The following is a 115,343-nucleotide window of genomic DNA, read 5'->3' on the forward strand; positions in this document are numbered from 1 at the left end:
GGCTGCGGGTAGGAGGCGGACGACGGAACATCGCGGTCAACAGCTTGCCGAACGTCCGGATCGGCGGCCGATGGGAGCAGTGCATCCTGCTGGTCTACAACTGCCTTCGTTTCGGCGGCGACGCTCGTGTGATCTGCCTCCGACGGGGCGGCGTGCCGATGGCTCTCGGCTTTCGCTTTCCTAGCCGCGGACTTTCTTGCCACCGCAGCTTCCGGTTTTAATGCAGCTGGCAGTTCCTGCTGATCAGGCGCATGTCGACCCGACCGTGGATCTGGATCAAGCAGAGCCGACACCGACTCAGGGATGTCCGTGACTGAACGGGGAACGTCCAGCCAGGCAGTTGGCAAACCAAGACGTTCGGTGAAGCGGTTGGCTTCGGCGTCGTCCATGCGCTTCTGTCCATACAGACGATTGTCGAGGTTGGAAGCGCTGATACTCACTACTGCGCTGAGCCGCACCTTCGATCCCTTACGGTGGGTAAGCACATGCAGATTGGCACGACGGATGTTTTCCAACGCTGCGACGTCGTTCAGTGGCAACGATTGCTGAGCGCCTGACTTTGGAGATGCTTTAGCTTTCGCTGATGCTGATTTCGACGGGGGAGTCGTGGCAGGCTTTGCCCCTGCGGGATTACTCTTCGCGACGGCCTTTGGCGAGCTGCGATCTGTCCTCTTTGACATTTCTGATTCCTTGGGCAAACGATCTGTCGGGGTAGGGCGGGGATTCGCCTGTGTGGCGGGAGCCGTCTCCAATACCTGCCCGTACGCTGATTCCGGTTCAGCATTCGCGTGAATAAAGTCGAGCGGCGCCCTCAGGCGACTGATGGTCTCGGATGGGAGGGCAGGATGGGGGTGATCGAAAAACCCATCTGGTAGCCCGAGCGTCGTTTCGATGTGGAAGGCCGTCTCAGGTGTGAATCTCTCGCCATTCATCAATTCGGTCACGCGCGTCAGGTTGGAATCGAGTCCCAGTGCGATGTTCTCCGCGCCCACCGCATCGACCAAAAATTTAAACGAACGCGTTTTGAAAATAGACGCCGTCTGGGCCGGGTCTCGGGCAGGTGGCGCTTTTACGTATGATTTGTTCTGTCGGTGAGGTGTCGTTTTTGAAGGTTGGCGCGACTGACGCGGGCCCTTGTCCCGAGGTCCCGAGTATCGCCCGTGTGCTTGACTCATAAAGTGGGCTCTCCGCCGGTGAAATCACTATCAATGCAGGGATTATAAGGGAGGGGATGCCGGTATCGGACATACCATTAATCAATGAGTTGTTCTGGTAACCTGGATGCCAACTGCTCTGGATCTACCCGCACCCCGAACTGCGGGATAGATCCTTGTCCCGTTCGATTTCACAGTCAGTGCCGCAACGATTTGCGAGGCCTGCGCGCGTTGTGATGACGACAGATTCAACCATATCCAGACGCCATCAGCCTGGCTAACCGACCGTTGCTGCGTGCATATCCATTTGTCACCTCGGATCACGCGTGTCAGCGGAGATTAGCGCAAAGTGGCGGGCTCCCCCAATTTTTGTCCGCTCCTGGAAATCGTGGACATCCATTAGCACCTCTGTGGACACGACTAGCGGAATTAACGAACTGCAACAAATACGCGCCTATGAAGACAAGAAGGATTATCTCAATAGCACGGTTTTATAGTCGGTTTCCCGCAAACGCATCTTTACGAATCGCCGTGCGTGCACCTCGGTGAAGGTCGGTGCGAGTCCGCTCGGACACATCGACGGTAACTCGCCTTACTCTGGCCAATGCCGCGGATGAGAACGGGGGTGGACGACTACTTCTCCAACGACACGGCGCCCTGCCCGGTAGCGATCTGTTCTACCCGACGGCGCTTCCGTCCGGTTGTGGTAAAACAGCGCTCGAATGCGCCGGTCTGCGGCGCACGAATCCAATCAGGAGCAGAGGTTGAGAAGGAAGTCAGAGAACAGATCACAGGTCATCGCGGTACGCGTCGAGCCGGCAATCGAACAGCGATTGAGACTGCTGGCGGAAACCACAGGCCGCAGCCAGTCGTTTTTTCTCAAGCAGTTGATTGAGAAGGGCATCGACGCGATGGAAGACACCTGGCTGCCCCAGGAAGTGGTCGCCCAGGTCCGCAGCGGGGCACTGCCGGCGCAGCAGCATGGCGCGACCTTGGATCTGTTCGGCGATCAGATTTGCGAGTAGTGAGCAGGGCTGCACAACGTATCCGCAAGTATCGTCGCTTTGGCGAACGGTAAGAGGATGCACTCGCCGATTTCGTTCAGATCGATCGAACTTCATCGTCGGTCCTCAAATGAAGGGTACGATATTTGTGGCTTTCATACCCTTCATTTGCGGACACGACGAAGGCAGTGATCACGTGGGAACCTGGGGGGAATGCATCGAGGCGTCGGGTTCAAGCCGGCGAACTGCGGCGCGACGGCGCGCCGGGGCCTGGTATCTGGCTGCATCGATCCGACGAAGATGGAATGGTCGGAGCGGCTCGCGGTGACCGCCGGCACGCTGGCGCGTGACGTTGCCACGGTAAGATGCCCACCCGCTGTGCGTTATTGGCGTGCTGCGACGACGTCCGCGGGATCGCGGAAGAGAGGGGGGGCCGGGCAGGCGGCGGCAGTTCGCGCGCGGTTGCTCAGAACCCAACACCTATGCCGACGCCGACCCCACCGCCGAGGCTGCCGCCTCCCACGCCCACGCCTATGCTGGGGCCCGGCGCGTAATAGCCAGGACCATACGTAGGATCGCTGTAACCGTACGGCGGGGCAGCAACACATCCCGAGACGGCCGCTGCCAGCGCCAGAATGCCGAAAAATTTGAGCATGATGGTCTCCCGTGCACGAACTGCGCAGCAAGACCTGATCCCGGTTCTGGCGGGGTCAATTAGTGTCGGCCCGTCGCGACCTGAAGCTTCCGCCAGAATGGCGGAGGCCGCCAACCAGATATTCCGCGTTTACGCGAAACGCAGAGTGCCAGGTGTTGTTTTCGCTGGCAGGAATTGTGATACGGAGTCTCGTGCTTCAAGGTTGCTGCTCCGGAAGTAAGGGCGCTTCCCGACTTTCGGCGCGTGTTCAGGCCGGCCGTCCCGTTGGGGCGGTCGGCCAATTTTTTGCCGTCCGGCAGGGCCGAAGGGCGGTGCAGGAGGGGTGAAAGTGACGTTCTCAGCGTCAACGGAAATAATGCGACTTATCACCAGACGATCAAAAAAAGCGCCGGAATGGATGCCGCGCTGCCGTCCAGAGCCAGCGGGGAATTGAAGGGGTGGATACGTATGGCTAGCTACACCTTCACTTGCGGACATTTCCCCGATCCCGTCTGAAGGGCATGAAAGTCGGCGTTTTCATCCCTTTCACTGACGGACACTGGCCCGTGTTTCGGGTGGGGGCGCCGCCGGCACGGGGGCCGGCATGACTGCGCGGCTCGTGACGGGCGATCGGAGCGGGAGGCCGGTGGTGGCTGGAGTCGCGCGGACGCGGGAGCGTGCATCAGGGGCCGGGAACCGGCGGCCACGGCGCGATCGCCTATGCGACGTTGACGCCAGGCCGTCCGCGGAGTCCAAGAACGGCACCATCGCCGTTGACCTTGCGGCGGGGCGCCGAACTTTGCACGTGCAAAGTTTCTCGCGGGGCACTACGGATCGTGGGGCTCCGTCGGCTGGTTTGTCCCGGCGAGACGGCGGCAGCGCCGTTGCGTGCCGGTTGCGCGGACGTGCGTCATTCGGTAGGGTGACGCCATCCTCACAACCAGAACAGGGACAAAACCATGAACAAGCAGCAACTGGTAGATGCAGTCGCCGCGAAGACCGGAGACAGCAAAGCCGCGACGGGCGAGGCGATTGACGCGGTAATCGCGGCCATCACCGGCGAAGTGACGAAGGGCGGCACGGTACAACTGATTGGCTTCGGTTCGTTTTCCACCGGTGCGCGTGCCGCGCGGGTCGGCCGCAATCCGGCCACCGGCGCCGAGATCCAGATCCCTGCCGCGAAGACGGTGAAGTTCACGGCGGGCAAGGCGTTCAAGGACGCAGTGAACGGCGCCTGAGACCGGACGCAAGCAGTCGGCCGGTTTTCTGCCGACGGCGCGGCTGTCGGCAGGGTAGCCGCTACAGGTGTTGGAGGCAGCAACGGCATGGAGTGATCGGGCAAGACCTGGACCTCGGCCAGTCGGCCTGGTAGCATCAGTGCGAGATGCCGCGATGTACCGCGGCCCCCGCGATTCGCTGCATGTCTCTATAGATAGCCGTATGGAAAAGAAACGATTGCGGCTCAGGCGGGACACGCTATGTCCACCGATCGGTGCGCTGCTGCGCTACCGCACGCGTATCGTGCGCGTGATCGCCGAAGCGTGCGGACAGCGCGCGATGATCGAGTCTCTTGATACGACGGGCAGGACCTTTGTCAGCACCGTCAAATGGAACAGCCTGCGCGAACTCGGCGCCCAGCTCTTCTAGTTGGGCACCTTCCCCGGTTGGTCGCGCCGCCATCCTCAGGCTGGTTGCGACAACCTGAACTTCCAGCTTCATTCCAGTACCGGAGCCGCCGCCCGCATGCACGCAATGCATCGCGTCGGTGCGGATGTGGATTGATGCTTTTTGTACACTGGCGTGCATATCAGTTTAGGTAACGGTATTAGGCGTGTGATCGTCCGGCGATCATCAATCCACGGCGAGGGCGTGTTCGCAGTGAGGCCGCTTGCAGCAGGCGAGCGCGTGCTCGAGTACAAAGGTGAAATCGCCGCGTGGCGCGATGCCGTGCGCCGACACCGGCGTGCAGGCATCAAGGGACACACGTTCCTGTTTGGTCTGTCGGACGGGCGCGTCATTGACGGCAGCCGCGGTGGCAACAGCGCACGATGGCTTAATCACGCATGCGCGCCCAACTGCGAAACGATCACCGCGCCGCCAGCGGTGAACATCATTTCCGTTTGGCGCTATCACAAACGCAGCATGAATTCCGCAAAGGCCTCCGAGTCAAGCGGGCGGCTGATTAGATAACCCTGAATGGAATCGCATCCGGCTTCCTTCAACTCTGCGGCCTGGCGTTGGCACTCAACGCCTTCCGCGACAGTTTTCATTCCCAGTGAACGAGCGAGACCGACAATGCCCCGGATGACCGCCGACGCCTTCTCTGAATCGACCAGCGCTCGAACAAACGACTTGTCGATCTTCAGCGTGTCGACAGGCAGCCGGAGCAGATAGGCGAGACTGGAGTATCCAGATCCGAAGTCGTCCAGCGATGTGGATATGCCGGCTTGCTTCAGCGCGGCAAGAACGGACGTTGCCTTTTCGATATCACTCACTAGAGAGTCCTCCGTGACTTCAATATCGAGCATTGCGGGGGAGACGTCGTATGCCCTCGCGATATGGAGAATCCTATCTGTAAGTCCCACACCGAGAAGTTGCCGAGCCGACAGATTGAGACTGATCCGTGGTACGGATACACCCAGCCGTCGCCATGCACCGATATGCTGGCAAACTGCATTGAGCAGCCATTCGACGAGGGCGCCTTCATATGGGGACTCAAGTAATACATCCAGGAATGCGTACGGCGTGAGCAAACCTCGTTCAGGATGACGCCAGCGAAGAAGCGCCTCAACACCGATTGGGGAGCCGTCCGCGAGTGCTATTTGAGGCTGGAAATGAAGCTCGAACTGGTTCGCCGCAAACGCCTCACGAAGATCCATGCGCAAAGCAAGGCGGTCACGCATGCCCCGGTCGAGTGCTCCATCGTACGTGCACACCTGAAACCGGCCAGATGACTTCGCTGCGTACATAGCCGTGTCGGCATGACTCAGCAACGCCTCGACTGATTCCGGTGTTTCTCTCAGTAGCGCGATGCCAATGCTTGCCGACAGGGAGACGGATCTTCCGCACGCTTCGAATGGCATTGCGAGCTCGCTGAGCACCGCATGCGCGAAAGCTTCTGCCGCGCTTTCGGTAGTATTACGTAACAACAGAACAAACTCGTCGCCTCCTACGCGCGCGGCGAAAAAAGCAGGTTCGAGAATTGCGAGTAGCCTTTTCGCAAAGCCCCGGAGCAGCTCATCGCCGACAGCATGACCGAACGCGTCGTTGACCTCCTTGAAATGGTCCAGGTCAATAAACAGCACCGCTAGGGAAGCACCACGCGTAAAGCGTGGTGAAGCAGTCTCAGCGATCGCACGTGATAGCGCTTCCATGCACTTGCGCCGGTTGGCCAAACCAGTCAGATAGTCGTGACTGGCTTCAAATTCCAACTGCGTCGCGTGCTCGTGTTCGCGCGTGACGTCGCGGAAGAGTACCGTAATGCCATCGTCGTGGGCAAATGAGCGAGCCTCAAACCACGTGCCGAGCGGTGCGTAATAGTCAGTGTGCCGACCGGGAAGTCCAGTTGCCGCCGTCTGCTGATAGACGCGATAGTAGCCGGAGTCTACTAGGTCCGGGTAACACTGCCATATGTCGCGTCCTAGCAGGCTCTGTCGCTCCTGCTGCAGGTATCGTTCAGCTGTATGGTTGAGATAGGTGAAACGCCAGGATCTGTCTATCGACATGAATCCGTCACTCAGGCTATCAAGCATGTCACCAAGGTGAGCCGGTGCAGGCTGTCCGGCGCCGGCATCTGTCGGGCGGGGAGGACGAGAGTCAGTCTGTCGTTCCATTTTTTTGGGGCCTTCGGTTCGCGTCAGACCCAAAGGCATCGCTCGTGCGCAAACCGTGGGCCGATCGCATTCTAACCGCATTTGCCACCGCTTCGAACATCGGGACGCCCCCGCGCCCCGCTGCCTTTGATGGGGATGATGGTGCCCCAGATGCAAGTCGGTCATCAATCGTATGTTGCGCTTGTAATCAATCGGACGACCAAACGCGACCACCTTTCCTCCCGTGGAGTAAGTCCGCGAACTTCTGCATTTTGCGGCTCATGACGGCCCGCTTGGCGAACTCGTTGCCGGCCCAATCTTTGATCAGGATGCATTGCTCGTGGCCGGTCTGGACCTCAACAACCTTGCCCGGGCGAAATATGATTTTGACGTCGTGGGTCACTACTCGCGTCCGGACATCTTCCGTCGGCATGTCAATGAAGCAGCGACACCTCCCGTCGTGTTTGAGAAAAATGGATTCAGCAGCGGCTCATGAAGGTCGATGCAGGATTGAACGAATCCCTTTCCTCATTAGATTCTATTTCGGCAGCGCCAAGCCATATGGATTTGTCGGAGCAATCGGCCGAAATGGCCATCGAAGTCACAGTTGCCGCACACATCGCTTCGAAACGAAGCTGGCTCGCCTGACGAATCGCGAGTCGCCGCCGCTTCGCCGACGGGCGACTCTTTGCTCATCAACAGACGTTCGCCAAACGACCATGAACGACCGTTGGCCGGTCGCTGCCTGTCGGCGATCGGCCGCACTCTGTGCAAAATTGCTTTCAATGATCTGTCGTTCCGGGCCTCGTCGCAGCCGCAGGCCACCCGCCGGAAAAGTCAATTACTGCACCGGTCAGGAACCGGGACTGTGTCGATGCGAGGAAGCAGATCAGTTCGCCGATCTCTTCCGGCCGGCCTAGGCGACCCGCTGGTACCGAAGATTTGACATAGTCACGGCCTTCCGGCCCGTCTATGAAGACGGCGCGCGGATAATAAGCCTCGCTGTACAGGAAGTTCGGTGCCACTGCGTTGACGGCAATGTTAAGTGGCGCAAGTTCGACCGCAAGCGATCGAACCAATGCATTCGCGGCATCCCTCGCGGCATCAGGAATGGCGCCTCCGTGCATTGGCAGCTTTGTCCGGCACGATGTCACGAATACGAGATTCCCGCCGCCCTGATGCCTCATACGCGGGATTGCCGCCTTTACCAAAGCGAAAGGACTGACCACCAGCTTTTCTAGCGTCTGCCGCAGGTCGTCCAGTGATGCATCCACAGTGGGCCGATGGATAGCGGGAAAGTGGTCGTTACTGACAATGGCATCAACCCGCCCAGTGACGGCCCATGCGGCTTCGACCAGCAGCTCAACACTTTTGCCGCTCAAACGCTCGACACTGCCATTCGCGTTCGAAAAGTGCCCCCACGCGATGTCGTCCACGAAGGAATCATCGTGGGCAAGCACGCGGAATCCTGCATCCAGCAGTGCTGCTACGGCAGGCGGGCCGGCATAGTCCGACGCATTCGTCACAAGTGCAACCTGTTGCTCTTTCTTCACAGCCGCTCCTCCTGGTGGTTCCGAAGCCGCGCGATCCGATGGACACTAGCGACCGCGCCTCCCTCGCGTTTGGCTATGGCGAATCCGGATGTTCGGCTCAACGTTCCATACTCGACGTCCGGCCCGTTTCGACATCGCCTTCAGCGAATCGCGTCACGAGTTTCCCCCTGTCCATGCGTTGAAACAGTTTAGGCGTTCAATGCGCGGCGCTCGCATCCTGGATCTGGCGTTACCCTTTTCTCCCCGACCTATCCTTATCCTTCACTGGTTCCAATCGATCACCATCGACCTACGGCGGCGCATCCAGTTTCTGGCCGAAGCTTGCCGATTGAGCGAGGGAACGGTGTTGGCATGACCGACAGACCCTGTCTACTTGCGAAGCGAAGCGGCCCTGAATATCTTGCACGCCTCCCCAACTTCTGGTCCGGCTGCTGCCCTGGATCAGCACATTTGTCAAGATACTCGCCGCCGTACTGAATCGATTGTCGGGAAAACACACAACGCCAATTTCGCTCTGATTACTGCGCAAACGATTGCTTATACTCTCGGCACCTCTTTCTCCGAGGCGCAACGTATGCGGCAGGAATGGATTGATTATCTCCAGCGAATCGACTGGAACGCTCCGGTGACTTTGGCGTTGACATCAGCGGCAGTCGGTTCTGTCATAACGCTCACCTGGATTTCAGCGAGGGATGCCAGGGAGCGCAAGCGTCAGCGACGCGACACTGCACTGGAACTAGCGTTATCGCTGGAAAGCTACGCCCGAACCTGCCGGACAATGATGCATAAGGCCACCTGGGCAGCAGCGGAGCCAGACGGCTATATGCGCCGCGAAGCGAGTAAAGGCGTTTCCATTCCCGCCTTTGCCTACCCGGACAGGCTTCAGTGGCATGTCTTGAGTCGCAAGGTTATCTCCGAGCTCCGTGAGTATCCGGCGACAGTGCACGCCACTCGGGAGTATATGGAAGCGTTTCGCGAATTCGGCGAGCCAATCGACCTTTGTGGTCAGGTCGAATACGAATGTGCGAAGGCTGCGATGGCAGCGCTAGCACTTGCTCGGGCCGCGCGCCGGCGGCACGGAACCGCGAGGTGGAGGCCGGGCGCCAAAGACTCAGCCTTGGAGTGCGAACTCTCCGACTTCATCGCGGACGCTGAAGAAAAGCGCAAGGAGCGCTTTCCGTTCGGGCAGGTCGAGAGAAATAGTCCATACCCTTCGTCTACGAAGTCGTCAGAAAGCTGTTTGATTGGGCCCGCGTAGTGAAACTAATGCAGGTTCCATTTCAACTGTTCGCGGGAAAAATCCGTTTTGTGCAGCGCGCACAAGTGTGCGAGGAGTAACCGGTGATAACCAAACTCCACGTGCGCGAACAGGAGGCCGCTCTTTTAGTAATACAGAAAGTGGCCGGCTGAACCCGACCGCACGTCGCCCAATGCGTCGGCAAGCTGCTTTGCGAATCCAAAGCGGGCATGCCTCCAAAGATAGCGATCCAAACCTGCAGCTATGTCGGGTCGCGGCAGCTCCGTGAAAACGAACAGAAGCCGACGCGTGATTTCCGCAGTATCTTCTATCCCGTATCGCATGTAACAATCTTGAAAGGTTGTGCGTAGTCCTCAGTCTAGCGCAGAAGAACAATGGCTTTTGCAGAGCGTGCTTGCCGACAACCGGCACGAGTCGACCCGGAAGGGCCTGTCAGCTTTCTCGAAAGGCGACGTTCGCAGCAAGCAGAGGCGGAATCCGGAACCGCCTCGCCTTCAGTCGGATAATCTACTGTGTAACGGTGACTAGTGCATGAGCCATTGAGTTGCAGGCGACTCGCCAAAGGAGCGCAGGAATCTTTTCACGCAAAGCGCACACGGCGCGTGCCTTCTCGAAGCGAACGCAGGAGGGTTTGTGTTCACGTACTGGCAAGCGCGAGCGTGAATTCATTGGATGCTTGACACGCGTGTTGCGCCCTGCGGTCAAACCGCGTGTCCTTACTTGCCGTCGACGTCGAAATTGAAGTACGTCTTCCCGCGCGTAACACGGCCGTCCGCGTTGCGCCGAGTCGAGTTCATTCAGCCGTAACGGAGGAAAAGCATGTGCCCCGTCATCGTGGACGTAGCGGAACAAAAGCGTTTGAACGACGCGCGCGAGGCTCAGGTTCAATGGAAGAAGTGGGGGCCCTATCTCAGTGAGCGTCAGTGGGGGACGGTCCGGGAGGACTACAGCGAAAATGGCGACGCATGGAACTACTTCACCCATGACCAGGCGCGCTCACGCGCCTACAAGTGGGGCGAAGACGGACTCGGCGGACTATGCGACGACAAGCAACGGCTGTGCTTTGCGCTAGCGTTGTGGAACGAGCGCGACCCGATTTTGAAGGAGCGCCTGTTCGGCCTCACCAACAGCGAAGGCAACCATGGCGAGGATGTCAAGGAGTATTACTTTTACCTCGACAGCACACCCACCCACTCCTACATGAAGTACCTCTACAAGTATCCGCAGCGAGAATATCCGTATCGCGACCTGGTGGAGACCAACCGGACGCGATCACGGGAGGAGTTCGAGTACGAACTGCTCGACACGGGCGTGTTTGCTGATGACCGGTATTTCGACGTGTTCGTGGAATACGCCAAGGCAGGCCCGGAAGACATTCTTGTGCGGATTTGCGTGCACAACCGTGGACCGGAAGCGGCACGGCTACGGCTCCTGCCGACACTATGGTTCCGCAATACATGGTCGTGGGGTGACGACGATCGCAAGCCCTCGCTGCGCGATGCGGGTCCTGGAGCCATTCTGGCTGCGCACCATGAGCTAGGCGAGTATTGGTTGCATTACGATGGCGCTCCAGAGACGCTCTTCACCGAAAATGAGAGCAATGCGCAGCATCTGTGGAATCAACCTAACGCGTCGCCCTACGTCAAGGATGCGTTCCATACCTACGTCGTTGCGGGCCAGGGCGACGCGGTGAATCCCGCGAGAACAGGAACCAAGGCTGCCGCCCATTACCTCTGCGATGTAACTGGCGGCGGCAGCACGACCATTCGCCTGCGCCTGACAGCAACCCAGCTGGACAATGTCTTCGGCGACTTTGAGGAGATATTTGACAGCCGTATTGCCGACGCTGACGAGTTCTACGAGCGGATTGCTCCCGGTTCGCTGACCGAGGATCAGCGGCGGGTGCACCGTCAGGCGTTGGCGGGAATGCTGTGGGGCAAGCAGTACTACTACTTCGATCTCGAACGCTGGCTGCGCGAGCATCGCAGCCATCCGTTGCTCGAGGCTGCCCGTCACGACGTGCGCAACACGGAGTGGTTCCACATGTTGAATGCCGACGTGATTTCCATGCCGGACAAGTGGGAGTACCCGTGGTATGCAGCGTGGGACCTGGCCTTCCATACGATCTCGCTGGCATTGGTCGATTTCGATTTCGCCAAGGAGCAACTGCTGTTGATGCTGCGCACCCTGTACTTCCATCCAAGCGGGCAGATCCCCGCCTACGAGTGGAACTTCAGCGACGTGAATCCGCCCGTGCATGCCGCAGCCACGCTCTGGCTTTACAAGTTTGAGAAAGAACTGGGCCGGGCTGACCCGCGCTTCCTCGAACGCTCGTTTCAGGGGTTGATGCTCAATTTCAACTGGTGGATCAATCGCAAGGATCCCGCGGGGCGCAACGTCTTCGCCGGCGGCTTTCTGGGTCTGGATAACATCGGTGTATTCGACCGCAGCGCGCAGCTTCCGACCGGCGGATCGCTGGAGCAGGCCGACGGGACTGCGTGGATGGCATTCTATTGCCAGTGCATGCTGGAGATGGCGCTGATTCTGACCGAGTACGATCCGATCTACGAGGAGGTCGCTTTCAAGTTCGTCCAGCATTTCATGTGGATTGCGTATGCGATGGATCGCATCGGCGTGAATCAGGACGAGATGTGGGATGAGGAGGACGGCTTTTTCTACGATCTGCTGCGACTCCCCGACGGCCAGACGATGCGTCTGAAGGTAAGGTCGATGGTGGGGCTGTTGCCGCTGTGCGCGTCGTCGGTGTTCGAAGCGAGTGCTGTCACTCACTATCCAAGGCTGATGGAGCTGATCACGCAGTTTCGCAAGCGCTACCCCGAACTGGTTGCCCATGTGGCGCCGACTGACGGGGGCTTCATCGGCCACAGGGAGCGCAGGCTGTTGTCGATCCTCAACAAGCGCAAGCTCGAGCGCGTGCTCGGTTACATGCTCGACGAGAACGAGTTCCTCGGGCCGCACGGCATTCGTTCGCTTTCCCGCTATCACCTCGAACATCCGTTTGTGCTCCACATCGGCGGACAGGAGTACAAGGTGCAGTACCTGCCGGCCGAGTCGAATACCGGCATGTTCGGCGGTAACTCCAACTGGCGCGGTCCGGTGTGGATGCCGGTCAACTTATTGATCATCCGCGCGCTGGTGAACCTTTACAGTTTTTTCGGCGATGATTTCAAGGTCGAATGCCCGACCGGCTCCGGGCGGCACATGACGCTCTTCGAAGTGGCGCAGGAGATTGTCCGTCGCCTGACCGGTACGTTCCTGCGCGATGCCGATGGCAAACGGCCGGTCTATGGAGGAACGGAAAAGTTTCAGAACGATCGGCACTGGCGCGACCTGATCCTGTTTTACGAGTACTTCCACGGTGACAATGGCGCGGGCCTCGGGGCCAGTCACCAGACGGGATGGACGGGTCTCGTCGCGCCACTCCTCGACCTGTTCGGACGTGTCGATGCCAATACCGTGCTGGAAACCGAACGCTCGCGCGTGATGGCGAGAGTCGTCAGGGAACAGGTGGGCGGAGAAGAGACAGGCGAGAAGTGAGGAAAGTAAAATGCCCGATGTACGCTACCTGGGGCTTTACCAGAGCAACACTCGCGTCTGGCTGACCGAGTTGTCTCGCGCGCTCGGGAGAGCGGAGCTTTCCGTCGTGGACATAGTCCGCACGAGTCGTCATAACTGAAACGGTCTATATAGTGAAAGGGTTGGCGAGCGGCCGTTATCGAGAAGGCTGAGGGACCGTTGTGGGTCGAAAGTGCCTACTCGATTTCTCAGGGACCGGTCATTCAGAAGTGGCATGGCGGGGGGGGCGGTTCGAGTGGCCGGAAAGGCCGATGACGTAGAACGAAGCAATGTTGTCACCGCACCATATCCACAAGGGAAAGGCGTAAGCCTTCGAGTTGCCCGATCTACCACGCGGTAGAGATAGACCCACTTGCCGCGAAACTTCAGATAGGTCTCGTCAACACGCCACGACTGTCCCGCAGGGGTTGCGAAACGGGTCCAGCGCTTGACGAACTCCGGCGTAAAAACCTTTACCCAGCGCATGATCGTCTTATGCGCCAGGGACAAACCCCGCTCGGCATCATCTCGACAAGATCGCGCAGGCTGAGCTTGTAGCGAAGATACCAGCGCACACAGAGAACGATGATTTCTCGATCAAAATGCCGACCATCGAACACCCCCACCAGACCTTTCTTCTTGCTCGTCACCGGCCACCAGATTGGTTGGATCGCCACTTTAGCCGATCCGACGGGCCTATTTGCACCCGCAGGCCTAAAACCGATCGCAATTATCTATACCAACCCTGTGTGACAGCAGGTCGCCATAGCTGTTCCGTATGCGGGAACGCAATTCCCTCATAAGTAACACTACTGTAAGTAAAAACCCTTATAATGGTTTTCACGGGTTGCCCTGGTGCGCAACCTACGAACCACTACAGGAATCTCACATGAAATTGCACATCAATATTGCCTTCGCGGTTGCCCTTATCGCTCCGGTGCTGTCGCACGCTGCAGAGCCGCTTACGCACACGCAGGTACGCGCGGAATTGATTCAGCTGGAAGGTGCGGGCTACAACCCTGTCGATGTTAACAACTACCCGCAGAACCTGAAGCACGCGCAGACTATCGTGGCGCAACAGAACGAAGCTAACACCGCGTACGGTTCGGATACTGCCGGTGCGTCCCAATCCAGCAGCATGACGCAATCCCGCGAAAAGTGAAAAGGCTGCTCTGAATCTGGGCAGCTCTTTTGTTTCAGGAATGGGTCTAACCCAGAAACAGGTGGTTAAAGAGGTCGTTCCATTTATTGCGCTCGGCCGCTGACATCGCAGGATTGACAGGCGTCATCTGGCTATTCTGGAAAGGTGACGGGATATTCCGGTGCGTCGGGACATAGTCCATATTCGCCAGAATTTTTTGAGCGTCCAGTGAGAGCATGTAATCATAGAGCAAGATACCCGCGGCCGGATGCGGTGCATGTTTGAGCAGAGCAATGCCATTCGCCCGCGCCACCGCTGGCTGCAACAGGAACCAGTCGATAGGCGCATTTTTACGCTTCGCCTGCATAGGCATATAGTTGTACGTCTCAAGCGCAAGCGGCACTTCGCCTGAGGCAACCATATTGTTCAGCAATGAGTTGCCGTTGCGGACAGATACACCATTAGTGGCAATCAATTCCTTGAAGAATGCGACGCCTTTCTCGGTGCCCATCTGCTGACAGATAGTCGCAAACCAGTCAGAGCTCTTTGACTCAATGCCGAGTTTGCCTTTCCATTTCGGCAACAGCAGATCGTCAAAGGACGAGGGGAGGTCTTCTTTCTTGATGGCATTCGTGTTGTAGGACTGAACCCAGACAGACAGGAGCGTAGACGCCCACATGCGATGTTCCGGCACGGATCCTGGAATCAGGTCTGCGAACATGATGGGCGAGACGACAGGCTGCAACAGGTTCTCTTGTCGCAGATTATCCAGGAATGACGAGCCGACATGCACATTATCGGACATATAACGACCGGCTCGCGCTTCTGAAACGGCGCGTTGCACGACTTGCTCATCCCCTGCGCGCCAGGTGTTGACCTTCACACCGTATTTTTTCTCGAATGGATTCAACAATGGTTCGAGGTCGGATTTTGCGATCGTCGTGTAAAAATTCACTTGCCCTTCTTTTTTTGCCGCTGCGAGAATGCGGGCGGCGCGATCCGATCCGGTGTAGTCTGCCAGTGCAAGATTCGGCAAAGTTTCCTCGGCCGATCTGGCATGGAACGGTACGAAGGCCGCGCTCGATGCGAGGCCCAAACTGGCTTTCAATATGGTACGTCGGGTAGTCATCCTGTCTCCATGCTTAAACGACCCGAATGTGGCAGCATTCTGGGCTGTAGTTTACGCGTGCCCGTGCATCACTGATTCGCGCACGTCGTCTCGATCACGCGGCAGATTTGATCAACAAATTCGGTGAATTTTGGCGTACGCATGATCGAAAATGGACGTGGACGCCGCAGATCGATATCCATGACTTCCTGGATGCGGCCCGGACGACGTGCGAACACGAAGATACGATCCGACATGAACACAGCTTCATCAATCCGGTGCGTGACGAGCAGCACGGTTTTGTGGCCTTGATTCCCAAAACCGCATCAATTCGGTCTGCATGATTTCACGCGTCTGCGATCGCTTTAATCATTCCCACATTTCCCCAAGGTTTCCGTTCTGACGCCGGAAAATCCCTGCCCGAATTTAGAAACGGGCTGAGTCAATTCGAGAAGCTTTGAATCCCACTATGTGTAAATTAGTGGTTTCCCTATGATGTGCCTATAATGGATCTGTGCCGATCTGACAAGTCCGATGTTCACACCCCAGAGGTACGATCATGAAACTCCTGATCAATGCTATTTGCGCTGCTGTTATCCTCGTTCCGATGTTGTCGCATGCGGCCGAGTCCGTCACGCGCGCCCAGGTGATCAAGGAACTTGAACAACTGGAAGCGGCGGGCTACAACCCCGGCGTGGCCGAGGACAGCTATCCGGAGAATCTGGAGCAAGCAGAGGCAGTACTCGAGCAGCAAAAGAACGCAGCAGATTCCTAGGGAGCGGATGCGCAAGGCGCGACGCAATCGGGTCATTAAGACGGCCTCGCGTGAATGAAGCCGTTTTAAAGCTCACGTTCGGAATCGGCGCCACTTGCCGAGCATCGCGGCTGCCTGTCTCATGCCGTGCCCGGGTTGCTAGTATCTCGGAACTAATCGTACCCCCTGACATGTCGCGTCCGAACGGATAGGCAGCGGCGCCCGTCTTGACCTGAAGTACCAACCGCGGATACGCCGTTGCCGTACCATCGACCAGAGATTGTTCGCGTTCTGCACCCATATAAGTTGCGGGGGTACATGCTGGGCGTTTGCTGCTACGGATAATAATTGCGCGATCAACCAGATAATGATCATCCAGAGTGCATTCCTGAAAAAATTCTCCTGCAGCACAATATCTTTTATGTTCCGACTTTTATCCAGGTTCAATCCTCTGCCGCGAGTTAATCGTCTCCGTTCGCGATTCTTATTCATCGAACTTCAGTTCCTCTATACGGACCGATGAACCATTTGCAATACATGAGGAAAATCTACTCGCGAATAATATTACTGTCAATCAAGATTGGTTGTTTTTCGGGTTAACCACGCTTCGAACGGGCGGAATGATCCGTAGTGCGAATCGTCTTGCTGATCGTCGCGTAGGAACAATGATTGGAAAAGTAATACGACACCGAGAAATGTGTTCATTCCCGTGGACCACAACGTCATGATCGGGAAAGATGACGATGCGTCAGGTGGAACGGATCCGGTTCGAAACCGTTCGTAAATGGAATTAGGTCGCGAGATTTAGCGTCCTGCGTATCCAGAATAAAACTGGGGGCCAAGGGCACCCCAAAAAACGCCAAGGGAAGTGACAGGGATCACGCTGAGGCGCCCGCCGCGAGTGCGGCACGCTTGGGGTCACGTTGTTCCGGATACACGTATGGCCCGAGGCGCATGATCGAGACTACGGCGATCGAAACAAAGCCCGAGAACGTCCAGAGGGCGATCGTGTAGGAGTGTGTGAGGTCGAACGATAGTCCAGATGCGAAGATCATGATGCCGGCACCCCATCCCCACGCCATCCACATCGCACCACTTACGCGGCCAAACAGGCGTAGGTCAAAGTAGCGGCTTACGATGAACGTAATGATGTCCGCTTCCGCGCCGATTGAAACGCCGATCAGTGCAGCAGCAGTCATTGCCGTATAAGAGGTTGCACCCGATGCGAGAATGAGCACACCGATAAGCGTCAGCGCGAACGACATCGCGGCGCAATAGGGCGCGTGAACTCGATCCATCAACCAGCCAGTGAACAGACGGCCGAGCGCTGATGTAAGACCGGCGATCGATAGCATCGTTGCAGCAGCCGTTACCGTTTCGCCGCGATCGGTCATCATCGGTACAAGCTGCGAAAGCAACGCGAGCAGCACACCGGACACACAGAAGATCGAAAGGCCAAGTAAACGGAACGTGCGATCCCTGAGGAATAGTGCCCAGAGCGATGGCAGTTCGCGTCTCGCTTCATGCGCTTTACGCACAAGCTCTTCGTCTACGCCTGGCGGCATTTTGACGAGGAAGTAGAGCGAGGGAACGGAAAACATGGCCATCAACGCTGCGACGCCGAAATAACCAGCACGCCAGCCGAAGTGCTTCAGCAGGTAACCCGCATAGTGCGGCATGAACATCGCGCCTACTGCCGTACCGCCGACCATCAAACCCAGTGCCAGACCACGCTGACGGTCGAAGCGGGCACAGATTACTTTCGCATAAGGCAGCGCGTTCGTGCTGGGCGCGAACAGACCGACCGCAACGAATGCCAGTGCGAAAACCCATGGAGACGCCGGCAACACACCAACGAGCGCCGTGGACGCCGCAAAGAGGATCAGGAATAGCAGGGTAGGACGACGCACCCCCATTTTGTCGATAAGTGATCCAAGAAGGATTGTTCCCGGCCCCATCGAAAATTCGAAGACAGTCAAGCCGAGCGAAACCTGTGCGCGGCTCCAGTGATTCTCCGCAGCGATCGCCTTGATAAACATGCCGAACATGAATGCCGACAACACACCTGCACCGACAGAAACGCAGACCGCGCCGCCGAATACCGTCCACCATCGATTAATGTCGCGTTTCAAAATATTCTCCTTGCTACGCGCCGAGTGCGGAAAGCAGATCGTCCAGATAACCGGCCTTCGTCGGAAGAACCATCATCGTGCTGTAAGGGCGCAGCAAATCGGCGGTGCTGTTCGACTTCTTCCCGCAAGGGCTGATCACGACGGAAACGGTGACGCCATTCATGCGATACGTCTTTGCTGCGACCGCAATCGCTTGAGCATCGTCACCTTCACGGCCCGAGATAACGACGGTATCAGGCATACCGAGCCATTCGTTTAACGCATCGCGGTTCAGGTCAGCGCCTACATCCGAGCATTGCAAAAGTGCTGAGAAATCGCTCGCCATCGAAAATTCTACATCGGCATATGTGCGGCAGTTTGCGACTTCCGGATCGTTATCCGTCAGTGCGATCACACGAATACGACGAGGGGAAGAATTTGGAGCCTGAATTCTGTAACGTACTTCGGAGGGGGTCTGGTAATCGGGCATGGCTTACTTCCACGGATCGATCGTCATGTGGATCGCACCGCTGACACCTTCGTTCTGCAAAGTGCGCAACGCCAGGTCCGTTTCATCGAGACTGAACGTGTGCGGACTTATCTGCGTGACGTCGTGACGGTTTGCGGTGATGAGTTGCAATGCAAGTTCAACGGACTGGTAACTGTGACCGCGCATGCCCTTCACCGTGAGAAAGCGCGCGATGATCATGTTACTGTCGAATTCCGGAATGGGCACACGTTTCTGCCCACCGAGCACAGCCGTTCCGCGTTTGCGTGCAAGCTGGACAGCGGAAACCACGGCTCCCGGTCCGCCCGACTCACAGTCAATCACGAGGTCAGCCATCGCACCTCCCGTGAGACTGGCGACGCATTCAAGCACGTCTTCCTGATCGGCCTTGATCGTATGATCGGCACCGAGTCTTTTTGCAAGTTCGAGTCGCTGCCGGTCCGTTTCAGTCGAAAGGCCGGTGACGATAATTTTTTCGCACCTGCTTCACGCGCGGCGACAACACAGGACAAGCCCTGTTGTCCTGGACCCTGGATCACAACCGCCTGCCCTGGACCAGCGCCGCCTTGCAGATAAGCCCATTCGATACCGTTGCCCAGAGGCAGGGCGAGCGCTGCGTATTTCGGTGCGACGCTGGACGGCACGCAATGAAATACGGTGTTCAGTTGCAGATATTGGTACTGACCGAAACCTCCCCAGAAAGAGGGGGCCGTACGCAGACCCGTCGCACCGTAACGCAGGCCGTTCAGACGCCAGTCTGTCGCGTTGCACAGGCGGAATTCGTTCGACAGACAATACTCGCGGTGACCGCACGGCACATACTCTTCGAGCGCTACGTAATCACCTTCCTTGAGACCCCATCGTGCTTTTGCCAGTTCGCCGGCTTCCTCGATATGACCGACCGTCTCATGCCCAGGAATCAGCGGGCCCCGGCTTTGTGGCAGCGCCCTGTAGTACGGACCACCGCTGCCCCACACACCCGTGATTGCGACGCGCAGCAACCCGGTCAAGGCAGTAGTTGCGGGTCGATCAAACGTCTGGATTTCCGTGCGGGACGGTTCAACCGCAACTGCAGCCTTGAAGGTGTTTGAGTGAAGAGTTTCGTTCATCAGATTTCGTTCAAAAAGGCGCGGGGGTTCGCTCTTGATGCGCCCCCCCGGCGCCGCTGCTTAGAAGCGATGCCGCAGCAGGAGCTTCACTGCGATCTGGGTCGGTGTGGTCGACGCACCGAGCGATCCGATTGTTGCGACCGCCGCCTTGCCGGTCGAATCGATACCTGTAGCGTTCTGCCAGATCCCGCTAAGCTGGATATCAGTGGCCTTGGACAGGAAGTAATCCGGACCAAAGATGACCTGATTATAGTGTGCCGCCCTACCGGGCGCACGCACTGTCGTATAGTCGTAGGCAGCAGCGACCATCAACGTCGGCACGATGCGATAGCGGATGTTGCCTTCATAGCTGCTGAGCGTAGCCGAGCCGGTATTAGGCGTTGTAGAGGTCTTCAGCATGTCGCTGAAGATCGTGCGTGTGTAGACAAAGCTAACCTGACCGCCGGTACCGAACCGGTAGCCAATACCTGCCGCGAAGATCGCCTGTGTATTCGCGGACAGAAAGCCACTGAATGAAGGCGATTTACCCGGCGACTTGAACGTCGGATCAGTGGGTCCTACCGGGCTATCGTAGACCGACACGGCAGGGTTGTTGATATTCTCGTATGCAATCGCGCCGAGGATAGGGCCCGAAGCGTAGCTCATAGCCAGTTGATACCGGCGACTCGTGCCAAAGTTACCCGGCGTCCCGCCCGGCGCGAATAGACCATCAAATTTGAAACCCGCGAACGTAGGCGAGATATAGCGAATCGAATTGTCGAACCGGAAATTCGCGTTCAAGTTATCGAAATCGCCCTGGTGGCTCCCGATCCACGCCCAGATGCCCGTTGCTGACAGGCGCTCGCCCACGTCATCATGCATCGCGTCGTATTGCCGTCCCATTGTGAGTCGGCCATATGGCGTTTGCAGACCCATCCACGCCGAGCGGCCAAAAAGACGACCGCCTTGCGAGAGCGTGCCAGCAGAAGCGTCGAAACCGTTCTCCAGGTCGAAGATGGCTTTCAGGCCGCCGCCAAGATCTTCCGTACCGCGAAAACCCCAGCGACTACCATTGGTTTGCCCTTTTACGAGCCCAACCACGGAGCCACCGCTCTGATTGCTGATGTAGTTGATCCCTTCGTTCACGATGCCGTACAACGTAACCGCACTTTGTGCATGGGCAACGCTTGCAACACTTGCAAGAGAAGGGAAAGCCATCAACGCGAGAATTTTTTTATTCATGAGTCTCCGATATTGGTTTAATAAACAGTCAGCGTGAATCGGCCAATGCTTATAGTTTACATGCAGGAACGCCTCTGGTTCGTTCTATCTAAATAATATGTATACCTAACTACAAGCGCCATGCTTCGTGATTTAGCACAAACGCGGTTTGAATGCGACACCGCGTGCACTGCCTATCCCGTGTCAACTGAACAACCGGAATAAGATTCCACGCGGACGAAAACTGGCCGTGTGGAAAGCAGTCCTGATAATAGTGATGCCTTTGGTCGACGAGGAAGAAGAAGTGCGGGAATCAGGCGCACCTCATTCTTATCGAGGATCAATTCATGCCGTTGAATACGGTATCGAAAAGCGTTTGGTTTTTTGCCTGGTTGTCGATAATGTCCTTGTTAGAAATGATCTGCATCGCCACGTCCGGCAGCTTTCGCTTGACCGTCGTGTTCGTCACAGCCATATCGTGATCGGCATACATGGCTTGACCTTCGGTCAGCAGGAAATCATAAAACAGCACAGCCGCATTCGGATGCCTGAGCATACGCGCGACACCGACGCCGTTCGGCTGGGTGATAGCCGGTCCGATCGAAAACCAGTCGATGGGCGCACCGGCCTCCTTCATGGACTGGACCTTGTAGTTATAGATGCCGAAAGCTATCGGCACGTCACCCGAGGCGACCAGATTCGCCAGCAGCGTATGGCCGCGACGCACGGATACGCCGTTTTTTGCAACGATTTGCTTGAACAGATCGATACCCGGTTGACCGCCGAGATCTTGAACCGTGTCCGCGAACCACGGGATCGAATCCTGGCCTTCCACGCCGAGCTTGCCTTTCCATTTCGGGTCGAGCAGGTCCTTGTACGTCTTCGGCAGGTCTGCCTTTTTGATCAGGTTCGTGTTGTACGCGACGGTGAACACGTTCAGACGCGTAGCCGTCCACGCGTTGTTGTCCTGAACAGCTTGGGGAATCAGCGATTTCAGAACCGGCGAATTGATCGGCTGCAACAGTTTTTCGCGGTACATCGCTTCAAGCTGCGGGCCGTTGGTTTCGAACACGTCCGCTTCGTAGCGACCGGCACGGCCTTCCGAAATGGCGCGTTGCAGAATGCCCGATGCGCTCGAACGCCAGACAGTCACGTGCACGCCGTATTTCTTTTCGAAGGCCTGCACTACCGGATTGAAATCATCAGGCGGTAGCGACGCATATACCGTCAGCTTGCCTTCCTGCTTCGCCCCAGCGACCAGTTTTTGCATGCGATCTGCGCCGTTGTATTGCGCGACAGATTCGCTCGATACATAACCGGCCGCGAAAGCGGGACCGGAGCCCATGAACGTCAGCGCGGCACCGAGAAGCCCAGCAATTGCTGCGAGGCGGAAATTCCTCTTCATCAAGAGTCTCCGATATGTTTACTTTGGCAGGGCACATCGGCCTGATGTACCCCGCACCTTCAGCTGTACCGGATTAACGGATCAGCGGCCGGGATTCAAGCTGCGAGCGGCGGCAGCGTTTCCAGTTCCTTCGCGTACGCGCCATCCATCTGCATCGCAAGGTTGATCTTTTCCAGTTCCGACGAGAAGGTCGAACGGATGACCGGATTTTCGTCCGCGTAGTCGATCTGGCAACCGCCGATGCGCCGCGAAATCCACGCCTTCGGCACGCCTTGCGAATTGCGCTGCGATACGACTTCGTGCTTGAGCGCGAGGTAACGCGACGGATTCGGGTTCGTGTTGAAGTGCTGGTGGAACTCGCCGTTGGCAGGCGTGATCAGCGAACCGGCTTGCCAGTCGTAACGCTTCGGCTCTTCGCCTTCACGCCACATCATCGAGTAGCCCGAGCCGCTCATGATGATGACGTGCGCACCAGGGCCGTGCGAGTGTGCCTTCTTGTACGTCGAGGTCGGGAATTGCGAAATGTGGCTGTTCTGCGAACCGCGCGCCATGCTGAAGCGGATATGACCGCCGCCGGCACCACGTTCAGCGGCGCTGATCAGCGGCAGGTTCACCGCGTCAGCGACGAAATTCGTGTCCATCAGCAGACCCTTCTGTTCGCCGCCATTCGCAAAGTAGTCGGGCTCGCCGTTAAAGCGGTTCTTGAAATCGTACGCTGTGCCGAAGATGAAATCGATGTCTTCGAGCGCGTTGATCGTGGGAGGGCCGTTCGTGACCGCGACAAAACGCGCGGCGTCCTTGCCAGAGGTGTTGTAGTGCGTGTGCCAGCAGTTCAGCGGGATGGCGAAGAGGGCACCGGCTTGCCATTCGAACGTGACTTCCGCGCCTGCTTCGTTGCGAACGGTAGTCGATCCCCGGCCGCTCAGGACGTAGATCATTTCTTCGAACAACTGGCGCTGCGGTGCGAGCGATTTGCCCGGCGGAATTTCGCAGACGTAGCAGTCGTTCGACGTGCGAGACGCTTCATGGTTGATGTAGACGCCCTTGCCTCCACGACGCGCCCAATCCTTCAGGTCAACCGTACGCAAGTCCTGGATATAGTGACCGTCGATGATGTCCAGGCCCTGCTGGGCAATCCAGCGCGTATACGCCGTTTCCTTCTCGCTAGCGAATTTCTTCGCCATGTCCTCGGAAACAACTGCGTTCTTGCTCATTTACTTCTCCATTCAATGCGGGTTGCGTACACAACAAGATAGCTCGCGGAAGCACAAGCTAACTGATTCAGGCGTTCCTTAGACGGTTGCCGTGTTCTTCAGGTACTCGCGAATCTTCTCGGCCGTGAGCGTCACGGTCGGATCGTATTCCGGCGCGTCTTCGAGTTGTTGCAGGTCGTTGAGGCCGCTCTTCCAGAAAATGCGGTTGATCGCGGAAATCAGGCGCACGGGGCGATCCGGGTCTGCGTTGAAATGCTGGTGCGCGGTGCCAGGCGGAATATAGATTACGTCGCCGGCTTCCCACTCGAAGCGCTTGAGTTCACCGACCGGCTTCCACGCGTACTGATCTACGATTTCGACATCGTAGTCCTGGTGCAAGTCATAGCCGCGGCCTTCGAGCACGTACAGGCACTCTTCTGCCAGGTGACGGTGCTTGCCCGACTTGCTGCCCGGCGGAATGATCTGCATGTACGCGTCGACCGTCTCCATGCGCGTGTTCATGCCTTCGTTCAGCAGGTGCTTGAGCAGGCCTTGAGGCGCCATTTCCCACGGCATGTTCTCAGGTCGCACGATCTTTGCGCGCTTGGCGTTACGCTCCGAGGCCTGTTCAGCATTTTCCAGCAGGCCCTTGTAAAGCGCGCAATTTTCTTCGCCTGCCAGCCAGTTTCCAGATTCGGTCCATGCCATGCTCAGTAGCCTCCTTCCGGATGATTGAAATCAGTTTCTTCCATGCGTGCGACGAAACCAGCACCGGTCGGCGACGGCTCGTCAGGGCGAGGTTCGACAGTCTTCTGGAACAGCATGTTCATGAACATGAACATCGGCTTCGTCTTGATGACGAGCGCACGCGCGGGCTTGTCGAGGCTGCGGTTGAAGTGCTGGTGCACGCAATTGTTGTGCACGATCGCGATGTCGCCGGCTTCCCAGTCGTAGCGGATGCCGTCGTGCACTTCGTAACCGATGCCGTCGAGGATGTAGAACGCGGCTTCGTTCACGTGGCCGTGCTTCTGCGAGTGACCGCCCGGCGAGTATTCTTCGAGGTGGATGTGGAACGTCTGCGTGATTCCGTTCTTCGGCTGCACATAGTGGCGGCTGAAGGTCTGCGGTCCCTTGCTGAACTTGATTTCTTTACCTTTGCGCACGCGCGGAACGGAACGCAGACGCTCCAGTTCCGTGTTCAGGCTGTACGCGCCTTCGATGCCACGCACGAATACGCGATTTTTCACATTGCCAGCGGTGCTGTGATGCGATTCTTCAGCGCGCTGATCTTCCTCATACATCGTGTTCGTGTCGATGTTTGCTTCAGACATAGTGCCTCCTTGTTGGTACAGCGAATTTACTGCGGGTTCAACGCGACGCAGCGGGCTGGATCAATGGTGACCCAGATTTTCGCGCCGACCGGTTCACGATGCGACGGATGCGCACGTGCGAGCAAAATCTGTTCACCGACCTTGATCTGCAAATCAAGCGTTTCGCCAAGGAATACTTTGGAATAGACGGTACCTTCGAACACATTGCCATGCTCGATCGTCGGCTTGCTATCGAAGATTTCCAGGTTCTCCGGGCGCAACGACACCACGGCTTTTGCACCGACAGTCATGCCGTCACTGTGGGCCACCGTGATCGGGCCGATGGTCGAATTAATGGTCAACTTCTGACCGTCCCTGTCTCGGACAGTGCCATCGACAAAGCTCGTCGTGCCGATGAAATCCGCCACAAACCGGTTAGCCGGCTGTTCATAGATATTGCGAGGCCGCGCCTTCTGGACGATGCGGCCGTCCTTCATGATCGCGATTTCGTGCGACATCGCGAGCGCTTCTTCCTGGTCGTGCGTCACGTAGATCGTCGTGACGTTCAGCTCACGTTGCAGGCGCTTCAGTTCGAAACGCATCTTGTCACGCAGCTTTGCGTCGAGATTCGACAGCGGCTCATCGAGCAGGAGCAGTTTCGGCTCCATGACGATCGCGCGGGCGAGCGCCAAACGTTGCTGCTGACCGCCGGACATCTTCGTTGCATCGCGATCTGCTGCATGATCGAGGCCGACTGCCGTGAGCGCGCGCATTACCTTGTCGCCAATCTGCTGTTTCGTGAATTTCTTCTTGCCGACTTCAAGCGGAAAGCTGCAATTCTTGAAAACGGTCATGTGCGGCCAGATGGCGTACGACTGAAACACCATACCAAACTGACGTTTGCTCGGCGGCACGAAGGTCTTGCGATCTGCGTCGAAGACGGTCACGCCGTCCGCGGTGATTCTTCCGCCATCGGGTTTTTCAAGACCCGCGATCGAGCGCAGGGTAGTGGATTTACCGCAGCCGCTCGGGCCCAGCAGCGTGAACAGCTTGCCTTCAGGGACCTCGAAACTCACATTTTCAATACCCGCGACTTTCACGCCGTGACTGTCGAGATACACCGTGTTCAGATTCTGAATATTCAGCATTGTCGTCTCAATAATTTCTGTTATGACTAGTTCAGACCGATTTCACGCCGAATTTGCTGCCCACCCACTGCGCGAACGAGACCAGTGCGAGCAGACCAATCACGAACATCACGCTCAACGCCGACAGTTCGACGTATTGCCCGTTTTGCCACAGTTCCCACACCACGACGGAAATCGTTTGGCTACCGGGGCTGTACAGGAGGAGCGAAGCGGACAGTTCACGGATCGATACGATGAACACGTAAATCCAGCCGCCCATCAGACCCGGCTTAAGCAGCGGCAAAACGATACGAAAGAACGTCGTGCCCCAGCCAGAACCACACATTTCCGCCGACTCTTCCAGTTCCTTTGACAACTGAACCATTGAGGTTTGCGTGTAACGCATCCCGTAGGGCATGAATCGTGTGACGTATGCAATCAGGAGAATCCACAACGTGCCGTAGATGCCGACGTTCACGTTCAGGAAGAAGATCATGAATGCCAGACCCAACACCAGACCTGGAAACACCATCGGAAGCGATGCAAGGTTATCGAGCAACCAACGGCCCCGGATCTTCGTTTTGATCACGATCCAGCACACAATTGCGGAAAGCAGCATCACACCCGTTGCGCACGAAAACCCGAGAATCAAACTGTTACCTACGGCCTCCTTAAGTTCCGGATAGCTGAGGATGTAGCGGTACGAATCGAGCGTAAGATGATGCAGAGCTTCCATCGACGGCGGCGCATAGAACTTCTGGAAAGACGACCACAGCAGCACAAGCAGAGGCAGCACCACGATCACAAGCGCATACAGCACAAAGATTGCCGCAGTGAGATAGCGCCATGGTCCAAGGTCGATTGCGCGTGCACGGAACGCTTTACCGGTGACCGTCGCGAATTTGCCGCCCTTGGCAAGCAAGCGGCTCTGGATAAAGATGCCGACCGAAGTGATGAGCAGCAGGATGGTTGAATATGAAGCGGCCAATCCGGTCGGCGTCGGATATTGCTGCAACGCCTCGTAAATCGATGACGTGAGCACCTGAATTTTTACCGGCAGTCCGATCAGCGCAGGCACTTCGAACGATTCGACGGCACGCACGAAGAGGATCAGCACTGTCGAAACGATTGCAGGCACTGCAAGGCGAAATGTGATGCTGAACGTCGTCTTGAAGAGGCCAGCACCGCTCATGATGGCTGATTCTTCCAGCGAGGGGTCCATGCCACGAAACGCTGCCGACATCAGCAGGAAAGCCATGGGGGAATATTGCAATCCGTCGATCCAGATCATCCCGCCCATGCTGTAGATGTTGAACGGCGGATGTGAAAGACCAAACCAGTGCATCAGCGCAACGTTCAGCACGCCGATTTTCGGGCTGGCAAGCAGAATCCAGGCAATCGTGAAGAGGATCGCCGGATTGATGAGCGGAACGACCGTCACGACCGAAAAGAAACGGCGCAAAGGCGTATTGGTACGTTCGTTGATCCAGGCGAGACCCGAGCCGACAACGAACGAAACGAGTGCGGCACCGATGGCGAATTCCACCGAATTCGCAAAAGCCGACCAGGAGTCTGCTCTACCGAAAGCAATCCGGTAATTGTCGAGGGTAAATACTGAGGGCGTATCTGCACCCTGCGGCGTCATGAAGCTCTGCCATAGCAGGAAACAAAGCGGAATCAACGCCAGCACCGCCACGATGAGGATTGCGCTGCCGATCACCAGCCATTTTGAATCGAGCCGCTTCCAGAACCGGGGCGGCGTATTGGTGACATCAAGTTGAAGCTCCACCAACTGTCTCCTTACGTAACTTCATTTGCTGTGTTCCTCTATACAGAACAGCGTTTCTGTATAGAGATGCCGTTGCCGTATTGAGCGCGCCTGGTTGATTTTTGTCAAGGCATACGGAGGCCGGGTTAGTCCCAGGATGGACAGTCCCGTTGATTGCCACGTCGCCTTGTTGCCGCGCAACCCATGGGCGACGCCGGTATTTCAAAGGGACCATTCTTTTATGTGGAGGGCCGTTCCATTTTCAGGCTACTGCCGTTGCGTAAGCTACGGTATGATCGCTGTGCATACGCCATACACACCGGAGACGCCCTATGCCGAACGACGCAACCGTTCATTCACTTGACGATCACTTGTACGGTTACGATCCTGACCATGAGCACGGTGACGATGCTGATCATGATCACGACCACGACTTTCCAGAGTCCGAAACGAATCAGGAAGCCGTGTGGCTGCTCGATAACGTCGTTCTCAACAGCGTAGGTATCGACATCGGTTCGTCGGGTACGCAGCTTGTGTTCTCGCGTATCCACATGCGGCGCATCGCTGAAGAGCTCTCGAGCCGTTACATCATCGTGGGGCGCGAACCGATCTACCAGAGCCCGATTTCGCTCACGCCGTATCTGAGCGAAACGCAGATGGATACGCAGGCGCTCGAACGCATCGTTGCTGCGGCCTACAAGGAAGCCAATCTCGGTCCGGACGACATCGATACGGGTGCCGTGATTCTGACCGGTGAAGCGCTGCGTCGCGAGAACAGTGAAGGCATTGCAGATATGCTCGCGGAACAGGGCGGCGAATTTGTCTGCGCGACTGCCGGGCATCACATGGAAGCAATGCTGGCCGTGTATGGTTCGGGCGCAGCAAAATATTCGCACGAGCACAAAAAGCGCGTGCTCAATGTCGATATCGGCGGCGGCACGACCAAGCTCGGTCTGGTAGATTCCGGCAACGTAATCGGCACGGCCGCAGTTCACCTCGGCGGACGATTGATCGTGACGGACCAGGAAGGGCGCATCACGCGCCTCGATCCGGCCGGCAAGGAACACGCACGGGCGGCAGGATTCGCGTGGGAAATCGGCAGCCAGACGACGCGCGAGCAGCTTGAACAGGTTGCCGACTGGATGGCGCAAACGCTTGTGCGTGTGCTGAGCGAGCGCTTCACCGCGGATGATCTGAATTCGCTGTTCCTGACCGATCCGATTGCTGATTTGGGCAAGCTGGATGGTCTGATCTTCTCCGGTGGTGTCGGCGAATATGTGTACGAGCGCGAAACGCGCGACTTCCTCGACCTCGGGAAACTTTTCGGCACTGCCGTGCGTCGGCGCTTGCTCGCAAATCAAGTGCCCTGGCCGCTGCTGCCCGCCATCGAGTGCATTCGTGCGACCGTTCTCGGCGCTTCCGAATACAGCATCCAACTGAGCGGCAACACGACTTTCATTTCGAATCCGCGCAATCTGCTGCCGCGCAAGAATATGCAGGTCGTGCCGATCGAAGAACGCATGCCGGAAGTGATCGACCCGGCTGCGGTCGTTGAATCGCTGCGCAAGAGCTTCCAGCGCTACGACCTGAAAGAGGGTGATCAGGACGTGGCAATCGCGGTGCGCTGGGCGGGGCCGCCGGAATATTCACGTCTGGCTGCACTCGCGCGCGGGCTGATCGAGGGAAATCCGTTGTCCATCGCTGCCGGCAAGCCGCTGTATGTCATCGCTGATGGTGACATTGCCAATTCGCTCGGCAACTTGCTGCGCGAAACACTGGACGGAAATGACCTGTTCGTGATCGATGGCGTTTCGCTGCGAGGGCTCGATTACGTCGATCTGGGCCGCATCCGTATGCCGTCACGCACCGTTCCTGTCACGGTCAAATCGCTGGTGTTCAGTGAAGACCCGAGCCTGCACGGTAAATCCGATACGTCCGAATGGCATGCGCACCAGGATGGCACCGTACATCGTCACCATCACCACGTAGCCGCAGGCAAGCATCAACATCACGATCATGCACACGCACACGGCCATCACCATCATCACGATCATGACCATAGCCACGGTGCTGATCACGGGCATCACCACCATGCGGATCACGCGCATGACCACTCGCACAGCCACGACTAACGGCTAAAGCAACAAACGCCGTCACACGTGCAAGTGCTCGTGTGACGGCGCACTCTTTTCCATCAGCGGCATCAGATGCAGGTTGCTGTTGCGCACGCCACGCTGTGACGCAAGCGACCATGCGAATTGCTGGATCGTACCCACTTCACCACGCAGCACGACCATCTCCAGGCAATTGTCGTGGTCGAGATAAATGCGACTGCTGCTAGCGATCAGCGCGTGTTGTTCGTGATACGCATCCGATAGGCGTTGCCCGAGTTCGCGTACGCCGTGCTCAAACACAATCGTCAACGTGCCGACACATTGTACGTGGGTGTCAGCCACCAATTCCTCTGAACGATGGGCGCGCAGGATGTCACGTAGCGCCTCTGAGCGGCTGTTGTAGGCGTGCCGCTTCATCGTGTCGTCAAGCGTCGCGAGCAGGAAATCATCAATCGTAATCGTGATGCGTTGCATGTCGGCTATCCATCTCACGGTAATTGCGTCTTGACACCACCATAGCATAGCCTCCATTATTCTCACATGTCGTTCCGAATACAGATTCTGTGTTCTCCTATAAGGAACGAGCGCACATGGTCAAGAGTATGAGGATTCTCTAAAAAAGTATGAGCGATGTGCGATCTGCGCATGGCGATCTTTCGGTGGAAACGTGATGATCCAATTCCTGAAGTTCCTGTTCGACGATGCAGGCCCGAATATTCGAGGCCGTATTGCCGCAATGTATGCGCTGCTGGCCGTGTTCAATCTCGGAGCATGGGTGTGGGCATTCATCGCGTTTCACGGCCAGCCGGTGCTGCTCGGTACCGCATTTCTTGCCTACAGCTTTGGGCTGCGTCACGCGGTCGATGCCGACCATATCGCCGCCATTGACAACGCGACACGCAAGCTCATGCAGGAGGGACAGCGGCCGGTAACAGTGGGTTTCATGTTCTCGCTGGGTCATTCGACCATCGTCATCGCTGCAACCGCTGCGATCGCAGCTACGGCCATGACATTGCAACATCGCTTCGAGGCGTTTCAGGAAATTGGCGGCGTGATTGGCACGCTGGTATCGGCTGGTTTTCTGTTCGTGATCGCCGCAATCAATCTCATCGTGCTGAAATCCGTGGTCGCTACCTTTAGGCGCGTGCGCCGGGGCGAGCGCTACGATGAAGAAGATTTCAATCTTCTGCTCGCGAATCGCGGCTTGCTCGCGCGCATTTTCAAACCGATGTTCCGGTTGATTACGCGCGGCTGGCATATGTACCCGCTCGGGGTGCTCTTCGGACTTGGCTTTGATACGGCATCCGAAATCGGATTGCTCAGTGTTTCGGCCGCCCAGGCGTCACATGGCGTGCCTATCTGGTCGATCATGGTATTTCCCGCACTGTTCACGGCAGGAATGTCGCTCATTGATGCGACCGACAGCATCCTGATGCTAGGCGCGTACGGCTGGGCGTTCATGAAGCCGATCCGCAAGCTCTACTACAACATGACGATTACGTTGGTGTCGGCGGTTGTCGCAATCGGCGTTGGCGGGGTAGAAGCACTCGGTCTGATCGCAGACAAGTTGCATCTGAACGGCGCGTTCTGGGATGAAATCGGTGCGATCGGAGATAATTTCGGGGTAGTCGGCTATGCGATTATCGGATTGTGCGTGTTCATCTGGCTGGCCTCAACAATTGTCTATAAATGGCGGCGTTTCGATGAAGTAGAGGTGTAATCGCGGTGACGAAGCAGCAGAATAAACTTCTTCCTCGTGGAATCGCCTCTCTTGGCCTGATGGCAGCACTTGCCGGACTCAGTTCGAACGCGCTGGCTCAAAGCAGCGTGTCCCTGTACGGTGAAATCGATGCTAGCGCCGTTTGGTTGAACAATGTCGGTGGTGGGCATCAATTTCAGCTGGCATCAGGTCTGATCGACGGCAGTTTTTGGGGCCTGCAAGGTTCTGAGGACTTGGGCGGCGGTAATCAGACAATCTTTCGTCTTGAGCGCGGTTTCAGCGTCACGACAGGCGCTGATCAGAACGACCATCCGTATTACATAGGCCTCGCGAATGACAGATATGGCACGCTGACGCTTGGGCACCAATACGATTCCATCCACGACTACCTTGCACCGTTCACGCTGACCGGTGGCAATGGTGGCACGGCGTTCGCGCATCCATTCGACAACGACAACACGAACAATTCGTGGCTCGGGCGCAACTCACTCAAATACACCAACTCATCGTTTGCGGGGCTGAGTTTCGGTGGGATGTATGCGTTCTCAAATGCAGCGGGGCGGTTTGCCGACAATCGCGCATACAGCATTGGTGCGAATTATGGCAATGGCGACTTCAGCGCAGGTGCGGCGTGGGTGCATGCGGACGGGCGGGGCAGATCGGAAAGCGGCGCTTACGATGCAGTAACGTTGCCGGGCACGAATCGCAATATGTTCGATGCTTCAGTACAGACGCAAAACACTTTCGGTATCGGTGCGAGTCAGGCGCTTGGTCCGTTCACGCTGGCAGCATCCTGGACGCGCTCGATTTGGAGCGGTATAGCCGATACAGAAACGGGTCTGGCTGCTCGAGCCGTAGCCTTCGATAACTATGAGATCAACGGGACGTGGCAAGCAAGTGTTACGCTATCGCTCAGCGGTATGTATACGTACACGAAGGGTACGGAGGCGCGTTGGAACCAGGGCGCACTGCAAGCCGATTACTTGCTGACAAAGCGCACGGATACATACATCGAAGCAATCTATCAGTATGCTTCGTCTGGGGCACCGGCCGCCATCAATACGATCATGCCTTCGAGCGGAAGCAGCCAGTTATTGTTCGCGGCGGGCATTCGCCACCACTTCTGAAGTCTCAACGCAAAAACGGGCAGCATATGCTGCCCGTTTCGTTCTATCAGAGCGACATGTAGAACACGGCCACGTAAATTAGCGCAACGGCTGACATTAGAATGTACGGATTGAGTTTGGTGAAGTAGACGACGCAAGCTGCAATAGCCGTTGTTGCCCATGCGAGCGTAGTCGCGTGCATGGACTGCATTACGGCCACAGCCCCGGCGAAAATCAGCCCAACCGCAACAGGTGTCAGCCCGCGTTCGATGGCGCGACGCCAACGCGTACCTTCACTCTTATGCCAGAACAGCGTTACGGTCACGAATATCGTTGACGACGGGATATACATCGCGAGCGTCGCAACGATCGCGCCTGCAAAGCCCTCCAAATGCCAGCCGATCAGCGCGGAAATCAGGGTGGTCGGCCCAGGGGATACACGGGAGATAGCAAAGAGATCAGCGAATTCCTGACCCGAAAGCCAGTGGTAGACCGATACACTTTGAAGCTGGATATCGGCAATGATGGTCTGGCCGCCGCCGAACGACAATGCGGAAAGCGGCGCGAATAGAAGGATGATTCTTAGCAGGACGTTATCCATTTAGTTTTCCATAGCAGCGCAAAGGATACTGAGTGGCACGAGCACAAGCACGACCGGCACGGTAGGCCAATGCAGCACACCGACCGCGACGAAAGCGATAATGGCAAACACGTAGCGGAGCAACTTGCGCTCGATGCGCATCGCAACCTTGGCGCCCATCGAGAACGTCGCGCCAACACCGGCTGCGGCAATGCCGAGCAGTAGAAAATGTGTGAGCGGATAGCCCGAGAGACGCGCATAGAGCACCGCCAGGACGAGCACAACGACAAGGGCAGGCGAAATCATGCCGAGCGCACCAACAAGTGCGCCGAGCGGCCCTCGCAGACGCTGGCCGACATACAGCGAGACATTGACCGGGTTTGCACCGGGCATGACTTGCGAAAGGGTCATGCCAGCGACGAAAGCATCGTTATCCAGCCATTTGCGTTCCTCCACGACGGCGCGATAGGACCATGCGGCAGTGCTACCGCCGAACGACATTACGCTGATGCGCACGAAGGTTGTGAATATGTCCCATAACGCGACGTTTTGAGCCGCAGACGCGGCAGCGGGATCTTCGATGGTAGACATGACATGAAGTAGACAGGGGTTAAAGAGAGTTCCATATAAAGGAACATGATTCCGATTTCAGTTATATATGTAGCATGTTGTTCGTATGCCGGGCAATCAGGTTTTGCGCGATCTCTACGCCCGTTGTGTTACGCAAAATAAAAAAGCGCTGTGCCTATCGGACACAGCGCTTTGAGGGTTATTCGTACCGAAGCCTTGCTACAAGCGGCTCGTCACGCGGTTACGGCCAGATTTTGCACGGATCGAACGAATACTCCATGTCGTAATGGGCTATCTCAAGGGTGATAGCCAAGAGTTGCAGAAATGCCTTCAGTGGCGGCAATCAGATGCGGCACCGCTGCTCGCAGCGCTTTCTTCGTGAGACGTTGTGCGGGTCCGCCGAAACCGATCGCTGCGACGACATTGCCCGTAGTGTCACGCACGGGCGCAGCAATGCCGCGCATGCCGATTTCAGATTCCTCATCATCGATCGCATAACCGTCGCGACGGACTTCCTCAAGCGTTTTCAGAAACACCTGCGTATCCGTGTTCGTCTTGGGTGTTTGCGCTACGAGTCCCTGCCTGATCGCGCGCGAAACGACATCCGGCGTGCTGAACGCGAGCAGTACATGCCCTTCTGCTGTATAGCAGGCAGATTTGCGCACACCGATATACGAACGCATACGGATCGCCTGTTCGCTTTCCAGGTTGAACATGTAAACGACGCTCGTATCATCCAGAATCGCAAGGTGCACGGTTTCGTCTGTCTGTTTGCGCAACACGTGCAAGAACGGCAGCGCCTGTTTTGTCACGTCGAAACGTCGGCGCACGAGGCCGCCGAGTGTGAACAATAGGACGCCGAGCCGATAACGGCCGTTATCCGGGTTCTGTTCCAGCAATCCCTCAGCCAGCAACGCAGCGCACAGACGATGCACCGTGCTCTTTGCGAGGCTCATGCGTTTTGACAATACGCTGATGCCCAGTTCGGGCTCCTGTTCCGAAAACATCTTGAGTAGGCGCAATGCCGCCGTTACCGATGACAGCCTGCGCGGCCCCTCCTGTTCCGCTTCCACTTCCACTTCTGTGTCTGTTTCATTGTTCCGCATGGTTTTTCGCGTCCAATTTACCAATCCTCGTCAAATTTAGCGCCGCATCGTCACGGAACGCAATCTTCTATTTTTAGGCACGACCGGGCGCATTCCGGCGGCTTTCCCTCCCGATACATGCGGACTAACCCTAAGTCTCTTCCGTTTACCTTGACTTTTGCATCGGCTCAAAGGGAAACTTCCATCGTTCCATTATAACACACATGGTTCCGCATATAAGAACAAGTTTTTTGACGCGGCATCTAAGGGTAGCATCACTTGCGTCGGATCCCAAAACGGATGTAGTGCGCCCGATAGCCGCGAATATCAAATCAAGGAGACAGGCAGTGAAAGGCATCAGGATGATGGGCGCGGCGCTGACCATGTGTTTCACGCTCGGCTCGGCCGCAGCGGCGGCCGCAGGCCTGCAGACCGTTCATGTGGGTATTGCCGATGCAAGCAGTGATGTCGTGTTCTTCATCGCCGACAAGAAAGGCTACTTCCGCGCCGAAGGCATCGACGCGAAATTAATTCCGTTCGATTCCGGTGCGAAAATGGTTGCTCCGCTCGGTTCCGGGCAACTGGAGGTTGCGGGCGGTTCGCCGTCCGCAGGGCTTTACAACGCCGTGATGCGCGGCATCGGCATCAAGATCGTTGCGGACAAGGGATCGACGCCGCCGGGCTACGGTTATCAGCCGTTGCTCGTGCGCGCGGATCTCGTCAAGAGTGGTCGTTACAAGACGCTTGCAGACCTGAAAGGCATGAAAATTGCCGGCAGTGCAACCGGCAGTGCTTCTACGTCCACGATGAACGAAGCACTCAAAAAAGCAGGCCTTAAGCCGCGTGACGTTGAGCGCGTCTATCTAGGCTTTCCTCAGCACGTGATGGCACTCGAAAATAAGGCCGTTGACGCATCTCTGACAACTGAGCCTTCCGCTACGCAGGCTGTTCGCAGCGGTGCGGCAATTCGCGTGACGGGCGATGACCAGATTTACCCGAATCATCAGCTTGCCGTCCTGCTCTATTCGGACACGTTCATCCACGATCATCCGGACACAGCCAAAGCGTTCATGCGTGCATATCTGCGCGCGGCGCGCGATTACAACGATGCGCTCAGGGACGGCAAGATCGCGGGCCCGAACGCGAACGAGGTGATTTCTATTCTGACTCAGTACACGTCAATCAAGGATGCCTCGCTCTATCGCGACATTGTTCCTCAAGGCACGAATCCTGACGGCAAGCTCAACGTCGCGAGCCTTGAAAATGACCTGGCGTACTTCAAGAGTCACGGTGACGTGAAGGGTAGCGTCACAGTTTCCCAAGTCGTTGATCCGTCGTTTGCGGAGGCAGCAGACGCAGCGCTTGGCCCGTACAAGCCGCGTACGAAATAATGGGGACGTCTTTTATGGCAACGAGTGATTCACACACGATGCGAGACGCATCCGTGAAAATCCGGCTCAGGAATCTGACGAAATCGTTCGAGACGGCAGGTGGCACGGTCACGGCGCTTGACAATGTTTCGCTCGATATCCCTACCGGCTGCTTTTTCACGATCGTTGGGCCATCCGGTTGTGGCAAAACTACGCTGCTGCGTATCCTTGCGAATCTCGAATCTCCTACGATCGGAACGGTCGAAATCACGTCGCCCGCGCAGGATCGGCCGGGGAATTCGATGGTTTTTCAGGGCGACTCGCTGTTTCCGTGGATGACGGTGTTCAACAATGCAGCTTATGGCCTGACGCTTCGCGGTGTGCCGAAAGCACAAATTCGCGAGACGGTTGATTACTACCTTGATCGCACAGGCCTCACCCGTTTTGCGAAGGCCTATCCTCATCAACTGTCGGGCGGTATGCGACAACGCGTTTCCATCGTCCGCGCGTTCGCGAACGATCCGGACATCCTCTTGATGGATGAACCGTTCTCGGCGCTCGACGAACAGAACAAGCTTCTGCTGCAGGAAGAGTTGCTGCGCATCTGGGATGAAACGCGCAAAACGGTGTTATTCATCACGCACAGCGTGGACGAAGCGGCGACGCTGGGTGATCGCATCATGATCATGACAGCGCAGCCCGGTTGCGTGAAACGCATCCTTGACGTTCCGTTCAAGCGGCCACGGTCGGTGCTCGAACTGCGTGCGCAGCCGGAATACGGCGAATTTGTTTATTCCATCTGGGGCCAGCTGCGCGAGGAAGTCGAGCGCGTGCGTTCCCGCGATCTCGGTGAGACAGCATGAGTACTATAGTGAGCACTACGCCGTCAAAAAGACGCAAATTCAGTAAAGGGCAACGCGATCGCATGATCAGCATTGCGTCGCCCATTCTGTTACTGCTGCTATGGCAGGGTGCGGCGCAGACGGGTCTCATTGATGTACGTTTCTTCCCGGCGCCCACGCAGATTTTCATCACCTTTATCGCGCTCGTTAAGGACGGGTCGCTATGGGACAACACCTCGGCAACGCTGTTGCGTCTCCTGTGGGGCGGATTGATTGGTGGCATTCCTGCACTGCTGCTAGGCGTTGCAACCGGTCTTTCGAAGCCTCTGCGCGCCGTATTCGAGCCTCTGATTGCTGCAACCTATCCGATTCCGAAGAGCGCGATTTTTCCGCTGTTGATGCTGATTTGCGGACTTGGCGAAGCGTCGAAAATCGCAATGGTCGCTATCGGCGTTTTTTATCCGATGCTCATCAATACGACGACGGGCGTGCTCGAAATCAACAAGATCTATCTGGACGTGGGCCGCAATTTTCGCGCGAATCCATGGCAGGTATTTCGTACTATCGCACTGCCCGGTGCCGTGCCGCACATTATGAGCGGAATCAAGCTGGGTTTTGGTCTGGGCCTGATGCTGATCGCCATTGCCGAAATGATCGGCTCGAAGAGCGGTCTTGGCTACATGATCTGGGACGCCTGGGAATTGCTTTCGGTCGAACAGATGTATGTCGGCTTGATTGTTATTGCCATCCTTGGCTACGGTATTTCCCTGCTGCTGAACGAAATTGAACGCAAGCTGATTCCCTGGAAGTGAACATGATGAGTCGATACATGCAACAGAAACAAATGCTCGTTGACGCAATCCTGATGCTCGAACGCGCCGAAGTGATCGACTTCAACGGTCACTTTAGCTGGCGTGTGCCAGGTCAGGATCACATGTTGATCAATTCGGGCGCATCGGTGCGTAGCGCACTTACCGTGGATGACATCGTGACGATCGATTTCGACGGTAACCTGATTGACGGCGATGCAGTCCCGCCGATGGAGTTCCACATTCACTCGGAAATCTATCGCAAACGTTCTGACGTAAATTCGGTCGTGCATACGCACCCTACCTGGTCCACTCTCTTCAGCATGACCGGTAATGTCGTGCAACCGGTGATCATGCAGGCGTCAGTACTCGGTGAGATTCAGCAGTTCCCGAAGATGGCTTCGATCAACAAGAGGCCGCTCGGTCAAGAACTGGCAGAATGTCTTGGCGCGCACCGCGTTGCGATGCTCAAATCGCACGGCGCGGTGATTGCGGCCGAAGGCATTCTTGAAGCGTTCGTGCTTGCGTTTTATCTCGAAGAGAACGCGCATCGCCAGTATCTTGCGCAGCAAATTGGTGAGCCGATGGTTCTATCGCCCGAACAGGTCGAAACGATCAGCCGTAATTTGTGGAAACCGAATCTGCTGCAAAAAGTGTGGGACTATCACGCTGGCAAACTCCGCGCGTAACGGAAACCGACGTCAAATATGCATCACGAACGCATACCGATCTGCGTGATGACCGGGTTTCCCGGCAGCGGTAAGTCGACGCTGCTCGCACGCTGGATGAAGAAAACGCCCTTTTCGAACGCGGCACTTATCGTCAACGAAATTGGTGAAGTCGGCCTTGATCATGCGACGCTTGGATTCGCAGGCGATACTTCGACGCTGCTCGCAGACGCGTGTGTATGTTGTAACGGTCTGCCGGCGCTGAACGAAGCACTTGAAACGCTATTCTGGGCACGCCTGCATCGCAGCATCCCACGGTTCGGAATGGTTGTGATCGAGACGACCGGGCTTGCCGATCCGGGTCCGCTTATCGCGTCGCTGAATCTGAATTCGCTCGTGAAAGAGCAACGCGCTGTGCACGCGCCTACACGAACTCATATCGCGGTACGGTGAATCGCTTTTGCGGGTAAAGGGGTGCGTGCGCCCGAAAAAATGAACGTTCACCTGTAATCGTGCAATTCGTGCCAGGCGACAGCTCCGCGCGGATTATCGAGGCGGCATCAAGTATGGCAGGTGTGAAAAGCGGCCTGACCTTGATCGCGAATAGAAATTAGAGGTCGTGCGCTAACAAGCTATCGAACGTAGTGGGATGGTATGCGCCAGGCGTTGTTTGAATACGCCTGACGCATCTATTTCATTCGCCGTCCGTTTCGATCACGATCACGCCATCTTCAACGTGCGTCTTGTACGTCTTGAGCGGAATCATGCATGGCGGCGCGACAACCTCGCCGGTCTTGATATTGAACGCGCCGTTGTGGAAATCGCATTCCACCGTGTCGCCATCGATATAGCCTTCTGACAACGAGCCTGGACCGTGCGTGCAGGTGTCATCCGTTACGAAATATTCGCCCCGAATGTTGAATATGGCGAGCGCCAGGCCGTTCTTTTCGACCTTAATCGCCTTACCTTCCGCGACATCTCCTGCGTGGCAGAGATGAGCAAATGCACAAGCGTGACTCATAGGGAATCTCCATCGTTGACATGTTGTGGGTCCGATGATAACTTTGTTCTTAGTTATTGAACAGCGTTCCATATATAAGAACTGCGAGGCAGGCAGATTACAACCGCGCCAAACTGCGTCGCGCAACAACAGCAACCTTGAGGCACATATCATGTTGAGAAAAGAACAGAACGATCTCGTCACACAAACCGGTCCCGGCACGCCGATGGGCGAACTGTTCCGTCGTTACTGGCTGCCGGCGCTTCTGTCGGAAGAACTCGCGGAACCTGGCGGCGAACCGGTTCGTCTGCAACTGCTCTCGGAGCGCATGCTTGCGTTCCGAGATTCGGAAGGCAAACTGGGTCTGATCGATGAATTCTGCGCACACCGTGGCGTGTCGCTGTGGTTCGGCCGTAATGAGGAAGGCGGTATTCGCTGCCCGTACCACGGCTGGAAATACAACGTGACCGGTCAGTGCACCGAGGTACCGTCCGAAGCAAAGGAAAGCGGCTACGCGGAAAAGATCAAGCTGAAGTCGTATCCGCTCGCTGAACAGGGCGGCGTCATCTGGGTCTACATGGGACCGGCCGACCAGCAGCCGCCCCTGCCTGCATGGGAATTCTCGACCGTGCCGGTACCCCAGTCGTTCATGACCAAGCGGGTTCAGGAATGCAACTGGTTACAGGCACTCGAAGGCGGCATCGATTCGAGTCACGTTTCGTTCCTGCACAGCGGCAGCCTCAACTCCGATCCGCTGTTCAAGGGTGCGAAGGGCAACCAGTACAACTTGAACGACCTGGCTCCGGTGTTCGAGGTTGTCGAAGCGTCGGGCGGTCTGTCAATCGGCGTGCGTCGCAATGCAGAGGACGATCAGTATTACTGGCGTATCACGCCGTGGGTCATGCCTTGCTTCACGATGGTTCCCCCGCGCGGCGATCATCCGGTGCATGGCCACTTCTGGGTGCCGATCGATGATCACAATTGCTGGGCATGGAGCTTCGATTACCATCCGACGCGCGATTTGACGGAAGGCGAAGTGCAGGCGATGAAGGACGGCAAGGGCATTCACGTGCGCTACGTGCCGGGCAGCAACTACGTTCCCGAGCAGAACAAGACGAACAACTACCTGATGGACCGTGCAGCACAGAGGGCAGGCACCACGTACAGCGGTGTCGAAGGCATCGCCATGCAGGATGCCTCGCTTCAGGAGAGCATGGGGCCGATCCAGGATCGTACTAGAGAGAACCTGGTTGGCACCGACAACGGCATCATCATGATGCGCAGCCGGATCATGAAGTCCGCGCGTGCGCTCGCCGAGAACGGCACGCTGCCGCCGGGCCGTGATCCGGAGTCGCAGAAGATTCGTTCGGTCGCCATTCTGCTGAAGCGTGAAATCCCGTTCAGCGAGGGCGCACGCGATGCGATGATCGCGGAAGAGGGCAAGAAGCACCAATCGATCTGAGCCCCTGTAGCTCCGCAGTTCAAAGGGGTATTCGTTCGATCCGTGCAAAATCTGCCGGTAACGGCGTGAGAAGCCGCTTATAGCAAGACTTCGCGGCCTCACAGGCTTTGGTGACTTAATAGATTTTCAATTCATTGAACTAAATGTGGTTTTTTGTGCAAGCCGCCAGAACATGGACGAAATGTACGAATACCCCGACACGGATGAGACTCCTGTGAATAACCAGAACCATCGCATCACGCTCGCGGGCACCGGTCAGTCTTTCGAATGCGGTAACGATGACGTGCTGTTGCGATCGGCCCTTCGTAATAACATCGCGTTTCCGTACGAGTGCAACGTAGGTGCGTGCGGTAATTGCAAATTCGAACTGATCGAAGGAGAGGTTGACGCCAAATGGCCCGAGGCACCTGGCTGGACCGCGAAAGATCGTGAACGCCATCGTTATCTCGGCTGTCAGAGCATGCCGCGAGGCGATTGCACGATCAAGTTGCGTCCGAACCAACACTACGCGCCTATACATCAACCGAAACGTGTAACGGGTACGTTCACATCGCGTCGCCCGGTCACGCACGATATCGGAGAATTCCGTTTCGAGCTTTCGGATGACCTGCGATTCGAACCGGGACAATACGCATTACTCACGCTACCCGGTGTTAGCGGTCAGCGGGCCTATTCGATGAGCAACATCGTGCAGGGCTCGCATGCAAAGTTGCTCGATTTCCAGGTGCGTCGCGTACCGAATGGTCAGGGTAGCAACGCGCTGTTCGACAAGCTGGAGACGGGCGAACAGATCGAGATCGATGGCCCCTACGGTATGGCCTATCTGCGTCGCGACGTAAAGCGTGACATTCTGTGTCTCGCCGGCGGTTCGGGCCTTGCACCGATGATTTCGATCGCGCGTGGTGTCGCGGCAGACCCGGAAATGCAGGGCATCAAACTGCACTTCCTGTACGGCGGTCGTACGCCACGTGATGTGTGCGGACGTGAGATGCTCGAAGTGCTCGAGAATTTCGGCAAGCATCTTCATTTTGACGCGGCCGTTTCGGATGCGGGTGGCGAGCAGTGGGGCGGTCACACTGGCTTTGTGCATGAGCTGGCTGAGTCGACGTTCGGTGACAGCCTGCGCGACATGGAAATCTATTTTGCGGGTCCGCCTGCAATGGGGCAGGCGATCCAGAAGATGCTGCTGGCGCGCAAGGTGTCGTTCGAACAGGCGCACTTCGATCAGTTCTATTGATTTTTCTTCACTCCCTAAAGGAGACAGTGTGAGCAAGTTGCAGCTTTCAGTTGCTGTCGGTCCCTATGACCGTATGCGCCCCCTGGTCGATGGTGAAGTGCAGATCGAGGGCGTCGATCCGACGTTCATGTTGCAGGAACCGGAAGAAATCTTCTTTCGCGCGCTGCGTCATGCAGATTACGACATCTGTGAACTGTCGTTGAGCAGCTATTCGGTCAAGACGGCAGCGGGTACGTCGGCTTACGTTGCCATCCCGGTATTTCCGTCGCGCGCGTTCCGTCACACGTCGGTGTATGTGAACGCGAACGCGGGTATCAACAAACCGGAAGATCTGAAGGGTAAGCGCATCGGCGTGCCGGAATACCAGTTGACGGCAAACGTGTGGGTGCGCCTGTTCCTCGAAGAGGAGTACGGCATCAAGGCATCGGATGTCACGTGGGTGCGCGGTGGTTACGAAGACCCGACGCGCGTCGAAAAGATCAGCCTGAATCTGCCCAAAGATGTGGAACTGGTGAACGCGCCCGAAGGCAAAACGATTTCCGGCATGCTCGAAGCCGGTGAAATCGATGCGCTGATCGGCCCGCGCGCACCGTCGTGTTTCGATCGCGGCTCCCTGAACGTGAAGTATCTGTTCGATGATCCGCAGGCAGAAGGTGCGGCCTGGTATCGCAAAACGAAGCTGTTCCCGATCATGCATACGCTCGGCATCCGGCGCACGCTCGTTGAACAGCATCCGTGGCTGCCGATGTCGGTGATGAAGGCCTTCGAGAAATCGAAAGCGATCGCACTGCACCGTCTGACCGATACGTCGGCTACGAAGGTTACACTGCCGTTTATCGAGACTCAGCTTCGCGCCGCGCGTGAATTGATGGGCGACGATTTCTGGTCGTACGGTTTCGCCGCGAACGAACATACGCTCAACCGATTTCTGGCGCAGCATTACGCAGAAGGACTGTCGAGCCGCAGGCTGGAAGCGAAGGATCTCTTCCATCCGGCGAGCCTCGAAAGCTTCAGCATTTAATCGATCATCAAGAAACGCCGGGAAAATTCCCGGCGTCTTGGCATTAGATCGCGTCAAAAGAAACTCATCATGCAACAGATCGCAATAAAGCAGGATGGTTTTGCAACAAAGGAAGATGGGCTGACAGGTAGTAAGCTAATATTTGGTGTGCTGGCAATATCGCTTGCTACAACGCTCAGTTCGCTCGATAGCGTGATTGCCAATATAGCGTTGCCCACCATCACAACGAGATTGGATATCAGCCGCTCGGATTCAGTGTGGATCGTCAACGCTTATCAGCTGTCGATCATCATGACGTTGTTGCCGCTGTCGTCACTTGGTGATCGTGTCGGCTATGCACGCATCTATATGGTTGGTCTCGTACTCTTCACGTTCGCATCACTGATGTGCGCGATGTCGCAATCGCTGGACATGCTGATTATTTCACGTGTCTTGCAGGGGTTAGGTGCAGCCGGGATTGGCAGCGTAAACACCGCCATCATCAAAATGATCTATCCATCGCGGCTGCTCGGGCGTGGTGTCAGCATTCATGCGTCGGTCGTTTCCATTTCGACCGCTGCCGGGCCGACGATTGCGGCGGCGATCCTCTCTGTCGCGGCATGGCCGTGGCTGTTTGCGATCAATGTGCCCCTTGGCATTATCACGTTCCTGGTCGGATTCAAGGCGCTGCCTCGCCCGCCTGTCGCGAAAGCATCCTATGACTATTTCAGTGCACTGCTGAATGCAGCGACGTTCGGACTGCTGGTGACTGGCGTTGATCGAATGGGCCACAGTGACGGCATTAGCGCAGGCATCGTAATCCAGCTATCTATGGCTGCGATCTGTGCGTGGTTGCTGGTGCGTCGAGAGCGACATCGAACAAAACCGCTATTGCCGGTAGACTTGCTGCTCAAGCCGGCATTTCTGTTGGCCGTCCTCACATCCATCTGTTCGTTTACCGCGCAAATGCTCGCGTTCGTATCGCTTCCGTTCATGCTACAGGATGCGTTTGGACGCAGTGCGATGGAAACCGGCGCGCTCATTACACCGTGGCCGATTGCGGTCCTTTGTATCGCACCTCTGGCGGGTTCATTGTCGAATCGCATTAGAGCGGGGGTGCTCGGCGGCGTCGGACTGGCTATCCTTGCAACCGGTCTGGCGTTACTCGCGCTACTCCCCTCGCATCCCGCTTCGTTCGATATCGGCTGGCGCATGGCGGTGTGCGGGATCGGCTTCGGGCTGTTCCAGCCGCCCAATAACAGGTCGCTTCTCGCCCTTGCACCGCCTGGGCGCACCGGCAATGCGAGCGGCATGATTAGCGTAGCGCGCGTGCTAGGTCAAACGTTCGGTGCTGTGCTGACGGCGTTTATATTGCTGATCGAACCTCATCATGCTGGCGTGGTTGCGTTGATTACAGGTGCAAGTTTCGCTGCTGTTGCAGCGTGCGTCAGTCTGAGTCGTTTGATCTAGCTAGAATGCGATAGAAGCGTTTTGGACAGGTCTTTGGGAGTGCTGTTTAGCACCATTATTTTCTGTTCTATTGTCGATGGCGTTGCTTTGAGAAAAATTCATGAACGCAAAAAATTTTACACACCCATCTGCAACGGCAGACATCGAAGCACCGGTGCGGCAAAGTGGCACTAGCATGGTCTGGTCAGATGCACGGCTGCTTGGTTTCACGCCGATGGACGACGTGCACGAGGAATTCTACGAGGTAGTGCTACGGCTCGTGACCTGTACCGATACAAATGCGCTGACCGCGATCGAGGAATTTGAGAAGCACGCCGTCAGCCATTTCGAGCAGGAAGACGAATGGATGCGCACGACGAATTTCCCGCCGCGCGATTGCCATATCGAAGAGCATGCGGCTGTTTTAAAGTCGGTGTGCGAGGTCAAGGCGGCAGTCGAATCGGGGCAGATCGACGCGGACGTTGTGCATGACTTTGGTCTCCGTCTGTTTGACTGGTTTCCCGGCCATGCAGACTATCTGGATTCCGCGTTGGCAGCGTGGATGACGAAACAGACAATGGGTGGAAAGCCTGTTGTGCTGCGACGGACTATATAGTCTACAAGGCCGAACAAATGAAGCGGGACGGCATAGCGATTGACTGGATATGAAGAACGGACACCGCAATCATGCGTTGCATGCGCAACCGGTGCTGATCCGCCATGGGAATTGGAGTGGAACGCGCAGGTCGTACTGCAACTGCGGCGTGTCATTCGTCATCAGCATCAGGTATGGAGCGGCGAAGCTCCATTCCTCGTCCGATACATCGGTCGGGTAGGGCTTGCGTTTTGGTCATCTCACCAGGTTGCCAGGTTTGGTGGGAAGTTGCGAACACGCTCTTGGCGGTGAAGTCCCAGTGCAAAGAGAAACGTCGCGCCGGCGAGCGATGTGGTTGTTGATCGGTGAGGCTGAAACAAGATGGAGACGGTGATGGAAAGTGTAGGACGATCGTTGAGAGCAATGGTCCAGGATTGGTTGTCGCCAGACCCTGAGCGAGGGTTCAGAGTCAGCCACTACGGACGATCCAGGATTGGGCGTTACGTTTGTGTCGTTGCAGACAATGGAGCCGGCTCGAAGGCGTTGTTCTTCTATCGTCACCGGGATGGGAAATGGTGTGTTTTTCCTCCCGAGCCTGAAAGGCCGGCTATGCGGGCCAGGAGATGATGTGAATATAGAGGCCAACCTGCACCCAATAAGCCGGCGGAAGTGTAACTCGGCTCTGCATGGTGTCGATCACCGTCGTGTCGTGCGACGGGCGATGGCCAAACCGGGTCCTGACGACATCTCGTAGCCACAATCCAGCTGTCTTCGCCGCCGCCGAGACGGCGGCCGCGGTTGATGCCCTTTGCGCGTCTCAGCCGCCGCTCGAGTTCGCCTTCGTCCATGTCGCAGGCGCTCGCCCAGTCCAGCCCGGCGGCGCCGGCCAGTCCGACGTACTTCGTGACCACGTCCTTGGAAATGCCCAGCGATGCGGCGATCCAATCGTGTGAAAAGCCAACGTCGAATTTTAGTCGTAAAACGTCCTTGATCATGCGCATGTTCATCCGGTGCACGTGGTTGATGTCATGCGCAACGCCAATCCTGCCTTCCGGTCCGCTCGGTCACGTTCCCGAAATGCCCGGTCACCTTGCCGAAATCGCCGCTCACGATCCCGAAACGGCCGGTCACGTTTGTCCGAAATACGCACATGTGCCGTCTCACGGCCGCACACGCATTCGGACTACGCATTTCAGAAGGGCTTCACCGAGAGCCGTTGCCGGCCTCCGATGCCTTCCTGGGCTTCCGCTGGTCGTACAGCGGGTTCTCTATCGCAAGTGCTACCGCGAGTGAGCAATGATGAAACGAGCGTGCACTGCGCCTCCACCGGAGGCCTAATGCTTCGTGTCGCACCACAGTCGTATGCCTACCCGCAATTTTAAGTGGGAGACCGTGTCCGGTGATTCAGGGGGGCGCTACACCCGTGAAGGGGTTCCATGTTTAGTTTGATTGACACTTGCAGCTTCGAAAACACGCCACCAAACAACATTGTCGCTATTGCTCCGTCCCCTTCATGAAGACCCGGACATTAGCGCGTTCCAGGAAAAGTTAACAGCCCTGATTTACGCTCCCTCTTTCATTGACGCTGCGAGCTCTAAGTGATATTGTTGACTCGTTATACAGAACATAGTTCCGTATAAAGGAACGGTGGCGATCCAGTATAGATTCGCGATCCAACTTGCAGAACCTGTGATGCTAGGAAATATCGGGAAGCCCGATCCTCTATCGCTGTCCCACGCGGACCGCATTCGTGAAGCAGTGCGCGCGAACTTCGAACTCGCGACCGATATTGTGATCATGGTTTCGGAGGTCGAGTGTCATGCGCCCGGGTGTCCTCCGCTGGAGACCGTGGTTGCGTTTTGGACCGACGAGGGCCGTCATCGCTTTAAGGTCTTTAAACCGATGTCGGAATTCGATGACGACGACTTGCCTTGGAAATGGTTGAGGCGCTCGCTAATCGTCCCTGAAGACTATGTTGATGGTTGTTGCTAACCGCCGTAGATAGGAGACTTTTTGAATGGCAATTCTGAAGACATGCATCCAGACCCTTGGGCATACTGAGGCCCTGAAAACCGGCAAGGTTGACACTGGTCCATGGTCGCTGGAATTCGAAGAAGTGCCGGCGATCATCCAGGCGTTTCGGCGGATGGTTCGTGATACTGAATTCGATGTCTCCGAGATGGCTATTACGACTTATCTGTGTGCCCGGGCACACGGTAAGCCGTTTACGGCGCTTCCCGTTTTCGTCGTTCGCGCGTTCCATCATGGCGGTATCCTGGTGAATCGCAATCTCGGCATCGAGCACCCGCGCCAGCTGGAAGGCCGCAAGGTCGGTGTCAATCGTGGCTATACGGTTACGGCCGGTGTGTGGGCCCGTGCGGTGCTCGAACATCAATACGGTGTTGATCTTTCGAAAATCACCTGGGTTCTCTCGGGCGATGAGCACGTGGCAGAGTACAAGGCACCGAGCAATGTGGTGCCCGTGGAACCTGGCCAAAAGGTCGAAGATCTGTTGATCTCCGGTGAAGTGGCGGCGGCCGTGGGTCTCAAGGTCGAAAACCCGAATCTGGTACCCCTGATCCCCGATGCACAGAACGTGGCTTTCTCGGCCATGCGCGAATCGGGTTACTACCCGATCAACCATACGGTCGTAGTTCGCAACGAACTACTTGAACAGAACCCGGATCTGGCGCCCACGCTCTTCAAGGCATTCGTGGATTCGAAGCGTCAGTGGCTCGAACGCCTCCAGCAAACGCAAGCCCTAGAACGTCAATGCGGTGACAAGTTCTATGGCCGTGTCATGGACACGCTTGGCGGTGATCCGCTCCCGTACGGTATCGAGCCCAACCGTCAGGCACTCGAAAGCGTTATCCGTATTGCGTCGGAGCAGGGCATCTTGACCCAGCAATACGCGCTCGAAGACATCTTTGCCGCCGGTACGCTGGACCTCGTGGGCTGAGCCCGAGGGCCACGGATCCAAAATCGAAATCGAAAATCGAATCAGATATGCAAGCTAACGATAAACAAGTCACGATCCCGGCGCTTCAACAAATGAAGCGCGACGGACAGAAGATCATGGGCGTTGTTGCCTGGGATGTGCAGATGGCTCGCATTGCCGAACGCGCGGGCGTCGATATGCTCATCGTCGGTGACTCGGTGGGCGTCAACGTCTGGGGCCACGCAAACCCGCTCGAAATCACTTTGGACGAAATGATTATCGTATCCAAGGCGGTTCGCCGGGGCGCCAGGCGTGCACTGGTTTGCGCCGACATGCCTTTCGGTTCGCTCCAATGTGGTGTCCAGTCGGCGGTGGGAGCCGGTATCCGTCTGGTCAAGGAAGCAGGGGCCGACATGATCAAGTTGGACGGCGCCGCAGACTATCCGGAAGCCGTTGCCGCCCTGGTCAAGGCCGGTATCCCGGTGATGGCCCAGTTCGGCATCACGCCGCAAACGGCGCTGAAATACGGCATTCAATACAACAATGCAGACGGCGCCCTGGTCTCCGATGCCATGGTTGCCCAACTGGTCAAGGATGCAAAGATCATGGAAGCCGTCGGGGCCTCGATGATCGACTTTACGAACTCGGGCCCCGTTGCCGGTGAGGCAGTGTGCAAGGCCGTGGATATCCCTGTCATTGGTGGTTTCGGCGGCGGTCCTTGGCTCGATGGTCGTGTGCGCATGGCCCATGCTGCAATCGGCTACAGTGCGGGCAACATTGACTCCGAACTGGAGCAATACGCAAACGTGGCTCGTACGACCTTGGATGCGTTCACCGAACTGTTTGCCGATGTCCGCGCCGGTAAGCAGATCAAGGGTACCCCGAAAGCCAAAGCCGCAGTCTGATCCCAGGGAGCCAAACATGCCTTTCGTTACTGTTGATGGGATTTCCACGCGTTACGATGTGATCGGTGACGGGCCCGCGCTTCTGATGTACAGCCCGGGCGGTTTCAATGCCACTATCGAAACGTGGACCACGCTCGGTGTCTATGCCCGGGTGAATCCTCTCGACTATCTGTGCAAGCGCTTTAAGTGCATCGTCTTTGACCGTCGCGAAACCGGTCAGTCGGGCGGCCGCATCGAGCGCGTGACCTGGCGAGACATGGTTGCCCAAGGTCTTGGCCTCCTCGATCACCTGGGTATCGACCGCGCATTCCTGATGGGCGGCTGCATGGGTGTTTCGCCGGTCATCGCATTCGCGGTCCAGCACCCGGAACGCGTATTGGGTCAAGTCCTCTACTGGCCTGTCGGCGGTGCCCGCTACCGGATGAGCAGTCATCAGCGCTTCTCCGAGCACCTCGCATATGTGAGCCAGAACGGCATGGCCGCAGTGGTGGAACTCGCGTTGGCGACCGGCAAGCCGTTCGGTGCAGATCCCCGTGGCGGCCCCTGGGCATCGGTGATCCAAACAAACAAGGAATTCGCGAAGGAGTTTGCATCGTTCGACGTCGCGAAGTACCGCGCAATCGTGACAGGCATGGGTTGGACCCTGTTTGACCGCGATACCGCACCGGGAGCCAAGCCCGAAGACCTGTTGGGGCTCAACGTCCCCACGCTGATCATTCCTGGGCAAGACGCATCGCATGCGACTTCGGCCGCTATGTACCTGCACGAGTGCATTCTGAATTCGGAGTACTGGGCAGTGGACGCGGTGGATCAGCAGGCGGCCAATACGACGGAACGTCTGGATGCGTTCTTCAAGTCCGCATTCGAAAAGCAGGGCCTGGTTCCGGCCTAACAAACCGACGCGGAAAGCGATTTTACATACGGCGGTCCCCACCATGATTATTGATACCCACTGCCATTACACGACCGAACCGCTGGCCTTGCATGTCTTCCGCGACAAGCAGCTTGCAGGGTTGTTGGACCCGGCACGCAAGCCCAGGAGCACGGACCTTGGTGTCAGCGATGAGGAGATCATCGCCAGCGTGCAGCCGCAACTGAAACTCCAACGCGAACGCGGTTCCGATCTCACGATCTTCAGCCCCCGTGCCGCCGGTATGGCGCACCACATCGGCAACGAAGCAACGTCGGTCGAATGGACGCGTCTGTCCAACGATCTCATCCACCGGATTGCAGCGCTGCTGCCCAACAACTTTGTTGGTGTCGCGCAACTACCGCAGAGCCCCGGTGTCAGCCCCGCGAATTGCATCCCGGAACTGGAGCGCGCGGTTAACGAACTCGGTTTCGTGGGCGTGAACCTGAACCCGGATCCGAGCGGTGGTAACTGGAGCGGGCCTCCGATGACGGACCCCCACTGGTACCCGATTTATGAAAAGCTGGTGGAACTCGACGTGCCGGCAATGATTCACGTCAGTTCGTGTTGCAATCCGAACTTCCACCACACGGGCGCCCACTACATCAACGCGGATACGGCCGTGTTTATGCAGTTGATCCAGGGCAACCTGTTCAAGGATTTCCCGACCCTGCGTTTCGTGATCCCGCACGGCGGCGGCGCCGTTCCCTATCACTGGGGCCGTTACCGTGGCATGAGCCTGGCAATGCAAAAGCGCCAACTCGTTGAGCACGTGATGCAGAACGTGTTCTTTGATACGTGCGTCTACCACCTCCCGGGGATCGAACTCCTGACCCGTGTCGTTCCGGAAGACAACATCCTGTTTGCATCGGAAATGCTGGGCGCAGTGCCCGGGATCGATCCGGAAACGGGTCACGCATTTGACGATACCAAGCGCTATATCGACCAGGTTCAAGGCCTGAGCGAAGAGACGAAGTTCAAGATCTTCGAAGGCAATGCCCGCCGCGTCTACCCGCGCCTCGATGCCCTGTTGAAGGCCCGTGAAGCCCAGGCACAGGCTGTGGCCGCCAAGTAGCAACGACGGGGAGTCCATGGGACTCCCGATCAACAACAAAAGGTAAAAGCATGTCGCGTCTTAATGGTGTTATTCGCGCCCTCGAAACGGGCGGCCACGCATTTTCCCTGTTCGCACCGTGCGAAATCGAAACCGCAACCGAACTCCAGGCATCACCTTATGATTCGGTGGTCTTCGAAGGCGAGCACCGTGGCTGGGATATCAAGAGCCTGCGCAACAGCCTGCAATACCTGATGAGCCGTGGCCAAATCGCAAAGGACGGCCTGGCCCCGGCGGTGACCCCGTTTGCCCGCGTTCCGGCTAACGGTTGCGAGATGAATCAGTTCCTGGCCAAACAGGCTCTGGACATCGGTTGCTACGGCATTGTGTTCCCGCATATCTCGACCGTCGAAGAGGCATGCAACGCGATTGCCGCATGCCGTTACGCACGCCTGAAGGACAAGCCTCTTTACGAACCGGCAGGCATCCGTGGTGATGGCCCGATGCAGGCTGCGCGTTACTGGGGTCTGTCAATGGCCGAATACTACGCGAAAGCCGACGTATGGCCCCTGGCTGCCGAAGGCGAGATCTTCGCCGTTCTTCAGATTGAAGACATCGCAGGGATTACGAACCTCCCGGACATGCTGAAGAACGTCCCTGGGATCGGCGCCATCCTGATCGGAGAGGGCGATCTGAGTCAGGAGTTGGGCGTTCCCCGTCAGACCGAGCACCCGGAAGTCTTGGCCGCAATGGCGCAAGTCGTTGCCACGTGCAAGGAACACAACGTGATCGTTGGCCATCCTCACGTTACGAAGGCCAACGCACAACGCGTGATCGATGAGGGCTATCGTTTCCTCATGGCAGCGGCACCGCGTAGCTTCGATACCGTAAATACCGTTCGCGCCCACGTGGGCCGTTAAACCGTTAATCGGTTAATCCATCTGGCGCCTGATTACTCAAATACGTAGGCGCCAGACGGCAAACTGAATTGCTGCTGGTCAAACTTTTCCAAGGAGTATTAGAGATGGTGGACAAGGTTCTTGCGCAGGTTCGTGTTGGCCCGAGCGAACTGGAATTGCGCGAATTCGACATGCCGGAAATGGCGGACGATTGCGCGCTGATGCGCGTTGAAGTCGCTGGCATCTGCGGTACCGACGTCAAAATGTACAAGGAGCAACTGAAGGGCGCTCCGATCATCATGGGTCACGAAAACATCGGTATCCTCGAAAAGGCAGGCCCCGAGTTCCTGAAGCGCACGGGCCTCAGAATCGGTGATCGCATTTTCCCGGAACACTACACCTCGTGCGGCCAGTGCGAACACTGCCACTCGGGCCAATACCGTCACTGCATCGGCACCGACTGGCGTTTCAACCCGAAGGGCATCCGCCTCGGTTACACGGCAATCGACAATGACCACTCGCCGCTGCTGGGCGGTCTGTCGCAATACATCTACCTGCCTTCAAATGCGGTCATTCACAAGGTTCCGGAAGGTCTGGATCCGGAACTCGCAGGCGTCGTGACCCCGATGGCAAACGGCATCGAATGGGCACTGTTCGATTGTAACGTCGGCTATGACACGTCGGTCCTGATCCAAGGCCCGGGCCAGCAAGGTCTGTCGCAAGTCATTGCGTGCAAGCAAGCGGGTGCCTCCATGATCATCGTCACCGGCACGGCAAAGGACTCCAGGCGCCTCGAAATCGCGAAGGAACTTGGCGCCGACGTCGTTATCGACGTGACCAAGGAAGACCCGCTGGAAAAGATCCTGGAAGCAACGAACGGCCGCGGTGTTGACGTTGCTCTGGACTGCACGGCAGGCGCGGGCACGAAGGCAATTCTGCTTGGCATCGAAGCACTGAAGCGCAAGTGCGGCACGCTGCTGATTCAAGGCGAGATGGCCGACTTCCCGAACTTCCCGATTGCCAAGGTTACCGTCAAGGCCATCACGATCAAGTCGGCTCGCGGCCACTCGTACAAGGCTTGCGAACTCGCGTTGAAGCAATTGGCTTCGAAGCGTTTCCCGCTCGAAAAGATCACCACGCACCGTTTTGCGCTCAAGGACGCAGACGCGGCTATCAAGGCCGTGGGCGGCGCAGAAGACGCGATCCACGTGTCGATCATGCCCTGGATGTAAATCAAAAGCGAATCCGGGTCCCAGGGGCCTGAGCCTGTAAAGCTTTAGACGCCGGGGCCGGCTGGGTCCCGGGGTCGTTGGAGAGACAAGAATGAAAAAGCCTATCCCGGTAACGGTTCTCACGGGTTATTTGGGCGCGGGTAAAACTACGCTGCTTAACCGTATTCTGTCGGAAGATCATGGCAAAAAGTACGCCGTGATCGTCAACGAGTTCGGTGAGATCGGTATCGATAATGATCTGGTTGTGTCATCGGACGATGAGTTGTTCGAAATGAACAACGGATGCATCTGTTGCACGGTCCGGGGCGATTTGATCCAGGTGCTTTATAAGCTTCTGGCCAAGGTTCAGACCTTTGACGCGGTGATTATCGAGACTACCGGTTTGGCGGCCCCTGGGCCCGTGATCCAAACGTTCCTGGTCGATCCACATTTGCAGGCTCACCTTAAACTCGATTCGATTATCACTCTGGTGGATGCTGTGCACATCCACCAGAGACTTGCAGATAGTCTGGAAGCCGTGGAACAAATCGCGTTCGCGGATCAACTGATTATCAACAAGGTTGAACACGTAGAGGAAAAGCGGTTGCATGGCATCGAGACCGCACTTCGGGTGCTCAACCCGTTTGCACGGATTTACAAGACATCACGTTGTCAGGTCCAGCTCGATGCGGTGATCGGCCGTGGATCGTTTGACCTGTCCCGCGTTGAAGGCCTGGCCATGATGGCGCAGGCTCCGGCTCCGGCTCCGGCTCCGGCTCCGGCTCCCGCTCCCGCGCACGTCCACGATGAGCATTGCGGCCACGGTGTCCACTGCGATCACGACCACGGTCACGACCATGGACACGTGCATGGCGAACATTGCGGTCACGGTCATGACCATCACGGTCACGCGCACGACGAAGATAACCACATCCAGGCCGGTGGTATCCGTAGCGTCTCGCTGGCAACGGACAAGGCCTTGGATCTGACCAAGCTTGAAGAATGGCTTGGGAACCTGGTGACAGTGCGGGGCGCCGATATCTTGCGCACCAAGGGGATTTTCTACATCTTGGGATGCGCGCGCCGATACGTGTTCCAATCGGTCCACATGCTCATGGAGGGCGACTTGCAAGGCCCCTGGTCAGAAGGGGAGGCGCGCTTTAGCCGGTACGTGTTGATCGGCCGAAATCTGGATCGTGAGGCCTTGAGAGCCGGTTTCGAAGCCTGTATCCACGACTGACGCCAGACCACGGACAACAAATAGAGAAGTGGAAAACCCAATGATGCTCACCCGCGCCCCACTCGGACCCCAGACAAAACTGGTGCTACTCCGACACGGCGAATCCGAATGGAATGCTAGTTCCAAGTTCACCGGATGGGCGGATATCGATCTGACGCCACAGGGCATGACTCAGGCCCAGATAGCGGCCGAGATGCTAAGGGGGGCGGAATGGACTTTTGATTATGGGTTTTCCTCGATGTTGACCCGGGCCCTGCGCACCTATTGGGTAGTGGCCAAGCACCTCCATCCGGACCAGGAACGGCCGCCGGTCACCGATTGGCGCCTCAATGAACGGCATTACGGTATTTTGACCGGCATGACCAAAGCGGAAGTTTCGGCCCAGTACGGCCCTCTTCAGTTGACGAATTTCCGCTTTAACACGGATGCCCGTCCGGAGCCCGTGCCCCCAAACCATCAATACAGTCCGGAGTCGGATCCCCGGTATTCGCGATTCGCTCCCCGGTCATTGCCCCGTGGTGAATCTATTGGCGATGCGGCAATCCGTGTGCGTGCGGCATGGTCGGACTTGATATTGCCGCGCATACTGGCAGGCAACCGCGTATTGGTATGCGGCCACGGGACAACCTTGCGGTCTCTCATACAGATCATTGAAGGCCTTCAGGATGAGGTGGTGACGCCAATGAAAGTCCTCAACGCCGAACCCATGGCCTACGGCTTTGCTCGGAAGACCAGGAGTCCGTTTGTTGTAGACGCGACTATCCATTTTTAGCGCACATGCACCTGCCGAACGAGTTCCACAGGTTCAGCAGGTTGGCGATGGTCACGCCCTCACGCTGCTGTGCTTCAATCTTGCGCGTCAACAGACGCGCACCGATACAGCGCTTGATGCGCGGGATCTGCGCACACGATCGAGCGCCACATCGCCGGGCAGTACCGCCTCCATGCCCTCGCTGTCCGATACCGTGGTGTCGGTCACCGCGATGCCGTGAACATTCATGTCCAGGTCGATCGACAGGTGCACCTTACGCCAGGGCGTGCGGGCTGCTTTTTTCCCGTACTTCTTCTCGTACCATTCGGCGGCGCGGCCAAAGCTCATGCCGGTACTGTCGACGATCGCCGTCACCTCTTCGCCTCGGACCAGTCGCGACGCGAGCCATTGGCAGCGCTGCCGGATGCTGACGTCCAGCGCAGCAGAACGGTCACTCAGGTGGCCGAAGCTGGGGACCGGGATGTTCAGCCCGCGGCTCGCGCATTAGTCTTCCATGAAGCCCGTGATCTGGCGCATACCGATACCCGGTAGCCGGTAGTCTGTGAAGACTCGATATACGCCGATGTGTAGTGTGGCTCGCGGCCGGCCACGCCGCGCACCCAGGGCGTCGAATTGATGAACAGGGCGCGCAGGCCACCGCGCGGAAAATACAGGCTGAGCTGGCCGCGCCGCTTCAGGCTGCGGTTGTATTCGCAGGCATTGGCGACGCGATACTGTGGCTTCTCACGCTTGCGCGGCTCGCCGCTGCCCAGTCGGGCTTTGTACGGCATCAGAATTCCTTCCGATTATCTATTTGCGTACTTTTCCCGCCTTCACCGGCCCCAGCCATCAGACTCGTCAGAATCTACCGGGGCTTCCGAACAAAGCCTTGGGGAACTACTAAAGTCTGCGGTTACCTCTTCGGGAAGCGATGCCGGGCCGCGCGTGAGAGCCAAATCGTGGCCAGGCAACCGATGACCGACATGATTGCCGGCGCCCAAAAGATCTGTGCCATGTGCATGTGCATGCGGATCAGTTCACCGCCGGTCATGGGACCTGCAATTGCGCCAAAGCGTCCCAGACCGTGTGCCCAACCCGTACCCGAGGCGCGGATCTGAGTGGGGTAGCAAACGGCCATCAGAGCATTCGTACCCGACTGCGTACCCAAGATGAAGAGGCCGACGCCGAACACGCCAAGGGCGAGCGCCATGGAGTGCGTTTGCTGCCCCAGAAACAGGGCTGCCAAGGCTCCGAGCGCCATATACAGAGGCACGACCCAAAGACGCCCCCGATCAAGCATCAACGACATCAGAAGGCCCCCAAGAACGCCACCCAAGTAGTACATGGAGGCAGCGTGTTCGGCTTGGTGCGGGTTCAGGCCCAACGAATGCAGAAGGGTCGGCATCCAACTGTTCATGAAGAAGTTCGCGAACAGGTTCGTGATCGACATCACCCAAATGAGTGGAGTAATGATGCGCAGATTGCCTTCAAAAAGTTGGCTGACGTGGAATTTCTTTTCCGCAAGGTGAAGAATCTGAAACCTCGGATCGACCGGAATGGTCAACTCCGGACGGATCCGGTGCGCAAGCTTCACGATCTGCGGATCGTGCGGGTTACGCACGGCCAGGAACTTGATCGACTCAGGCAGGAAGAAGTACGCCAAGACTGCGGTCACAAGCGGAGCCAGGCCACCTATGGTGAAAATCAGGCGCCATTGCGTGGGGTGAATGATGCTTCCGAGTTGGCCCGGCAGAGCACCACCAAAAGTCAGGCCCACAAACATCATCGTGATCAACAACGAGCGCTTACGCTGCGGTGCGTACTCGGCTGTCAGAGCCACTGTATTTGCAGGCAGGCCCCCGAGAGCAATTCCGGTAAAGAAGCGGAAGACCATCAGTGTAGAAAAGGATTCGGCAGTCGCGCTAAGCAGGGTGAACGCACTACAAAGCAGTGCCGCAGAGAGGACGGCCACACGCCGGCCCCAGCGGTCACCGATGTAGCCGAAACCTATCGCACCAAACAGCATACCGAATAGGCCGATACTGAACAGAGGGGCCAAGGCGTGTTTCTCGATCCCGAACTCGTTGGCGATACCAATTGACGCAAATGCGGCGGCTGAAAGATCATAGCCGTCACAGAGTTGGCATAGAAAGCCAATGAATACGACTGTCCAGATGAATGGGCCAATCTTTTGTTCGTCAACAAACTCCGTGAGGCGAATTGTTTGTGAATTTACTTCGTAGTTCATTATCGCTAGTCTCCAGCGGCTGCCCGCGCAGTGTACACACAGGTGACGGAGTATCGGATGCAAACGATACTTAAGGAATGGGGGGCTACATACCAGCTATTTCAAACTCATCAACTCACCTGAGTTGCGAATAATGCAATCTATCATTCCAGGATGGTCACTGCTTACATGGGTTCCACCATCAATAGGGTGAAACGCTGACATTTTCCATGCCTGAATTAAAGTGTATACGCCTATGGGAGTAACCTCGTCACATGTCCCGTGAATTAACGTGCCAGGAATGTCGTGCAATCGGTTTGCATTACTGATTAGCTGATGAGGTGATAGAAATCCTTCATTCAGGAAGTAGTGCACGGAGATGCGAGCCATCGCCAATTCTTGCGCCTTCGTTTGTGGGTCCGTGTCGCGTTCCTGGTCTCGGAATCCGGCCAGATGATCTTCCCAGGCGCACCACTTATAAGCCGCTTCGTATTCCTCTTCGCGGCTGCCGCAATTCAATGCCTCTCCGTAGGCCTGTAGAAGACCTTGACGCCCGGAGGCTCGGGTCCATCCGGAGAACCGCGCCCAGGCCTCAGGATGCAGGCGACCGGCGACCCCTCCATAAAGCCACTCCAGTTCGTTTTCGGTGCAAAGAAAAACCCCCCGCAGGAGCAGGGCGCGGACTCTTTGTCGGTGGGTTTGCGCATAGGCCAAGGCTAGGGTGGTCCCCCACGATGCGCCGGAAATAATCCAACGTTCAATATTAAGCAGGGTGCGTAGCTGCTCAATATCGGAAATCTGATCGTCCATTGTGTTGTGTTCTACGCTGGCCGCAGGCGTAGAACGACCGGCCCCACGTGGGTGAATGAGCACAATTCGATAACCCATAGGGTTAAAGAATCGGGGATCCTGGCGGCTAGGGGAACCACCGGGGCCCCCGCATAGATGCAGCAAGGGAATACCCATGGGGTTGCCATGGGCCTCCCAGAAGACGCGATGACCTCCACTGACATCCATCCAACCGGATTCGCGTGCAGTGCTCGGGGGATAAAGATCGCGCAGATAGGTCATCGCTAGTCCCTTATTCGGTTGCGGCTTCGGTTGCGATTTCGGTCACGGGTTCAAGTGCGGTTTGGCCCAAGCCGCTTGACGTCGGGAACACCAAGGATTTGATTACCACGGGTGCCGCTGAAGCCGTGGGCAGCAGTTCACCGATGTCAACGAAATCGAATTCCTTGAGCGAGATCCCGTCAATGGAAACGATAGGCACCGGGAGACCGCGTTCCCGCTTAAAGTGGATGCCGATCAAGCCGCCGACATCGCCCTCACCGATCAGGACGATAGGTTGCCCGGCTTCGATCCGCATGCGCATGGCGTTCATGACACCGACAACAAACGCGTCCATGCGGCGATAGAATGCCGTCCCGGCAAACCGGTAGAAGAGGGCAACGCCCTTCGTGTCCTCCTGCAGGTCCATCCGCTCAAGCGCTGTCGTAACTGCCTTTTCGATGTCCTTGGGGTCGAGTTGATCCGGCTCAAGATCGAAATCGAGGACCACCACCGGGAGATTGCGCAGGGGAAGAACCGACTGCGGTTCAACGTAAACCGTGCTACCACTCACTTGAACCGTGTATTGCGAGGCGCCGACGACCGTGGCCCGGATACCCTCATCCGTTTCCTTGATTTCGGCTCCCGAGGCTTCGATGCGCTTGCGAACAGCGGTGGCCAACATCAAGCCCAAGTCACCGAATACCCGCGTTTCGCGGCCGTAAACGTATTCCGAAACACCACCGGAGAACGTGACGAGATCGGGAACCCGGGCGCCTTCCAGTGGCGTGAGACGAAGCAACGAAGCAGTTACCGGATTGAGTTCCGCGCCGTTCTTCATCGACGCTTCACACAGGCGCTCGGCCATGCGGTCAACGATGGCCTCCAGGACACCGGGGAGCGGGGGATAACCCACGGTAAGCGTGGCGCCAACCTCTTGCGCAAAACGTTCGCCTGCGGCTTCGACACGGGCAACGCGGCCTTCTTCGTCAAGGGTAATGATGCGGGCGCCGATGTCGATAGCGGTAACGCTTTTGACCTCGCCTTCCTCACAGATAGCGATCTTCGTGGTCCCGCCGCCAATATCCAGGTGGAGGAGACGGGTACCTTGACGCAGTGCACGCAAGACGGCGCCGGAACCGAATGCCGCCAGCATGGATTCGAGGCCATCACCGGCCGAGACCGAAACGAATTTGCCCGCCTGCGCTGCAAACAGATCCGCGATTGCGCGTGCGTTACGACGGCGGACCGCCAACCCGGTGAGGATCAGGGCGCCGGTATCAATCTGTTCGGGCGTGACTCCCGCCTTTTGGTATTGCTCATCAATGAACGCGCCAAGCCGGGCCTCATCGATCGTCATATCGTCAGTGTAGGGGGTAAGCAAGATATCCGATTCGTGAAGAATCGTACGTTCTGCAACGATGTAACGCGTGGTCGTGCGTTCGAGAACGATGCGCGAAACGACCATGTGGGAAGTGGAGGACCCGACGTCGATGCCCACGCTGATCAGTTGAATTTCGTCTTCTTCCTCCAGGCTCCGTCCGGTATCGGTAAAGAAGATGCGGCCTTCTTGCGGCTCACTGCTCATGCTTGTCTCCAGTACATAAAAGATAGGGCTGTGTCCCCAAAAGAACACAGCCCTATGGACTAGCTACCTGTGGACCAACTACGCGAACGCGTTAGACCACCGAGTCACCGACAGTCTTTTCCGGCTTGACGTACCACGACGGGTCCATACGGTTCTGGACGCCGTTCTTCGCCAGGCGTGCTTCGTACTCTTGACGGATGTACGGATCTTCCATCCAGTAGGGGATAGCCGTGCCGCCAGAACCGACGTCCTGAGCCGTGTAGTCGTTGTGCTTCGAACCCGGGGCACCCGGATCACGACCCGGGTTGTGCGGGCCAAACCATGCCGTCAGACGGAACGGGTCCCTGGACGTGCTGAAGTGCTGGTGGTACCAACGTGCGCCGCCCGGCGCTGCGGTAACCATGCCGCCGTAACCGTAGTCGAGGCGACGAACCTTGTCCGCGTGACCGTTGGCCCACGGGTTTTCGCCGCATTCTTCCGGCCACGTGTACGTATAGCCTTCGCCCTTCAGGCAGATGAGGATTGCTGCCGACGTGTGAGCGTGGGCCTTCGAGTAGCGGCCTTGTTCGTGCTGGCCGATCCAGAAGTAGAAGCAGTTTTCCGTCATGAACGGCTCAACGCGGCGATAGCCCGGCGAACGACGGTTGTCCAGCGGCAGATCGCAGTTGACCGCATCGGTGATCAGGTTGGTACGACGACGAGCAAGACCGCGAACCGGATCCGTTTCGATCTCATCGCGCGGCTTGTAGAAGTCTTCGTCTGCGGTGAAGCGATCACGGAACACGAACGGGTTGTTAAACACCGCTTCGACGTTGTTGATCTGGTTCATCACGTTCGGTGCCGTGTTGCCTGCGAGCAGGATCGCGCCCGAGTTTGAGCCGTCAACGATACGGAACGATGCGTTCATCGGAATCGAGAACATCGAACCGGCTTGCCATTCGAAGACGTGCTTGCGGCCTTCGCCCTCAAGCCAGACCTCGGTGGTGCCACGGCCTTCGACCACCCAGTAGATTTCTTCGAACATGTGCTTTTCGGGGTTCAGTGCGCCGCCTGCGGGCACTTCAACCACATAGCAACCCCACTTCGTTTCCGTGCCCAGGAGCTGAATGTAGTGGCCACGGCCGCCCTTACGCTTCCATTCCACCATCGGCAGATCGCGCACGTCCTTGATACCGATGTCACGGAAGACCGGAACGCCTTCGCTTTCCATGAAAAGGTCATAGGGCGTCGGTTGCTTCTTGAACTCGCCAAAACCGGCTTTCTTGTGGCCAGCGGGTTCGTGCCAGTGGGCAAGGTCTTTTTCATGCGGCATCGCTATCTCTCCTTGTATAGGGCGATTTTTCCGGCAAAGACTGTTTCGCACGTTCTTCTATAAGGAACCATGTGTACTCATACGGAACGGCATGATTGGATCACGATACCGTAATAGGTGTCAATGAAGGATTGACTTATAGATTTTGCCATCGGGGTTTTTACGTAAACGGCTCGCGTGGGCCGCTCTCGACGTTACGCGCGTAAATGAGGCATGATCGGCGATCGTGAAGTTCCTGCGACCAAGGCTTACACAGCGCAGAGCATTTTCGGCCAGGATATTGCTGATCTCTATCGGCCGACCACGCTGCTGAAACAGTGAACATGTTCACCACGGGATCAAAGGTTCAGAGCAACGCCGCCTGCGCGATACCGGCGAGTACGCAGAACACGACGACGGCGAGCGGCGGTACCTTCCAGAGAGTCAACAGAAGAAAGCCAATCGCTGCGATCGCGAAATCGAGCTTTGAGAGAACCGAACTGATCCAGACGCCTCGTGAGAAGGAGGTTTTTACATGGCGCAAGATCTAATCGCTCTGCTCGAAGCAGACCGTTCAATTCGATCAGTTCCGCGCGCGAGAGTCTGCCAAATCGCCGATTCAATAAATTGGGCGCAATCTGCTCGAGGTGGATGTACACGCCGGGGTCATGTGATGGCCTGTCCCGTTCAGGACCGTTCCATTTCGGTTATTGTTGCTGGCGTCCATGCAGCCCTGAGCGGATTGGAAATGGCTGTTCGATGCAACCATGGTAGCAAGCCGGGGTCGATGCCGTAATTACATGATTATGTTGCGACCGCACGGCGATATCACGCAGACGCCTGCGCAGAACATCGCAACTTGAGCGGCACCTGGTCAGTTCTGTGCGGCCGGCTGCTCCCGTCGTATGCGAATCACACTTCGCAGGCCTGCGAGGCGCGGCGCGCCGGCTGTGCCGGGAATGCGGCCGAAGCTCTCAGTGATACGGTCCAGAATGATCGCGAGCAGGACGACGGACAGACCGCTTTCGAAGCCGAGACCAATATCCAGACGCTGGATGCTTGCGAGCACGTCATTGCCGAGGCCGCCCGCGCCGACCATCGAGGCGATGATCACCATCGACAGCGCCAGCATGATCGTCTGGTTCACGCCCTGCATGATCGACGGCAGCGCGTTCGGGAATTGCACTTTGTAGAGCAATTGCCACGGCGTGCAGCCGAACGCTTGCCCCGCTTCGACGATCTCGCGATTCACGTGACGGATACCGAGGCTCGTCAGACGCACGGCGGGCGGCATCGCGAAAATCACTGTCGACAGAATGCCTGGCACGCGGCCCAGCCCGAACAGCATCGCAGCCGGAATCAGATAGACGAAAGCGGGCATCGTCTGCATCAGGTCGAGGATCGGCCGCATGACCATCGCGACGTGCCTGTTCTTCGCGGTCCAGATGCCGAGCGGCACGCCGAACACGAGGCTGATCAGCGTCGACGACAACGTCAGACCTAGTGTGATCACGGTCTGATCCCAGAACCCGGTCGCATAGATCAGCAATAGCGCCAGCATCGCGAAGATCGCAAAGCGCCAGCCCACGCGCCACAAACCGATGCCGATGAAGAACGCCATCAGCGCCCACATCGGAATGGCCTGCAGGCCATGCTCAATCAGCGCGGCAAAGCTTTCGATCGCCTTGCCGATCGCATCGAAGGTATTTGCATCGTGATCGAGCAGATAGTGAACCGATTGATCGACCCAGCGGCCCAGTGGAATGATCTCAGACATGGGCATCCCGATTGCGCGTGAGTACCTTCAGAACGTCCGCCCGATCGACGGAGCCGCAATAGCGGTCTTCATCGTCGACCACCGGCAGCGCGGTCGAGCACTCGCACACGCGCGACACCACGTGATGGAGCGAAGCGCCGCGCGAAATGCATTCGACCTTGCGCAGCGACGGCGACGCATTGCCGATCGCATCGCGCGTGACGAAGCCGCGAATGCGGCGCTCCGCATCGACCACGAACGCGTATTCGGCGCTGCCGTTCAACGATGCTTCGACGCTCGACGGGTCGAGATTGCGCACAAGCGGCACGCCGCTTGTCTGCATCACATCGCCGGCCGTCAGATATTGGCTTGTATCGACGCCCTCGAAGAATGCGCGCACGTAATCGTCGGCGGGGCGCGCGATGATGTCTTGCGGCGTGCCGATCTGCACGACGCGGCCGCCTTCCATGATCGCGATGCGGTTGCCGATGCGCAGTGCCTCTTCGAGATCGTGCGACACGAACATAATCGTTCGGCGCTGGTTCTTTTGCAGTTCCAGCAGCACGTTCTGCATTTCCTTGCGCTTGAGCGGATCGAGTGCGGAGAACGCCTCATCCATGAGCATTAGCGAAGGATTGACCGCCAGCGCACGCGCGAGACCGACACGCTGCTGCATGCCACCCGACAGTTCCGCCGGCAGCTTATGCGCGAACGTGACGAGTCCCACTTGCTCGAGTACCTCGAGCGCGCGCTTTTCGCGCTGCTTGCGGCCCATGCCACCCACCTCGAGGCCGAATGCGGCATTTGACAGCACCGTGCGCTGCGGCATCAACGCGAATGACTGGAACACCATGCTCATATCGGTGCGCCGCAGCGACGTGAGTTCGGCGCGTCGCACGGCGGCGATGTCACGGCCGTTGATGACGATCTTGCCCGCCGTCGGCTCGACGAGCCGGTTGATCAGACGGATCAAGGTGGATTTGCCGGAACCGGACAAGCCCATCAACACGAAGATCTCGCCTTCCTGCACGTCGAAAGAGGCATGGTGGACGCCGACCACCTGGCCGGTTCTGGCAAATATCTCGTCCTTGGTGGCACCGCGCGCGAGCAAGTCCACAGCGGCGTTGGGATTGTTTCCAAATACTTTGCAGAGACCTTCGACTACGACTTTTGGGGAACCCATTGATTTCATGTCCTTGTGGTGGAATTGCTTGAATCAAACCGCCACGATTTGAATGGGACGCGCGCCTACTTTTATCTGGCGGAATACGGGAAACACCCAAAAGAGCAGGTGACCTCGCACCGACATCAGGTAGACGCTACGAAACCTCGAAGCGTTATTTCTTCTCGGCGAGCCAGCTATCGACGCGATCCGCGTGCGCCTTGATCCACGAATCGGCCGCGGCGTCAGGCTTGCTGCCGTTCTCGGTCGCCAGCATCACGCTATCGATCTCGCCTGGTTTCCACTGGAATCTGGTCAGAAACGCAACCACAGGCGCGGCCTTCGTTTCGAGTTGCGGATTGATCACGTTATCAACATGCTCAGCACCGCCAAATACCTTCTTGGGATCATCCAGAAATTTGAGTTTCCACCTGGCGAACATCCAGTGCGGCGCCCAGCCAGTTACAACGACCGGCTTGCTCCCGTTCATCTGTCGAGCGAGCTCCGCCGTCATTGCGCCGCCCGAGCTCGGCATCAGCGTCAGACTGAGGCTATAAGCCTTGATGGCGTCGTCCGCTTTCTTCATCACGCCCGCACCTGCATCGATCCCCACGATACGGCCATTGAAATCCGCTTTGTGCGCTTCGAGATCGGCAACGCTATTCTCGGGCAAGCCAGCCGGCACGACCAAACCAATCCTCGCATCCCGGAAATTGGTGCCAAGGTCGGTCACTTTCCCTTTGACCTGTTCCCAGTACGCGCCATGTGTTGCCGGCAGCCATGCCGACAGCGTCGCATCGAGATCGCCGCGCGCGACGCCCTGCCACATGACCCCCGCTGCCACCGGCACGAGCTGAACCGGATAGCCCAGTCGCTTTTCTATAATGCGCGCGGCCACGTTCGACGTTGCGACGCTGTCGTCCCACCCTTCGACATAGCCAATCTTGATGAGCGGTTTGGTGTCCGCTGTTGCATTGACGGCTGAAGTCATCGTCGCAACCGTCGCGGTGCCCAGCACACTGCACAACAATAGCTTCTTGAAGCTCTTCTTCTTCATGGATTGCCTTTGCTTGTCAATCGTCAGGAGAAAACCCCTGGCCTGTTCATGATCGCGCTGTCATAGCGCGTTCCTGAAAAGTCGGAAGGATTCTGCGATGCAGCCGCCCTGGCATCGATAAAACGCGTTCAGATGCGCCGGGAGTTGCTCACAACATCCGGGTATTTCGCAGCGGCGCGCACGGCGATCGTCTACGTCACCGGGGCGAATACGCGCGGCGTGCCCAGCGATAGGGGACGCACGCGTCGTACAGGATTGCGCTGATCTGTTTCAGCGCGCTCGGCATCGCAGCTTCTGCTGCTGCCGCACGGCACGGGGGAAATGGAGTTGACATTCGGCCTTGCCCTGCGTGCGGCTCGGAATCAGCAAACGTACATGTCATTGCCCTTCGATATCGTTTGCACGCTTTCATTTCAACAAATGCGGCATCAATGCGCCGAAAAAGATCCGGCTCGATGCATAAAGATGCCATCAACGTGGCCTCGGGCCGGCAACTTTGTGCAATCCGCGGGAGGTCTGTTGAGTGCTGCCGCTAACTGGTGCATACACAGTATGCTAGATTCGTTCGTAATACTTGGGATATATGTGGATTTCAAAAGTCCGGTAGCAGCCACCGCTGCGTCAATAACTGGCATCCGCCGTCATGGTGCTGCTGGCGACGGTTGCATCGTATGCGCCCGAAAAGGTTCGCGGGAAATATCTCGGCACCGTCATGACCGGGTTGCTGCTCGGCATTCTGCTTGCTCGAACGGTTGCCGGATCTCCGCACTTGGGTTGGACACGTTCAGCGTGCTCTGGACGAGCCTCACCTTTCTTCTGAGCGGTCCGCCTCATCACTATTCTGAATCGACGATAGGCCTGTTCGGTCTCGCTGGCGCCGGCGGCGCGATGGCTGTCAGCGGTGCCGGACGGTTCGCGGACCGTGGTTACGCCTTCACGGCGACCTGGACCCTTGCGATTGCGACGCTTGGTGCATGGGGTTTCATTCTGCGGGATCACATTCGCTCGCCGCGTTGCTGCTCGGGATTGTGCTTCTCGATATCGGTGTCGTGGGTCTGCAGGTCACACATCAATCGGTCATCTACAGACTTGCTCCGCAAGCGGGCGGAAGAGTCACTACGGTCTTGATTGCAGCGGGTTTTATCGGTGCATCTGTGGGATCGTCTCATGCAAGTATCGCGTTCGCCATGCACGGATGGCTGTTGACGTGCATTGTGGATGCGGCCCTGCCTGCTTTGCTTGTCGGGTTCCGGTTGACTCAGGGAGACGCGAAGCTCGTTCGTCATCCTGAGCGTGGCTCCAATTACATAATCATGCAATGTTTCGATCGAGCAGAAGGTTATATCTTGCTTCCGTAGATGCTTGATCAGAGCACCGGAGATAATGATGCAAATCAATGAAACCTCCCAGCCTTGGCCCGTTACACGGCTTGTCGTCAATGAAAATACTGTCGACGTCACCGGGCCTGCGGACATGCCGCTTCTCTGGGCCTTGCGTGATGTGCTGGCGCTGACCGGCACAAAGTTCGGTTGCGGCATCGGCCAGTGTGGCGCCTGCACCGTGCATCTGGACGGCAACCCGGTGCGCTCCTGCCTGCTCCCGATCTCTGCTGTCAAGGGTGAGATCACCACGATCGAGGCGGTCGGCGAGACCGCGGCCGGCAAGCGTGTCCAGGCCGCGTGGCTTTCGTTGGAAGTGGTCCAGTGCGGCTATTGCCAGTCGGGTCAGGTCATGGCGGCCGCGGCGCTGCTTGCCCGTAATCCGCACCCGAACGACCAGGAAATCGATGCCGCGATGTCCGGCAATCTATGCCGTTGTTGCACCTATGTGCGTATCCGCGCGGCGATCAAGGCGGCATGATGAAAGCCTACGGTGCAATCGGCGAAGACGCGCTGCCGGACAGCGCGCGCCGGCGTTTCCTGACCGCAGGTGCGCTCCTGGTCGGATTTGCGTTCGTGCGGCCGGCGCGTGCGTTCGAGCGCGAGCCGGATCTTGCCGCCATCGGCGCGCTCGATGCAGCTGCAACGGGATTCGACGGTTTCGTGCCCGACGGCTTTATCCGCATCGGTGTCGACGGTCGTATCGTGCTCGTGGTGCCGAGCGTCGAGATGGGGCAGGGCATTGCCACCGGCGAGGCCATGATGATCGCCGAAGAGCTGGAAGTGGGACTTGACCAGGTCGAAGTGGCACTGGCGCCCGCGGACCTGCACGCGTATACGCAGAGTCTGCTGAAGGCCCAGGCCACCGGCGGATCCACCTCGGTGCGGGCGTTTTTCATACCGTTGCGGCAGGCTGGTGCGGCCGCTCGCACCATGCTGATCGGCGCGGCCGCCGAGCGCTGGCGAGTCGCGCCCGCTGAATGCGTCGTGGCGCGTGGCGTCATCACGCACCAGCGGACCGGTCGCACCCTGACCTATGGCGCGGTTGCCAGCGCCGCGCGGCGCCAGCCGGTGCCGCGCGAGGTATCGTTGAAACCGGTGTCGCAGTTCAAGCTCATCGGCAAGCCGGCGAAGCGCGTCGACACCGCGGCAAAGGTCAATGGCACCGCCCGCTTCGGCATCGACGCGATGGTGGACGGCATGCGCGTTGCGGCGATCGCCATGTGTCCCACGATGGGCGGGCGCCTGCGCTCGCTCGATGAGCGTGCCTCACGTGCCTTGCCCGGCGTAGTCGACATCCTTCGTATCGACGACGCCGTCGCGGTGGTCGGCGAGAACTACTGGACTGCTAAACGAGGACTCGACCTGCTGAAGATCGAGTGGGACGAGGGGCCGCACACCACGCTGACGTCGGCAATACTGGCCGAATCGCTGCGGTCCGCGCAGGGTACCCCGATCAAGGGCAGCCTGACCGGCGATCCCGATCGCGTCATCGACGAAGCCGGCAAGCAGCGCATCGAGGCGACCTACAATCTGCCGTACCTCGCCCATGCGGCGCTGGAACCCATCAACACCACGATCCACGTGCGCCGCGATGGCTGCGACATCTGGGTGGGTACCCAGGTGCCGGAGATCGCGCGGATCGTCACCGCGGAGATCATCGGGTTGCCGCCCGAGAAGATCATCGTGCGCAATCATCTGATCGGCGGCGGGTTCGGCCGGCGGCTGGCCGTGGACACGATCCAGCAGGCCGCCCGCTTCGGTATGCAGGTCGGCTATCCGCTCAAGATCATCTGGACACGCGAGCAGGATATCCAGCACGACCGGTTCCGGCCCGCCTATCACGACACCATTGCAGCCGCGCCCGGCAAGGACGGCTTACCAATGGCGTGGACCCATCGGACCCGCTGCTCCACCGTACGCAGCTACTACGATCGCAAGCCATTTCCGCAAGGCCAGCTCGACCACGATGCGGTGGCCGGCGCAGCGGACCTGCCGTATGCCATTCCCGCACTGCGTTCCGACTGGGTGCGACACGACGGTCCGGTTGCACTCAACTGGTGGCGCGGCGTCGGCGAGACGCATAACGTGTTCGTGGTCGAAAGTTTCCTCGACGAACTTGCGCACGCGGCCGGACAGGACCCGCTCGCCTATCGCAGGGCACTGCTTGGCAAGAACCCGCGCTCGCTCGCCGTGCTGAACAAGGCGGCGCAAGCAGCCGGATGGGGTAGGCCGCTGCCGCCACGCTGCGCGCGCGGCATCTCGCTGCACGACAGCTTCGGCACACATGCGGCACTGGTGATCGAAGTGGAGGTCGATACAGAAGGGGAGATTCAGCTACGGCGCGCCACTGCCGCCGTCGACTGCGGCATCGCAGTGAACCCCGATTCCGTGATCGCGCAGATCGAGGGCGGCGTGCTGTTCGGTCTTTCGGCCGCGCTTTACAACGGCATCACCTTCGAGAACGGGCGGGTCCAGCAAAGCAACTTTCACGATTACCGGCAGATTCGCATGAATGAAGTGCCACAGTTCGAAGTCCTGCTTGTGCCAAGCGAAGAGAAGCCGGGCGGACTGGGCGAAGTCGGCACGGTGTCCGCGGCGCCCGCTTTGGGCAATGCCATCTTTGCGGCCACCGGCGTGCGGCTTCGTGCACTGCCGATCGACCGGCGCGCGCTAGTCGCGAAGGGTGGGCGGTCATGACGCGACGCAATCGTATTGCTTATAGTTTCGCGGCGCTCGCGTGCATCGTCCTGATTGGCGCGGTGCTGTTCTTTTTCTGGCCGCATGGACTCGATCCGGTCTCGCCCAGCGCTGCGCAACCAACCGGCGATGCCCTTATCGCGCGCGGCAAGTACCTGACCGTGGCGGCCGACTGCGCGGCCTGCCACACCACCGAGGGTGGCAAGCCTTTCGCGGGCGGCCTCCCGTTCAAACTGCCATTCGGCACGATCTACTCGTCGAACATCACCCCTGACCGCGAGAATGGGATCGGTGCATGGAGCGATGCCGAATTCGTACGGGCCTTGCGTTCGGGCGTGGGGCGACATGGCGAGGATCTCTATCCTGCGTTTCCCTACACGTCTTACGCCTTGCTGTCCAGCGACGATATCCTCGCGATTCGCGCTTACCTGGCGACTCTTGCGCCGGTTGCGGCGCCGGCACCCGCCAACTCGCTAGCTTTTCCGTTCAACCAGCGTCCGGTCATGCGCGGATGGAAGCTGCTGGTCCTCGACAGCAAACCATTCGAAGCCGACCCGGCGCGCAGCGTTGCGTGGAACCGCGGCGCCTATCTCGTGAATGGGCTGGCGCATTGCAGCGAATGCCACACGCCGCGCAACCTGATGTTCGCCCGGGAGCAGCACGAAGCGCTATCGGGCGGCGTCGTCGATGGTTGGCGGGCCTGGAACATCACGCCCGACAAGGAGACCGGAATCGGGCTGTGGACCGATGCGCAGATCGCGTCCTATCTTTCCACCGGTTATGCCGTCGGTCACGGCGCGGCGTCGGGAAGCATGCGCCAGGCCATCGACCTCAGCCTGAGCCAGCTTCCGGCAACGGACATCGAGGCCATCGTCACCTATCTGCGCACGGGAACGCCGCGCCATGTCGATGCCGCCGCGGCCGTGACGCCGGTCAGTGTGGCCGTGAAGGCGTCTACTACGTGGTCTCCTGGCGGCGAAGCAAGTGACGGCACGGGCCGCCGCATCTTCGAGGGCACATGCGCGAGTTGCCATGGCTGGAACGGAAACGGCCGGCAAACCGCGCGTGCGGGCCTGGCCGGTTCGCACGCCGTCAACGATCCGCGAGGGGCCAATCTGATCCGCGTGATCCTGGAGGGCACCAGCGCGCCGGACCATGCCGCGGCAACCGCCATGCCGTCGTTCGGCGCGGCCTACACGGATGCCGAAATCGCCGCGGTCGCCAACTATGCCATCGGCCATTTTGGCGGTCAGCAGGGGCGAGTCACACCAAAAGACGTTGCGGATGCCCGGCCATGAGTATGTCCACTAGCGCCATATACTCGCGTGCGCGCTCGATGTCATACGGGAGGTCTCTCCCGTTTCCAGCCATGAGCCATTGAACGTGTCCGAACTACCCTTGCTCGAACCGTCCCACTGTGTGCTCGTCCCTGTTGACGAGCACGCAGGCCTTGCTTTCGCGGCAGGATGGAAGACGGCCGTCTTCTGGTGGCACGCGAAGTCGACATGGTGACCGGCGCGGTACGGCTCGATGCGGCGCTCGCAACCGACGGAGTGCATTTCGACGGTGAGCGTCTGCTGACGATTCACGCGGACCGCGCTTTCCCGCCTGAATACGCTTTCAGCCAGAGCCCCTAATATTGGCGCGGAAGCTGCGCGATACCGAATGTGGTGTTCAACGTGGAGCCAGCCCTAGGTTGATAGCAGCCAGGACTAGCGGCAGCAGAACCGGCTTCACGAAATGGTGATCGAATCCGCTGCGCATCGATTCCGTCCGTTCAGACAGCGCCGTTAGACCCGTAATGGCCACCAGCAGTGGCGCAGGTATCGCCCTGACGTGGCGGATCTCTCTCGCCACCGCCCGCCCGTCCAGACGCGGCATTTCAATATCGAGCAAAACTGCCGCCGGGTGCCACGCGCCGTATTCGGCGAGCGCGTCTATGCCATTCCTGGCGGTCCGGATGTCGAAACCGCAAACGCAAAAGAACAGTACGTACGCGGCCAATAAATCTGGATCGTCGTCCGCGATGAGCAGGCGCGTGACTCCGTCAGTAAACATTTCGATCCCCCTGGTTGCTTTGCAGTTGCAGCAATTTCAGGACCTGGGAGAACCGGTGAGAAATTTGGCCCGCACGGAGACCGGGAAAATATCTCTACGTTTCGCCGTGAAAACCGCATACACGGGTCGGGTCAGCGGTGTGCCGCGGCCCCCAATTAGCGTGAATAGATCACCCGACAGTGGTAACGCTCAGCTTTCGAAGACTGCATATCGAGGCAAGGCAATCGTGAAGACACAGCCGGTGCCGGGCACGTCGCGGACGCTGAGAGCACCGTTGTTGGCCTCAACGCTGCGCCTGGCGATTGAAAGACCTAGCCCCAGTCCCGTTCTGTCCTCGCCGTGCTGCGTGAACGGCAGGAACAGTCGTTCTGCGTCACCGGACGGGAGGCCACCGCAATGATCCTTCACATCGATCAGGACGCGGTCCGACAACGCGTACGCGTCCAACGTCACTTCGGAGTGATCGTGCGTGAATTTGAAGGCGTTTTGCAGCAGGTTTCCAACCGCCGAATAAAGCTGGTCGCGATCCCCGCTGATGGCAAGCCGTGGATCCACAGTGGAAACCGTCAATACGCATCCGCGAATCTGGGCCGCAAGGTCAGCGGCATATTTCACTTCAGCGATGAAGTCGGCAACGGAAAACATGCTCGATTGCAAGGAAATTCCTGCGGCCGCACGCGCCTCATCCAGAGAGTGAGCTATCAGATCGCGCAATCCGTCCAGGCTCCGTTCCAGAACCGACCCCGTGGCTCCGGACAGGCTTAGATTTCCGGTCTTTGCTGCGGTAAATGCAAGCGTCGCAGTCTGAAGTAAGTTACGCAGTTCGTGCGCGAAAAATCCCAGCCGTTCATGCATCTCAACGGCCTGCCTGTCCGCCACGGCAAAATCGCGCTGGTAGCTGAACTCGGTGACGGCATCGGCAATGGCATTGTCCAGACAGCGGTTAAGGGTTCGAAACTCGTCTATCAGAAACGGCGCATCGCGCTCGTACGCGAGGTCTGTAATGGCCTGGCACAGGTCCCCATAGTCATGGACGACCTGGTCAACCGAGAACCCGAGCTTCAACAACTCCCGCCCGTGCTGCGCCGCCGACTCTCCGATTTCGGATAAAGACGCCCCGCCGCCCGAGGGACCTGAAATCTTGCGGCTGTCCAGGGGCTCCGACGACTGTTCCATTCGAAGCGTCCTGATGAGCTGATCCAGGAACAGCGGCACACCATTCTGAAGTTGCTGCGCGGTTGCCTCGCGCGCGGGCCTCTGTGCCACCTTCGCACGACATCGTTCTATCAGTTCATTGCGGTTGTTTGCCAGAAAAACGTGCATCATGACGCGCCCCCTGGATGGTTTCGTCTTTCTTCCATGAGTGGCGCCAGCGGCACGGCCCCACACTACCTACGGCGACGTGGCATTTGCTCACTGGCACGTCGGCCAACGATGTCGAAGCACCATGGCGTGGCGCTCACATTCAGAAAACGATAGGCTGGTTTCCCGAGACCGCGATAAACGCCTGCCACGACAAATGCCCGTGACGCCAGCCATCTGACACCGCAGGCCCTTTCGAGTAGTAACTACCGCCATAGACCATGTTACGCGCTCTGCGCGTTCGGGTATTTCTTTCGGCGAATGCGGGGGGAGCAGCCTGTCGTACGCGTAAGGAATCCCACTGAGCCCACCATGCCGCGACCGGTCAGCGCCGCGGCGGCAGGGCTATGTGTGCGCTCACCGGACTGAGCCAGGCGAGCCCCACACCACTTGGGGCCGGTCGCCGCTGGTCGCGAAGATCGCATATGGATCCGGCAAGCTGCCACCAATGCCGAAAGCGAGGATCGCCTCACAGCAATTTCGCGATTGCATGCAGCCGAGAGGGCTTTCTGCCCGTGGTTCTGGACCGTAGCCTGATGATGCAGGAGTGCCGTTGTGCCTGCGCTGCGCCCCAACCGCCGCTCTGAAGCGTGCTGGACGCATTGGACTCGAGGCGGCCGCGGAACCGGCGGCGGACTTGCTCGCCCGCGAGCTTGTGAAAGTGCATTGCGGCATTTCGCGGCAGCTCGTGCGATGAATGCGCCTTGTCTTGAGATGCGTCATTCCCGCGGGTGGTCCTCGCTGTCGACCTCCCCAGCGGCCTGCTCCCAGAACTGCACGTCCCGGCCTTCCGGCGTACCCGCCCGTTCCCACAACTCGCGGGCGCGGCGTAGTATCCGGGCTTCTCTCTCTGAAGTCGGCTCGCGTTCTTCAATCGTTGCCCCCTCCTCGTCGACACGGACGCTCGTCACGTCATATCCGTCCGCGAGTTGGTGCCACACCGTGACCTTGTTCATCTGTTCGAACTGACCGATCGCCGTCGCGATCGCCTCTGCCTTTGTACCTTGGGCGACCGAAACGCGCATCAACTCGCTGTGATGCGGGTGACCTCGGTGGTCAGTGAATGTCTTATGAAAAATCACTTCATAGGGACGTCGCTGAGAGGTGCCACCGTCCACGTCAGACAGGGAAATGACGCCTAACAGATGCCGGTCCCCTCGGTCGAGGACCGCCAGACGATGTACGTGATTCTGGTTCATGATGGCAGCGGCCTGTTCGATCGGATCATCCTCGAAGCAGAAAAGTACTTCGGCCGACATTGCTTCGCGCACGGTCATCTGAGTGACGTTTCGTGCATCCGCGACGCCCCGCATCGTGATATCGCGGTCCGTCAGCATCCCGATCACGCGCGTGTCCTGGCACACCGGTAACGCGCCAATGTTTTCGTTCTTCAGCTTTCGGGCTGCAGTGTCGAGCATTTCCTCCGCCTGAACGCGGACCGGCTCTTTCATCATTTCTCTGACTAGCATAACGTTGCTCCTGGTACTGGTACCTTGAGAGGGTGCGCCCGCGCAACGCGGCTAGCAGTGGATCTAAGGCCTCACGAATGCGGTTCCGTAAACCTGGGGATACCAAACTCCAGGGTAGTCCACGGTTCAGGGTACGCCATAGCGGATGCAGATGTGATCCGCTAGAGTGCAGAGACGCAAAGGCCGGCCCAGATCAGTGTCGCTTACGGAGTTGCGACTAGCGCGCACCTTCGAGGCCGAGACGTTTCTTCGTCCCGGCAATGAGTCGTAGCCGCGTCTTCGCCTGGTCTCGTCCACACGCGACGGGACCGCGCCGGCGATGTTTCCCACCTGCGACGAAGGCCCTACCTGAGTCCGAAATAGCCGAGTACGAACAGAACGATAACCACGGCTCCTACGAGCCAGATGATGTTGTTCATGACACTCTCCCTAAGTTCGACACCCCTTCATCAGCCGCGCGACGCGTCGGTCGCGATCAAATGGCAAAGAGTCTTGCGGCATCTGACGTTCTCTCACTAGAAGGGCGTGCTATGTTGCGCCGGTTCCCGACTGTCGCAAATGCTTGCCTCGCGAGAACGGCCCGACAATCATTGGTGTGCACAGTCGGTAGCCCTACGTTCTCACGACTGACGGGGTACGTCTGTACGGTGGCGGCTAACGACTTCGATCCGAAGCGTCAAATCGCAGTTACGGGGCTATTTGGTGTCGCGCACGCGATTGACGATCGACATTCAGTCCAGACGAGATTGTCCGGTTTCGCCCACCACCGGATGAGGTATGTGTTCCCAACACGGACTGGTGGAAGACCAGCGCTGCTCGCAATTGTCCGAAATAGACTTAACGGCCGACATTCGGCTGCATGTTGCGTATAACCGCAGAGGGTATTGGGCCGGTCGAGATGGAGGTGACACGGCAGGTCTAATATCAGGACATCGCCGGCCACTTCCACGGAATGTATTAGACACTTCCGGCCACCACCACGGTGTGGGGCATCTGATAGACAGGCCGCGCATGCCATGACCAAGGCGAGCAGACTGTGCCGCTCAGTCGGTCGAAGCGCCGAAGCAGCGGCCGCACGAACGCGCCTGGCCCAGTCGCAGGCGCCCGGCACTCACGGTTGCCTTACTACCGCAGTCACACCGGCAAACCCACAAGCCATCTCCAGCGTATCGATCGGTCGTCAACTGACCGAATACCTCGCCGCCCCGCAGAGCAGGTGAGCCTGGCCGGGACCGCCACACACGACGCTGCTCACGGCAGCCGCAATCGCGCGTTCGGCCGCTCTTCACCGCCTCCAACTCCGCAGTCACGCGGCCGCCACACCGGCACCCCCAGAGCCAGACGTCGGCGCCGCGATATTGAAGCGCGACAAGGTCGCCGAAGGTGCGACCGGAAACATCGCGACTCGGGGGAAAGGGCCATTCAGGCGACAAAGGGGGAGGGATACGCTTATTCACAAAGGGTAAATGGGATTCGGCATCTTACTTTCAAGGCGTAACTGCCGGCCTTCGATTCGCGGTGCCCAGGGAAATGGGGGCAGAGCGCTATCATACTGTCGACGGGTCGCCGCCTCGTCATGAGAAGCGCGTGCGCAATTCGGCACCCTCACATGCCAATGATAGTTCGTGGACGTCCTCATCGGCGAGTGATGACCCGCTGAGACTACGCGGTGAAGACACTTCCAACGGGCACGCATCCAGGACGGGCAAAGCTACGAGGGCACCCAGCAAGCACTTGCGCTGCTCAAGATTCTGGCCTTGGGTCAGAAGGACCTTCGACGTTCCGGCGTCGGACGGACGAATTCTGAGCGCATTCAGTGTTTTCCGGCTTCAGCGCGGTAAGCCTCGCCATCCGGGCGCCGCGTCAGCTGCGACGGCGTGCGCCACTATCAATAAGCCAAAGCCCTGATTCAGGTCGATGCTCAGGCTGAGCGCCGTTTCCGTTGCAACGGTGTGAAGGGTCGATGCCCCACGTGCTGAACTCGGAAAAATACCGTGCCTCATCAAAGGGCCGGTGTCGGGTCAGAATGGCCGAACCCGTTCCGGAAATGGCCATGTGCGACGCCATCGACTTCCCCCGAAACATCTTTTTGCGCTATCGCGGCTGCAAGGTGAGCTCGAACCTGCAATCTGCGGCTGCGACAGGCGACGGGAGCGGGTGGGCCTTTTTCAGACAAAGGCCCACCCGCTCCCGCTCGCGCATCCCGGATGTGGACTGGGTCATCGATACGACAGTGCTGGACGGGGACGAAAGTGTATTCGACCGCGCGGCGCTGGTCGACGAACTAAAAGTTGCCCACGCAGCTGGACCCGTATACGCCGCGAATCATGCGCGCGATCGTGAATCCGTTGGTGGCCGCCTCCGCGCATGGCAAATCGGCAGATTTCAACCACGTCGCTCGACGACTTCATATCGTGAGCGGCCGACAAACAGCAGTTAAACGCTATGTATGGTTGAAGCACAGTCAACAAGCTATTCCAGCGAGACCGGTCGCACCCGGTTGCGGGTGACCTTGAGAAAAGGACGTGTTCCATCGGACCGGCCGGAAATGTGTGGTCCCCTGAATGTGTCCAACAAGGGCCATTGGCTAGTGCGCAGTCATGCGACCAACAGGACTGGCCCGGTGGCTGGCTGTGTCGCGATAACGGCGGCAAGGCAAGCAAATTCCGCGATGACAAGGAGTCCTTACGCCACCAACGAATAGAACTGATCGGCAGCGGTTCGGGTGACGCCGCTGTCCTTCATCTGACCTTTCCTGATCATATGTATCGTCTCAATGCCTGACAGGATGATGCGGGCACACCGGAAATCCTTGAAGCCCATCATGGGCCTGGTTCGGCGTTTGATCGCCCGATGATCCTGCTCTACGATGTTGTTCAGATACTTCACCTGCCGGACCTTGATGGGCGTTTCCCGCTCGGCGTTGATGGCCTGGAGGGCGGCCAGATTCGCCCCGCTTTTATCCATGGTCACGATCTCGGGCGTCCCGTTCCGATCGATGGCTTTCTCGAAGTAACGGCGTGCTGCCGCCTTGTCGCGATGCGCGCGCAACAGGAAATCGACCGTATTGCCGGCCTTGTCCACCGCGCGATGCAAGTACTTCCACTGGCCGCCCACCTTGACGTAGGTTTCATCCATCCTCCAGCTCTTGCCGACCAGACGTTTGTGCTTGCGAAAGGCCTTCTCGAACAACGGTACGAGTTTGATCACCCAGCGATGCACGCTCGAATGGTCGACATCGAAACCCCGTTCGGCCATCATTTCCTCGAGATTTCGCAAGCTCAGCGAGTAGGCCACATACCACCGCACGCACAGAAGTATCACGTCCAGAGGATAGTGCAGGCGCTTGAGTACCTTCGCTACGCCGGCGGGCAGGGTTTGTCTCGCAGTCGCCTTCTTCATCTCACGCTTCACTTCGGGCAAATATCAACTTCGATTTTACTCCTGCCCCTTAGCGCGACAAAACCGGCCGTCGTGCCCCGAATAGTCGCGCTTGGCGCATCGGCCGGTGGCCTTCATGCGTTGAGCCAGTTTTTCAGGGCGGCTTCCGCAATTCCCGGCGACGTTGCATTCGTGATTGTTGTCCACCTGGCTCCGGGTTCAGAGAGCCACCTCCCGGAGTTGCTGGCCAAGGACACGCCTTTGCCCGTGTCAGCTATCGAAGACGGCGCAAGATTGCGTGCGGGGCAGCTCTACGTCATTCCGCCGAAAGTGTCCGTAGTGATTGAGCAGGACAGGTTCAGGCTGCGGGCCGCCGTCGAACTTCGGCCATCTACCGTTCCGCTAAGTAGACGGCAGCAATCGGGCGCACATCGGACATTGGGAGAGGAGTCGCGTGGCACGCGATCCCTCAGCCTTTCCTTATACCGGCGCGCACCCATAGATGAATCTTGCCTGTCGACGGGCCGTATCATTGAGAACATGATGGCGCCGATGGCGGGTCATCTTCCGCCTCGGGACTTCTTGCGGGTATCTGATTATCAGAATCTCGAGCGTTCCATGGCTCCGTGATATGGCAGTCACGCAGGTTCCGCGTCACAATAATTTGCTGCTAGAGCAACAGCAAGTTCCGGCAGATGGTCGTCGGCCTTCGCGTGACTCAGATGAGGCGGCTTCAGATCTGCAGTCACACCTTCGTCGACTGCCCGACCGATCTGTGCGAGCAAATCCTCAATCAGCGTCTGCCGCCTGCGAAATGCAGCACGCCGGTTTGACGGAACCTCGCTGATGTCGCGGTGATACGGGCGAAGCGGCAGCAAGAACCGCCCATCGACCTCAACGCCACCTAGTTCACGCCAGAAGCCATCATAGTCCGCGCTAAACTGAACCGCTGTTGCAGCGGAAACGTGCGTCTTCTTCGTCACTCCAGTGAGCGCGTCCACCCTTGCCATCCTGCAGAATTCGCCGACGGCTTCCATCACAGCGGCCTTCGGCCGCAAGCCGTGGCATGCGCGTGTAGCCTCGCGCACCCGCTCTCGGTCCGCGCCAGCAGGTCCTTGCAGGCCCCCGATCAGCGCACCCCGTTTCCCCGATTCGGGATGCATTTCGAAGCTGATGGTCGCCCACGCAAGATCGACGCGCTCAAACACGTCGTGCCAGGCGACGGTAAGCAACCCTTCGCGCCAGCAGCGTACCGGCTCGCTCACAACGAGCGCATACCTGCCACTCGATGCCAACGTCACATATTCCGAATTCAGGTAGAGCCTGCGCACCAGATCTTCACCAAATAGCTCCTGAACCACTAGAAAATGACCGCACAGCAGCTCGGCACGCGCGTATGCAGGCATATCGGCCTGGGCAAAACGATGAAAGGGACGTTCAAGAAAGCGCCGATTGCGGGCAGCAATATCCGCAAGCAGAGAGTTCGTCGTGAGCGCCTTCAACCAGATGAGTGCTGCAAACGGATTGAGCAGTGCGTACATCAGCACGCGGACTTGCCGGAAGAGGTCGTGAGGAGTTCGCCCAGGAATTGACCTGGATAACAGACGGGAAGCTTCAGAAATTGACATTATCGACTACGATCTATTTTCGCTTCATGAATGGTGCGAGCACGGAGGCAGCCGCGGCAAATACAAGAGTCGCCGCCAGCAAGCCTGTCATAACGGGGCTGACTTGAAGAAAATTCCTGAGAAGCCTGAAGAAACGTGCCTGACGACGTCCCGCACACGGGACACCGTCTGTAGTGACGGCGTTGCGATTCGCGCCTCTAGTCCATCCGCATGTCGACCCCTCGTTCGCAAATCGAACTGCGTGCGCTATAAATCGCACTCCTAATAGATCAAGGTGAACTTCATCGCTGATGCTCGCCTTCAGACATCTAATGCGCACATTCTTACGACGCGATGTGACTGTTATCGCAGAATCACGCAGTGTTTCCAAACGCAACCGAATGTTACAGGATGTTTCGGTGGGCGCCTAGCGCCAACCGAAACATCGTAAGGGGCACATTTGAAAACCGGGGCGCATCGTGGGGAGACCAGGTTGGCCGACTATTATCTTTGTCTCGCGCACTTTCATTACATTAGTGTTACAGATCGCCTTGCCGCGACCGAACCAGATATGGACGGATGCCGCCTCATGCAATGGGCAGACCCGCTTGAACCTCGCAAGGCCGCGGCCGTCCTCACAGCGCCGGGGGCGGGCCGAAGAAGCCGATGATATGGGCAATGCGGCCCGAGGCGTCGAGTTCGCCGAAATCGCGCCCGTCGATGGCAACAGTTCCGTCGGGCATCACCATCTGCCATGTGAAATAGATCTTGCCATGATGCTGGTCGGCCCCGCTGGTGCGAACGATCCTGGCGTCCGCATAGGCCTGATGGAAGGCGCCGATATGGGCATGAAGCGAGGCACGGCCGGGCGGAACGACACCCGTCGGATCCTCGTAGACGCCGCTGTCGCCCCAGGCTTTCTCCAGCATAGCGGTGCGCGCCACCTCGTCCTTCTCGTTCCACGCCGCGCAATACGTACTCACGATTTCGTCGAGTGTCATCGTTCCCTCCGGTGGAAGTCCGCCAGCCTGCCGCGTGGCCATGGATCCTGCTGCAGGCCGCGCCATTGCGCAGCCTGTGCGCACGATTCTGCTCCCGTTCTTGCCGCTTGACCAAGCGGCACCAAAAGTGGCGCCATGGCTTGCAGCCCCAAGCGGGGAAAGAATGGTCGATCACCACGGTCGCGATGCTCGTGGCAATGATCCTGAGATCGCCTCCGCGCGGGCGCTGATCGAGGGCGATCTTGAAGACGCGCTTGCGCAGCCCCGTCACCACAGGATGCCGGGAAGCGGCACTGTCACGTTGCTGGGATGGTCGAGTAAGATCGCGTGATGAAGAATGCAAAATCGCTTTACCACGGTCATCGCTTTCCGGCGGCGGTCATCAGTTGCGCGGTGCGCTGGTATTTCAGGTTTCAGCTCAGCCTGCGTGATATCGAAGAACTGTTGTTCGGGCGCGGGGTTATCGTCAGTTACGAAACGGTCCGACGCTGGTGCGAATGGAATGAACGGCCCCCGCCAACGGTGAGCATATGCAGGATGTAGGCCCTTGCTGGCGGGCCGCCGACATCGAGTTGCCAACGCTGGAAGATCATAAGGATTTTCCCAGGCAAACCGGAGGGGCCATCATGAAGCATACGATCGTAGGTGTGGATATCGCGAAGAACGTGATGCAGATTCACTGGGTCGACGCGGACAGCGGCGAGATCGTGAACAAACCCATCAAGAGAGCGGCATTTCTCGAGTATTTTTCCAATCGCGCTCCCTGTCTGGTCGGTATGGAGTCCTGTGGAGGATCCCAGCATTGGGCCAGGCGGTTGATCGAAATGGGTCATCAGGTGAAGCTGATGCCAGCGAAGTTCGTCAAGGCGTTCGTTACTGGAAACAAGAACGATGCCGCGGACGCAAGGGCGATCTGGATGGCCACACAGATGCCCAGCAAGGAAGTGGCCGTGAAGACAGAAGCGCAGCAGGCCGTTCTGGCGTTGCACCGGATGCGGCAACAGCTGGTGAAGTTTCGCACGATGCAGATCAACAGCCTGCGCGGCCTGCTGACCGAATACGGTGAAGTAATGGGCACAGGTCGTGCCGCGCTGGACCGGGCTATCGCAGGGGTGCTGGAGAGGTTATCCGGACGTCTGCCGGCGATACTGATTGATACGCTTCGCGAACAGTGGAATGGCCTGGAGGCACTAGACCAGCAGATTGCCCAGATCGAGCGCCGTTTGCACGCATGGATGAAACAGGATGAAGCAAGCAAGGCTATAGCAGCAATACCAGGCGTAGGTCTTCTGTCTGCGACAGCTGCGGCAGCGACGATAGGACATGCGAAGTCGTTCAGGTCTGGCCGCGAGTTCGCAGCGTGGCTCGGTCTGGTACCCGGGCAAACCGGTTCCGGCGGCAAGGTGCAACTGTTGGGAATAAGCAAACGCGGTGATAGATATTTGAGGACACTGCTCATTCATGGCGCCCGCAGCGTGATATTCCACGCGAAAGACGCCGGTGCATGGCTCGACCAGTTGAAAAAGCGTCGACCTCTAAACGTGGTAGTCGTGGCGCTCGCTAACAAGATGGCCCGAACGATCTGGGCGATACTGGCACATCAAAGACCGTATCAGAAAGGGTACGAGAGCGTGCGACCAGCCCCCGCTAGATAATGTTCTACGCCAGACAGCAACACTGTATAGAAAGTAACGTCAAGGTTGCGTTGGCATTCGAGTGTGATGACGAACCAGGTCGGACCGGGACTCACGAAGCCTGAGAACTTATCAGAGACTAACGATCTCGCGGTGCGAATGAGGCATGAGTCAGCGGATTTCATAGGGGCCCGCAGCGAAGCTGGCTGCAACACAGGCCGAATGTAGAGCTGCAACCCACCCTGTTCATCAAAACACACGAACATCTGGCGCAAAGGGGGCCGTTCATGTAGATAAGTTCGGTGCGTGCTTCGCACACCGTGTGAAAGCGGCGCGTCGCCAGCCCGGCACCACGTGGCATCTTGACGAGGTATTTGTGACGTTGCGCGGCGAGCCTTACCTGTTGTGGCCTCAATCAACGTGTACACCCAGGTCGGTCTGGTCACTCTTCTTGGGTTGATTACCAAGCACGGGATTCTGATCGTGCAGTTCGCCAACGAACTGCAGCGTGACGGCCGAAGCAAGCGTGAGGCGATCCAGGAGGCGGCGGCTGTGCGTCTTCGTCCCATTCTCATGACGACCGCCGCCATGGTATTGGGTGTCGCGCCATTGGTGTGGGCGTCCGGCGCCGGAGCCGCGGGTCGCCATGACATGGGGCTGGTGATCTTCGCGGGCCTTGGCATCGGCACGTTGCTGACATTGTTTGTGGTGCCTGCCATGTACTTGTTCGTAGGAAGCACACACACGCGTGAAGTGGCCGAGGAAGCATTACGCGCGGAAGCGCGAGCGGCGCTTTCTAATTCGTAATGCGAGGCAGCCATACCATACATGCTAATACTGACGACTTGCCGGCGCGCACAATCCCGCAGTTCGTCGTCAAACAGGAACGCATCAGGCTATATCGTCGCGGCGCCGGCGCGAACGGAAGTACGTCCAATGTTTTGGTTCTGAGTTCGACGTCCTCTTCTCTGCCATGACGGCAACTGAGGAGCGATGAGAACCATAAGCAGTGTGCAATTCGCATCGTCACACAGTCCCGTGGCGCATGACGGTTACCGTGCCTCTGACGAAAGCAGTCGGTGTCTGACCGACTGCAATTCGTGAGCACAGCACGCGAGCATCCGGGTCAGGTGAGGCAGACGGCGAGAAAAATAGCTCTTTCGGACGGAATGGCGCGACCGGTTTCGATGGTGACGACGCGCGTGGGTCTGCTCATGCACCAGCACCGCCGGTTGGGTCCGGACGGAGTGGCGTCGGCAGGAGCAGTGACGGTCCCCACATCTCAACCTTGAAATTGGTCGCGAAGGTCCGTAATTCCTGCTCCAGCGCGCGCCATGGCCCGTCTGCGAACGTCGCCCAGTCGATTGTTGACCTCCAGCAGGTGGTCGTTCTAATCTGCGGGGCGCCGAGCATATTCCGGTTCGCGCGAAGTTCGACCAGACCGGGCTGCTGCACAATCGTTTCCGCCGCCTTCCTGGCCCATTCGGCGTAAGACTCCAGATTCACGCCTGGCTGCAGGTCGTACGTATTCGTCACCTCTATCATGGACGTCTCCTCACCGATGGAGTTGGGTTCCGGCGGGCACATGCCCACTGCCAGTTCGCCGGTAGGGCAATGCGCCGCGTCTCTGATACTGCCTTCGTTCTCCCCAGCGGGTCAAGCAGCGTTTCCATGACAAAACATCGAACTTGCTCCCGGAGGCGGGCGGAAATGGGACTCTTTTGGGTGAGCCCAGTGATGCGATGCCACCCGGTCTACGTGAGGACCTCGCCAACGTGACGGAGCCCTTCGTACACTTGCCCTTCGGCAAGCTTTTCTCGTTGTGCCATGCTAGGCAAGCTAACACGGCACACGAGAAGTTGGCACAGGGAGTGTATAAAACCACTTCTAACGAAGCACGATGGCGTGCGGTTCACGAGCCGAAAAAAAGATTGCAGAAGCTGACAGGTCCGACGCAGGTCGACGGATTTGAGGGATACGTATCTTGTTTTTTGTGGCCCGCCCTTCCCTAAAAATCAGATTATTCTCGATCTAGTCGGCGATCAGTGTCCGCCTCCATAAGATCAGGGAAAAGGGATTCTCCTTTCGTGTAAAGCAACGTTTGTTTGCGATGGAGGTCAGCTGTTTTGCTAAGCAAAACGCTGCAGATAATTCACGGTCGAGATGCGACACCTGCTCGGCCCCCTATCGGTGAGTGAGTTGACGAAGGGCTGCTGTCCGCTCGCGCGCATCAAATTGATGCCGGTGAACGGCCGCTTCGCAGAAACGCGGCCGGCTGCCTCGGGTCGACTCTGGTCCCACGCCTCGCTCGGAAGCTGAATTCGCAGAATGCTGAAACGACGGATCGCGGATGATCGCAATGACCGATAACGCGCCCGCGAATGTCATTGATGCGACAAAGGATTTCGGCACATAGGGCCTAAAATTAAAAATAGCGCCGGTCCCTTTGCGTGGGGCGGCTCGGCTTCTCTGCTTCTACCAACGTCGGCGGCCATGAATACTCACGATGCGCGTTTCGTTCGTCCGGTGCTGGCTGCACTGTGCGGGGCTTCGCTCGCAACACTAGTCGCGTGCGGTGGAAGCACCTGCTTCGGCCTCGACGGCTGTGGCGGCGGAAACGGAACGCCAAGTGTCGCCCTGTCCGGCACGGCAGCCATCGGCAAGGCGCTCGCCAGCGCGACGGTTAGCTTCAGTTGTGCGTCGGGTTCGGGGTCCGCCCTGTCAGACGGCGGTGGACACTACAGCATTACGTTCAACGCCACGCTTCCCTGCATCCTCACCACGACCTCCGGCGGCACGACCCTGCATTCGCTGGCATTTGCCGACGGCACTTTCAATACGACGCCAGAGACCGAACTGATGCTCGTCTACCTCGCTTCGCAACTTGGCATGAGCGAGGCCAGTCTGATTGCTGGCTTCCCGAGCAACTCACAGTTCCAGCAGGCGCTGGCAAATCAAACCGATGTACTGGCTGCGCAATCGGCGGTCGTCACAAATCTGCAGCAGCGTTATGCGGTCACACTATCGGCGCCGGCGTTTCTGACGACGCCGTTTATCGTCGGGCAAGCAGGGGGCGACAGCGATCTCGGCGCGCTGGCGACAGCGGGCGCCATCGACGTCGATGGCATGCCCGATCCGGCTGCCGTCTCGCTGCTGTCCGCGGCGGGTCTCGCCCGTCCGCTCACAACGACGTCCACACCTTCATCCGGCACTGGCGGCACAGGCAGCGCCGCCGGCGGCATGATGTGAACTGAGGTAGTTTGAGACTGGCGTCATCAGGCAGTGCCCGGCCACTTTCCGCCGTTTGCCGTGTGGCCTGCCAGGACACTCGATCGGCTGTTCCACTCGGAAACCCGATATTTGGAGGCGGATGACGGGAAACTACGCGCTTAAACAGAACCCGCTGTTTGACTGCAGCTGTAGCGGGAGTCGGCTCAGGGTAGATTTTTGCCTGATGGCGCTGTAGTACGTTTCCGAATCCTTCAGACGCGACACTCACCAGAAACGCGAGAAGTTGAATCCGCCGTGCCTCATTGGAGAGTCGTCAAGTCTCGACGGCGACGAATTCGGAACCGAGTTCCACCCGATTACGACCATTGCGTTTCGCACGATACAGAGCGCCGTCCGCTTGCTTCAATAGTCGTTCGATTGTCGCGTCAGGGACGTCGAGATACGCTATCCCGATACTACAGGTGTACGAAGGCAAAGCTGAACCGCCCTTGCACGCGATTTGTGCCTGCAGTTCGCGAGCGAGACTCAGCGGTTCTTCGACGGTCTCGCATGGGAAGAACACCGCGAACTCTTCTCCACCCCAGCGTGCAAAATGAGCTTCCTGAGGTAGCGCGAGAGCGACTCGTTGGGCGAAGTCGATCAGGATGGCGTCGCCCATCAAGTGGCCGTGCATGTCGTTGATGCTTTTGAAATGGTCCAGATCGATCAGCAGGAGTGAGAGGCATGTTCCTCTCCGGCGAGGCGTTTCTCGCGCCGTCCTGTGGACATCCAGAAGTGCTCGGCGATTGAGGAGGCCAGTGAGCGGATCGATGAGAGAAAGTTGCTCGAGGTGAATCCGAAGTCTATTTACTGCAGTGAGCATGAATCCCACCGTTATGGTGAGCGACATAAATGCACCACTGCTCAGATAGACCAATTGCACCAGATCATGGGCGTACAAACCTTCATGCGCAGAGCCGGGTTCTAGCGACGTCACGATCCTCGTTAAGGTTATGAGCGTCTCAATGGCGAACATGAATCCAACGACCCTCGCGCCACTGTCTTTCCGTCCGGATCGCAGCAATTCATAGGCTAAAAGAGCAAAAAGCAGTGCAAGAATGACATTCGTGCACATGGAACGCCCGTAAGGATCGGAGTCGATATATGTCATCCATCCAAGGCCGAGCGCATCGACCAGAACCATCGCTGAGACGAAGCGGATGAATGGTACTCGACCGAGGTAGCGCTGGCTGCCAACGAGCCAGAGTCCTATGCTGCCAACCATGCATATATTGCCGCCGATAACGGAGAGCCAATCCGGTAGCGCATCGCGCAGCGCCATCAGAAGCGCGGCAGCCGAAAAAACAAGTGAACCCTGTGCCCATTGCGCTACGCCGCGGATGTTCCTGGGAAAGGATCTTCCTATGGCAAACATTACTAGCGCCATCAGTCCGGGCATAACGGTTGCCATCAACAGGACGGTACGCAGGTCGAATGTGGGCATGCTCTGATCGTCGGTGCGCGAAGTATCGAATTCTTTAATCGTAGTGACGTTGTCGCGTCGAATGCTCTGCGTTCCGAAGCGCCGAGCAAATCACGGGGCGGTGACTGCCATCCGTGGTGGCATCCGGCGGTGGAGCTTTGGTCGCTGAGCGGCTGGCGGAAGTCGATAGGTTCACTGTGGGGTATCAGTGGTTATCGGCACTTGACTTTAAAACTTTAGAACTCGGCGAGATGGCCGCAGCGCTTCGGCGCCGTCTGGTCTTCGATCTGGATCGTGTTCTGGCCGCTGGGTTCGAGCAACCGAACGGCGCACTGAACATTGAGCGCATTGCGCTGAAAGCCGCGACAACGGAGAAACCTGGCGCTATTTCGGCGAGGGGCTCGAAGCGATGCCGCACCTCTATGAACTATCCGTCGATCCGCCCGATCCCGACGAGATGCTCGTCGCCGCATCGAAGAACCCGCGTACGGTACATATCGACGGAGGCGCATCGATTCTCCAGCGCGAAGGCGATGTGCGGGTCGAAGACGTGGAGGGCTTTCCGAGCGAGAGAGCAGGGTCGTGCCGGTGCTGGTCGCCGATCCGGAGCAATAACAATGCTGGTTTGCACTGTCCGATCGCGGTCTTTTCGTGAAAAAGCGCGACGCGGCAAAATGGCGTGGCACGCATCCAGGACGTGCAAAGCTACGAGGACTCCAGCAAACACTTGCGCTGCTCAAGATTCTGGCCTTCGGTCAGAAGGACCTCGAACAGCGAAAATTCAAGGGTGCTGATGAGTTTCTTGCCGAGCTCTATGACCTTGACCGGAAGGCGCAAATCCGCTGATGGGGTAGACGAAGTTGACGCTCCTGGCCGTCGATGACGCACAAGAGGAGACGACGGACTTCCGTCGCTACATGCTCGAAAGTTTCGGTGCCGAGACGTGGAAGCAAACGGCCTCGGAATTGGCCGTCACATTTGGATATATCAGGCAGTTTCCGCCGAACGGTTATGTCCCGGCGGAGCTTTCGGATTTCGGCGGTCTGAATTTCCGGGAAGCGTTGAGCGGCCAGAATCGGATGATTATGAGGTGCGTGACGACACCATCTACATTCACGTCGTTACCGATACGTGCCGGGATCTACGAACGCTTCTCCAGAAACGACTATTGCGTTTTCGTCGGTGAATCCTGCCTTACCGGCACTGACACGCCGCGACGCCGGGCCACTCGCCAGATCGTGACGCCGGCGTACTCCTGAAAAGGCTCACCATATCCAGCATGTCAGCTTCCAGAAACGCAACTAACCGTCAATATTACCGTCGCCTGCAACAAAACTCAAAACCGCCTCCAGCACGTGGGGCGCCTCGGAAAATCATGAGCAGGTACGTCGCTCGGCGAGCGTCCATAATGGGCAGCTGGGGAGGGTGAAATCGTTCTGTCATTGACGAGCGCACTGTTTTCAATTTCTGGTAGATTTATTGCTTCGCAGCGCAGTACAAATCGAAAGGCTGCGGATGATATCGTCGAGGTGCTTCATGGAAGTTCTTGATCGCGCGGCTGCAGTCTCGCCGGACGGATGCGCTGTGAGTTTCATGCTGTCGATCCGCGGGCGCGAAATCGAAGGTGCGGTTGCACGTGAGGCACTCGAAGAACACTTCTGGCTGCCGCGCGGCGCAGACGTAACGCGCACACTCAGAACGTTTGAAAACGGTCGCAACCGCATCATCGCGGTCGCGCAAAGAAAATTACTCGCGCGGCCCGACGAGCCGCTCCGGCTCACTGTTAGCGACTTCGTGACGCGGTAATGCACCGTTGAGCTGAGGACGCCTCGTGACCCGGCGTGTACGTCATAAACGTCGGTCTGTGCCAAAACATGTCGCCTCCAGGTGGGCGACGGCGCCGGTAGCAAGCGCGCGGTAGCCTCTGACGGAGCATCCAGCATGGCTGGTGAACTGTCTGAACTTCTCTATATCCAGATTGAAAAACGTCTGACTCAGCATCACTGCCTCAAAGCACCCACCCGCAGCTTCCAGTATCAAATCGGAACGACTCTTACCGAGCAGGTTCGCGGCACGATCTGTCAGATCGCGTTGAGCCGGCAACGCGCGAAGATGATGGACGCACGAAGGATGATTCCCTCTGAATATGCGTACACGGGAGACATGCAGATCAGTATGGATCGGTTGTCAACGCACAGTCGCGACGGCACGTGAACTTTCGCCTTGAACGCGGCCTCAATACTGTATATATTAACAGTACTGGTTATATATACAGGGTCGGGCGATATGGACATCTGATTCGCATTCTCAACGACAAGGATCGTCGAACGCTTGCCTCGTTGCGGCAGCAGGTCGGCGACGCCGCACTTGGCGCAGCCGCTGAGCGGTGCGGCGGCCCGACAAAGCCCTATGTGTCGCGTGTCTGCCGATGCCTGGGTCTGAGGCCGCCAATATTCGGAGAGTCGCGCCCGCACATATCGACTGCGACTGCCGAGCGGTCACTCGCTTCAATCCGCGCAATTCTGGCCGCGGCTGCGGCAAGGCATGCCCACGGTTCAGTGCGTGTTTGAGGCTTTGACGTCTAATCTGGCGAGGACGTCGAGCCGATCATGCAGCAGCGGCCGTTTCTGATGGACGGATTCCAGAAGTGACGTTCGTGCCCGGTGAGAGCCACAGTCATACAGCGTGGCAACGGGAGTCCGTTTGGACACGCGATGGCCTCAATCCATCGTCGACGTCGTCGACCTTCATGGCAGCGACTTCGAGCAAGATAGTCAGTCCGATGGCGAGCCAGCGGTGTTCGTCAATATTTTCAACTGCGCTAAGTCGGTCGGCGCCGATCCGTGCTGAACAGAAGCCGCTCGCGGAAGTCTTCCTTTGCGTGGCGCCAGACTGAACTTCGTACTGGAAACGGCTGTGGGGGCACGGCAAACACCTGGATGAATGTAGCGACTCCCGTCACGCATGACCAGGGGCTTGAGCTAGCGCGCAGCCTTGCGGATCGGAATTCCTGGAACGCGCGGCAGGTGTGGCACGGTGCTCGTGCCATATTCGCTTTCAGCCGCAGAGGAGAATGAAGTAATAGCACCCATATGTCGAGGCCATTCTGAAATGTCCGGGTTTGGACTTTTTAGAAATGTCCGGTTTTAAGGTTCAGAAATCTCTATGTTAGAGGGCTTTCAAGCACCGAGCCTGCCCGCGTTCCGGCAGTTCCCAGGACCGCTGCATTCAGGTCTTCAAGCGTCAGTTCGCGCTGCTTGCAGGTGCCCACCTTGCGCTCCTTCGGCCGCGGCGCTTCGCCCTGATTCGTTCTCGACGGCGAGCCTGACGCACGCCGGTCATCGCGCTGCGCCTGGATCACCTGCGCCATCTGCAACGTGTGTCCCAGCCGCTTGTTATCGACCACCGCCGCCTGGTCGATCTCCGAGAGCCGGTCATACGGCACACAGGGCAGGGCAGCGCCATTGACCCGGATCTCGATGCGTCCGTCCGGATACTCGAACACGTCCAGATAGTTGTGAATGAGGCTGCGGTTTGCCGCCGTGTCTTCAAGCAGATAGATCACCCGGTCGTACTGCACCGTCAGCACCTTCGACACGCGCCGCGGCACCCGGCACGTCAGGATCAGGTCGAGATCGTCATCGGCCCGTAACGGCCGGTGTGCATCGAACGCGCTCCTGGGCACCTTGCCGAACCGGCCATTGAAGTCAGCGATGAAGTGGGGCGCATAAGCGTTGGCCGCCTCCTTCGTGCTGATGCCGCGTAGCCGCAATTCCTTCACGAGGCGATCCTGCAACGTCAGATTGGCGCGCTCGACGCGCCCCTTCGCCTGACTGCTGTTGGCACAGAACGTATCCACATTCAGTTCGTACAGCGCGCGGCCAAACTGCGTCACGCCCTTGCCAGGCGTCACCGAATGGCTGTTGCAATGAAATACGCTCGCCTTGTCGCTGTACAGCGCGACCGGCTTGCCATGCTGTTCAAGGTACGCGCGCATCGCCTCGAAATAGCTGAAGGTCGACTCTGTCGCCGTGAAATGCAGCGCCATCAGCCGGCTGGTCGCATCGTCAATGAACACCAGCAGCGTGCAGGCTGGCGCGCGGCCCTCGAACCAGCGGTGATCGCTGCCGTCGATCTGCACCAGTTCGCCCAGGCATGCTCGGCGGTTTCTCGGCTGATGCAGCTTCGGCGGTCGCTGCCGGCGGGGAATCCACAGCCCGGCCTCACGCATCCAGCGCCGCACGGTTTCTTTCGCCAGCACCACGCCATGACACTCGGCGAGCTTCTCGCACGCCAGTGTCGGCCCGAAATCGGCGTAACGCTCACGCACCAGCGCCATGGCCCGCGCACGGAGATCCACCGGCAGTTCGCGGTTGCCCGGTTGCCCACGCCGCGCCGAGACGAGCCCGGCCGGTCCGGCAGCCTCGTAGCGCCGCACCAGCCGGCTGACCTGACGCTCACACAGCTGCAGCCGTTCCGCCGCCAGCACGATCGTCAGGCGATGCTGGACGACCGCTTCGATGATCTTCACGCGCTCGAGCTCGTGCATGCTGATCGTGATCAATCCACGTCCGTTCATGTCCGGCTCCCGGGCTGTGCTCATGCCGCAGCATGCGCCACAGCCGCCGGTCCGGAGCCGGGAACCGGACATTTCTAATGAGCCAGAACCAGACATTACTAAAAAGCTCTGACACCATATGTCGAGGCCATTCTGAAATGTCCGGGTTTGGACTTTTTAGAAATGTCCGGTTTTAAGGTTCAGAAATCTCTATGTTAGAGGGCTTTCAAGCACCGAGCCTGCCCGCGTTCCGGCAGTTCCCAGGACCGCTGCATTCAGGTCTTCAAGCGTCAGTTCGCGCTGCTTGCAGGTGCCCACCTTGCGCTCCTTCGGCCGCGGCGCTTCGCCCTGATTCGTTCTCGACGGCGAGCCTGACGCACGCCGGTCATCGCGCTGCGCCTGGATCACCTGCGCCATCTGCAACGTGTGTCCCAGCCGCTTGTTATCGACCACCGCCGCCTGGTCGATCTCCGAGAGCCGGTCATACGGCACACAGGGCAGGGCAGCGCCATTGACCCGGATCTCGATGCGTCCGTCCGGATACTCGAACACGTCCAGATAGTTGTGAATGAGGCTGCGGTTTGCCGCCGTGTCTTCAAGCAGATAGATCACCCGGTCGTACTGCACCGTCAGCACCTTCGACACGCGCCGCGGCACCCGGCACGTCAGGATCAGGTCGAGATCGTCATCGGCCCGTAACGGCCGGTGTGCATCGAACGCGCTCCTGGGCACCTTGCCGAACCGGCCATTGAAGTCAGCGATGAAGTGGGGCGCATAAGCGTTGGCCGCCTCCTTCGTGCTGATGCCGCGTAGCCGCAATTCCTTCACGAGGCGATCCTGCAACGTCAGATTGGCGCGCTCGACGCGCCCCTTCGCCTGACTGCTGTTGGCACAGAACGTATCCACATTCAGTTCGTACAGCGCGCGGCCAAACTGCGTCACGCCCTTGCCAGGCGTCACCGAATGGCTGTTGCAATGAAATACGCTCGCCTTGTCGCTGTACAGCGCGACCGGCTTGCCATGCTGTTCAAGGTACGCGCGCATCGCCTCGAAATAGCTGAAGGTCGACTCTGTCGCCGTGAAATGCAGCGCCATCAGCCGGCTGGTCGCATCGTCAATGAACACCAGCAGCGTGCAGGCTGGCGCGCGGCCCTCGAACCAGCGGTGATCGCTGCCGTCGATCTGCACCAGTTCGCCCAGGCATGCTCGGCGGTTTCTCGGCTGATGCAGCTTCGGCGGTCGCTGCCGGCGGGGAATCCACAGCCCGGCCTCACGCATCCAGCGCCGCACGGTTTCTTTCGCCAGCACCACGCCATGACACTCGGCGAGCTTCTCGCACGCCAGTGTCGGCCCGAAATCGGCGTAACGCTCACGCACCAGCGCCATGGCCCGCGCACGGAGATCCACCGGCAGTTCGCGGTTGCCCGGTTGCCCACGCCGCGCCGAGACGAGCCCGGCCGGTCCGGCAGCCTCGTAGCGCCGCACCAGCCGGCTGACCTGACGCTCACACAGCTGCAGCCGTTCCGCCGCCAGCACGATCGTCAGGCGATGCTGGACGACCGCTTCGATGATCTTCACGCGCTCGAGCTCGTGCATGCTGATCGTGATCAATCCACGTCCGTTCATGTCCGGCTCCCGGGCTGTGCTCATGCCGCAGCATGCGCCACAGCCGCCGGTCCGGAGCCGGGAACCGGACATTTCTAATGAGCCAGAACCAGACATTACTAAAAAGCTCTGACACCATAAAAGGTGATAAATTATGTTATGTAAAGTGAAGGGCCGCAGACTCGATGTCTCGAATATTCCCGTTGGTTTGCAGAAAACTGTTCCCGGTTTTTGCATAGTTTTCTTCCAAGCCTCCAGCCTGAACCACGCGCCGCGTGATACCAAAGGCCCAGCTTCTTCCCCACTGCGTCTGCAAAGTCAGCGAGCGCTTTCATCGGTATTCAATTCGGCGTTGCACTTGGGGCTTGCCGGAAAAGCCACAAAATCGCCTCAAGCGTTGATCTGGGGAACAACTTTCTGCAGTTGACGTCACGGGCTCCCGTCTGTCGTGCCGGCCGCGTGCGCTACTCGAAGGTCAAACGTGGATCCGCGGGCGGCAGCACTGCGAGTGCATACATTATTCTCTCCAAATACAAGAAAATCGGCATTTCTGTAGAAAAAGTCATGCCGCGTGAGCCTGAAAATCCCCACACTGCGAAGCGCGCTCCTCATCTTCACCTGTCGTCAGCGCGCGGATGCCGCATGATTTATTCTTTGTAACTTCAAATTAAAGGGGGTATGTTATAAAGAGTCATGCATTATCGGCAGAATAGCCAGCAAGACACTTCAACGGCTCATGGCAAGCGCGCCGCGCGGGCAACCGCTCGACCCGAAAATGCTTCGCGGCAGCGGCGTGAGCGCCCAGCAGACCACCTATCTGGTCAACGCCGGATGGCTGCAACGCCTGTCCAAAGGCGCCTATCTGCTAGCTGGCTACACGCCCACCCGGGATGGAATACTGGCCTATCTGGTCCAGCGGATACCAGGCCTCCACGTCGGCGGCAGAACGGCCCTGGACTGGCAGGGTGTGCGTCACACAACCTGAGTTTTCGCGAGCGCGTCGTGCTGTGGGCCGAACGCCCCTACGTCATGCCGGACTGGGTCGGCGAACATATGCCCTATACGCTGCAGACGACACTCCTGTTCGACTCAAGCTTGCCGGAAAACACCGCTCTGTCACCGCTGCCCAACCGCGATCCCACGCTGCTCGTTTCCGAGCCCGAGCGCGCACTGCTTGAACTCGCCAGCGATGTGGGCAAACGACGTGCGAAGGGCCAGTCGCTTGAGGAAGCCATGAGCCTCGCGTCCTCGTTGCGCAATCTCCGGCCGACAGTTTTAGACACCCTCCTCTCGCACTGCACGCGCGTCAAGGTCGTCAAGCTTGTGCGCGACCTTGGGGAGGCGAGCGGACTTCCCTGGGGCCAAGACCTCCAGCGACATGTCGACCGGCTTGGGCCCGGCCGACGTTGGACGAGTAGCCGCAAGGGCGGCCCTCGCCTCACCCTGAAGGCCTGATCTGCACGCCTCGTAAGCTCAACGTCCTCTCAATGAACGATCAATACGTCAATACGGGGTTCGCCTCATGCTGGCCATCACGCCAGATGTTTTTGACACGCATCACTTCGCGATGAAAGGAGGCACCGCCATCTGCATGTTTGTTCAGGACCTGCCCCGCCTGTCCGTCGATATCGACGTGGTCATGTGTCCCCATGAGCCGGGCCGCGACGAGGCTCTCGCCATCATCCATGACGAACTCGCTCGCGCCCGGCAGGCTATCGAGCGACAGGGACACATGGTTACCGTGGCCGCCGCCAGTGGCAGAAACAAAGCCGACGACGTGAAACTGACCGTCTCGTCCGCTGAGGCCCAGGTCAAGGTCGAGGTGAACTACGTTTTTCGCGGCACACTTACATCGACGGTAAAACGAAGTGTCGTGCCGCGCGCACAGGCGATGTTCCGCGTCGACTTCGAAGTGCCGACGCTTGCCGATGCCGAGCTTTACGGCAGCAAACTCGTTACGGCACTGGACCGGCAGCATCCGCGCGATATTTTTGATGTGCAGCACATGTATGACACATATGGTCTGCGCGAGGACGTCGTGACGGCATTTGTGGGCTATCTTGCTGGCCATAACCGCCCACTCCATGAAGTACTTTTTGCGAAGCCGCGCTCCCTTGAGGACGAATACGAAGCCGGTTTCGTCGGGATGACCGTTGATCAGGTCGATCTGGCTGCACTTGAGGCCGTTCAGGCCCTCCTCCACCATGATCTACCGCGGGCGCTAACTACGGAGCATCGTAAATTTCTCGCCTCGCTCGTGAGAGTCGAGCCAGACTGGTCACTGATGCCGTACGACCATCTACGCTACCTGCCGGCCATTCGCTGGAAGATCGAGAATCTTGGCAAACTCAGGGTGCGCGACGCGACCCGCTTTGCTTATCGGGCTGCATTACTGGAGGAAGGCTTCGCGGCACTCGATTAACACTGCACATGCAGGTGATGCTTCAGAGTGGAAAACAAACAGCATCTGGTCGCCGTGCAATGCGCGTGGCCGGGCTGAATTGTTCAAAGCCCGAATGCGCAGCGGGCATTCGTACGAATACCTCTTTACCCTACCTGGGCATGCGTCACGCGCTGAGTGTGGTCTACCACAGTTGTTACGGCTCGGCGAGCACCGTCGGGAGATCGGGGTCGGGGGGAGCCCTGAAAGTAATCAAACGACCCAAGCCGGGCCCACCCCAAGTGTAAAAACGGTCCGCATAACTGACTGCGCTGGGGTCGTATCGTTCAGCCTCCTCTAACACGAACGTGAAAAACGCCAGCAGTAGCAGACCGTTCGTGGCGGGCACAGCAAAGTAGTCGAGCGTGTACTCGGGCCGATCCTGATAGAAGTCTCGCTGTATTGATTTGCATGAAATCCTGACCCGGGATTTGCATTGAATTCTGACTCACCCGTTGGACCAGCTTTGCGGGTTATTCGGTGAGTATCTGGGTCTTCTTTCTCTCATTCTTAGGCTGTGTCGTGCTGTTTCTGAAACGATAGCTATCGTTACCTGTTTCTACAATGTGGCAGTGGTGCATGAGCCGGTCGAGCAGCGCGGTCGTCAGCTTTGCATCGCCAAACACACTGGCCCATTCGGTGAAGCTCAGATTGGTGGTGATGATGATGCTGGTTCGTTCATAGAGCTTGCTGAGCAGGTGGAACAGGAATGCACCGGCCGGTCTGGCTGAAGGGCAGATAGCCGAGCTCGTCCAGAACCACAAGATCTGCATACATGAGTCGCGTAGCGAGCTGTCCAGGCTTGCCCACGAGCTTCTCCTGTTCGAGCGCGTTGACCAGCTCGATGGTGGAGAAGAAGCGCACGCGGCGGCGATGATGTTCGAGGGCCTGCACAACGATCGCGGTTGCCAGATGGGTCTTTCCAGTGCCGGGTCCATCCACCAGAGCGATGTTGTGCGCCGAGTCGATGAACTCGCACTGATACAGCTGGCGCACCAGCGCTTCATTGGCGTCGCAGCAACTGAAGTCGAAGCCGCCGATGTCGGGGCTATCGTCCTTTCCGTGCATGTATGGACCCGGCGCCTTTTGCAAGCTTCTTGTTCGTGATGTCGAAACGGTCTGCATGCATGTATCCGGCTTGCCAGATGGGCGGTTGCCGAAGCACGCCCGCAGCCTCGATGATATCCGCGCACCCCGTCCTTAGCAAATTCGCGGCTCGCCGTTAGTGGCAGCCAGCACGAAAAACAGGCTTCAGGATGCTGGTTCAACCTATTTCGTCATCGCTTTGAGAAGCTTCGCAAACCAGTGCGGGTAGTAACTGCCGAAAATACGCTTTGTTCGCCTATGCGTTCACGCCATGTGGTAGATAGTGTTCCTCGTGACTGAGCATCGCCTGAATGATGCGCGCGTTCTTGTTGGCCAGCGCCACCGCGGCGCAGTTGTACCCGCGTCGCGCAATAAGCTGCTGGAGCCAGATGCTGAGCGAATCGGTCTTGGCCTGCACGTAGCGAAGCACCGCTCGCGCGCCGTGAATAAGGAGTGTTCGCAAATACGTGTCACCGCGCCGACTGATGCCCTGCAGGCGCGGCTTGCCGCCAGACGAATACTGTCGGGGCACGAGGCCCAGCCACGCAGACAGATGCCGGCCGTTGCGGAACTGCCTCGCGTCGCCGACTGCGGCGACAACGGCCGTGGCGGTAATCGGACCAATCCCCGGGGATCTCGGCGATCTTCTTGCACAACGAAGACGGCTTCATGAACGACTGGATAGATGCCTCGATCAGGTGAACACGTTCCTCGATGGCGCCCAGGTGCTGCAGAAGTTCGGTGAGCAGAGTCTGGCAAAATGAAGTCAGTTCATCGGCGCTCGTGCGCAGCAGTTCCGGTACCGCGCGCTTGAAGGCTTCTGGCGAGCGCGAAATAGCCAGCCGGCGTTCGCCGAGCAGGCCACGTATCTGATTGATCAGCGCGGTGCGGTGGCGCAGCAGGATAGCGCGCATGCGGTGTGCCGGCTGGATGTCCGATCGACCGATTTGACCGTCACGAAGCGCATCGTGGGCCGGCTCGAGGCTTCAACGATCGCTTCCGCATCGTTGCGGTCGTTCTTGTTCGTCTTGACGAACGGTACCACGTACTGCGGGCGGATCAGCCGGACTTCAATGCCGAGCGACTGGAAACGCCGTGCCCAGTGGTGGGCGGTGCTACATGCTTCCATGACGACCATTCTTGGCTTCAGTGTGCGCACGGATTCGAAGAATGACCCCCGCGAGACCTTCGCACGATGCACAACCCGACCGCGACGATCAGCGCCGTGGAGCTGGAAGACCTGCTTCGCGAGATCAATGCCGAGAACGTCGATTTCCATGATGAACCTCCACACGTCTGGGTGAGTGCGTCAGTGTCCCCCGGAGGGAGGCGCCGGGTCCATCTCAGTAAATCATGGCGGTAGTCGCGCGCAGAGCGGCTTGCAGCACGGCTCGGCAGTTCAGTGGTTTTCGCACAATCGCCGGCTTCGCAAGCCATTGATTAATATGGTCTTTAATATCAAACCCCCAGAATTTGCACAGAAAGGACTACACCCCCTCTCTGCAGGCCTGAACCGCACGCTGCCGTCAAGATGGGATAACCGGCCGCTTACAATCTGAGGGCAGAACTGCGCAAGCAAAATACTTTGGTGGTCGGGGTACATCCGGCCTATATCGAGACTGACATGACTGCTCGACTCGACGTGCCGCAGAGCAAGCCGGAAGACTTCGTGGCGCAAGTACTGCAAGCGGTTTTGAATGGTCAGGAAGAGGTGCTGACAGACGATGTCGTGCGCAAGGTAAAGCGTCGTTGTCTACCGCGAAGGCCGCCTATCTAGGTCTTTGAGCGACGTTGCCCGGGCAGTCACGACGAACTATGTGAACTACCGGGCGACACGCACGCTTCCTGCTTGGTCGCAGAACGCCGCCAAAGAAGGCGATTACTTTTCCAAGCGCGCGGGTCCTGTGGACTGGTCTGGCCCGCTGTATCTATTAATGGCTGGCGGCCGACAAAACGGTCGCGCCAGAGGTCTGACCATATTCGTTCCGCGCCGCCACGCCAGCTTCGGCGCTCTCACTCCAACCACCACCCAACGAACGGTACAGAGCCACGGCAGCGAGCGCGTGCTCCCGCTTCGCCTGATTCAACTGGTCCGAGTCCTGCAAGTACGTCTGTTGCGCGGCGAGTACGTCGAGAAAATCAGTCGCGCCGCCTTTATACAGCTGGTTAGCCAGTCTCAGCGACTGATCTGACGCCGCCAACGCGTCCGTTAGACGCTGTGTCGACTCCGTGGTGCTAACGAGATCGCTGCGGCTATCTTCCACTTCTTTAAGCGCCTGAAGGATCGTTTGCTGCATGCCCAACTGCGATTCGCGCATTTTGCTTTCACTCTGCTGGATACCTGCCGTAATGCGACCCGCGTTAAAGATCGGACTGGTGGCGTTAAGTGCCGCGCTAAATAGATTGTCGGTTAGGGTTGGCAGGCCAAGGTATGACGCAGCGAGCAGACCATCACTCAGATTCAGGGTGAACTTCGGATACCGCTCCGCCTTTGCCACGCCAACTTCAGCGGCGCGTTGCTGAACCGTAGCGTACGCCGCGAGCACATCAGGGCGGCGCAGCAGCGCTTCAGACGGGAGCGTTAGCGGCGCGGTCCCACCCGGAGTAGGCACTGGAGCCGGCGTCGCCAGGATAAGCTTGTCGACCGATTCTGGCGTGCGCCCTGAGTACACGGCAATGAGGCTTAGCTCATGCTGGATCGTCGACTGCGCTTGGGGAACACGAGCCAACAATTCGCTCAACTGGTTTTGCGCACGCGCTACGTCTAGCTGCGTTGAAAGCCCAAACTTGAGCCGCTCCTGGGTCAACTGGAGCGCTCGTTGACGAATTACCACGTTATCCTGCAATATCTTCAATTCAGATTGCGCCCAGCGCAAATCGACATAGGCCGAAGCCGCGTTGGCCGCCAAGGCCAACCTGAACTCGTCCTCAGCGTGCTGCTGTCCCACCAACTGCGCTTGTGCAGCGAGCAAATCGAGGCGCTCTCCGCCGAACACGTCCGGAGTCCATTTCAGCGCCAGGCCAACGCCACCTTGCCGGACATACCCCAGTGGGGGAGGCGTGTTGATTCTGCTATCAGACGCTGCGGCGGTCGCGTCAAGTTCCGGCAACAGCGCGGCATTCTTCTGTGTCGTGAGTGCCCTTGCCTGCTTGACTCGTTCGCTGGCGGCCTGTAAATCCAGATTGCCGCTCAGCACTGACGCAACTAGTTCGTCAAGGACAGGGTCGCCGAATTGAGACCACCACGCTGTGGCATCGACCCCATCCTTCGGCACGTCAACACTCCAGTTCGCCGGCGACACTGACGTTACTGCGCTAGGCAAGTCGGGATGGGCCGCCGGCTGAACGGCACACGCAGCCAACGAAAGACAAGCCAAAACTCCGATTAAAATCCTTTTCATGATTGACCTCAGTGTGCGTCCGGTGGCGGTGCGGAAGTGGTTATGGAGCGGGCGAAAAATACACTGACGATGCCCACAAGGAAGCAAAGTGACAGCACGTAAAAAATGTCGGAATACGTCAGAACTAATGCTTCGCGCATCACCAGCCCGTGCAAACTGGCCAACCCGGACTGGGTCGCATTTAACGTGTCGCCGGCGGCGGACGACCAGTGAGCCGTCTGGCCCGACAGCACCGATTCCACCTCTGGACGTCCTACCGTGACACTTTCATTAAGCCGAAGATAGTGGAAGTTAAGCCGGTCGTTCAACATCGTGGCACTAACTGCGATGCCGATCGCGCCACCAAGATTGCGCATTAGATTGAACAGGCCGCTGGCGGACTTGAGCCGCGATTGAGGCAGTGAGCCTAGCGCCATCGTGACAATCGGCGGGATGGCGAACTGCTGTCCGATACCACGCAGTGCCTGTGGCAGAAGCAGTTGCTGCCAGCCCCAGTCGTGAGTCAGCGGCACGTACAGATAGCACCCCAACCCGAAGCACACCAGCCCGAAGAACAGAAGCAAACGCATGTCAACGAAACGAGAAACCAACGCGTACACGCCGAGTGCAATAAGCTGGAATACGCCGACCGAGAGCAACGCAATGCCGATCTGCAACGAACTGAAGCCTCGCACCTGACTGAGAAATAGCGGCGTCAGAAACACTGCAACGAAGATGCCGATACCTGTGACAAACGACAACAGGCTCCCGATGCCAAAATTTCGTACGAGCAGCGCGCGCAGATCTACGATCGGATCCTTCGCTGTCAGCGCGTGGACTATGAAAAGGAAACCGCAGATTGCGGAAATCCACGTACATGCCACGATGACGTGGTCACCAAACCAGTTTTTGCGCGGACCTTCTTCAAGGACGTATTCGAGACACCCGAGGAAACCCGACATCAGAAGGATGCCAAGATAGTCACCCTTTTTGAGAAGCGATAAATCTGGTTTGTCAATATTCACGTACTTCGGTACCAGCGCAGCGACGGCCACCCCCGGTACAAGATTCAGATAAAACAGCCAGTGCCAAGACCATTGATCGGTAATCCAGCCGCCGATGACCGGTCCGACAGCTGGCGCCAAGGAAGCCAACGCACCGATTGTGGTGGACGCGATCAGCCGCTGTTTGCCCGGGAAAAGGACAAACGCCGTGGTAAATACAGTGGGAATCATCGCTGCACCCATCGCACCCTGCAAAGCGCGAAATGTAATGATCGAGTTGATGTCCCACGCGATGCCGCACAGCATACTGGTAATGGTGAAGCCCACGGCGGATGCCACAAATAGCCAGCGCGTCGAGAAGACCTTGGAGAGCCATCCCGACATCGGGATCACCAGAATCTCAGCAATCAGGTACGCGGTCTGGACCCACGACAACTCGTCCTGGCTTGCAGAGAGCCCACCACCAATATCTCGAAGAGACGAGGCAACGATCTGAATATCCAGCGTCGCCATGAAAAACCCGAGGCACATAAGCGCGAAAGCAAACACGCGTTGCCGCATTGGCTGCGAAGCTGGGTCAAGTAAGTTTGAAGTTGTCATGATCGGGACCTTGGGCGCTCTTAGTTTCCGCTCGAAATCTGCGAAGCATCGCCGATGCGTACCTTGACCGTCGCGGACAAGCCTGGGCGCAACACCGATTCCATCCCACGCGGGACATCAAGTCGAATGCGCACCGGAACGCGCTGTACGATTTTCGTAAAGTTGCCGGTAGCGTTTTCCGGCGGCAGTACGCTGAAGGTCGCACCGGTAGCGGGCGCCAAGCTTTCAACGTGACCGTGCAAGGGGGCACTCGAAGCATCAAGCGAAACATCAACCCGGTCGCCTACCTGCATTTTTTTCAGTTGGTCTTCCTTGAAGTTCGCGTCCACCCATAAGTCTGTCGATGGCACAACTGTCAGCAGCGATACGCCCGTGTTGGCCAGCATGCCGACGCGTGCGGTGCGGTTTCCGATGTATCCGTCGACCGGGGAGCGGATCGTGGTGTATTCGACGTTCAGTGCGGCCACACGCTGAGCCGCCAGAGCTGTACCGACCCTTGCCTGGGCATCAGCGATCTGCGCGCTGAGGACGTCCAATTCGCGCTTCGCAGCCAGCACGGCAGCATCGTTGCTTTGCACTGCCGCTTGCGCCTTTGAAAAATCGGCGTCCGCACGCTCGACGATCTGGTTTGACACAGCATCGTCTTTGACCAGTTGCCGATACCGCGACTGGTCGGCAGCGCTACGGGTCAATTCGGCAGACGACGAACGAAGTTCCGCCTGATGCTGGTTGATCACGGCCGCCTGGAGTGTTTGCTTCGCCTGCAATTCTGAAACTGCGGCTCGTGCGCTGTCGACTTCCGCAGTGGCTTGCGCGAGCTTCGCGTCATAGTCACGCGAGTCGAGGCGAATCAGTATCTGGTTGGCCTTAACGCGCTGGTTGTCCTGAACGAAGATGTCTGTGACGAAACCGTTGACCTTCGGCGCCATCACTGTGACATTTCCGCCGACATATGCGTCATCCGTCGATTGCTCAAAGCGCAACACGAAATACCAGTAGCCCGCCGCGGCGGCGAGGACCAGAAAAACCACCCCTACTGCCAGCGACATCCACGGGACGCGTTGCTGCTGCGACGCTGGTTTGGTGATTACGGGTGCGGGACTGGACGGACTTGACATGATTTCACCTGTGTATATGCACTTATGCGCATGAAAACTAACATTGTTCGGGCTAACAAGCCCTACTCTTTGATCAAACTTTTAGAAACATCGCGAGAGATACGGAAAAGCTCATGCCTAAGAAACGCGGCTTGCTGGGGGCCGAACTTCCGTTCGAACTCGTCCTGCGCCGCACTCCAGTGAACCGTTGCCTCGACCAGCTTTGCATGGCCGTCGGTCGTGAGAATCAATTGCAGGCGGCGCGCACCTCGGTCCTCTGACTCATTGGCTACAAGACCGTTTAGCAGCAGCGGACGAAGCGCCCGGACCAGCGTGGTTCGATCCATCAGCATTGCGGTGGCCAGTTCAATCATCGTCAAACTGACCCCTTTTTTAAGCGCCCGCAGAATACTGAACTGAGTCGGCGTGACGTCTGCCTCCGACAGATGGCGCTCATAAAGCTGAGAAATGTATCTGGCCGCCTGTCTGACAGCGAAACAGTCGTCGTTTTCGGGTGATTGAGTGTGCATGTGCACAGAATAGCGAGCGCGACCGCAGCGATCAATCTCCCGGCCGCATCTGATTCTTGCGCCGAGAAGAACAATCCCCGGCGCGCCGGGGCGGCGAAGTTTGGCCGCTAAGTCAGTTTCTTCGACGGAAACCCCGGGCAATCGTGCATTCGTTGGAATTTCGGGCATGCACGACAGACGGCATCCGCATACGGTCCATACAATGCCCCATATAGCGCCGTGCCTCTTTAACCCGAATCAGGTGGCAATATGGGCGATTGGACGAAGCATCGTAACGAACGAGACAGTACCCCGCCTATCCTTGTCAACGCGTCGCGCAGACTGCGGCGAAGAACCGCTTCGACCTGTTCAGCGCTTGTTGCGTTCGGCTACGGCCGGGGCGCCCAGCCGTCGTCGACTACGAGTTCCACGCGGCCAATTGTCGATCGCGATGGACGCCCGGCGAAGTTCAAACCCGGCGATCGAGTACGTGTATCCGCGCGTTACCTCATTGGCCACTATCGGACACCAACTGATGTGCGTGGCAAACCGGCCCGCATCGTGCCGGTGGTCGAGCGTGCTTGACTATCACGAGGTCGTTAATACAGAGGAAAAGCGCAGAAGTACCGAGGAAATCGGCTCAGAAATGGCAGATAAGTTGACCTACTACGAGAGAGACAATGGGCGATCCGTTGCTGATCGCGCAGGCCATCGGAAACCTCATCGACAACGCCCTCAAATACGCCCAACTCAATGGAAACATTACTGTCGAGGCATCGAAGGATTGGAGTGGAAACGTCGTAATTGCCGTCGCCGATGATGGCCCAGGCGTCCCTGACGATGAGAAACCTAACGTCACGGACCGCTTTTACCGCGGCGACGCAAGCCGAGGCACACCGGGAATTGGATTGGGACTCTCGCTAGTTGCTTCCGTTGCCCGGCTGCATCGTGGAACTATACATCTGACAGGTAACCATCTTGGGTTGCGCGGCAGCCTGATACTGGCTCCTCCCGATGCTACAGTTGATTTTCCAAAATCTAATATCTAAACGCCATTTTCGCGTGCTCTATGGACGAGCACGTTACTGCACCTTGACGTCGTTTGCACAGCAAACGCTTCGCCTCGAAGGCTGTACTGGCAAGACTTACGAGGTCGGCGGTCCGCACGGACCTCAACCATACAATCTCGCAACCCTGCTCGATTACACCCTCGGCGACCGGCATGCCACCATTAACAGTCAACTGTGGACTATGGGTTGTCTGAACCGCCCCGGGAATCGTGGAGGCTGGTTGGTTTAAGTTGATGCCGGCACAGCGATGGTATTGCTGAATTGCCGGTAGTAGTTTGCCTCAGCTTCAGCGGGCGGAATATAGCCGAGAGGTTCCATCAGCCGATGGTGGTTGAACCACGCGACCCATTCCAGCGTCGCCAGCTCGACAGACTCACGCGTTTTCCACGGCGCACGACGATGAATCAGTTCGGCCTTGTACAGGCCGTTGATCGTTTCAGCCAGCGCGTTATCGTAGCTGTCGCCTCGGCTGCCAACCGACGGCTCGATGCCTGCTTCGGTCAGCCGTTCGCTGTAGCGAATGCTGACGTATTGCGAACCTCTATCGGAGTGATGGATCAGTGTTCCGTCATTGTCCGGCCGTCGAGCGTACAGCGCCTGTTCAAGTGCATCCAGAACGAAGTCCGTGGTCATCGACGAGCTGACGCGCCAGCCGACAATGCGCCGAGCGAACACGTCGATCACAAATGCGACATAGAGCCAGCCCTGCCACGTCGAGACGTACGTGAAATCCGACACCCAGAGCTGGTTCGGCCGGTCAGCCTTGAACTGACGGTTGACCCGGTCGAGCGGGCGTGGAGCCGATACATCGGGGATAGTCGTGCGAACTCGCTTTCCACGCCTCACACCGCGCAAACCCTGTTGCTTCATCAGCCGCTCGACGCTGCAACGTGCCACCGCAATACCCTCCCGGTTCAACTGCTTCCAGACTTTATCCGCGCCGTAGACCTGCATGTTGGCCTGCCAGACTCGCTTGATTTCTGGACTCAGAAACTCATCGCGTTTCGCTCGGGCACAGCGCCGCGACGGATCGCGAAGCTGTGCGGCATGACGCCGATAGCCCGACGGGGCAATCCGCAAGACCTTGCAGATCGACTCGACCCCGAAGGTGTCGCGATGCTGGTCGATAAAGGCCTTCAGGACTTCAGGCGGCGGTCGAGTTCCGCCTGGGCGAAAAATGCGCTCGCCAGCTTCAGAATCTCATTGGCACGGCGCAGTTCCTTAACCTCACGCTCCAGTGCCTTGAGGCGTTCACGTTCCGACGTGGTGACACCCTCACGCTCACCGCTATCAACTTCTTCTCGCTTGACCCATCCCAGCAGCGTCTGGCTCGTACAGCCGATCTTGGGGGCGATGGATTCAATCGCTGCCCACTGTGAGGCATACTCGCCCCGATGCTCTTGCACCATGCGCACAGCACGTTCGCGGACTTCAGCAGAAAACTTGTTCGACTTGTTCATAGCTCCATTCTCTCAAGAGTTGGAGCCTCCACCAAATCCGGGGCGGTTCAGTCAATCCGCGCGCGCGGAGCGCCCAAAGCTCAGAAGCGAACGTGTATTACCATCAATCTGGATCACTTATCTCCGTCGCGACAAGCACACGGAATAGCGCGCTAAATCGAGATCTAAGCTTAGCCCTGTGCACAAGACGAACCCTCTTAAGAAACCGATTCAAAGAACGCAGCAGCGTGTTCTACGAACGCTTTAACCTTGGCGGGAAGGAGGGTCCGTGTGTTATACGCAAGGCGAATTTCAAGCGCACCGTCAACAATGCTGAACGCCTCAAGAATTGATACAAGTCTGCCCGATGACAGTTCGTTTCGAACCAGTGCTGCAGGAACAACCCCAATGCCAAACCCCTGCAGCACCATCTCCCTATTAAAAACCGCATTGTTTGACGCCACATCGTACTTGAGTGGAATACTCAAGTCCTCCTCCCCGATGCGGAAGGTCAATAACGGTTTCCGAAGCGAGGGCGACATCGTTACAAAGAGGTGTTCGGTCAAGTCGGTCGGGTGCAAGGGCAAGGAGCGTTCGCTCAAATATTCCGGCGTCGCGACGATCGCCAGAGGCATGCGCTCCAGCAGGCGAGTAATGGTTGTATCGGTGCTCAGCATGAATGGGAGCACAATGCCCAGATCATAACCATCCGCGACCAGATCAACGGGCCTTTCAGTTAGCGTTACGTCTAGGCTTATCTTCGGATATTTGTGCTTGAACGTCGAAATTAGGGGTACGAGCCGATTCACCGTCGCAGTCGTGTGGGCCACCAGTCGAAGCACCCCGCTCGGCTCTCGCGTCTGCACGGAAGCTTCTGCCTCGAGCGCTTCCAAAGCGTCGAGGATCTGAGCGCAGCCTTGGTAAAAGTGTTCAGCCGCTTCCGTTAAAGAAACTTGTCGCGTCGTTCTGTGAAATAGGCGGCTGCCGAGTCGCTGCTCAAGCCCTGCGATTGCCCGCGAGACGATCGGCGCCGTGAGCCCCAGCATATCCGCAGCACGCGTAAAACTCTTTGCTTCGACAACCGAACGAAAGACTCGCAAACTTTCGAGATAGTCCATAGTGACTCTCCGCAGTAACGAACGGCCCCCATTTTCTTCACCACGTCGAAGTCTTCGTGCGGACACTCGCCTCCGACCAAGCGTTCAGACCTTCCCACGCGCAATTGCATTTTCGGCCACGCCAACACTCTCGCGCCACATTACTGCGGCATCCGCGCTAGTCGCACCAGAGGTTCTGCAAACGACAAAGACGGCAGCTGTCAAGCCGATCAGCACTCACGGACGCCCCGCTTTTGAGATTGTCACGCTTTCTCCACGACGGTCAAGCTGGCCAAATGCAATGCCCTTTGCGCGCAGAAAGAGGCACCAGTCCTACGCTTGAGCTGCGGCTGGGTCGTTTGCAGAATTGTCCCAAACCATTTAATATGTGCATATGCATACTTGGTGAATTTGAAAGACTTCCCCGATGACGACAAGACAGGACGTAGCATTTCAGGCGGATGGCGAAATTATGCTGCGCGGCTGGTTAAATCTTCCGAGAAATGACTAGGAACGGCATCCAGCAATCACCATGGCTCATGGATTTGCCGGTGTTAAAGAGCACCGTTTGGAGCGCTTTTCTGAGGCATTCTCCGAGGCAGGGTTCGCAGTCTTGGTCCACGACCACCGAAGCTTTTGGGCAAGCGACGGACTACCGCGGCAAGACATTAACCCGTGGACACAAATCGCCGATTGGCGCCGTGCAATTTCCTTCCACGAAGCGCGACCGGACGTCGATTCGAGCCGAATCGGCTTATGGGGAACCAGTTATGCCGGTGGACATGCCCTCATTCTCGGCGCAACCGACCGAAGACTGAAATGCGTCGTATCTCAAGTCCAAACTATCAGTGGCTATGAACAAAGCCTGCGGCCCATATCGCCCGATTCGCTCCCAGGATTTCTCGAGCATCTCACAGAAGACGAACGCGCTCAAGCGCGTGGGGAGCCGCCACGCGTACAGGCAATCGTCAGCGCCGACCAATCCCAGCCGGCTGCGTACAGATCGCAGGAGGCAATCAAATTCTATTCACAAGCGCTTCCTGCGGGCTCTTGGATGAATAGCGTCACATTGAGGTCGACGGCCATGGCCAGAATGTACGAACCGGGTGCGTGGATTGACCGTATTTCACCCACTCCGTTGCTGATGGTGGTTGCCACGCACTATACGTTGACGATGACCGATCTTGAATTTGCTGCTTTCGAACAAGCTCAAGAGCCCAAGCAGCTTTGCCTGATTCCAGGTGGCCACTTCGCGCCTTACGAATCCGGCTTCGAGATATCGAGCAGTGCTGCTGTCGCCTGGTTTAGCAAGCACCTCAGTGTGCAATGTCGTTGATGATCACCGGAACTACATCGATCGATGGACCAGATAACGATTGAATTTTGTAGTGTAGCTGAGCATCCAGTCTCGTCAGTGCATGTGCCAAATTGCGACGATGGTGAAGGTTGCGCTGGCGCCCTCATAGCCAGTAACCAGAAGTCTGCAGTACTTGACGCATTGCCAATGCATACCGTCAATTCGCCGCTATCCCAGACGTGCTCTTCAGATTGACATGTTATGACCGACGGCCAGATGAAAACACCGCCAGTGTGCGACCAGTCTTCGACGACCAAAAGAGGCAGAAGGCTGGCGTCCGATATCCGTCCCGCTGTTTTGAATGCGGCGGCGGCCCTCTTCTATCAAAAGGGATTTGCCACTGTCAGCGTCGACGAAATCGCACAGCTGGCTGACACGCATAAAATGTCAATTTACCGGATGTATGGGTCCAAAGACGCACTTGCTATCGCCTGCGTAGACTGGGCGGGCGAAAATTTGGCGGCCGAATGGAATGAGATCGAGGCACGGTGCCCGGGTCGGCCACTAGATCATGTGGCATTTTTTTTCGTTAGTTTAAGTCGGCAAATGGCAACGCCTGGTTACACCGGTGATGCGTTGCTGAAACTTGCGCTCAGCTTCCCCGATGAACGCCACGAAGTTCGGCGTCGAATTGCGATCGTGCATTCGGCTTTCCTGAAGCGACTTGAACAAGCCGCACTCGAATCACAAAGCACGGAGGCATCATCGCTAGCTGATGGATTGAGCGTCTTATGGCGCGGCGCGACTTGCCCGGGCCGAACATCGGACGAGCTGCAGCAGCACGCAGCTATGATTGCGCAACTCGCCAACCGCCTCATCAAGGCATTCTCATAGGGCCCGCAACGGCTCGGACGCAGTAATGAGGGTGAACTAGATCTGTGCTCCGTTGAGAAGCCCCCCCTGAAGCGGATAGCTTGCAGAAACGGATCGCCCACATTGCTCATAGGAGTTGGTGTTTGCACACGGAAACGTCGCGACCCCGAGCGTCATAAGCGTTCAAAATCTCTAGAAGCAGCGTAAGCGCCTAGCCATCCCATCTTGAGTTGCATTGAAGGTCTTGGGAGCATCGTATCCACTAAAATAGGTGGACACGTGAACACTATCGAAGAAGAAGTCCCGCTTGGCCGGCGTCGACGCCGTCGCTATAGCGTCGAGTTCAAAGCCCAGGTGGTGGCAGCCTGCCAGGGGCCTGGGGTATCGCTCGCGGCCATCGCGTTGCACCACAAGCTGAACGCAAATCTGCTCCGACGTTGGGTAGAGCAGGCCGAAGGGAACGAGCGCTTTCTCGTCTCACGTAGCGATGTGGCGGTGCAGTCGTCAGTGGCGCCGGCATTCGTACCGCTCCCGCTCGACACGAAGAACGCGCGCCCGGCTGAGATCCGCGTCGAAGTGGGCCGCGCGGACCAGTCGATCACGGTTAGCTGGTCTTCTGCTCCACGCAGGCCGAACCGGCTACCACTGATGTTGCCACTCGCCAGCGCGACGCGGCTGCTGCCACCAACGTTATTTGTGTACGCGATACCGGCGTCGACAAGACCGTACAGCGTGACCGAGCTCTGTGCATGAGCAGCCGATGCTGCAAGTGCAGCAGATACGGCAATGGCGACGGGGATCTTTTTCATGAATTAACTCCAGCGTGTTGGGATTGATACTTAAACTACGGCGCGAGTATAGAAGGGCAGGTGCGGCACGACTTCGTTTCGGGGTCGCACTAGATCCTTCCGATTTGCTGGGGTAATCCGTCACAAATTGGAAACAATTCTGATGAAAGCCCGCCAGCTAAGGTGTAGTGCGGCTGTACTTCATCAGTTTAGGAGGGTTTACTGTTGTATCAAGGCGACGGCATCGGTGCTAGCCGGCATCCACTTTGACAGAAAACCTAACGTCCATTCTCGATGTCTTCGCCGTGGCGTCTCGCATTCGTCATGGAACTGCGTATCCGTTTTTCGAAGAGATCGCGGTGCAAGCCCTCGCGTCGAATTCACTGAGGTTGTCCAGCTGAATGGCTAGCTACTATCAGACGGGGAAGTGTTGCCCCTAGCCATGCTCTTCCGCTAGGGGCGGGAATCCACGTTGAGAGATGCGAGATAAATGCAGCGATTTCCGGGCTGTCTTATACTCAAATGCGATGCACCGACTTTCATCTGCGTTTGTGAAGGACTGAAGAAATCGCCAGCGCGAACTTCCCTGCCCGTGGGGCAATCTGCTCTCCTCGTCTGGCCCCACGGTTTAGCCCCTCGAGATATTGGCCACCTCGAGGGACTTTTTTGGCTTGAGGGACGAGAATTTTCCCGACAGTTTCAAGGATGAGGCACGACAGCGGATTTAATTTTTAGAGCCTTGGGGTCGACTTCCCGAGGCGAGGGTTGCGGCGAAGAACTCGCATGGTGAATGGAAGGCGTCCGTCGCACGAGCCGGCATTCGAACTGTCTGCGATGGCATCGAGTTCGTCCTGATTGTAAACCGAAAGGTCGGTGCCTATTGGCAGATACCGGTGCAGCGTCCGTCTGTGTTTTCGCATGTGTCGAGTTGCCAGAAACTGTGTGGGACGCAGAAGTACACCTTCGCACCCCTTGGCGTGGTGAGTTTTCTACGCCACGACACTTCTTTGCTCTAGGCGTTGGTGAAGCTCTGTCGCAGTGGTCGTCATTTGCATTGAGTTTGTCGGGTAGGCCGGTCAGTGCAGAAGGGGCGGTGGTACCTTCCATCTTCGCGCAAGGCGCGTCACAGGTGACGGATAGGTTCGACCGGGAGACACCGTCATGGTCCAGCGTATCTATGTCGGCAGCACTGACGACTTCATGATGTCGCACGCCGTTGACGGCCCGGGACCGATTGCACATCCACGTGTACTCGTAGTCGATGACTATCCCGCCTGCGCAGATGCGCTGCAACTCTTACTGGTGCACAATGGGTTCGAAGCCTGCAGTACGGGCGACGCGTGCGGAGCATACTCGCTCGCCGAACAATGGCAGCCATTCGCCATCGTTATCGACATTGCAATGCCTGGCATAACCGGGTTCGAGCTCGCGCGCCGGCTCAAGGTAAGCGCGCTTACCTGCAACATGCTGCTCGTTGCTTTCACGGCACGGGGCTCTCGTGAAGACATAGCCCGCGCATTCGAGGCCGGCTTTGACGCGTACTGCGTAAAGCCGCTCTCTCCGGTGCGACTACTCACCCTGCTCCAGGCTGTCGCAGGTAGGTCAGAACCATAGGCGGGACCGGGTGAATTCGGAATCGACCATCGGCGACCGACTACGTGTACGTCCTGCACCTCCTTTCGTCGATACGAAGATGTTTTCGGCATTTGAGCACTGCTGCCCAACTGTTACCCAAGTCGATTATCCACTTGTGATAGCCAATCTATTGGAATTTCATCCTCAGGCCTATCTTCGGGGAACACACCGGCCATCAAAACAAGTGATAACGCCACGCTGCACCAGATAGGCGAGCCGTACTCTGAATGGAGTCCGCAGCCCCACACCAAGGCCTGGTCCCTTACCAGTCACGTCATCCCCTCGGCACAGAAATGAACCATATTCTAGCGGTGGCGCTTAATAAATTATCGTGTAAAGAATGAGACGTGGCAGGGTGTTGAACCGCCCCGGATTTGGTGGAGGCTCCAACTCTTGAGAGAATGGAGCTATGAACAAGTCGAACAAGTTTTCTGCTGAAGTCCGCGAACGTGCTGTGCGCATGGTGCAAGAGCATCGGGGCGAGTATGCCTCACAGTGGGCAGCGATTGAATCCATCGCCCCCAAGATCGGCTGTACGAGCCAGACGCTGCTGGGATGGGTCAAGCGAGAAGAAGTTGATAGCGGTGAGCGTGAGGGTGTCACCACGTCGGAACGTGAACGCCTCAAGGCACTGGAGCGTGAGGTTAAGGAACTGCGCCGTGCCAATGAGATTCTGAAGCTGGCGAGCGCATTTTTCGCCCAGGCGGAACTCGACCGCCGCCTGAAGTCCTGAAGGCCTTTATCGACCAGCATCGCGACACCTTCGGGGTCGAGTCGATCTGCAAGGTCTTGCGGATTGCCCCGTCGGGCTATCGGCGTCATGCCGCACAGCTTCGCGATCCGTCGCGGCGCTGTGCCCGAGCGAAACGCGATGAGTTTCTGAGTCCAGAAATCAAGCGAGTCTGGCAGGCCAACATGCAGGTCTACGGCGCGGATAAAGTCTGGAAGCAGTTGAACCGGGAGGGTATTGCGGTGGCACGTTGCAGCGTCGAGCGGCTGATGAAGCAACAGGGTTTGCGCGGTGTGAGGCGTGGAAAGCGAGTTCGCACGACTATCCCCGATGTATCGGCTCCACGCCCGCTCGACCGGGTCAACCGTCAGTTCAAGGCTGACCGGCCGAACCAGCTCTGGGTGTCGGATTTCACGTACGTCTCGACGTGGCAGGGCTGGCTCTATGTCGCATTTGTGATCGACGTGTTCGCTCGGCGCATTGTCGGCTGGCGCGTCAGCTCGTCGATGACCACGGACTTCGTTCTGGATGCACTTGAACAGGCGCTGTACGCTCGACGGCCGGACAATGACGGAACACTGATCCATCACTCCGATAGAGGTTCGCAATACGTCAGCATTCGCTACAGCGAACGGCTGACCGAAGCAGGCATCGAGCCGTCGGTTGGCAGCCGAGGCGACAGCTACGATAACGCGCTGGCTGAAACGATCAACGGCCTGTACAAGGCCGAACTGATTCATCGTCGTGCGCCGTGGAAAACGCGTGAGTCTGTCGAGCTGGCGACGCTGGAATGGGTCGCGTGGTTCAACCACCATCGGCTGATGGAACCTCTCGGCTATATCCCGCCCGCTGAAGCTGAGGCAAACTACTACCGGCAATTCAGCAATACCATCGCTGTGCCGGCATCAACTTAAACCAACCAGCCTCCACGATTCCCGGGGCGGTTCAGTGTTTTGAGTGAGTTAGGGCCTTTTCAACAACGGACACCATCGGGTTAGGCGATGGCGCCGTCTTCCTCGAAATACCTTCCGTCAAGTGATAGCTCTAAATCGAACATTGAAACCTGCCGCTGACCCTCTGCTCGCCAGAACTCAACCTGCCCGCGTGGGCTGACAACAATGACTTCGCGAGCGCCGCCTTCCAGATAGGCGTTCACCCGCCGGGCTATGTGCTGCCGCCGCTCGCTGTCCAGGAGCACCTCAACACAAAGGTCCGGCACGAACGGAACCGGGTCGTCGCGGTCAGAACCTTCCCATTTATCCAGTGACATCCATACGACGTCCGGGACCATGATGCCAAAACAGAGAGTAGTAACGGCCACCGACATTGCGGCAAGATGACCCAACTGCTCGTTCAGTTGGACGTAGACGTCCGTGAGCACTATCTGGCGCCTCGCCGACGGGAACGGATTCGTAACTATTTCCCCGCACTCGTTCAATTCGTACGGGTACCACTGAACCATTTCCGGCTTCATGGCTAAGCTGCGCCATGTTACAAGCAATCTTTCACGGTCCAATCGAGTCAACGCATCCATCAGGCTCTCGAAAACAATTTGCTAAGTGGTGTAAGGGCGTGCCTCGCGAATCGAAATTCTCGTACTCGGGCACTCCAAAATTGGGGAGATTTATCGGGTCAGCTTGATCACCTGAGGAAACGTATTCTCATATCGAAACGTCGGTGTAGCGACCATGGACAAACTTGAACGCCGAGCTGTGGCGATACACACGCGGGCCTGAACGCCGGTCGCAGTTATAGCGGGGGCACAGCGGTTTGCGGCCATAATTCTTGCTGTGCGCCGCGTCGGTATCCAGCAATGTTTCGCCAAGAATCCGTACCATATTTTTCGAACTAGACTCTTCTGATCAGATGATCAAGTTTGCGACCTGACCAAAGTACGCGATGACTGCTCCCGTTGCCCCTAACCTGGGAACGCCGAGATAAATCAAAGGAACAGTCGATGAACCGGCACCATCAATTGCCCAACTGTATGGCAGTGGAGCGCGGCACTCTCAAAGTAGGCAACGCGGTTTGGGCACTCGACGGCGTCGAGTTCGCAACGTTGACCGCTTCAACGTAAAGTTACAACACGTCTCTTATCCCTAGCAGCTCGTACACCTTACTCAAAATACCTGACCTCTTCCACCTCAAGTGCTTTATGTAGCACGTCTGGGCTGGCGGAAAATTTGATGGTAGCCTGTGCCATTTTTCACGATTGGTGACCACCCAAAGTATAGCGTCTAGAACTTCGCGATCCGGGCGAAATGGTCGACCAAATCTTGGCCTGGAGTCCTGTGCGAATAGATGCGCAACGCGCGACCATGCATCGTCGGAAAGCGGAATCGAGATCATCATTAATGCGTATCCAATTCGTACGTTAAATCCAAATCCATAAAAAATTGACGCCAACGCTTTCACTCCGGGGCGACCCGTGTCCCTCGACGGTTGAAATAATCTGACTCATGGATAACAAAGCTTGTGGGTGTTCAAACCCGGCATCTGCTTTGCAGGCATTCGTATAGGACACGAGTTCACGTCGCCCGTGCACGCGTTGCTTCAGGCAGGAGGGCGCTCCCTAAAACTCGACGATACGACGTTTCCGCAGATCCGCGAACTGGACGGCAACTACCGCTTCGAGACGCATTTCTCCCCGAGCTGTCAAAACTGCCTATGGGTGGTCCACATGCTCAACATCATGACACTCGTGAACCCGCGCATTCGTAATGTCGCAATCGACGGCACGCTGTTCCAGAACGAAGTCGAGTCACGTCAGATCGTGGCGGTGCCTCACGGTAGCGCGAGCCATTCAGTGCAATTTCAATTTCCTTTGTGGCTTCATAGTCCGCATCCATCGGCCCCTGCCACCCGGTAACTTTGGCTCAACAAACTTAGCGGAGCACTTTGGCCAAGTCAACTTGGACGGCTGAAAAAACATATTTCCTGGGTCGATATAATCGGAAAACATTCTTGGTCGACTTTGGCGTTTACCATAGTAAACTCGACATTCTCGGTTGTTCTCCTTTTTAATACATTGGGGTCGGTCGTCAGTTTATGATTCAGGAAGAAACAGAACACGTGGAATTAGTCAGGAAACGCATTCGAGATGCAGATCATTGCAGAATAAAAGACCGCTTTGTCGTGGTCACCATTTCCGGCTGCTGCTATCCCTTGCGCATGGCGCTGACATTTCCGATTTCAGTTGAACTCGCGTTACGTCGAAGATTCCTGTTCGGGCCTGGTGTGATCGTCAGTTGTAAGACCCCGCGGCGCGAGTACGACGAAATCAACGCCTTGTCGACGCATGCTACGTCCTCGATCCGGAGAGCGCAGTCGACCGCGACGCCGAAAACGTACTTGACGTCCAGCTCCTTCATGCTCAAAACCGTGTTGAACAACGGTCCTACTAATCTTTGCTCTCCGGTTTAGATCAATTTGGGCGACACCCAGCCACAGATGAGGTGTGACGTTATAACCGCAACGCGCATC

103 protein-coding genes, 14 pseudogenes and 2 other annotated features (1 of these 119 cut by a window edge) are annotated in these 115,343 nt (G+C 57.8%); of the genes and pseudogenes, 59 read left to right on the forward strand and 58 right to left on the reverse strand.

The features are described from left to right. On the reverse strand, positions 1-1,175 hold the 5' portion of the coding sequence (locus PQR27_RS37875; RefSeq protein ID WP_408528779.1) for a hypothetical protein. 190 nt of this gene lie to the left of the window's left edge; 1,175 of the gene's 1,365 nt are visible here — the first part of the coding sequence; its start codon is at positions 1,173-1,175; its stop codon lies beyond the left edge, outside the window. A gap of 743 nt (positions 1,176-1,918) precedes the next feature. Between PQR27_RS37875 and relB the strand changes: the two genes are divergently transcribed. Then, positions 1,919-2,179, forward strand: a complete 261-nt coding sequence (gene relB / locus PQR27_RS37880; protein ID WP_408528780.1) for a type II toxin-antitoxin system RelB family antitoxin — start codon at positions 1,919-1,921, stop codon at positions 2,177-2,179. Between the two features lie 445 nt (positions 2,180-2,624). Here relB and PQR27_RS37885 read toward each other — a convergent pair whose 3' ends face one another. Beyond that, positions 2,625-2,813, reverse strand: a complete 189-nt coding sequence (locus tag PQR27_RS37885) for a hypothetical protein (protein ID WP_408528781.1) — start codon at positions 2,811-2,813, stop codon at positions 2,625-2,627. A gap of 938 nt (positions 2,814-3,751) precedes the next feature. Here PQR27_RS37885 and PQR27_RS37890 point away from each other — a divergent pair. From PQR27_RS37890 to PQR27_RS37900, 3 genes and pseudogenes are all read left to right on the forward strand, one after another. After that, on the forward strand, positions 3,752-4,030 hold the full coding sequence (locus tag PQR27_RS37890; protein WP_408528782.1) for an HU family DNA-binding protein: 279 nt from the start codon (positions 3,752-3,754) through the stop codon (positions 4,028-4,030). 202 nt (positions 4,031-4,232) lie between these two features. Beyond that, positions 4,233-4,439 carry a hypothetical protein gene (locus PQR27_RS37895; protein WP_408528783.1) on the forward strand — a complete coding sequence of 69 codons (207 nt, stop codon included), beginning with the start codon at positions 4,233-4,235 and terminating at the stop codon, positions 4,437-4,439. A 177-nt stretch (positions 4,440-4,616) separates the two neighbouring features. Then, a pseudogene (locus PQR27_RS37900) lies at positions 4,617-4,880 on the forward strand (SET domain-containing protein); the annotation flags it as partial. Positions 4,881-4,921: 41 nt separating this feature from the next. Here the strand turns inward: PQR27_RS37900 and PQR27_RS37905 are convergent. Together PQR27_RS37905 and PQR27_RS37910 are read right to left on the reverse strand one after the other, a co-directional pair. Continuing rightward, entirely contained in the window at positions 4,922-6,544 is a 1,623-nt protein-coding gene (locus PQR27_RS37905; RefSeq protein ID WP_408528784.1) for a sensor domain-containing protein, read from the reverse strand. A gap of 268 nt (positions 6,545-6,812) precedes the next feature. Beyond that, a complete protein-coding gene (locus PQR27_RS37910) occupies positions 6,813-7,007 on the reverse strand; it encodes a hypothetical protein (protein ID WP_408528785.1) in 195 nt (64 codons plus the stop codon). Between the two features lie 89 nt (positions 7,008-7,096). Here PQR27_RS37910 and PQR27_RS37915 point away from each other — a divergent pair, with 89 nt between their 5' ends. Beyond that, positions 7,097-7,252, forward strand: a complete 156-nt coding sequence (locus PQR27_RS37915) for a hypothetical protein (protein WP_408528786.1) — start codon at positions 7,097-7,099, stop codon at positions 7,250-7,252. A 134-nt stretch (positions 7,253-7,386) separates the two neighbouring features. On the opposite strand, the gene PQR27_RS37920 is transcribed toward PQR27_RS37915, so the two are convergent. Beyond that, positions 7,387-8,157, reverse strand: a complete 771-nt coding sequence (locus PQR27_RS37920; protein WP_408528787.1) for an SDR family oxidoreductase — start codon at positions 8,155-8,157, stop codon at positions 7,387-7,389. 400 nt (positions 8,158-8,557) lie between these two features. On the opposite strand from PQR27_RS37920, the gene PQR27_RS37925 reads away from it, so the two are divergent. Further along, entirely contained in the window at positions 8,558-9,415 is an 858-nt protein-coding gene (locus PQR27_RS37925; protein WP_408528788.1) for a hypothetical protein, read from the forward strand. Positions 9,416-10,234: 819 nt separating this feature from the next. Next, on the forward strand, positions 10,235-12,973 hold the full coding sequence (locus PQR27_RS37930) for an MGH1-like glycoside hydrolase domain-containing protein (RefSeq protein WP_408528789.1): 2,739 nt from the start codon (positions 10,235-10,237) through the stop codon (positions 12,971-12,973). Positions 12,974-13,330: 357 nt separating this feature from the next. Here the strand turns inward: PQR27_RS37930 and PQR27_RS37935 are convergent. Then, a pseudogene (locus PQR27_RS37935) lies at positions 13,331-13,641 on the reverse strand (DDE-type integrase/transposase/recombinase); the annotation flags it as partial. A gap of 239 nt (positions 13,642-13,880) precedes the next feature. Here PQR27_RS37935 and PQR27_RS37940 point away from each other — a divergent pair. Beyond that, the gene (locus tag PQR27_RS37940) at positions 13,881-14,153 is read left to right on the forward strand and encodes a DUF4148 domain-containing protein (RefSeq protein ID WP_408528790.1); all 273 of its coding nucleotides are present in this window, start codon (positions 13,881-13,883) and stop codon (positions 14,151-14,153) included. Positions 14,154-14,199: 46 nt separating this feature from the next. Here the strand turns inward: PQR27_RS37940 and PQR27_RS37945 are convergent, their stop codons facing one another. Continuing rightward, positions 14,200-15,261 carry an ABC transporter substrate-binding protein gene (locus PQR27_RS37945; RefSeq protein ID WP_408528791.1) on the reverse strand — a complete coding sequence of 354 codons (1,062 nt, stop codon included), beginning with the start codon at positions 15,259-15,261 and terminating at the stop codon, positions 14,200-14,202. Positions 15,262-15,329: 68 nt separating this feature from the next. Further along, a complete protein-coding gene (locus tag PQR27_RS37950; RefSeq protein WP_408528792.1) occupies positions 15,330-15,536 on the reverse strand; it encodes a hypothetical protein in 207 nt (68 codons plus the stop codon). Positions 15,537-15,799: 263 nt separating this feature from the next. On the opposite strand from PQR27_RS37950, the gene PQR27_RS37955 reads away from it, so the two are divergent. Then, the gene (locus PQR27_RS37955) at positions 15,800-16,015 is read left to right on the forward strand and encodes a DUF4148 domain-containing protein (protein WP_408528793.1); all 216 of its coding nucleotides are present in this window, start codon (positions 15,800-15,802) and stop codon (positions 16,013-16,015) included. A gap of 857 nt (positions 16,016-16,872) precedes the next feature. Here the strand turns inward: PQR27_RS37955 and PQR27_RS37960 are convergent. The 11 genes from PQR27_RS37960 to PQR27_RS38010 form a co-directional block, all read right to left on the reverse strand. Beyond that, positions 16,873-18,126 carry an MFS transporter gene (locus tag PQR27_RS37960; RefSeq protein ID WP_408528794.1) on the reverse strand — a complete coding sequence of 418 codons (1,254 nt, stop codon included), beginning with the start codon at positions 18,124-18,126 and terminating at the stop codon, positions 16,873-16,875. A 13-nt stretch (positions 18,127-18,139) separates the two neighbouring features. Next, the gene (locus tag PQR27_RS37965) at positions 18,140-18,595 is read right to left on the reverse strand and encodes a hypothetical protein (RefSeq protein WP_408528795.1); all 456 of its coding nucleotides are present in this window, start codon (positions 18,593-18,595) and stop codon (positions 18,140-18,142) included. A 3-nt stretch (positions 18,596-18,598) separates the two neighbouring features. Further along, complete coding sequence (locus PQR27_RS37970) at positions 18,599-19,006, reverse strand: zinc-binding dehydrogenase (protein ID WP_408528980.1); 408 nt, start codon at positions 19,004-19,006, stop codon at positions 18,599-18,601. After that, complete coding sequence (locus tag PQR27_RS37975) at positions 18,934-19,722, reverse strand: alcohol dehydrogenase catalytic domain-containing protein (protein ID WP_408528796.1); 789 nt, start codon at positions 19,720-19,722, stop codon at positions 18,934-18,936. Before PQR27_RS37975 ends, PQR27_RS37970 begins: the two co-directional genes overlap by 73 nt. Positions 19,723-19,782: 60 nt before the next feature. Continuing rightward, positions 19,783-20,943 carry a porin gene (locus PQR27_RS37980; RefSeq protein WP_408528797.1) on the reverse strand — a complete coding sequence of 387 codons (1,161 nt, stop codon included), beginning with the start codon at positions 20,941-20,943 and terminating at the stop codon, positions 19,783-19,785. Between the two features lie 319 nt (positions 20,944-21,262). After that, complete coding sequence (locus PQR27_RS37985) at positions 21,263-22,327, reverse strand: ABC transporter substrate-binding protein (protein ID WP_408528798.1); 1,065 nt, start codon at positions 22,325-22,327, stop codon at positions 21,263-21,265. Positions 22,328-22,422: 95 nt separating this feature from the next. Further along, positions 22,423-23,541 (reverse strand): cupin domain-containing protein, encoded by a 1,119-nt coding sequence (locus PQR27_RS37990; protein ID WP_408528799.1) that lies wholly within the window; start codon positions 23,539-23,541, stop codon positions 22,423-22,425. Positions 23,542-23,619: 78 nt separating this feature from the next. Then, a complete protein-coding gene (locus PQR27_RS37995; RefSeq protein ID WP_408528800.1) occupies positions 23,620-24,228 on the reverse strand; it encodes a cupin domain-containing protein in 609 nt (202 codons plus the stop codon). 2 nt (positions 24,229-24,230) lie between these two features. After that, entirely contained in the window at positions 24,231-24,851 is a 621-nt protein-coding gene (locus PQR27_RS38000) for a cupin domain-containing protein (protein ID WP_408528801.1), read from the reverse strand. A 26-nt stretch (positions 24,852-24,877) separates the two neighbouring features. Beyond that, a complete protein-coding gene (locus PQR27_RS38005) occupies positions 24,878-25,978 on the reverse strand; it encodes an ABC transporter ATP-binding protein (protein WP_408528802.1) in 1,101 nt (366 codons plus the stop codon). Between the two features lie 31 nt (positions 25,979-26,009). Continuing rightward, positions 26,010-27,746 (reverse strand): ABC transporter permease, encoded by a 1,737-nt coding sequence (locus tag PQR27_RS38010; RefSeq protein ID WP_408528803.1) that lies wholly within the window; start codon positions 27,744-27,746, stop codon positions 26,010-26,012. A 311-nt stretch (positions 27,747-28,057) separates the two neighbouring features. Between PQR27_RS38010 and PQR27_RS38015 the strand changes: the two genes are divergently transcribed. Then, positions 28,058-29,857 (forward strand): ethanolamine ammonia-lyase reactivating factor EutA, encoded by a 1,800-nt coding sequence (locus PQR27_RS38015; RefSeq protein ID WP_408528804.1) that lies wholly within the window; start codon positions 28,058-28,060, stop codon positions 29,855-29,857. Between the two features lie 21 nt (positions 29,858-29,878). On the opposite strand, the gene nikR is transcribed toward PQR27_RS38015, so the two are convergent. Then, complete coding sequence (nikR, locus tag PQR27_RS38020; RefSeq protein WP_408528805.1) at positions 29,879-30,313, reverse strand: nickel-responsive transcriptional regulator NikR; 435 nt, start codon at positions 30,311-30,313, stop codon at positions 29,879-29,881. 196 nt (positions 30,314-30,509) lie between these two features. Between nikR and PQR27_RS38025 the strand changes: the two genes are divergently transcribed. Next, complete coding sequence (locus PQR27_RS38025; RefSeq protein WP_408528806.1) at positions 30,510-31,559, forward strand: HoxN/HupN/NixA family nickel/cobalt transporter; 1,050 nt, start codon at positions 30,510-30,512, stop codon at positions 31,557-31,559. 5 nt (positions 31,560-31,564) lie between these two features. Then, positions 31,565-32,686: a porin gene (locus tag PQR27_RS38030; RefSeq protein WP_408528807.1), complete on the forward strand. Its 1,122-nt coding sequence runs from the start codon at positions 31,565-31,567 to the stop codon at positions 32,684-32,686. Between the two features lie 46 nt (positions 32,687-32,732). On the opposite strand, the gene PQR27_RS38035 is transcribed toward PQR27_RS38030, so the two are convergent. The 3 genes from PQR27_RS38035 to PQR27_RS38045 form a co-directional block, all read right to left on the reverse strand. Beyond that, on the reverse strand, positions 32,733-33,266 hold the full coding sequence (locus PQR27_RS38035; RefSeq protein ID WP_408528808.1) for a chromate transporter: 534 nt from the start codon (positions 33,264-33,266) through the stop codon (positions 32,733-32,735). Beyond that, positions 33,267-33,836, reverse strand: a complete 570-nt coding sequence (locus tag PQR27_RS38040; RefSeq protein ID WP_408528809.1) for a chromate transporter — start codon at positions 33,834-33,836, stop codon at positions 33,267-33,269. Positions 33,837-34,111: 275 nt separating this feature from the next. Then, positions 34,112-34,921 carry an IclR family transcriptional regulator gene (locus tag PQR27_RS38045; RefSeq protein WP_408528810.1) on the reverse strand — a complete coding sequence of 270 codons (810 nt, stop codon included), beginning with the start codon at positions 34,919-34,921 and terminating at the stop codon, positions 34,112-34,114. A 326-nt stretch (positions 34,922-35,247) separates the two neighbouring features. On the opposite strand from PQR27_RS38045, the gene PQR27_RS38050 reads away from it, so the two are divergent. The 5 genes from PQR27_RS38050 (at position 35,248) to PQR27_RS38070 (ending at position 39,042) form a co-directional block, all read left to right on the forward strand. After that, positions 35,248-36,291: an ABC transporter substrate-binding protein gene (locus PQR27_RS38050; RefSeq protein ID WP_408528811.1), complete on the forward strand. Its 1,044-nt coding sequence runs from the start codon at positions 35,248-35,250 to the stop codon at positions 36,289-36,291. 38 nt (positions 36,292-36,329) lie between these two features. After that, positions 36,330-37,133: an ABC transporter ATP-binding protein gene (locus PQR27_RS38055; protein ID WP_408528812.1), complete on the forward strand. Its 804-nt coding sequence runs from the start codon at positions 36,330-36,332 to the stop codon at positions 37,131-37,133. Positions 37,134-37,195: 62 nt separating this feature from the next. Next, positions 37,196-37,924 (forward strand): ABC transporter permease, encoded by a 729-nt coding sequence (locus PQR27_RS38060; protein ID WP_408528813.1) that lies wholly within the window; start codon positions 37,196-37,198, stop codon positions 37,922-37,924. A gap of 17 nt (positions 37,925-37,941) precedes the next feature. Further along, the gene (locus PQR27_RS38065; RefSeq protein ID WP_408528814.1) at positions 37,942-38,610 is read left to right on the forward strand and encodes a class II aldolase/adducin family protein; all 669 of its coding nucleotides are present in this window, start codon (positions 37,942-37,944) and stop codon (positions 38,608-38,610) included. Between the two features lie 18 nt (positions 38,611-38,628). After that, entirely contained in the window at positions 38,629-39,042 is a 414-nt protein-coding gene (locus PQR27_RS38070; RefSeq protein WP_408528815.1) for a GTP-binding protein, read from the forward strand. Between the two features lie 241 nt (positions 39,043-39,283). Here the strand turns inward: PQR27_RS38070 and PQR27_RS38075 are convergent, their stop codons facing one another. Further along, positions 39,284-39,610: a non-heme iron oxygenase ferredoxin subunit gene (locus PQR27_RS38075; RefSeq protein ID WP_408528816.1), complete on the reverse strand. Its 327-nt coding sequence runs from the start codon at positions 39,608-39,610 to the stop codon at positions 39,284-39,286. A 151-nt stretch (positions 39,611-39,761) separates the two neighbouring features. Between PQR27_RS38075 and PQR27_RS38080 the strand changes: the two genes are divergently transcribed. From PQR27_RS38080 to PQR27_RS38100, 5 genes are all read left to right on the forward strand, one after another. Beyond that, positions 39,762-41,051: an aromatic ring-hydroxylating dioxygenase subunit alpha gene (locus PQR27_RS38080; protein ID WP_408528817.1), complete on the forward strand. Its 1,290-nt coding sequence runs from the start codon at positions 39,762-39,764 to the stop codon at positions 41,049-41,051. 214 nt (positions 41,052-41,265) lie between these two features. Beyond that, complete coding sequence (locus PQR27_RS38085; RefSeq protein WP_408528818.1) at positions 41,266-42,288, forward strand: 2Fe-2S iron-sulfur cluster-binding protein; 1,023 nt, start codon at positions 41,266-41,268, stop codon at positions 42,286-42,288. Positions 42,289-42,316: 28 nt separating this feature from the next. Further along, positions 42,317-43,309: an ABC transporter substrate-binding protein gene (locus tag PQR27_RS38090; protein ID WP_408528819.1), complete on the forward strand. Its 993-nt coding sequence runs from the start codon at positions 42,317-42,319 to the stop codon at positions 43,307-43,309. 69 nt (positions 43,310-43,378) lie between these two features. Continuing rightward, the gene (locus PQR27_RS38095) at positions 43,379-44,758 is read left to right on the forward strand and encodes an MFS transporter (RefSeq protein ID WP_408528820.1); all 1,380 of its coding nucleotides are present in this window, start codon (positions 43,379-43,381) and stop codon (positions 44,756-44,758) included. A gap of 100 nt (positions 44,759-44,858) precedes the next feature. Then, positions 44,859-45,353, forward strand: coding sequence for a bacteriohemerythrin (locus tag PQR27_RS38100; protein WP_408528821.1), 495 nt, complete (start codon positions 44,859-44,861; stop codon positions 45,351-45,353). Positions 45,354-45,476: 123 nt separating this feature from the next. Here the strand turns inward: PQR27_RS38100 and PQR27_RS38105 are convergent. Both PQR27_RS38105 and PQR27_RS38110 read right to left on the reverse strand, forming a co-directional pair. Next, a pseudogene (locus PQR27_RS38105) lies at positions 45,477-45,581 on the reverse strand (transposase); the annotation flags it as partial. Positions 45,582-46,150: 569 nt separating this feature from the next. Beyond that, a pseudogene (locus tag PQR27_RS38110) lies at positions 46,151-46,333 on the reverse strand (IS21 family transposase); the annotation flags it as partial. 691 nt (positions 46,334-47,024) lie between these two features. Here PQR27_RS38110 and PQR27_RS38115 point away from each other — a divergent pair. The 9 genes from PQR27_RS38115 to PQR27_RS38155 all read left to right on the forward strand — a co-directional run bounded on the left by PQR27_RS38115 (position 47,025) and on the right by PQR27_RS38155 (position 55,261). Further along, entirely contained in the window at positions 47,025-47,324 is a 300-nt protein-coding gene (locus PQR27_RS38115) for a hypothetical protein (RefSeq protein ID WP_408528822.1), read from the forward strand. 25 nt (positions 47,325-47,349) lie between these two features. Beyond that, a complete protein-coding gene (locus tag PQR27_RS38120) occupies positions 47,350-48,291 on the forward strand; it encodes an ABC transporter substrate-binding protein (RefSeq protein WP_408528823.1) in 942 nt (313 codons plus the stop codon). 47 nt (positions 48,292-48,338) lie between these two features. Beyond that, a complete protein-coding gene (locus PQR27_RS38125) occupies positions 48,339-49,175 on the forward strand; it encodes a 3-methyl-2-oxobutanoate hydroxymethyltransferase (RefSeq protein WP_408528824.1) in 837 nt (278 codons plus the stop codon). A gap of 16 nt (positions 49,176-49,191) precedes the next feature. Then, positions 49,192-50,067, forward strand: a complete 876-nt coding sequence (locus PQR27_RS38130; RefSeq protein ID WP_408528825.1) for an alpha/beta hydrolase — start codon at positions 49,192-49,194, stop codon at positions 50,065-50,067. A 43-nt stretch (positions 50,068-50,110) separates the two neighbouring features. Beyond that, positions 50,111-51,160, forward strand: coding sequence for an amidohydrolase family protein (locus PQR27_RS38135; protein WP_408528981.1), 1,050 nt, complete (start codon positions 50,111-50,113; stop codon positions 51,158-51,160). 50 nt (positions 51,161-51,210) lie between these two features. Further along, positions 51,211-52,059, forward strand: a complete 849-nt coding sequence (locus PQR27_RS38140) for an HpcH/HpaI aldolase family protein (RefSeq protein WP_408528826.1) — start codon at positions 51,211-51,213, stop codon at positions 52,057-52,059. 104 nt (positions 52,060-52,163) lie between these two features. Continuing rightward, complete coding sequence (locus PQR27_RS38145) at positions 52,164-53,270, forward strand: zinc-dependent alcohol dehydrogenase (protein WP_408528827.1); 1,107 nt, start codon at positions 52,164-52,166, stop codon at positions 53,268-53,270. Positions 53,271-53,361: 91 nt separating this feature from the next. Further along, positions 53,362-54,489, forward strand: coding sequence for a CobW family GTP-binding protein (locus PQR27_RS38150; protein WP_408528828.1), 1,128 nt, complete (start codon positions 53,362-53,364; stop codon positions 54,487-54,489). 40 nt (positions 54,490-54,529) lie between these two features. Beyond that, positions 54,530-55,261: a 2,3-bisphosphoglycerate-dependent phosphoglycerate mutase gene (locus PQR27_RS38155; protein ID WP_408528829.1), complete on the forward strand. Its 732-nt coding sequence runs from the start codon at positions 54,530-54,532 to the stop codon at positions 55,259-55,261. A gap of 87 nt (positions 55,262-55,348) precedes the next feature. Here the strand turns inward: PQR27_RS38155 and PQR27_RS38160 are convergent, their stop codons facing one another. The 10 genes from PQR27_RS38160 to PQR27_RS38205 all read right to left on the reverse strand — a co-directional run bounded on the left by PQR27_RS38160 (position 55,349) and on the right by PQR27_RS38205 (position 65,302). Then, on the reverse strand, positions 55,349-55,615 hold the full coding sequence (locus PQR27_RS38160; RefSeq protein WP_408528830.1) for a transposase: 267 nt from the start codon (positions 55,613-55,615) through the stop codon (positions 55,349-55,351). Positions 55,616-55,725: 110 nt separating this feature from the next. Continuing rightward, the gene (locus tag PQR27_RS38165; protein WP_408528831.1) at positions 55,726-56,031 is read right to left on the reverse strand and encodes a hypothetical protein; all 306 of its coding nucleotides are present in this window, start codon (positions 56,029-56,031) and stop codon (positions 55,726-55,728) included. A gap of 122 nt (positions 56,032-56,153) precedes the next feature. Next, complete coding sequence (locus tag PQR27_RS38170; RefSeq protein WP_408528832.1) at positions 56,154-57,488, reverse strand: MFS transporter; 1,335 nt, start codon at positions 57,486-57,488, stop codon at positions 56,154-56,156. 96 nt (positions 57,489-57,584) lie between these two features. Next, positions 57,585-58,538, reverse strand: a complete 954-nt coding sequence (locus tag PQR27_RS38175) for an alpha/beta fold hydrolase (protein ID WP_408528833.1) — start codon at positions 58,536-58,538, stop codon at positions 57,585-57,587. A gap of 10 nt (positions 58,539-58,548) precedes the next feature. Then, complete coding sequence (locus PQR27_RS38180; RefSeq protein ID WP_408528834.1) at positions 58,549-60,102, reverse strand: ethanolamine ammonia-lyase reactivating factor EutA; 1,554 nt, start codon at positions 60,100-60,102, stop codon at positions 58,549-58,551. Between the two features lie 91 nt (positions 60,103-60,193). Next, a complete protein-coding gene (locus PQR27_RS38185; protein WP_408528835.1) occupies positions 60,194-61,414 on the reverse strand; it encodes a cupin domain-containing protein in 1,221 nt (406 codons plus the stop codon). A gap of 346 nt (positions 61,415-61,760) precedes the next feature. Continuing rightward, complete coding sequence (locus PQR27_RS38190) at positions 61,761-61,937, reverse strand: hypothetical protein (protein WP_408528836.1); 177 nt, start codon at positions 61,935-61,937, stop codon at positions 61,761-61,763. Between the two features lie 330 nt (positions 61,938-62,267). Next, positions 62,268-63,170 carry a choline ABC transporter permease subunit gene (choW, locus tag PQR27_RS38195; protein WP_408528837.1) on the reverse strand — a complete coding sequence of 301 codons (903 nt, stop codon included), beginning with the start codon at positions 63,168-63,170 and terminating at the stop codon, positions 62,268-62,270. Then, a complete protein-coding gene (locus PQR27_RS38200) occupies positions 63,163-64,332 on the reverse strand; it encodes a quaternary amine ABC transporter ATP-binding protein (RefSeq protein WP_408528838.1) in 1,170 nt (389 codons plus the stop codon). The genes choW and PQR27_RS38200 overlap by 8 nt, the downstream gene beginning before the upstream one ends. A gap of 154 nt (positions 64,333-64,486) precedes the next feature. Then, the gene (locus tag PQR27_RS38205) at positions 64,487-65,302 is read right to left on the reverse strand and encodes a glycine betaine ABC transporter substrate-binding protein (RefSeq protein WP_408528982.1); all 816 of its coding nucleotides are present in this window, start codon (positions 65,300-65,302) and stop codon (positions 64,487-64,489) included. Between the two features lie 1,428 nt (positions 65,303-66,730). On the opposite strand from PQR27_RS38205, the gene PQR27_RS38210 reads away from it, so the two are divergent. The 4 genes and pseudogenes from PQR27_RS38210 to PQR27_RS38225 form a co-directional block, all read left to right on the forward strand. Continuing rightward, positions 66,731-67,228 (forward strand): (2Fe-2S)-binding protein, encoded by a 498-nt coding sequence (locus PQR27_RS38210; RefSeq protein WP_408528839.1) that lies wholly within the window; start codon positions 66,731-66,733, stop codon positions 67,226-67,228. Further along, on the forward strand, positions 67,225-69,447 hold the full coding sequence (locus PQR27_RS38215) for a xanthine dehydrogenase family protein molybdopterin-binding subunit (protein WP_408528840.1): 2,223 nt from the start codon (positions 67,225-67,227) through the stop codon (positions 69,445-69,447). The genes PQR27_RS38210 and PQR27_RS38215 overlap by 4 nt, the downstream gene beginning before the upstream one ends. After that, entirely contained in the window at positions 69,444-70,745 is a 1,302-nt protein-coding gene (locus PQR27_RS38220; protein ID WP_408528841.1) for a cytochrome c, read from the forward strand. Before PQR27_RS38215 ends, PQR27_RS38220 begins: the two co-directional genes overlap by 4 nt. A gap of 168 nt (positions 70,746-70,913) precedes the next feature. Further along, a pseudogene (locus PQR27_RS38225) lies at positions 70,914-71,045 on the forward strand (XdhC family protein); the annotation flags it as partial. Positions 71,046-71,121: 76 nt separating this feature from the next. Here PQR27_RS38225 and PQR27_RS38230 read toward each other — a convergent pair. From PQR27_RS38230 to PQR27_RS38240, 3 genes are all read right to left on the reverse strand, one after another. Then, entirely contained in the window at positions 71,122-71,505 is a 384-nt protein-coding gene (locus PQR27_RS38230; RefSeq protein WP_408528842.1) for a response regulator, read from the reverse strand. 189 nt (positions 71,506-71,694) lie between these two features. Then, positions 71,695-72,831 carry a sensor histidine kinase gene (locus PQR27_RS38235; protein ID WP_408528843.1) on the reverse strand — a complete coding sequence of 379 codons (1,137 nt, stop codon included), beginning with the start codon at positions 72,829-72,831 and terminating at the stop codon, positions 71,695-71,697. A 755-nt stretch (positions 72,832-73,586) separates the two neighbouring features. Further along, complete coding sequence (locus tag PQR27_RS38240; RefSeq protein WP_408528844.1) at positions 73,587-74,336, reverse strand: CBS domain-containing protein; 750 nt, start codon at positions 74,334-74,336, stop codon at positions 73,587-73,589. 2,053 nt (positions 74,337-76,389) lie between these two features. Here PQR27_RS38240 and PQR27_RS38245 point away from each other — a divergent pair. Next, on the forward strand, positions 76,390-76,776 hold the full coding sequence (locus PQR27_RS38245; protein WP_408528845.1) for a hypothetical protein: 387 nt from the start codon (positions 76,390-76,392) through the stop codon (positions 76,774-76,776). A 245-nt stretch (positions 76,777-77,021) separates the two neighbouring features. On the opposite strand, the gene PQR27_RS38250 is transcribed toward PQR27_RS38245, so the two are convergent. Continuing rightward, complete coding sequence (locus PQR27_RS38250; protein ID WP_408528846.1) at positions 77,022-77,738, reverse strand: IS6 family transposase; 717 nt, start codon at positions 77,736-77,738, stop codon at positions 77,022-77,024. Between the two features lie 72 nt (positions 77,739-77,810). On the opposite strand from PQR27_RS38250, the gene PQR27_RS38255 reads away from it, so the two are divergent. Further along, the gene (locus PQR27_RS38255) at positions 77,811-78,347 is read left to right on the forward strand and encodes a chemotaxis protein CheB (RefSeq protein ID WP_408528847.1); all 537 of its coding nucleotides are present in this window, start codon (positions 77,811-77,813) and stop codon (positions 78,345-78,347) included. An 8-nt stretch (positions 78,348-78,355) separates the two neighbouring features. On the opposite strand, the gene PQR27_RS38260 is transcribed toward PQR27_RS38255, so the two are convergent. Together PQR27_RS38260 and PQR27_RS38265 are read right to left on the reverse strand one after the other, a co-directional pair. After that, positions 78,356-79,345: a DUF535 family protein gene (locus tag PQR27_RS38260; RefSeq protein ID WP_408528848.1), complete on the reverse strand. Its 990-nt coding sequence runs from the start codon at positions 79,343-79,345 to the stop codon at positions 78,356-78,358. A gap of 614 nt (positions 79,346-79,959) precedes the next feature. Beyond that, entirely contained in the window at positions 79,960-80,325 is a 366-nt protein-coding gene (locus tag PQR27_RS38265; protein WP_408528849.1) for a nuclear transport factor 2 family protein, read from the reverse strand. A 163-nt stretch (positions 80,326-80,488) separates the two neighbouring features. On the opposite strand from PQR27_RS38265, the gene PQR27_RS38270 reads away from it, so the two are divergent. From PQR27_RS38270 to PQR27_RS38290, 5 genes and pseudogenes are all read left to right on the forward strand, one after another. Continuing rightward, positions 80,489-80,656 (forward strand): hypothetical protein, encoded by a 168-nt coding sequence (locus PQR27_RS38270; RefSeq protein WP_408528850.1) that lies wholly within the window; start codon positions 80,489-80,491, stop codon positions 80,654-80,656. Then, a pseudogene (locus tag PQR27_RS38275) lies at positions 80,656-80,817 on the forward strand (IS6 family transposase); the annotation flags it as partial. The gene PQR27_RS38270 and the pseudogene PQR27_RS38275, both read left to right, overlap by 1 nt. A 134-nt stretch (positions 80,818-80,951) precedes the next feature. Then, a complete protein-coding gene (locus PQR27_RS38280) occupies positions 80,952-81,980 on the forward strand; it encodes an IS110 family RNA-guided transposase (protein ID WP_408528851.1) in 1,029 nt (342 codons plus the stop codon). 271 nt (positions 81,981-82,251) lie between these two features. After that, positions 82,252-82,368 (forward strand): annotated as a pseudogene (locus tag PQR27_RS38285) (IS6 family transposase); the annotation flags it as partial. Between the two features lie 8 nt (positions 82,369-82,376). After that, positions 82,377-82,766, forward strand: a pseudogene (locus tag PQR27_RS38290) (efflux RND transporter permease subunit); the annotation flags it as partial. A 405-nt stretch (positions 82,767-83,171) separates the two neighbouring features. Here PQR27_RS38290 and PQR27_RS38295 read toward each other — a convergent pair. Then, a complete protein-coding gene (locus PQR27_RS38295; RefSeq protein ID WP_408528852.1) occupies positions 83,172-83,504 on the reverse strand; it encodes an ABM domain-containing protein in 333 nt (110 codons plus the stop codon). A gap of 948 nt (positions 83,505-84,452) precedes the next feature. Here PQR27_RS38295 and PQR27_RS38300 point away from each other — a divergent pair. Beyond that, positions 84,453-85,208 carry a hypothetical protein gene (locus PQR27_RS38300; RefSeq protein WP_408528853.1) on the forward strand — a complete coding sequence of 252 codons (756 nt, stop codon included), beginning with the start codon at positions 84,453-84,455 and terminating at the stop codon, positions 85,206-85,208. Between the two features lie 295 nt (positions 85,209-85,503). Here the strand turns inward: PQR27_RS38300 and PQR27_RS38305 are convergent, their stop codons facing one another. Next, positions 85,504-86,673 (reverse strand): GGDEF domain-containing protein, encoded by a 1,170-nt coding sequence (locus tag PQR27_RS38305; protein WP_408528854.1) that lies wholly within the window; start codon positions 86,671-86,673, stop codon positions 85,504-85,506. Between the two features lie 388 nt (positions 86,674-87,061). Between PQR27_RS38305 and PQR27_RS38310 the strand changes: the two genes are divergently transcribed. From PQR27_RS38310 to PQR27_RS38325, 4 genes are all read left to right on the forward strand, one after another. After that, on the forward strand, positions 87,062-87,307 hold the full coding sequence (locus tag PQR27_RS38310) for a hypothetical protein (RefSeq protein WP_408528855.1): 246 nt from the start codon (positions 87,062-87,064) through the stop codon (positions 87,305-87,307). After that, positions 87,304-87,498, forward strand: a complete 195-nt coding sequence (locus PQR27_RS38315) for a hypothetical protein (protein ID WP_408528856.1) — start codon at positions 87,304-87,306, stop codon at positions 87,496-87,498. The genes PQR27_RS38310 and PQR27_RS38315 overlap by 4 nt, the downstream gene beginning before the upstream one ends. A 14-nt stretch (positions 87,499-87,512) precedes the next feature. Continuing rightward, positions 87,513-87,911 carry a hypothetical protein gene (locus PQR27_RS38320; protein ID WP_408528857.1) on the forward strand — a complete coding sequence of 133 codons (399 nt, stop codon included), beginning with the start codon at positions 87,513-87,515 and terminating at the stop codon, positions 87,909-87,911. A gap of 277 nt (positions 87,912-88,188) precedes the next feature. Continuing rightward, complete coding sequence (locus PQR27_RS38325; RefSeq protein WP_408528858.1) at positions 88,189-88,458, forward strand: DUF1488 family protein; 270 nt, start codon at positions 88,189-88,191, stop codon at positions 88,456-88,458. 42 nt (positions 88,459-88,500) lie between these two features. Here the strand turns inward: PQR27_RS38325 and PQR27_RS38330 are convergent, their stop codons facing one another. Continuing rightward, a complete protein-coding gene (locus PQR27_RS38330) occupies positions 88,501-88,755 on the reverse strand; it encodes a type II toxin-antitoxin system TacA family antitoxin (protein ID WP_408528859.1) in 255 nt (84 codons plus the stop codon). Positions 88,756-88,862: 107 nt separating this feature from the next. Between PQR27_RS38330 and PQR27_RS39435 the strand changes: the two genes are divergently transcribed. Both PQR27_RS39435 and PQR27_RS38335 read left to right on the forward strand, forming a co-directional pair. Further along, positions 88,863-89,222, forward strand: a complete 360-nt coding sequence (locus PQR27_RS39435) for a CppA family protein (protein WP_494471441.1) — start codon at positions 88,863-88,865, stop codon at positions 89,220-89,222. A 133-nt stretch (positions 89,223-89,355) separates the two neighbouring features. Continuing rightward, positions 89,356-89,502 carry a hypothetical protein gene (locus tag PQR27_RS38335; protein WP_408528860.1) on the forward strand — a complete coding sequence of 49 codons (147 nt, stop codon included), beginning with the start codon at positions 89,356-89,358 and terminating at the stop codon, positions 89,500-89,502. A gap of 313 nt (positions 89,503-89,815) precedes the next feature. On the opposite strand, the gene PQR27_RS38340 is transcribed toward PQR27_RS38335, so the two are convergent. Beyond that, positions 89,816-91,231 carry an ISNCY family transposase gene (locus PQR27_RS38340; protein WP_408525451.1) on the reverse strand — a complete coding sequence of 472 codons (1,416 nt, stop codon included), beginning with the start codon at positions 91,229-91,231 and terminating at the stop codon, positions 89,816-89,818. Between the two features lie 189 nt (positions 91,232-91,420). After that, on the reverse strand, positions 91,421-92,836 hold the full coding sequence (locus tag PQR27_RS38345; RefSeq protein ID WP_408525451.1) for an ISNCY family transposase: 1,416 nt from the start codon (positions 92,834-92,836) through the stop codon (positions 91,421-91,423). 688 nt (positions 92,837-93,524) lie between these two features. On the opposite strand from PQR27_RS38345, the pseudogene PQR27_RS38350 reads away from it, so the two are divergent. Together PQR27_RS38350 and PQR27_RS38355 are read left to right on the forward strand one after the other, a co-directional pair. Then, positions 93,525-94,270, forward strand: a pseudogene (locus tag PQR27_RS38350) (type IV toxin-antitoxin system AbiEi family antitoxin domain-containing protein). Between the two features lie 67 nt (positions 94,271-94,337). After that, positions 94,338-95,237 (forward strand): nucleotidyl transferase AbiEii/AbiGii toxin family protein, encoded by a 900-nt coding sequence (locus tag PQR27_RS38355; protein ID WP_408528861.1) that lies wholly within the window; start codon positions 94,338-94,340, stop codon positions 95,235-95,237. 491 nt (positions 95,238-95,728) lie between these two features. Here PQR27_RS38355 and istB read toward each other — a convergent pair. Both istB and PQR27_RS38365 read right to left on the reverse strand, forming a co-directional pair. After that, a pseudogene (gene istB, locus PQR27_RS38360) lies at positions 95,729-96,299 on the reverse strand (IS21-like element helper ATPase IstB); the annotation flags it as partial. Positions 96,300-96,597: 298 nt separating this feature from the next. After that, a pseudogene (locus PQR27_RS38365) lies at positions 96,598-97,620 on the reverse strand (IS110 family RNA-guided transposase). A 345-nt stretch (positions 97,621-97,965) separates the two neighbouring features. Between PQR27_RS38365 and PQR27_RS38370 the strand changes: the two are divergent. After that, a complete protein-coding gene (locus PQR27_RS38370; protein ID WP_408528862.1) occupies positions 97,966-98,118 on the forward strand; it encodes a hypothetical protein in 153 nt (50 codons plus the stop codon). A gap of 154 nt (positions 98,119-98,272) precedes the next feature. On the opposite strand, the gene PQR27_RS38375 is transcribed toward PQR27_RS38370, so the two are convergent. The 4 genes from PQR27_RS38375 to PQR27_RS38390 all read right to left on the reverse strand — a co-directional run bounded on the left by PQR27_RS38375 (position 98,273) and on the right by PQR27_RS38390 (position 102,952). Further along, positions 98,273-99,742, reverse strand: a complete 1,470-nt coding sequence (locus PQR27_RS38375; RefSeq protein ID WP_408528863.1) for an efflux transporter outer membrane subunit — start codon at positions 99,740-99,742, stop codon at positions 98,273-98,275. A gap of 8 nt (positions 99,743-99,750) precedes the next feature. Then, positions 99,751-101,325 (reverse strand): DHA2 family efflux MFS transporter permease subunit, encoded by a 1,575-nt coding sequence (locus tag PQR27_RS38380; RefSeq protein ID WP_408528864.1) that lies wholly within the window; start codon positions 101,323-101,325, stop codon positions 99,751-99,753. Positions 101,326-101,345: 20 nt separating this feature from the next. After that, on the reverse strand, positions 101,346-102,443 hold the full coding sequence (locus PQR27_RS38385; protein ID WP_408528865.1) for an HlyD family secretion protein: 1,098 nt from the start codon (positions 102,441-102,443) through the stop codon (positions 101,346-101,348). Positions 102,444-102,505: 62 nt separating this feature from the next. Continuing rightward, the gene (locus PQR27_RS38390; protein ID WP_408528983.1) at positions 102,506-102,952 is read right to left on the reverse strand and encodes a MarR family winged helix-turn-helix transcriptional regulator; all 447 of its coding nucleotides are present in this window, start codon (positions 102,950-102,952) and stop codon (positions 102,506-102,508) included. A 659-nt stretch (positions 102,953-103,611) separates the two neighbouring features. On the opposite strand from PQR27_RS38390, the gene PQR27_RS38395 reads away from it, so the two are divergent. Further along, a complete protein-coding gene (locus PQR27_RS38395; protein WP_408528866.1) occupies positions 103,612-103,980 on the forward strand; it encodes a sensor histidine kinase in 369 nt (122 codons plus the stop codon). A gap of 246 nt (positions 103,981-104,226) precedes the next feature. Here PQR27_RS38395 and PQR27_RS38400 read toward each other — a convergent pair. Both PQR27_RS38400 and PQR27_RS38405 read right to left on the reverse strand, forming a co-directional pair. After that, positions 104,227-105,461, reverse strand: a protein-coding gene (locus PQR27_RS38400; RefSeq protein WP_408242455.1) for an IS3 family transposase whose coding sequence is annotated in 2 segments (ribosomal slippage) — positions 104,227-105,173 and positions 105,173-105,461 — 1,236 coding nt in all. Because the reading frame shifts where the segments join, the coding sequence is not laid out codon by codon here. Continuing rightward, positions 105,067-105,183 (reverse strand) — a sequence feature (AL1L pseudoknot). It overlaps the preceding gene by 117 nt. Positions 105,462-105,658: 197 nt before the next feature. Next, positions 105,659-106,558, reverse strand: a complete 900-nt coding sequence (locus PQR27_RS38405; protein ID WP_408528867.1) for a LysR family transcriptional regulator — start codon at positions 106,556-106,558, stop codon at positions 105,659-105,661. A gap of 511 nt (positions 106,559-107,069) precedes the next feature. On the opposite strand from PQR27_RS38405, the gene PQR27_RS38410 reads away from it, so the two are divergent. From PQR27_RS38410 to PQR27_RS38420, 3 genes and pseudogenes are all read left to right on the forward strand, one after another. After that, the gene (locus PQR27_RS38410; protein WP_408528868.1) at positions 107,070-107,873 is read left to right on the forward strand and encodes an alpha/beta hydrolase; all 804 of its coding nucleotides are present in this window, start codon (positions 107,070-107,072) and stop codon (positions 107,871-107,873) included. Positions 107,874-108,095: 222 nt separating this feature from the next. Then, positions 108,096-108,728, forward strand: a complete 633-nt coding sequence (locus PQR27_RS38415) for a TetR/AcrR family transcriptional regulator (RefSeq protein WP_408512238.1) — start codon at positions 108,096-108,098, stop codon at positions 108,726-108,728. Positions 108,729-108,986: 258 nt separating this feature from the next. Next, positions 108,987-109,178, forward strand: a pseudogene (locus PQR27_RS38420) (transposase); the annotation flags it as partial. A 140-nt stretch (positions 109,179-109,318) separates the two neighbouring features. Here PQR27_RS38420 and PQR27_RS38425 read toward each other — a convergent pair. Beyond that, a pseudogene (locus PQR27_RS38425) lies at positions 109,319-109,516 on the reverse strand (porin); the annotation flags it as partial. A gap of 1,140 nt (positions 109,517-110,656) precedes the next feature. Here PQR27_RS38425 and PQR27_RS38430 point away from each other — a divergent pair. Both PQR27_RS38430 and PQR27_RS38435 read left to right on the forward strand, forming a co-directional pair. Continuing rightward, a complete protein-coding gene (locus PQR27_RS38430; RefSeq protein ID WP_408512244.1) occupies positions 110,657-111,109 on the forward strand; it encodes a response regulator transcription factor in 453 nt (150 codons plus the stop codon). A gap of 430 nt (positions 111,110-111,539) precedes the next feature. After that, a protein-coding gene (locus tag PQR27_RS38435) for an IS3 family transposase (protein WP_408242455.1) occupies positions 111,540-112,774 on the forward strand; the annotation gives its coding sequence in 2 pieces (ribosomal slippage) (positions 111,540-111,828 and positions 111,828-112,774; 1,236 coding nt in all). Then, positions 111,818-111,934 (forward strand) — a sequence feature (AL1L pseudoknot). Its footprint overlaps the gene before it by 117 nt. Before the next feature lie 80 nt (positions 112,775-112,854). On the opposite strand, the gene PQR27_RS38440 is transcribed toward PQR27_RS38435, so the two are convergent. Together PQR27_RS38440 and PQR27_RS38445 are read right to left on the reverse strand one after the other, a co-directional pair. Next, positions 112,855-113,394 (reverse strand): Uma2 family endonuclease, encoded by a 540-nt coding sequence (locus PQR27_RS38440; protein WP_408528869.1) that lies wholly within the window; start codon positions 113,392-113,394, stop codon positions 112,855-112,857. A 545-nt stretch (positions 113,395-113,939) separates the two neighbouring features. Beyond that, entirely contained in the window at positions 113,940-114,212 is a 273-nt protein-coding gene (locus PQR27_RS38445) for a transposase (RefSeq protein WP_408512246.1), read from the reverse strand. A 139-nt stretch (positions 114,213-114,351) separates the two neighbouring features. Here PQR27_RS38445 and PQR27_RS38450 point away from each other — a divergent pair. After that, positions 114,352-114,645: pseudogene (locus PQR27_RS38450) on the forward strand (alkyl hydroperoxide reductase subunit F); the annotation flags it as partial. Between the last annotated feature and the right edge of the window lie 698 nt (positions 114,646-115,343).

The sequence above is a fragment of the Paraburkholderia fungorum genome, from assembly GCF_046027215.1.
Lineage (GTDB): Bacteria > Pseudomonadota > Gammaproteobacteria > Burkholderiales > Burkholderiaceae > Paraburkholderia > Paraburkholderia fungorum_D.

Coding starts and splice junctions, on each gene's coding strand:
- PQR27_RS38305 (WP_408528854.1), bottom strand. CDS start 86,673: ATGCCCACATTCGACCTGCGTACCGTCCTGTTGATGGCAACCGTTATG.
- PQR27_RS38205 (WP_408528982.1), bottom strand. CDS start 65,302: ATGACTTCAGCCGTCAATGCAACAGCGGACACCAAACCGCTCATCAAG.
- PQR27_RS38070 (WP_408528815.1), top strand. CDS start 38,629: ATGCATCACGAACGCATACCGATCTGCGTGATGACCGGGTTTCCCGGC.
- PQR27_RS38035 (WP_408528808.1), bottom strand. CDS start 33,266: ATGGATAACGTCCTGCTAAGAATCATCCTTCTATTCGCGCCGCTTTCC.
- PQR27_RS38340 (WP_408525451.1), bottom strand. CDS start 91,231: ATGAACGGACGTGGATTGATCACGATCAGCATGCACGAGCTCGAGCGC.
- PQR27_RS38125 (WP_408528824.1), top strand. CDS start 48,339: ATGCAAGCTAACGATAAACAAGTCACGATCCCGGCGCTTCAACAAATG.
- PQR27_RS37980 (WP_408528797.1), bottom strand. CDS start 20,943: ATGAATAAAAAAATTCTCGCGTTGATGGCTTTCCCTTCTCTTGCAAGT.
- PQR27_RS38265 (WP_408528849.1), bottom strand. CDS start 80,325: ATGACACTCGACGAAATCGTGAGTACGTATTGCGCGGCGTGGAACGAG.
- PQR27_RS38145 (WP_408528827.1), top strand. CDS start 52,164: ATGGTGGACAAGGTTCTTGCGCAGGTTCGTGTTGGCCCGAGCGAACTG.
- choW (WP_408528837.1), bottom strand. CDS start 63,170: ATGTCTGAGATCATTCCACTGGGCCGCTGGGTCGATCAATCGGTTCAC.
- PQR27_RS38370 (WP_408528862.1), top strand. CDS start 97,966: ATGACTGCTCGACTCGACGTGCCGCAGAGCAAGCCGGAAGACTTCGTG.
- PQR27_RS38025 (WP_408528806.1), top strand. CDS start 30,510: ATGATCCAATTCCTGAAGTTCCTGTTCGACGATGCAGGCCCGAATATT.
- PQR27_RS38180 (WP_408528834.1), bottom strand. CDS start 60,102: ATGAGCAGTGAGCCGCAAGAAGGCCGCATCTTCTTTACCGATACCGGA.
- PQR27_RS37895 (WP_408528783.1), top strand. CDS start 4,233: ATGGAAAAGAAACGATTGCGGCTCAGGCGGGACACGCTATGTCCACCG.
- PQR27_RS38280 (WP_408528851.1), top strand. CDS start 80,952: ATGAAGCATACGATCGTAGGTGTGGATATCGCGAAGAACGTGATGCAG.
- PQR27_RS38395 (WP_408528866.1), top strand. CDS start 103,612: ATGGGCGATCCGTTGCTGATCGCGCAGGCCATCGGAAACCTCATCGAC.
- PQR27_RS38215 (WP_408528840.1), top strand. CDS start 67,225: ATGATGAAAGCCTACGGTGCAATCGGCGAAGACGCGCTGCCGGACAGC.
- nikR (WP_408528805.1), bottom strand. CDS start 30,313: ATGCAACGCATCACGATTACGATTGATGATTTCCTGCTCGCGACGCTT.
- PQR27_RS37940 (WP_408528790.1), top strand. CDS start 13,881: ATGAAATTGCACATCAATATTGCCTTCGCGGTTGCCCTTATCGCTCCG.
- PQR27_RS37995 (WP_408528800.1), bottom strand. CDS start 24,228: ATGGCATGGACCGAATCTGGAAACTGGCTGGCAGGCGAAGAAAATTGC.
- PQR27_RS38075 (WP_408528816.1), bottom strand. CDS start 39,610: ATGAGTCACGCTTGTGCATTTGCTCATCTCTGCCACGCAGGAGATGTC.
- PQR27_RS38120 (WP_408528823.1), top strand. CDS start 47,350: ATGGCAATTCTGAAGACATGCATCCAGACCCTTGGGCATACTGAGGCC.
- PQR27_RS38055 (WP_408528812.1), top strand. CDS start 36,330: ATGCGAGACGCATCCGTGAAAATCCGGCTCAGGAATCTGACGAAATCG.
- PQR27_RS38155 (WP_408528829.1), top strand. CDS start 54,530: ATGATGCTCACCCGCGCCCCACTCGGACCCCAGACAAAACTGGTGCTA.
- PQR27_RS38295 (WP_408528852.1), bottom strand. CDS start 83,504: ATGATAGAGGTGACGAATACGTACGACCTGCAGCCAGGCGTGAATCTG.
- PQR27_RS38410 (WP_408528868.1), top strand. CDS start 107,070: ATGGCTCATGGATTTGCCGGTGTTAAAGAGCACCGTTTGGAGCGCTTT.
- PQR27_RS38260 (WP_408528848.1), bottom strand. CDS start 79,345: ATGTCAATTTCTGAAGCTTCCCGTCTGTTATCCAGGTCAATTCCTGGG.
- PQR27_RS38270 (WP_408528850.1), top strand. CDS start 80,489: ATGGTCGATCACCACGGTCGCGATGCTCGTGGCAATGATCCTGAGATC.
- PQR27_RS37930 (WP_408528789.1), top strand. CDS start 10,235: ATGTGCCCCGTCATCGTGGACGTAGCGGAACAAAAGCGTTTGAACGAC.
- PQR27_RS38000 (WP_408528801.1), bottom strand. CDS start 24,851: ATGTCTGAAGCAAACATCGACACGAACACGATGTATGAGGAAGATCAG.
- PQR27_RS37945 (WP_408528791.1), bottom strand. CDS start 15,261: ATGACTACCCGACGTACCATATTGAAAGCCAGTTTGGGCCTCGCATCG.
- PQR27_RS38060 (WP_408528813.1), top strand. CDS start 37,196: ATGATCAGCATTGCGTCGCCCATTCTGTTACTGCTGCTATGGCAGGGT.
- PQR27_RS38245 (WP_408528845.1), top strand. CDS start 76,390: ATGTGCGACGCCATCGACTTCCCCCGAAACATCTTTTTGCGCTATCGC.
- PQR27_RS38005 (WP_408528802.1), bottom strand. CDS start 25,978: ATGCTGAATATTCAGAATCTGAACACGGTGTATCTCGACAGTCACGGC.
- PQR27_RS38100 (WP_408528821.1), top strand. CDS start 44,859: ATGAACGCAAAAAATTTTACACACCCATCTGCAACGGCAGACATCGAA.
- PQR27_RS38440 (WP_408528869.1), bottom strand. CDS start 113,394: ATGGATGCGTTGACTCGATTGGACCGTGAAAGATTGCTTGTAACATGG.
- PQR27_RS38240 (WP_408528844.1), bottom strand. CDS start 74,336: ATGCTAGTCAGAGAAATGATGAAAGAGCCGGTCCGCGTTCAGGCGGAG.
- PQR27_RS38445 (WP_408512246.1), bottom strand. CDS start 114,212: ATGATGATCTCGATTCCGCTTTCCGACGATGCATGGTCGCGCGTTGCG.
- PQR27_RS38380 (WP_408528864.1), bottom strand. CDS start 101,325: ATGACAACTTCAAACTTACTTGACCCAGCTTCGCAGCCAATGCGGCAA.
- PQR27_RS38430 (WP_408512244.1), top strand. CDS start 110,657: ATGGTCCAGCGTATCTATGTCGGCAGCACTGACGACTTCATGATGTCG.
- PQR27_RS38175 (WP_408528833.1), bottom strand. CDS start 58,538: ATGACCTATCTGCGCGATCTTTATCCCCCGAGCACTGCACGCGAATCC.
- PQR27_RS37975 (WP_408528796.1), bottom strand. CDS start 19,722: ATGAACGAAACTCTTCACTCAAACACCTTCAAGGCTGCAGTTGCGGTT.
- PQR27_RS38345 (WP_408525451.1), bottom strand. CDS start 92,836: ATGAACGGACGTGGATTGATCACGATCAGCATGCACGAGCTCGAGCGC.
- PQR27_RS38310 (WP_408528855.1), top strand. CDS start 87,062: ATGCCGCACCTCTATGAACTATCCGTCGATCCGCCCGATCCCGACGAG.
- PQR27_RS38130 (WP_408528825.1), top strand. CDS start 49,192: ATGCCTTTCGTTACTGTTGATGGGATTTCCACGCGTTACGATGTGATC.
- PQR27_RS38375 (WP_408528863.1), bottom strand. CDS start 99,742: ATGAAAAGGATTTTAATCGGAGTTTTGGCTTGTCTTTCGTTGGCTGCG.
- PQR27_RS37965 (WP_408528795.1), bottom strand. CDS start 18,595: ATGCCCGATTACCAGACCCCCTCCGAAGTACGTTACAGAATTCAGGCT.
- PQR27_RS38150 (WP_408528828.1), top strand. CDS start 53,362: ATGAAAAAGCCTATCCCGGTAACGGTTCTCACGGGTTATTTGGGCGCG.
- PQR27_RS38015 (WP_408528804.1), top strand. CDS start 28,058: ATGCCGAACGACGCAACCGTTCATTCACTTGACGATCACTTGTACGGT.
- PQR27_RS37955 (WP_408528793.1), top strand. CDS start 15,800: ATGAAACTCCTGATCAATGCTATTTGCGCTGCTGTTATCCTCGTTCCG.
- PQR27_RS38405 (WP_408528867.1), bottom strand. CDS start 106,558: ATGGACTATCTCGAAAGTTTGCGAGTCTTTCGTTCGGTTGTCGAAGCA.
- PQR27_RS38220 (WP_408528841.1), top strand. CDS start 69,444: ATGACGCGACGCAATCGTATTGCTTATAGTTTCGCGGCGCTCGCGTGC.
- PQR27_RS38250 (WP_408528846.1), bottom strand. CDS start 77,738: ATGAAGAAGGCGACTGCGAGACAAACCCTGCCCGCCGGCGTAGCGAAG.
- PQR27_RS38390 (WP_408528983.1), bottom strand. CDS start 102,952: ATGCACACTCAATCACCCGAAAACGACGACTGTTTCGCTGTCAGACAG.
- PQR27_RS38235 (WP_408528843.1), bottom strand. CDS start 72,831: ATGATGCACGTTTTTCTGGCAAACAACCGCAATGAACTGATAGAACGA.
- PQR27_RS38385 (WP_408528865.1), bottom strand. CDS start 102,443: ATGTCAAGTCCGTCCAGTCCCGCACCCGTAATCACCAAACCAGCGTCG.
- PQR27_RS38230 (WP_408528842.1), bottom strand. CDS start 71,505: ATGTTTACTGACGGAGTCACGCGCCTGCTCATCGCGGACGACGATCCA.
- PQR27_RS37990 (WP_408528799.1), bottom strand. CDS start 23,541: ATGAGCAAGAACGCAGTTGTTTCCGAGGACATGGCGAAGAAATTCGCT.
- PQR27_RS38300 (WP_408528853.1), top strand. CDS start 84,453: ATGAATACTCACGATGCGCGTTTCGTTCGTCCGGTGCTGGCTGCACTG.
- PQR27_RS37915 (WP_408528786.1), top strand. CDS start 7,097: ATGAAGGTCGATGCAGGATTGAACGAATCCCTTTCCTCATTAGATTCT.
- PQR27_RS38095 (WP_408528820.1), top strand. CDS start 43,379: ATGCAACAGATCGCAATAAAGCAGGATGGTTTTGCAACAAAGGAAGAT.
- PQR27_RS37905 (WP_408528784.1), bottom strand. CDS start 6,544: ATGCTTGATAGCCTGAGTGACGGATTCATGTCGATAGACAGATCCTGG.
- PQR27_RS38200 (WP_408528838.1), bottom strand. CDS start 64,332: ATGGGTTCCCCAAAAGTCGTAGTCGAAGGTCTCTGCAAAGTATTTGGA.
- PQR27_RS38325 (WP_408528858.1), top strand. CDS start 88,189: ATGGAAGTTCTTGATCGCGCGGCTGCAGTCTCGCCGGACGGATGCGCT.
- PQR27_RS38135 (WP_408528981.1), top strand. CDS start 50,111: ATGATTATTGATACCCACTGCCATTACACGACCGAACCGCTGGCCTTG.
- PQR27_RS38065 (WP_408528814.1), top strand. CDS start 37,942: ATGCAACAGAAACAAATGCTCGTTGACGCAATCCTGATGCTCGAACGC.
- PQR27_RS37885 (WP_408528781.1), bottom strand. CDS start 2,813: ATGCTCAAATTTTTCGGCATTCTGGCGCTGGCAGCGGCCGTCTCGGGA.
- PQR27_RS38170 (WP_408528832.1), bottom strand. CDS start 57,488: ATGAACTACGAAGTAAATTCACAAACAATTCGCCTCACGGAGTTTGTT.
- PQR27_RS38415 (WP_408512238.1), top strand. CDS start 108,096: ATGACCGACGGCCAGATGAAAACACCGCCAGTGTGCGACCAGTCTTCG.
- PQR27_RS38115 (WP_408528822.1), top strand. CDS start 47,025: ATGCTAGGAAATATCGGGAAGCCCGATCCTCTATCGCTGTCCCACGCG.
- PQR27_RS37890 (WP_408528782.1), top strand. CDS start 3,752: ATGAACAAGCAGCAACTGGTAGATGCAGTCGCCGCGAAGACCGGAGAC.
- PQR27_RS38040 (WP_408528809.1), bottom strand. CDS start 33,836: ATGTCTACCATCGAAGATCCCGCTGCCGCGTCTGCGGCTCAAAACGTC.
- PQR27_RS38140 (WP_408528826.1), top strand. CDS start 51,211: ATGTCGCGTCTTAATGGTGTTATTCGCGCCCTCGAAACGGGCGGCCAC.
- PQR27_RS38185 (WP_408528835.1), bottom strand. CDS start 61,414: ATGCCGCATGAAAAAGACCTTGCCCACTGGCACGAACCCGCTGGCCAC.
- PQR27_RS37985 (WP_408528798.1), bottom strand. CDS start 22,327: ATGAAGAGGAATTTCCGCCTCGCAGCAATTGCTGGGCTTCTCGGTGCC.
- PQR27_RS38355 (WP_408528861.1), top strand. CDS start 94,338: ATGCTGGCCATCACGCCAGATGTTTTTGACACGCATCACTTCGCGATG.
- PQR27_RS38045 (WP_408528810.1), bottom strand. CDS start 34,921: ATGCGGAACAATGAAACAGACACAGAAGTGGAAGTGGAAGCGGAACAG.
- PQR27_RS38080 (WP_408528817.1), top strand. CDS start 39,762: ATGTTGAGAAAAGAACAGAACGATCTCGTCACACAAACCGGTCCCGGC.
- PQR27_RS38165 (WP_408528831.1), bottom strand. CDS start 56,031: ATGCCGTACAAAGCCCGACTGGGCAGCGGCGAGCCGCGCAAGCGTGAG.